This window comes from Leisingera sp. CC-HEC096, assembly GCF_059429235.1.
Genome location: NZ_JCAIJS010000001.1, coordinates 276,150 through 387,678, shown reverse-complemented (window position 1 = coordinate 387,678; position 111,529 = coordinate 276,150). Strand labels below are relative to the sequence as shown.

106 protein-coding genes, 2 tRNA genes, 1 other RNA gene and 1 riboswitch (2 of these 110 only partly in view) are annotated in these 111,529 nt (G+C 64.3%); of the genes, 38 read left to right on the top strand and 71 right to left on the bottom strand.

What is annotated here, in order from left to right; genetic code table 11:
• The 4 genes in view from AC5STI_RS01895 to AC5STI_RS01880 are tightly spaced (at most 10 nt apart) and all read right to left on the bottom strand, a layout consistent with a single transcriptional unit that may run on beyond the window.
• Positions 1-764, bottom strand: partial view of an endonuclease/exonuclease/phosphatase family protein gene (locus AC5STI_RS01895; protein WP_495445389.1) — the 5' portion only. It extends 232 nt beyond the left edge of the window; 764 of the gene's 996 nt are visible here — the first part of the coding sequence; the start codon lies at positions 762-764; its stop codon lies off the left edge, out of view.
• The gene (locus AC5STI_RS01890; RefSeq protein WP_475051042.1) at positions 745-1,443 is read right to left on the bottom strand and encodes a TerB family tellurite resistance protein; all 699 of its coding nucleotides are present in this window, start codon (positions 1,441-1,443) and stop codon (positions 745-747) included. Before AC5STI_RS01890 ends, AC5STI_RS01895 begins: the two co-directional genes overlap by 20 nt.
• A gap of 10 nt (positions 1,444-1,453) precedes the next feature.
• The gene (locus tag AC5STI_RS01885) at positions 1,454-1,975 is read right to left on the bottom strand and encodes a GNAT family N-acetyltransferase (protein ID WP_495445388.1); all 522 of its coding nucleotides are present in this window, start codon (positions 1,973-1,975) and stop codon (positions 1,454-1,456) included.
• A complete protein-coding gene (locus AC5STI_RS01880; RefSeq protein ID WP_495445387.1) occupies positions 1,972-2,580 on the bottom strand; it encodes a VOC family protein in 609 nt (202 codons plus the stop codon). The genes AC5STI_RS01885 and AC5STI_RS01880 overlap by 4 nt, the downstream gene beginning before the upstream one ends.
• A 177-nt stretch (positions 2,581-2,757) precedes the next feature.
• On the opposite strand from AC5STI_RS01880, the gene AC5STI_RS01875 reads away from it, so the two are divergent.
• Positions 2,758-3,405 (top strand): imm11 family protein, encoded by a 648-nt coding sequence (locus AC5STI_RS01875; protein WP_495445386.1) that lies wholly within the window; start codon positions 2,758-2,760, stop codon positions 3,403-3,405.
• A 28-nt stretch (positions 3,406-3,433) separates the two neighbouring features.
• Here the strand turns inward: AC5STI_RS01875 and AC5STI_RS01870 are convergent, their stop codons facing one another.
• The 3 genes from AC5STI_RS01870 to AC5STI_RS01860 all read right to left on the bottom strand — a co-directional run bounded on the left by AC5STI_RS01870 (position 3,434) and on the right by AC5STI_RS01860 (position 7,223).
• Positions 3,434-3,922: an MAPEG family protein gene (locus AC5STI_RS01870; RefSeq protein ID WP_495445385.1), complete on the bottom strand. Its 489-nt coding sequence runs from the start codon at positions 3,920-3,922 to the stop codon at positions 3,434-3,436.
• Between the two features lie 273 nt (positions 3,923-4,195).
• Positions 4,196-6,325, bottom strand: a complete 2,130-nt coding sequence (scpA, locus tag AC5STI_RS01865; RefSeq protein ID WP_495445384.1) for a methylmalonyl-CoA mutase — start codon at positions 6,323-6,325, stop codon at positions 4,196-4,198.
• Positions 6,291-7,223, bottom strand: coding sequence for a hypothetical protein (locus AC5STI_RS01860; RefSeq protein ID WP_490398560.1), 933 nt, complete (start codon positions 7,221-7,223; stop codon positions 6,291-6,293). The genes scpA and AC5STI_RS01860 overlap by 35 nt, the downstream gene beginning before the upstream one ends.
• 177 nt (positions 7,224-7,400) lie before the next feature.
• Between AC5STI_RS01860 and AC5STI_RS01855 the strand changes: the two genes are divergently transcribed.
• Complete coding sequence (locus tag AC5STI_RS01855) at positions 7,401-7,835, top strand: DUF4174 domain-containing protein (protein WP_475051032.1); 435 nt, start codon at positions 7,401-7,403, stop codon at positions 7,833-7,835.
• A 19-nt stretch (positions 7,836-7,854) separates the two neighbouring features.
• Here AC5STI_RS01855 and AC5STI_RS01850 read toward each other — a convergent pair whose 3' ends face one another.
• The 3 genes from AC5STI_RS01850 to AC5STI_RS01840 form a co-directional block, all read right to left on the bottom strand.
• The gene (locus tag AC5STI_RS01850; RefSeq protein ID WP_490398561.1) at positions 7,855-8,358 is read right to left on the bottom strand and encodes a hypothetical protein; all 504 of its coding nucleotides are present in this window, start codon (positions 8,356-8,358) and stop codon (positions 7,855-7,857) included.
• Positions 8,359-8,505: 147 nt separating this feature from the next.
• Positions 8,506-10,551 carry an acetyl-CoA carboxylase biotin carboxylase subunit gene (locus AC5STI_RS01845; protein WP_495445383.1) on the bottom strand — a complete coding sequence of 682 codons (2,046 nt, stop codon included), beginning with the start codon at positions 10,549-10,551 and terminating at the stop codon, positions 8,506-8,508.
• 128 nt (positions 10,552-10,679) lie between these two features.
• A complete protein-coding gene (locus tag AC5STI_RS01840; RefSeq protein WP_495445382.1) occupies positions 10,680-10,883 on the bottom strand; it encodes a hypothetical protein in 204 nt (67 codons plus the stop codon).
• Positions 10,884-11,560: 677 nt separating this feature from the next.
• Between AC5STI_RS01840 and AC5STI_RS01835 the strand changes: the two genes are divergently transcribed.
• Positions 11,561-12,703 carry a DcaP family trimeric outer membrane transporter gene (locus AC5STI_RS01835; protein ID WP_495445381.1) on the top strand — a complete coding sequence of 381 codons (1,143 nt, stop codon included), beginning with the start codon at positions 11,561-11,563 and terminating at the stop codon, positions 12,701-12,703.
• An 86-nt stretch (positions 12,704-12,789) separates the two neighbouring features.
• Here the strand turns inward: AC5STI_RS01835 and AC5STI_RS01830 are convergent, their stop codons facing one another.
• From AC5STI_RS01830 to AC5STI_RS01795, 8 genes are all read right to left on the bottom strand, one after another.
• Positions 12,790-13,134: a hypothetical protein gene (locus AC5STI_RS01830; protein ID WP_495445380.1), complete on the bottom strand. Its 345-nt coding sequence runs from the start codon at positions 13,132-13,134 to the stop codon at positions 12,790-12,792.
• A gap of 69 nt (positions 13,135-13,203) precedes the next feature.
• On the bottom strand, positions 13,204-13,344 hold the full coding sequence (locus tag AC5STI_RS01825) for a hypothetical protein (protein WP_008556504.1): 141 nt from the start codon (positions 13,342-13,344) through the stop codon (positions 13,204-13,206).
• Positions 13,345-13,558: 214 nt separating this feature from the next.
• A complete protein-coding gene (locus AC5STI_RS01820) occupies positions 13,559-14,053 on the bottom strand; it encodes a DUF6497 family protein (protein ID WP_495445379.1) in 495 nt (164 codons plus the stop codon).
• Positions 14,050-14,478, bottom strand: a complete 429-nt coding sequence (locus AC5STI_RS01815) for a hypothetical protein (protein WP_495445378.1) — start codon at positions 14,476-14,478, stop codon at positions 14,050-14,052. The genes AC5STI_RS01820 and AC5STI_RS01815 overlap by 4 nt, the downstream gene beginning before the upstream one ends.
• Before the next feature lie 80 nt (positions 14,479-14,558).
• A complete protein-coding gene (locus AC5STI_RS01810; RefSeq protein WP_475051019.1) occupies positions 14,559-16,091 on the bottom strand; it encodes an acyl-CoA carboxylase subunit beta in 1,533 nt (510 codons plus the stop codon).
• A 168-nt stretch (positions 16,092-16,259) separates the two neighbouring features.
• Entirely contained in the window at positions 16,260-17,468 is a 1,209-nt protein-coding gene (locus AC5STI_RS01805; RefSeq protein WP_495445377.1) for a hypothetical protein, read from the bottom strand.
• Between the two features lie 9 nt (positions 17,469-17,477).
• On the bottom strand, positions 17,478-17,858 hold the full coding sequence (locus AC5STI_RS01800) for a hypothetical protein (protein WP_475051016.1): 381 nt from the start codon (positions 17,856-17,858) through the stop codon (positions 17,478-17,480).
• Complete coding sequence (locus AC5STI_RS01795) at positions 17,855-20,635, bottom strand: hypothetical protein (protein WP_495445376.1); 2,781 nt, start codon at positions 20,633-20,635, stop codon at positions 17,855-17,857. Before AC5STI_RS01795 ends, AC5STI_RS01800 begins: the two co-directional genes overlap by 4 nt.
• A gap of 181 nt (positions 20,636-20,816) precedes the next feature.
• Between AC5STI_RS01795 and AC5STI_RS01790 the strand changes: the two genes are divergently transcribed.
• The 3 genes from AC5STI_RS01790 to AC5STI_RS01780 all read left to right on the top strand — a co-directional run bounded on the left by AC5STI_RS01790 (position 20,817) and on the right by AC5STI_RS01780 (position 24,364).
• On the top strand, positions 20,817-22,028 hold the full coding sequence (locus AC5STI_RS01790; RefSeq protein WP_495445375.1) for a multidrug effflux MFS transporter: 1,212 nt from the start codon (positions 20,817-20,819) through the stop codon (positions 22,026-22,028).
• Positions 22,029-22,103: 75 nt separating this feature from the next.
• Positions 22,104-23,492: a helix-turn-helix domain-containing protein gene (locus tag AC5STI_RS01785; RefSeq protein ID WP_475051011.1), complete on the top strand. Its 1,389-nt coding sequence runs from the start codon at positions 22,104-22,106 to the stop codon at positions 23,490-23,492.
• A 44-nt stretch (positions 23,493-23,536) separates the two neighbouring features.
• Positions 23,537-24,364: a patatin-like phospholipase family protein gene (locus AC5STI_RS01780; protein WP_495445374.1), complete on the top strand. Its 828-nt coding sequence runs from the start codon at positions 23,537-23,539 to the stop codon at positions 24,362-24,364.
• Positions 24,365-24,442: 78 nt separating this feature from the next.
• Here AC5STI_RS01780 and AC5STI_RS01775 read toward each other — a convergent pair whose 3' ends face one another.
• A complete protein-coding gene (locus tag AC5STI_RS01775; protein ID WP_495445373.1) occupies positions 24,443-24,703 on the bottom strand; it encodes a hypothetical protein in 261 nt (86 codons plus the stop codon).
• 549 nt (positions 24,704-25,252) lie between these two features.
• Here AC5STI_RS01775 and AC5STI_RS01770 point away from each other — a divergent pair.
• Positions 25,253-25,732, top strand: coding sequence for a DUF1579 domain-containing protein (locus AC5STI_RS01770; RefSeq protein ID WP_495445372.1), 480 nt, complete (start codon positions 25,253-25,255; stop codon positions 25,730-25,732).
• Between the two features lie 82 nt (positions 25,733-25,814).
• Here the strand turns inward: AC5STI_RS01770 and AC5STI_RS01765 are convergent, their stop codons facing one another.
• The 5 genes from AC5STI_RS01765 to AC5STI_RS01745 all read right to left on the bottom strand — a co-directional run bounded on the left by AC5STI_RS01765 (position 25,815) and on the right by AC5STI_RS01745 (position 32,403).
• Positions 25,815-26,054, bottom strand: a complete 240-nt coding sequence (locus tag AC5STI_RS01765) for an HP1242/YdcH family protein (RefSeq protein ID WP_475051005.1) — start codon at positions 26,052-26,054, stop codon at positions 25,815-25,817.
• Positions 26,055-26,228: 174 nt separating this feature from the next.
• The gene (gene betA / locus AC5STI_RS01760) at positions 26,229-27,884 is read right to left on the bottom strand and encodes a choline dehydrogenase (protein ID WP_495445371.1); all 1,656 of its coding nucleotides are present in this window, start codon (positions 27,882-27,884) and stop codon (positions 26,229-26,231) included.
• Between the two features lie 161 nt (positions 27,885-28,045).
• Positions 28,046-29,503, bottom strand: a complete 1,458-nt coding sequence (gene betB / locus AC5STI_RS01755) for a betaine-aldehyde dehydrogenase (protein WP_495445370.1) — start codon at positions 29,501-29,503, stop codon at positions 28,046-28,048.
• 56 nt (positions 29,504-29,559) lie between these two features.
• Positions 29,560-31,068 (bottom strand): choline-sulfatase, encoded by a 1,509-nt coding sequence (betC, locus tag AC5STI_RS01750; protein ID WP_495445369.1) that lies wholly within the window; start codon positions 31,066-31,068, stop codon positions 29,560-29,562.
• A 126-nt stretch (positions 31,069-31,194) separates the two neighbouring features.
• Entirely contained in the window at positions 31,195-32,403 is a 1,209-nt protein-coding gene (locus AC5STI_RS01745) for a BCCT family transporter (RefSeq protein ID WP_490398575.1), read from the bottom strand.
• Between the two features lie 159 nt (positions 32,404-32,562).
• Here AC5STI_RS01745 and betI point away from each other — a divergent pair, with 159 nt between their 5' ends.
• Entirely contained in the window at positions 32,563-33,138 is a 576-nt protein-coding gene (gene betI / locus AC5STI_RS01740) for a choline-binding transcriptional repressor BetI (protein WP_490398576.1), read from the top strand.
• Between the two features lie 10 nt (positions 33,139-33,148).
• Here betI and AC5STI_RS01735 read toward each other — a convergent pair whose 3' ends face one another.
• The 4 genes from AC5STI_RS01735 to AC5STI_RS01720 all read right to left on the bottom strand — a co-directional run bounded on the left by AC5STI_RS01735 (position 33,149) and on the right by AC5STI_RS01720 (position 36,853).
• Positions 33,149-34,153, bottom strand: a complete 1,005-nt coding sequence (locus tag AC5STI_RS01735; RefSeq protein ID WP_495445368.1) for a DUF1036 domain-containing protein — start codon at positions 34,151-34,153, stop codon at positions 33,149-33,151.
• A 66-nt stretch (positions 34,154-34,219) separates the two neighbouring features.
• Positions 34,220-35,140 carry a DMT family transporter gene (locus tag AC5STI_RS01730; protein WP_495445367.1) on the bottom strand — a complete coding sequence of 307 codons (921 nt, stop codon included), beginning with the start codon at positions 35,138-35,140 and terminating at the stop codon, positions 34,220-34,222.
• 93 nt (positions 35,141-35,233) lie between these two features.
• Positions 35,234-36,166, bottom strand: a complete 933-nt coding sequence (locus AC5STI_RS01725) for a pirin family protein (RefSeq protein WP_495445366.1) — start codon at positions 36,164-36,166, stop codon at positions 35,234-35,236.
• An 84-nt stretch (positions 36,167-36,250) separates the two neighbouring features.
• A complete protein-coding gene (locus AC5STI_RS01720) occupies positions 36,251-36,853 on the bottom strand; it encodes a LysE/ArgO family amino acid transporter (protein WP_490398580.1) in 603 nt (200 codons plus the stop codon).
• Between the two features lie 89 nt (positions 36,854-36,942).
• Between AC5STI_RS01720 and AC5STI_RS01715 the strand changes: the two genes are divergently transcribed.
• The 3 genes from AC5STI_RS01715 to AC5STI_RS01705 all read left to right on the top strand — a co-directional run bounded on the left by AC5STI_RS01715 (position 36,943) and on the right by AC5STI_RS01705 (position 39,470).
• Positions 36,943-37,827, top strand: a complete 885-nt coding sequence (locus AC5STI_RS01715; RefSeq protein ID WP_495445365.1) for a LysR family transcriptional regulator ArgP — start codon at positions 36,943-36,945, stop codon at positions 37,825-37,827.
• 16 nt (positions 37,828-37,843) lie between these two features.
• Positions 37,844-38,536, top strand: coding sequence for a nitroreductase family protein (locus AC5STI_RS01710; RefSeq protein ID WP_495445364.1), 693 nt, complete (start codon positions 37,844-37,846; stop codon positions 38,534-38,536).
• Positions 38,537-38,624: 88 nt separating this feature from the next.
• Positions 38,625-39,470, top strand: a complete 846-nt coding sequence (locus AC5STI_RS01705) for a COG3904 family protein (RefSeq protein ID WP_495445363.1) — start codon at positions 38,625-38,627, stop codon at positions 39,468-39,470.
• 134 nt (positions 39,471-39,604) lie between these two features.
• Here the strand turns inward: AC5STI_RS01705 and AC5STI_RS01700 are convergent, their stop codons facing one another.
• Positions 39,605-40,345, bottom strand: a complete 741-nt coding sequence (locus AC5STI_RS01700; RefSeq protein ID WP_475050981.1) for a YebC/PmpR family DNA-binding transcriptional regulator — start codon at positions 40,343-40,345, stop codon at positions 39,605-39,607.
• 123 nt (positions 40,346-40,468) lie between these two features.
• On the opposite strand from AC5STI_RS01700, the gene AC5STI_RS01695 reads away from it, so the two are divergent.
• Positions 40,469-42,244, top strand: a complete 1,776-nt coding sequence (locus AC5STI_RS01695) for an SLC13 family permease (RefSeq protein WP_490398584.1) — start codon at positions 40,469-40,471, stop codon at positions 42,242-42,244.
• Positions 42,245-42,531: 287 nt separating this feature from the next.
• Here AC5STI_RS01695 and AC5STI_RS01690 read toward each other — a convergent pair whose 3' ends face one another.
• From AC5STI_RS01690 to mgtE, 4 genes are all read right to left on the bottom strand, one after another.
• Complete coding sequence (locus AC5STI_RS01690) at positions 42,532-44,310, bottom strand: SLC13 family permease (RefSeq protein ID WP_475050979.1); 1,779 nt, start codon at positions 44,308-44,310, stop codon at positions 42,532-42,534.
• A 212-nt stretch (positions 44,311-44,522) separates the two neighbouring features.
• Positions 44,523-45,335: a TIGR00282 family metallophosphoesterase gene (locus AC5STI_RS01685; RefSeq protein ID WP_475050978.1), complete on the bottom strand. Its 813-nt coding sequence runs from the start codon at positions 45,333-45,335 to the stop codon at positions 44,523-44,525.
• Positions 45,336-45,449: 114 nt separating this feature from the next.
• A complete protein-coding gene (locus AC5STI_RS01680) occupies positions 45,450-46,013 on the bottom strand; it encodes a 5-formyltetrahydrofolate cyclo-ligase (RefSeq protein WP_495445362.1) in 564 nt (187 codons plus the stop codon).
• A gap of 9 nt (positions 46,014-46,022) precedes the next feature.
• On the bottom strand, positions 46,023-47,411 hold the full coding sequence (mgtE, locus tag AC5STI_RS01675) for a magnesium transporter (protein WP_495445361.1): 1,389 nt from the start codon (positions 47,409-47,411) through the stop codon (positions 46,023-46,025).
• Between the two features lie 145 nt (positions 47,412-47,556).
• On the opposite strand from mgtE, the gene guaD reads away from it, so the two are divergent.
• Positions 47,557-48,843 carry a guanine deaminase gene (guaD, locus tag AC5STI_RS01670; protein ID WP_495445360.1) on the top strand — a complete coding sequence of 429 codons (1,287 nt, stop codon included), beginning with the start codon at positions 47,557-47,559 and terminating at the stop codon, positions 48,841-48,843.
• 64 nt (positions 48,844-48,907) lie between these two features.
• Here guaD and AC5STI_RS01665 read toward each other — a convergent pair whose 3' ends face one another.
• The 3 genes from AC5STI_RS01665 to AC5STI_RS01655 form a co-directional block, all read right to left on the bottom strand.
• Complete coding sequence (locus tag AC5STI_RS01665; protein ID WP_495445359.1) at positions 48,908-50,242, bottom strand: 8-oxoguanine deaminase; 1,335 nt, start codon at positions 50,240-50,242, stop codon at positions 48,908-48,910.
• Positions 50,243-50,360: 118 nt separating this feature from the next.
• Positions 50,361-51,152 (bottom strand): histidinol-phosphatase, encoded by a 792-nt coding sequence (hisN, locus tag AC5STI_RS01660; RefSeq protein ID WP_495445358.1) that lies wholly within the window; start codon positions 51,150-51,152, stop codon positions 50,361-50,363.
• A gap of 98 nt (positions 51,153-51,250) precedes the next feature.
• The gene (locus AC5STI_RS01655; RefSeq protein WP_039168241.1) at positions 51,251-51,622 is read right to left on the bottom strand and encodes a helix-turn-helix domain-containing protein; all 372 of its coding nucleotides are present in this window, start codon (positions 51,620-51,622) and stop codon (positions 51,251-51,253) included.
• A 352-nt stretch (positions 51,623-51,974) separates the two neighbouring features.
• On the opposite strand from AC5STI_RS01655, the gene AC5STI_RS01650 reads away from it, so the two are divergent.
• Entirely contained in the window at positions 51,975-52,943 is a 969-nt protein-coding gene (locus AC5STI_RS01650; protein ID WP_495445357.1) for an NADPH:quinone oxidoreductase family protein, read from the top strand.
• A 250-nt stretch (positions 52,944-53,193) separates the two neighbouring features.
• Here the strand turns inward: AC5STI_RS01650 and AC5STI_RS01645 are convergent, their stop codons facing one another.
• Positions 53,194-54,075 carry a LysR family transcriptional regulator gene (locus AC5STI_RS01645; RefSeq protein ID WP_495445356.1) on the bottom strand — a complete coding sequence of 294 codons (882 nt, stop codon included), beginning with the start codon at positions 54,073-54,075 and terminating at the stop codon, positions 53,194-53,196.
• 125 nt (positions 54,076-54,200) lie between these two features.
• Here AC5STI_RS01645 and AC5STI_RS01640 point away from each other — a divergent pair, with 125 nt between their 5' ends.
• The 3 genes from AC5STI_RS01640 (at position 54,201) to AC5STI_RS01630 (ending at position 55,954) form a co-directional block, all read left to right on the top strand.
• Complete coding sequence (locus AC5STI_RS01640; RefSeq protein WP_495445355.1) at positions 54,201-54,422, top strand: DUF1127 domain-containing protein; 222 nt, start codon at positions 54,201-54,203, stop codon at positions 54,420-54,422.
• Between the two features lie 196 nt (positions 54,423-54,618).
• Positions 54,619-55,395: a Bax inhibitor-1/YccA family protein gene (locus tag AC5STI_RS01635; protein ID WP_495445354.1), complete on the top strand. Its 777-nt coding sequence runs from the start codon at positions 54,619-54,621 to the stop codon at positions 55,393-55,395.
• Positions 55,396-55,480: 85 nt separating this feature from the next.
• Complete coding sequence (locus AC5STI_RS01630; protein WP_495445353.1) at positions 55,481-55,954, top strand: GNAT family N-acetyltransferase; 474 nt, start codon at positions 55,481-55,483, stop codon at positions 55,952-55,954.
• Positions 55,955-55,982: 28 nt separating this feature from the next.
• On the opposite strand, the gene AC5STI_RS01625 is transcribed toward AC5STI_RS01630, so the two are convergent.
• The 7 genes from AC5STI_RS01625 to gatC form a co-directional block, all read right to left on the bottom strand.
• On the bottom strand, positions 55,983-56,345 hold the full coding sequence (locus tag AC5STI_RS01625) for a hypothetical protein (protein ID WP_495445352.1): 363 nt from the start codon (positions 56,343-56,345) through the stop codon (positions 55,983-55,985).
• Positions 56,346-56,625: 280 nt separating this feature from the next.
• Complete coding sequence (rpmG, locus tag AC5STI_RS01620; RefSeq protein ID WP_008554190.1) at positions 56,626-56,793, bottom strand: 50S ribosomal protein L33; 168 nt, start codon at positions 56,791-56,793, stop codon at positions 56,626-56,628.
• 119 nt (positions 56,794-56,912) lie between these two features.
• An RNA gene (rnpB, locus tag AC5STI_RS01615) (RNase P RNA component class A) lies at positions 56,913-57,347 on the bottom strand.
• Positions 57,348-57,533: 186 nt separating this feature from the next.
• Positions 57,534-58,223: an N-acetylmuramoyl-L-alanine amidase gene (locus tag AC5STI_RS01610; protein WP_495445351.1), complete on the bottom strand. Its 690-nt coding sequence runs from the start codon at positions 58,221-58,223 to the stop codon at positions 57,534-57,536.
• On the bottom strand, positions 58,223-58,990 hold the full coding sequence (locus AC5STI_RS01605; RefSeq protein WP_495445350.1) for a hypothetical protein: 768 nt from the start codon (positions 58,988-58,990) through the stop codon (positions 58,223-58,225). The genes AC5STI_RS01610 and AC5STI_RS01605 overlap by 1 nt, the downstream gene beginning before the upstream one ends.
• Positions 58,991-59,031: 41 nt before the next feature.
• Complete coding sequence (gene gatA / locus AC5STI_RS01600; RefSeq protein ID WP_495445349.1) at positions 59,032-60,519, bottom strand: Asp-tRNA(Asn)/Glu-tRNA(Gln) amidotransferase subunit GatA; 1,488 nt, start codon at positions 60,517-60,519, stop codon at positions 59,032-59,034.
• 5 nt (positions 60,520-60,524) lie between these two features.
• Positions 60,525-60,812, bottom strand: a complete 288-nt coding sequence (gatC, locus tag AC5STI_RS01595; protein WP_222478346.1) for an Asp-tRNA(Asn)/Glu-tRNA(Gln) amidotransferase subunit GatC — start codon at positions 60,810-60,812, stop codon at positions 60,525-60,527.
• A 174-nt stretch (positions 60,813-60,986) separates the two neighbouring features.
• On the opposite strand from gatC, the gene AC5STI_RS01590 reads away from it, so the two are divergent.
• Positions 60,987-61,679 carry a metal-dependent hydrolase gene (locus AC5STI_RS01590; protein ID WP_495445348.1) on the top strand — a complete coding sequence of 231 codons (693 nt, stop codon included), beginning with the start codon at positions 60,987-60,989 and terminating at the stop codon, positions 61,677-61,679.
• Positions 61,680-61,784: 105 nt separating this feature from the next.
• Here AC5STI_RS01590 and AC5STI_RS01585 read toward each other — a convergent pair whose 3' ends face one another.
• The 4 genes from AC5STI_RS01585 to AC5STI_RS01570 all read right to left on the bottom strand — a co-directional run bounded on the left by AC5STI_RS01585 (position 61,785) and on the right by AC5STI_RS01570 (position 63,844).
• The gene (locus AC5STI_RS01585; protein ID WP_495445347.1) at positions 61,785-62,408 is read right to left on the bottom strand and encodes a DNA-3-methyladenine glycosylase I; all 624 of its coding nucleotides are present in this window, start codon (positions 62,406-62,408) and stop codon (positions 61,785-61,787) included.
• Entirely contained in the window at positions 62,405-62,698 is a 294-nt protein-coding gene (locus tag AC5STI_RS01580) for a YciI family protein (RefSeq protein WP_495445346.1), read from the bottom strand. Before AC5STI_RS01580 ends, AC5STI_RS01585 begins: the two co-directional genes overlap by 4 nt.
• A gap of 21 nt (positions 62,699-62,719) precedes the next feature.
• Positions 62,720-63,301: a TetR/AcrR family transcriptional regulator gene (locus AC5STI_RS01575; RefSeq protein WP_495445345.1), complete on the bottom strand. Its 582-nt coding sequence runs from the start codon at positions 63,299-63,301 to the stop codon at positions 62,720-62,722.
• A gap of 93 nt (positions 63,302-63,394) precedes the next feature.
• A complete protein-coding gene (locus AC5STI_RS01570) occupies positions 63,395-63,844 on the bottom strand; it encodes a nucleoside deaminase (protein WP_475050948.1) in 450 nt (149 codons plus the stop codon).
• Between the two features lie 61 nt (positions 63,845-63,905).
• Here AC5STI_RS01570 and AC5STI_RS01565 point away from each other — a divergent pair, with 61 nt between their 5' ends.
• From AC5STI_RS01565 to AC5STI_RS01540, 6 genes are all read left to right on the top strand, one after another.
• On the top strand, positions 63,906-64,931 hold the full coding sequence (locus AC5STI_RS01565) for a pseudouridine synthase (RefSeq protein WP_495445344.1): 1,026 nt from the start codon (positions 63,906-63,908) through the stop codon (positions 64,929-64,931).
• A 174-nt stretch (positions 64,932-65,105) separates the two neighbouring features.
• Complete coding sequence (locus AC5STI_RS01560) at positions 65,106-65,999, top strand: 5-bromo-4-chloroindolyl phosphate hydrolysis family protein (protein ID WP_495445343.1); 894 nt, start codon at positions 65,106-65,108, stop codon at positions 65,997-65,999.
• An 18-nt stretch (positions 66,000-66,017) separates the two neighbouring features.
• Positions 66,018-67,208 carry a toxic anion resistance protein gene (locus AC5STI_RS01555; RefSeq protein WP_495445342.1) on the top strand — a complete coding sequence of 397 codons (1,191 nt, stop codon included), beginning with the start codon at positions 66,018-66,020 and terminating at the stop codon, positions 67,206-67,208.
• A 110-nt stretch (positions 67,209-67,318) separates the two neighbouring features.
• A complete protein-coding gene (locus AC5STI_RS01550; RefSeq protein ID WP_495445341.1) occupies positions 67,319-68,155 on the top strand; it encodes a DUF2927 domain-containing protein in 837 nt (278 codons plus the stop codon).
• 25 nt (positions 68,156-68,180) lie between these two features.
• Entirely contained in the window at positions 68,181-69,362 is a 1,182-nt protein-coding gene (locus AC5STI_RS01545) for an SPFH domain-containing protein (protein WP_495445340.1), read from the top strand.
• Positions 69,363-69,450: 88 nt separating this feature from the next.
• On the top strand, positions 69,451-70,572 hold the full coding sequence (locus AC5STI_RS01540) for a TFIIB-type zinc ribbon-containing protein (protein ID WP_495447718.1): 1,122 nt from the start codon (positions 69,451-69,453) through the stop codon (positions 70,570-70,572).
• A gap of 105 nt (positions 70,573-70,677) precedes the next feature.
• Here the strand turns inward: AC5STI_RS01540 and AC5STI_RS01535 are convergent, their stop codons facing one another.
• Entirely contained in the window at positions 70,678-71,097 is a 420-nt protein-coding gene (locus tag AC5STI_RS01535; protein ID WP_495445339.1) for an Hsp20/alpha crystallin family protein, read from the bottom strand.
• 106 nt (positions 71,098-71,203) lie between these two features.
• Here AC5STI_RS01535 and AC5STI_RS01530 point away from each other — a divergent pair, with 106 nt between their 5' ends.
• The 10 genes from AC5STI_RS01530 (at position 71,204) to AC5STI_RS01485 (ending at position 81,074) form a co-directional block, all read left to right on the top strand.
• On the top strand, positions 71,204-71,908 hold the full coding sequence (locus AC5STI_RS01530; protein ID WP_495445338.1) for a nitroreductase: 705 nt from the start codon (positions 71,204-71,206) through the stop codon (positions 71,906-71,908).
• 22 nt (positions 71,909-71,930) lie between these two features.
• A complete protein-coding gene (gene dtd, locus AC5STI_RS01525) occupies positions 71,931-72,377 on the top strand; it encodes a D-aminoacyl-tRNA deacylase (protein ID WP_495445337.1) in 447 nt (148 codons plus the stop codon).
• Positions 72,378-72,804: 427 nt separating this feature from the next.
• The gene (locus tag AC5STI_RS01520; RefSeq protein WP_490398610.1) at positions 72,805-74,388 is read left to right on the top strand and encodes an ABC transporter substrate-binding protein; all 1,584 of its coding nucleotides are present in this window, start codon (positions 72,805-72,807) and stop codon (positions 74,386-74,388) included.
• Positions 74,389-75,345, top strand: a complete 957-nt coding sequence (locus tag AC5STI_RS01515; RefSeq protein WP_475050934.1) for an ABC transporter permease — start codon at positions 74,389-74,391, stop codon at positions 75,343-75,345.
• Entirely contained in the window at positions 75,342-76,157 is an 816-nt protein-coding gene (locus tag AC5STI_RS01510) for an ABC transporter permease (protein WP_495445336.1), read from the top strand. Before AC5STI_RS01515 ends, AC5STI_RS01510 begins: the two co-directional genes overlap by 4 nt.
• Positions 76,154-77,791: an ABC transporter ATP-binding protein gene (locus AC5STI_RS01505; protein ID WP_495445335.1), complete on the top strand. Its 1,638-nt coding sequence runs from the start codon at positions 76,154-76,156 to the stop codon at positions 77,789-77,791. The genes AC5STI_RS01510 and AC5STI_RS01505 overlap by 4 nt, the downstream gene beginning before the upstream one ends.
• Before the next feature lie 215 nt (positions 77,792-78,006).
• Complete coding sequence (locus AC5STI_RS01500) at positions 78,007-78,648, top strand: DUF1326 domain-containing protein (protein WP_495445334.1); 642 nt, start codon at positions 78,007-78,009, stop codon at positions 78,646-78,648.
• Between the two features lie 12 nt (positions 78,649-78,660).
• Positions 78,661-79,479 (top strand): DUF2182 domain-containing protein, encoded by an 819-nt coding sequence (locus AC5STI_RS01495; protein ID WP_475050930.1) that lies wholly within the window; start codon positions 78,661-78,663, stop codon positions 79,477-79,479.
• Between the two features lie 132 nt (positions 79,480-79,611).
• A complete protein-coding gene (locus AC5STI_RS01490; protein WP_475050928.1) occupies positions 79,612-80,448 on the top strand; it encodes an alkaline phosphatase family protein in 837 nt (278 codons plus the stop codon).
• Between the two features lie 68 nt (positions 80,449-80,516).
• Complete coding sequence (locus AC5STI_RS01485; protein ID WP_495445333.1) at positions 80,517-81,074, top strand: DUF4453 domain-containing protein; 558 nt, start codon at positions 80,517-80,519, stop codon at positions 81,072-81,074.
• Positions 81,075-81,080: 6 nt separating this feature from the next.
• Here AC5STI_RS01485 and AC5STI_RS01480 read toward each other — a convergent pair whose 3' ends face one another.
• The 4 genes from AC5STI_RS01480 to AC5STI_RS01465 form a co-directional block, all read right to left on the bottom strand.
• On the bottom strand, positions 81,081-82,007 hold the full coding sequence (locus tag AC5STI_RS01480) for an alpha/beta hydrolase (protein ID WP_475050926.1): 927 nt from the start codon (positions 82,005-82,007) through the stop codon (positions 81,081-81,083).
• A 119-nt stretch (positions 82,008-82,126) separates the two neighbouring features.
• Positions 82,127-84,022 (bottom strand): acyl-CoA synthetase, encoded by a 1,896-nt coding sequence (locus AC5STI_RS01475; RefSeq protein WP_495445332.1) that lies wholly within the window; start codon positions 84,020-84,022, stop codon positions 82,127-82,129.
• Positions 84,023-84,232: 210 nt separating this feature from the next.
• Entirely contained in the window at positions 84,233-86,032 is a 1,800-nt protein-coding gene (locus tag AC5STI_RS01470) for an ABC transporter transmembrane domain-containing protein (RefSeq protein ID WP_495445331.1), read from the bottom strand.
• Positions 86,033-86,245: 213 nt separating this feature from the next.
• Positions 86,246-86,319, bottom strand: a tRNA-Gly gene (locus tag AC5STI_RS01465).
• 175 nt (positions 86,320-86,494) lie between these two features.
• Between AC5STI_RS01465 and AC5STI_RS01460 the strand changes: the two genes are divergently transcribed.
• Positions 86,495-87,187: a CbiX/SirB N-terminal domain-containing protein gene (locus AC5STI_RS01460; RefSeq protein WP_495445330.1), complete on the top strand. Its 693-nt coding sequence runs from the start codon at positions 86,495-86,497 to the stop codon at positions 87,185-87,187.
• Between the two features lie 138 nt (positions 87,188-87,325).
• A tRNA-Cys gene (locus tag AC5STI_RS01455) sits at positions 87,326-87,399 on the top strand.
• A gap of 123 nt (positions 87,400-87,522) precedes the next feature.
• Here AC5STI_RS01455 and AC5STI_RS01450 read toward each other — a convergent pair.
• From AC5STI_RS01450 to metZ, 13 genes are all read right to left on the bottom strand, one after another.
• Positions 87,523-89,136 (bottom strand): AMP-binding protein, encoded by a 1,614-nt coding sequence (locus tag AC5STI_RS01450; protein WP_495445329.1) that lies wholly within the window; start codon positions 89,134-89,136, stop codon positions 87,523-87,525.
• A gap of 1 nt (position 89,137) precedes the next feature.
• Positions 89,138-90,298 carry an acyl-CoA dehydrogenase family protein gene (locus AC5STI_RS01445; RefSeq protein ID WP_495445328.1) on the bottom strand — a complete coding sequence of 387 codons (1,161 nt, stop codon included), beginning with the start codon at positions 90,296-90,298 and terminating at the stop codon, positions 89,138-89,140.
• A gap of 110 nt (positions 90,299-90,408) precedes the next feature.
• Positions 90,409-91,212 (bottom strand): enoyl-CoA hydratase family protein, encoded by an 804-nt coding sequence (locus AC5STI_RS01440; protein ID WP_495447717.1) that lies wholly within the window; start codon positions 91,210-91,212, stop codon positions 90,409-90,411.
• Complete coding sequence (locus AC5STI_RS01435; RefSeq protein WP_495445327.1) at positions 91,212-91,664, bottom strand: MarR family winged helix-turn-helix transcriptional regulator; 453 nt, start codon at positions 91,662-91,664, stop codon at positions 91,212-91,214. Before AC5STI_RS01435 ends, AC5STI_RS01440 begins: the two co-directional genes overlap by 1 nt.
• A complete protein-coding gene (locus AC5STI_RS01430; RefSeq protein WP_495445326.1) occupies positions 91,661-92,416 on the bottom strand; it encodes an SDR family NAD(P)-dependent oxidoreductase in 756 nt (251 codons plus the stop codon). The genes AC5STI_RS01435 and AC5STI_RS01430 overlap by 4 nt, the downstream gene beginning before the upstream one ends.
• Positions 92,413-94,707, bottom strand: coding sequence for a bifunctional salicylyl-CoA 5-hydroxylase/oxidoreductase (locus tag AC5STI_RS01425; RefSeq protein WP_495445325.1), 2,295 nt, complete (start codon positions 94,705-94,707; stop codon positions 92,413-92,415). Before AC5STI_RS01425 ends, AC5STI_RS01430 begins: the two co-directional genes overlap by 4 nt.
• A gap of 193 nt (positions 94,708-94,900) precedes the next feature.
• Positions 94,901-97,141, bottom strand: coding sequence for a phosphoenolpyruvate--protein phosphotransferase (ptsP, locus tag AC5STI_RS01420; RefSeq protein WP_475050912.1), 2,241 nt, complete (start codon positions 97,139-97,141; stop codon positions 94,901-94,903).
• Positions 97,142-97,412: 271 nt separating this feature from the next.
• On the bottom strand, positions 97,413-98,651 hold the full coding sequence (locus AC5STI_RS01415; RefSeq protein ID WP_475050911.1) for an aspartate kinase: 1,239 nt from the start codon (positions 98,649-98,651) through the stop codon (positions 97,413-97,415).
• Between the two features lie 178 nt (positions 98,652-98,829).
• A complete protein-coding gene (locus AC5STI_RS01410) occupies positions 98,830-100,278 on the bottom strand; it encodes a TrkH family potassium uptake protein (RefSeq protein WP_475050909.1) in 1,449 nt (482 codons plus the stop codon).
• Positions 100,279-100,325: 47 nt separating this feature from the next.
• Positions 100,326-101,237 carry a hypothetical protein gene (locus AC5STI_RS01405; protein ID WP_495445324.1) on the bottom strand — a complete coding sequence of 304 codons (912 nt, stop codon included), beginning with the start codon at positions 101,235-101,237 and terminating at the stop codon, positions 100,326-100,328.
• A gap of 293 nt (positions 101,238-101,530) precedes the next feature.
• Positions 101,531-102,634, bottom strand: coding sequence for a GTP cyclohydrolase FolE2 (gene folE2 / locus AC5STI_RS01400; protein WP_475050906.1), 1,104 nt, complete (start codon positions 102,632-102,634; stop codon positions 101,531-101,533).
• A 44-nt stretch (positions 102,635-102,678) separates the two neighbouring features.
• A complete protein-coding gene (locus tag AC5STI_RS01395; protein WP_495445323.1) occupies positions 102,679-104,409 on the bottom strand; it encodes a GMC family oxidoreductase in 1,731 nt (576 codons plus the stop codon).
• A gap of 83 nt (positions 104,410-104,492) precedes the next feature.
• On the bottom strand, positions 104,493-105,683 hold the full coding sequence (metZ, locus tag AC5STI_RS01390; protein ID WP_495445322.1) for an O-succinylhomoserine sulfhydrylase: 1,191 nt from the start codon (positions 105,681-105,683) through the stop codon (positions 104,493-104,495).
• A 59-nt stretch (positions 105,684-105,742) separates the two neighbouring features.
• Positions 105,743-105,821: riboswitch (SAM riboswitch) on the bottom strand.
• Between the two features lie 135 nt (positions 105,822-105,956).
• On the opposite strand from metZ, the gene AC5STI_RS01385 reads away from it, so the two are divergent.
• Complete coding sequence (locus tag AC5STI_RS01385; RefSeq protein ID WP_495445321.1) at positions 105,957-106,646, top strand: glutathione S-transferase N-terminal domain-containing protein; 690 nt, start codon at positions 105,957-105,959, stop codon at positions 106,644-106,646.
• 106 nt (positions 106,647-106,752) lie between these two features.
• On the opposite strand, the gene AC5STI_RS01380 is transcribed toward AC5STI_RS01385, so the two are convergent.
• The 4 genes from AC5STI_RS01380 to AC5STI_RS01365 form a co-directional block, all read right to left on the bottom strand.
• A complete protein-coding gene (locus tag AC5STI_RS01380; RefSeq protein WP_495445320.1) occupies positions 106,753-107,364 on the bottom strand; it encodes an inner membrane-spanning protein YciB in 612 nt (203 codons plus the stop codon).
• Between the two features lie 29 nt (positions 107,365-107,393).
• Positions 107,394-108,296 (bottom strand): DMT family transporter, encoded by a 903-nt coding sequence (locus tag AC5STI_RS01375; RefSeq protein ID WP_495445319.1) that lies wholly within the window; start codon positions 108,294-108,296, stop codon positions 107,394-107,396.
• Between the two features lie 119 nt (positions 108,297-108,415).
• Positions 108,416-109,600, bottom strand: a complete 1,185-nt coding sequence (gene ftsY / locus AC5STI_RS01370; protein ID WP_495445318.1) for a signal recognition particle-docking protein FtsY — start codon at positions 109,598-109,600, stop codon at positions 108,416-108,418.
• A gap of 77 nt (positions 109,601-109,677) precedes the next feature.
• Entirely contained in the window at positions 109,678-110,319 is a 642-nt protein-coding gene (locus AC5STI_RS01365) for a lysoplasmalogenase (protein ID WP_495445317.1), read from the bottom strand.
• A 146-nt stretch (positions 110,320-110,465) separates the two neighbouring features.
• Here AC5STI_RS01365 and AC5STI_RS01360 point away from each other — a divergent pair, with 146 nt between their 5' ends.
• Positions 110,466-110,861 carry a hypothetical protein gene (locus tag AC5STI_RS01360; protein ID WP_475050896.1) on the top strand — a complete coding sequence of 132 codons (396 nt, stop codon included), beginning with the start codon at positions 110,466-110,468 and terminating at the stop codon, positions 110,859-110,861.
• Between the two features lie 41 nt (positions 110,862-110,902).
• Here AC5STI_RS01360 and xseA read toward each other — a convergent pair whose 3' ends face one another.
• Positions 110,903-111,529: the 3' portion of an exodeoxyribonuclease VII large subunit gene (xseA, locus tag AC5STI_RS01355; RefSeq protein ID WP_475050895.1), read on the bottom strand. It continues 888 nt past the right edge of the window; the window shows 627 of its 1,515 coding nt (coding positions 889-1,515); the start codon falls outside the window, past its right edge; the stop codon is at positions 110,903-110,905.

Here is a 111,529-nt window from a genome sequence, read left to right as displayed (position 1 = left end):
CGCGGCTGCAGCAGGGATTGCGCGTTGGGGTCGTTCAGCAGATCACCCAGCACGATCTCGATCGAGGACTGGCCGAAGTGCTTTTCGTAGTCGTCGGCGCCGGGGCCGTCGTTCAGGTCGCCCAGAACGACCACATGCTCGCCCGCGGCCACATGCTCCGCCACCCGCCGGTGCAGCCAGTTCGCCTGCGCCAGCTGTTTGCGCTGGTTGGCGATGGACAGAGTGGTGATCTCCTCCGGCCCGTTGGCCCCATGCGGCGCCTTGGACTTCAGATGCGCCCCGATCATCCGCAGCGCGGTGCCGCCCCGGGTGGTGACAGCCAGCTCCAGCGGCGGCTTGGAGAACGCAACCGTGTCCCGCTGGTCGTCCACGTCGAGGTCGATCTCGAACACGCCGTTGAACAGCGGCGCAGCCTCGCTGGCGCGCGCGTCATGCACCGCGTCCAGCATGTCCGGGTCATAGAGCAGCGCAATTTCCTGGTGGGTGTCGTTGGCAAAACCGCTGACCGCCTCGCGCGCGCGCAGGCCCGCCTCTGCGGCAAAGGCCTCTAGCGCGCGGGTGGTCCGTTGGGTGCGGCCCGTGTTGGGCGCCTCGACCACCATGACGGCATCGGCGTCCAGCCGGCGCAGCACATGGGCAATCGCCCGGCCCTGGGTGTAGCGGTCAACCCCGTGGACACCGGACGGCTTGCCGTCCAGCATCAGCCGGTCGTTCTTGTCGAACAGGTAGGCGAACCACTCGATATTATACGTGGCCAGCCGCATTGCCGCCGCACCCGCTGATCTCATCCCAGGCGCGGTTGATGTCGATCATCCGCTTTTCCGCCAGCCGCACCGCTTCCTCCGGCACCCCGCGGGCGATCATCGCATCCGGGTGGGTGTCGCGCACCAGCTTGCGCCAGTGCTTGCGGATGTCTTCCTTGCTCATCTCCGGGCTGACGCCCAGCACCGTATAGGGGTCCTTGGGCGCATCCGGCACGAACCGCGCCCGCAGCGCCTGGAACTGCTGCGGGCTCTGGCCGAAGATGCGGCTCACCTCTTCCAGGAATTCGTTCTCGCCGGGGTGATAGAAACCGTCCGCCATGGCGATGTGAAACAGCCCCTCCATCAGGTCGCAAAGGGTGGTCGGATCGTCTGCGAACATCTTCTGGATGCGGCGGGCGTATTCCTGATAGCCGGCCACGTCGGTGCGGGCCATGTTAAAGACCCGCGCGGCGCCGGTCTCATCATCCTGGGCGATCTGGAACACCTCGCGGAAGGCGGTGACCTCGTCGCGCGTGACCTGCCCGTCCGCCTTGGCCATCTTGGCGCCAAGCGCAATGACGGCAATGGCAAAGGCCACTGTGCGTTCGGGCGGCGCGCGCAGGCGGTCGAACACCTCCGCCAGGCCTTCGCCTGCAGCAAGCGCGGCCAGCGCGTCGGATATGCGGGTCCAAAGTGACATGGGGCTCAGCCTATCCGGGTTTAGCGGAACTGTCAGGGGCGGGAATGCCCGGCGTCAGAATTTTCTGCATAAAAACAGTATCCAGCCAGAGGCCGTTCTTGCAGCCGAGCTCCGGCATCCGGGCGGTTTCCTGATAGCCCAGGGCGGCATGAAAGGCGATGGCTGCGGGGTTGGCGCTGCTGACGCTGGCGATCAGGACGTGGATCTGCGCCTCTCTCGCCTTGCCTTCCAGCGCCTGCATCAAGGCCCGGCCAGCCCCCTTGCCTTGCGCGGCCGGCAGCAGATGCACGGTATGTTCGGCCGTGAACCGGTAGCCGGGGCCGGAGCGGAACGGGAAGAAATAAGCGTGGCCCAGGACCCGGCCGTCCTGCTCCGCCACCAGATAGCTGCCGTTGCTGGCGGCGATCTGCTGGTGCACCTGGTCCGGTGTCTTCTCGACGGTGTTGAAGGTCGCCAGCGTGTCGCGGATCACCCAGTTGGCGATGGCGCAGACGGCTTCGGCATCCGCGGGAGTTGCGGGGCGGATGATCATCTGAGCTGCCTTTTTCCATGCGGGGTCTCGAACTCCGCCATCATTGCGGGCGCCCCCTGCTCCACCTTGATGCGCGGGTCGTCAAGGATCCGGTCCAGCGCAGTTTGCAGCGCTGCGGCCTCCGGGTGGCTGAGGACCAGCCGCGTCAGGCGGCAGCCCGATTGCGGCAGTTTGCCCGCGGGCGGCTCTGTCTGCCATTGCAGGACCGCAGGAAAGATATTGCCATAGGGCAGCAGGCCGTCCGCGGGCACTGTCATCAGCCAGCGCAGGTGCCCGCGCTGCATCGCCACGTGGCGCTGCGCATGGGGCGGCAGCAGCGATTTCTCTGCTTCGAGGTCTTCGGCGCGCAGGATCCAGTTGCTGAGCCGTGCGGGGCCGTTGAGGCGGTCCAGGTTGAACCAGCGCGGCTGCTCCTGCGGCTGGGTATCCGGGTCGATGGCGATGGCCTCCAGGTAAAGCCCCTCCTCCAGCCCGATCAGCCGGTTATGGGTGCCATAGCGGGCATGAGAGCCGCCGGGGCCGAGGGAAATGCCGAGCGCGTCTTCGGTATGGGCGACAGCCTCTTCCAGCGTTGCGCCGGCCACTGCCAGGTGATCGAGTATCATGTCCGCCCTCCCCTTTTGCGCGTGAGACTAGCCGGGTTGCGGCGGGGTGCAAGGCGGGAATTTCTGTCAGAAGGAATGGAGGAAGCTTCCTGTTGGCCAAGCACAAAGGTTAGAGTAGGCCTTAGAAACTGCCGCCTCCTGAATGTTATCTACCTATTTCCTTTGAAAGTGAAAGTAATGAAAGTCTATCACTTAGACACCAGTTTGAATGCGATTTCAGCCGGAGTGGGTTGGTCGGCAACCAAGGAACTTCGCCAGCCTGGGTCGGGTATGGGCAAAGATTTCTGGTACTGTACCGATGCAGACAGGGCTCCCTTGGGTCAGCTACCTGCGGAGATCAGGAATGAGATTGATGCGCATTGGGCTTTGAGTTTCGCGCGCAATGACAACCTGCCCGATACGTTTATGAGCCTCAAGAACGCTCACTTCACCGGCGCTCCCTTTGCTCACCAAGGCATTTGTGAGGTGTTTCAGAAATTTGCAGAAGGCAATTGCGAGATCATTCCAATTCGAAACTTCTGGTCCTTACACGACAATAAAGAGGTGCCCGAGCCTTACTTCGTTGCAAATGTATTCAATGCCGCAGAGCTCTTGGACACTAGGCTCACAAAAACAAGGCCCGTCAAAAATCCAAGATTTGGCAACATTAGATTTCTGCCACCGTGCCTAGCTGAAGAAATATTTGTTCGGAAAGACCAGTTTTCCGGTCACCACCTTATGCGCGATGCAGAAACTTCTGAATGGTTTTGCGACGACGTTTTCCGCGAAGCCATCGAAGCTGTGACGCCGGGAACATATGAGTTTCAAGAAGTAAACTTGGTCTAGCCGCGGAGAAGGTCACGGCAGGTTCGGCTTAAACCCAAACCGCCAGTGCCCAGATCCCGGCAATCACCGTCGGGTAAAAGGTCCCGGCAAAGCCCAACCCGCGCAAGGGCGGCGACAGGTGGTAGCCGCCCCAGAACAAGAGCCGCATGATCGTAAAGGACAGGCCAAGTGCGATGGCAACCGCGCCGCCCAGGGTGACGGCAACGAAGGGCCAGACAGCGAGCGCCAGCACCAGCTGCTCGGTGGTGTTGGTCAGCACCCGCTGGTCGATCTCGGCCGGGGAGCCGGGGGCGAAGGGCTCTCCGTCGATGATGGCATCGTCGAAGAACCGCCGCTGCGCCAGGCGGGCGATGATCAGCGCAAGGACCAGACCGGGCGGAAGGAAGGCGCCGGGCAAGGCGATGGGCGCCGGGATATAGGGCAGGCCCAGCCATTGCGGCAGGCCGGTGACCAGCACGCCCCAGAGCGCGCCTAGGGCCATGCCGGTGAGGATCTGAGGACGTTTGGAGTGCAGCATTGCGCCACTCAACCACCGGTTTGGCGGTTTGCCAAGGCGCAGCACGGCCGCTGCGGCGGAAAGCTGCGGCCAGCGGGTATCAGATACGGGGAACCAGGCGCTCCCGCCCGCCGCTGGCTGTGCCAAGGGCACATCCGCGCCGGTTGGGCGCGCGATGCCGGCAGCCAGCCTGAAAGGCTGGCTGCCATGCCCAAAGCCGCCAAGGGGTTTGCCCGAAGGGCAGGCACCTGCGGGTGCGGGAGAGCCTCCCCTGCCCCCACAGGTGCCGTTTGCTTAAGCGCGGGCTTCGCGGATCAGGCGCAGGATGTCCTGGGCCGCCTCCGGGATGTTGGTGCCGGGGCCGAAGATCGCCTTGACGCCCTTGCTGTACAGGAACTCGTAATCCTGCTGCGGGATCACACCGCCGCAGATCACGATGATGTCCTCCGCGCCTTCCGCCTTCAGCGCCTCGACCAGCTGCGGCGCGAGGGTCTTGTGGCCCGCGGCCTGGGAGGAGATGCCGATCACGTGGACGTCGTTGTCGATGGCGTCCTGGGCGGCCTCTGCCGGGGTCTGGAACAGCGGGCCCACGTCGACGTCAAAGCCGATGTCTGCAAAGGCGGTCGCAATCACCTTGGCGCCGCGGTCGTGGCCGTCCTGGCCCATCTTGACGACCAGAAGGCGCGGGCGGCGGCCTTCTTCCTCGGCAAAATCCTCGATCGACTTTTGGATCGCGGCAAAGCCCTCGTCGCCCTCATAAGCCGCGCCATAGACGCCGGCCAGGGTTTTGACTTCCGCACGGTGGCGGCCGAATTCCTTTTCCATCGCCATGGAAATTTCTCCGACTGAGGCCCGCGCGCGGGCGGCTTCGACTGCGGCTTCCAGAAGGTTGCCCTCGCCTGATGCGGCGCGGCGGGTGAGTTCGTCGAGGGCGGCCTGGCAGGCAGCCTCGTCGCGGATTTCGCGCATCTTTTGCAGACGTGCAATCTGCGCCTCGCGCACCGCGTGGTTGTCGACATCCAGAATGTCGATCGGGTCTTCCTTGTCCTTGCGGTACTTGTTGACGCCCACCACGACCTCTTCGCCGCGGTCGATCATCGCCTGGCGGCGGGCGGCGCTCTCTTCGATGCGCAGCTTGGGCATGCCGCTCTCGACGGCCTTGGTCATGCCGCCCATCTCCTCGACCTCTTCCATCAGCGCCCAGGCCTTTTCGACCAGTTCGTTGGTGAGGCTTTCGATGTAGTAGGAGCCGGCCAGCGGATCGACCACGTTGGTGACGCCGGTTTCCTCCTGCAGCACCAGCTGGGTGTTGCGGGCGATGCGGGCGGAGAAGTCGGTGGGCAGAGCGATGGCTTCGTCCAGCGCGTTGGTGTGCAAGCTTTGGGTGCCGCCGAGGACCGCACTCATCGCCTCATAGGCGGTGCGGATCACGTTGTTGTAGGGGTCCTGCTCCTGCAGCGAGACGCCGGAGGTCTGGCAGTGGGTGCGCAGCATCTTGGAGCGTTCGGACTTGGCGCCGAATTCGGTCATCACCCGGTGCCACAGGGTGCGGGCGGCGCGCAGCTTGGCGATTTCCATGAAGAAATTCATGCCGATCGCAAAGAAGAAGCTCAGGCGCCCTGCGAATTTGTCCACGTCCATGCCGGCATCCAGTGCCGCGCGCACGTATTCGCGCCCGTCAGCGATGGTATAGGCCAGCTCCTGCACCAGGTTCGCGCCGGCCTCCTGCATGTGGTAGCCGGAAATCGAGATGGAGTTGAACTTGGGCATCTCGTTCGAGGTGTATTCGATGATGTCCGAGATGATCCGCATCGAGGGCTTCGGCGGATAGATATAGGTGTTGCGGACCATGAACTCCTTGAGGATGTCGTTCTGGATAGTGCCCGCAAGCAGGGACTTGTCGTGGCCCTGTTCCTCGCCTGCGACGATGAAGGAGGCCAGCACCGGGATCACCGCGCCGTTCATGGTCATCGAGACCGAGACCTTGTCGAGCGGGATGCCGTCGAACAGGATCTTCATGTCCTCGACGCTGTCGATGGCCACACCGGCCTTGCCGACATCGCCGACCACGCGCGGGTGGTCGCTGTCATAGCCGCGGTGGGTGGCGAGGTCGAAGGCGACCGAGACGCCCTGCTGGCCCGCGGCAAGGTTGCGGCGGTAGAAGGCGTTGGATTCTTCCGCCGTGGAGAAGCCCGCGTACTGGCGGATGGTCCAGGGGCGGCCTGCATACATCGTGGCCTTCACCCCGCGGGTGAAGGGTCCGAAACCGGGGAGCGTGCCCATGTGGGGCAGATCCTTGGTGTCGTCTTCGGTATAAAGCGGCTTGACCTCAATGCCTTCCAGCGTCTGCCAGTTGAGGTCATCGACCGCCCGTCCGCGCAGCTCTTTCTCAGCCAGAGCCCGCCATTCGTCTTTGTTTGTCATCAGGTCTTCCTCTTGTCAGTGCGATACGGGGCGGGTTCGTGCCCGCCGCCTGTTTATCCGGGTCCTGTGCCAGCGCAGCGAGGCCGTCCGCCCCGCCCGCAAGCCACATCATGTCGTCGGCATAAGCCTCGCGCAGATATGCGGTCTGCGCGTCGTCGAAGGGGCGCCAGCGGCCTGTCCCTTCCGGCAGCTGGGCTGCTGCGGAGGACGGCAGGCTGGCGCGCAGGTCCTGCAGGCAGAGCGAGGCGTTCAGGCGCACCCGCGCGTGGGTGCGCGGCGCCTCAATGCCGGTGAGGGTCTCCAGCGCCGCCTCCGGCCGGGCGCCGAAGGTTTCAAACGGCAGCACCCGCAGGCGCACGCCGGGCATCGCGCAGGCAATATCGGTGATCACGTCGCGCCAGCTGCGCGGCGAATAGGCCAGCCGGTCGAGGCTGTTCGCCGTCGGCATCTTGTGGCCGCGCGCCACCGCATAAGCCAGCGCCGAGGTCCAGTAGCTGTCGAGGCTGCGGATCGAGAGCGCCACATCGGTCACCGCGCCGCCGAAAGCCTGGGCGAACCGCGCCATGCGTTCCCCGGCGCCGCTGTAGAGGTCGCCGAGGCGCAGGTTCTGGCGCACCGCGCCGATCATGTTTTCCTCGCTCACCAGCAGGTGGCGGATGCCCCGGTCGCGGCAGCCGGCCATCCGCATCTGCAGCCGCCCCTGAGCGCGTTGCACCGGGTCGCGGCCCGTCACCGGCACCGGGCCCGGCTGAATGCCGTGAAACAGGCCGTTGCGCGTGCGGTACGGGCCCCAGAAGCTGACGCCCTGCTTGTTCAGCCCCTGGGCATTCTGGCGCAGATATTCCTGAAAGGATGTTGTCGCGCAGCGGTGCGCGCCGGTATGAAGGATGACTTTCATCGTGTTACGGGACCTCTGCTGGAGGGCCGCAGGCCGCAGCCCGGTCAAGGGGAATTGCACAATCATGGCCGGCAACCCCTCATTATCCCGTTAACGATGATATTTTTTGCCCGTGTGCGGGTTTTCTCCGTCGCATTTGCCGCCGCCGCACATATATTCAACGGAACAGGAGAGATCATGAAAGCAATCCTATCCGTTGTTTTGGCAGGTTTTCTTCCGCTGGCGGCCGTCGCGGCCGATGGCAGCGCGCCTGAACTGATCCAGCCCGGGTACGATGGGGACCTGGAGGAATTCCAGTGGACGCACCGCCCGGTGGTGGTGTTTGCCGACAGCCCCGAGGACCCCCGGTACCATGAGCAGATCGAACGGCTGATGCAGGGCGCCGAAGCCCTGCGCGAGCGCGATGTGGTGGTTCTGACCGATACCGATCCGGCGGCGCGTTCTGCCTTGCGCAAGAAGCTGCGGCCCCGCGGGTTCATGCTGGTGCTGGTGGGCAAGGACGGCGGCGTCAAGCTGAGGAAGCCGCATCCCTGGACGGTACGCGAGCTGTCGCGCACCATCGACAAGTTCCCGGAACGCTTGCGCGAAGTGGAGGAACGGCGCGGCGGGTGAGCCTGGCTGCGCTGAACGTCTACCCGTTGCCGCGGACGTAGATCAGCGCCATTGCCTGCTTGTCCAGCACCACCATCGCGCCGGTTTCCGGCACGAAGACAAGGCTGGAGGCCGGATTGCGGATCGCCTGGTAATAGACTGACTTGACCAGATCGGTCATGCAGCTGACCCCTGCCAGCCCCGAATTCAGCACCCCCAGCCCCTGCGGCAGGTCGCGGGACATGATGTCCTCTGTTACCGCGTTGGGGGATTTTCCGGAGACCGCAAACATCACCGGTTTGCCCGCCTCCAGCATCTTCATGCCGGTGTTGAGAGAGCGCGCGCGGTCCACCAGCGAGGTGATGCGCGGATGTTCCGCCGTGTGAAACACCGCAGCGGTGCAGCTCATCGAGCTTTGGAAAAAGAACGTCTCCCCCAGCTCCACCCAGCCGGAGAGCCGGGCGCGCAGCGCCTCCTCCTCGTCCAGGGCACAAGCCGACAGGAGCGCCAGAGCGGTCAAAAGGCAGGTCAGAAGACGGATCATGCGGCACCTTGAGGTCGTCAAACGCCCTGAGTGTCGCGGAAATTCCTGAAGATTCGGTGCATGGCACCATGTGGTGCGGGGCAGGCACGGCAGCGGCGGCGGGAAAACCCGCCTGCCCGGCTGCATATGTGCCTGCCCCGCGGTGCATTATTCGAATTCCATGATCACATCGTCGACCGCCAGGCTGTCGCCCGCGGCGGCGTTGATCTTGGACACCACGCCCTTGCGCTCGGCGCGCAGGATGTTTTCCATCTTCATCGCCTCGACGGTGCAGAGCGCCTGGCCCTCCTGGACCTCCTGCCCCACTTCGACATCGACCTTCACGATCAGGCCGGGCATCGGGCAGAGCAGCATCTTGGAAGTGTCCGGTGCCACCTTCTCCGGCATCAGCTGCGCCAGCTCAGCCTGGCGCGGGGTGCGCACATGCACCTTGAGGTCGGCGCCGCGGGAGCGGATGCGGAAGCCCTGCGTCACCTTGCCGGTCTTCAGCACCAGGGTCTCGCCATTCACCTGCAGGGTGGCCAGCTGGTCGCCCGGCGTCCAGTCCGAGGTCACACGGTAGCTGCCGCCGCCCTCGAAATTGACGGTGGCGCCTTCGCGGTCGGCGTCGATCACCACGTTAAAGGACTGGCCCTGAAGGGTGACGACCCAATCAGTGCCGACCTTGCGCTCGTGGTTGTCCATCCGGCCGGACACGCGGGTGCGGCGGATTTCGGCAACCCGGTGCATTGCGGCGCAGGACGCCGCGATCTTGCGCAGGTCGTCGCTGTGCAGTTCGACCCCCTCGAAGCCCTCGGGATACTGCTCCTCGATGAAGGCGGTGGTCATCGAGCCCTCGATGAAGATCGGGTGGTCCATTACCGCCGACAGGAACGGCAGGTTGTGGCCGATGCCCTCTACCTCGAAGCTGTCGAGCGCGGTGCGCATGGCGCCGATGGCGTCCTCGCGGGTCGGCGCCCAGGTGCAGAGCTTGGCGATCATCGGGTCGTAGTACATCGAGATCTCGCCGCCCTCATAGACGCCGGTGTCGTTGCGCACGGCGGCTTCGCCCGCCGGTGCATCGCCCTGCCACTTGCCGTTTTCCAGCATCGGGCCTGCGGCGGTTTCCTGCGGCGGGCGGTAGCGGGTCAGGCGGCCGATGGACGGCAGGAAGCCGCGGTAGGGGTCCTCGGCATAAAGGCGGTTTTCAATCGCCCAGCCGGTGAGTTTGACGTCCTCCTGGCGCAGCGGCAGTTCCGCCCCGTCGGCGACGCGGATCATCTGCTCCACCAGGTCGACGCCGGTGATCAGCTCAGTGACCGGGTGCTCCACCTGAAGGCGGGTGTTCATTTCCAGGAAATAGAAGTTCTTGTCGCCGTCGACGATGAATTCCACGGTGCCTGCGGAGGAATAGCCCACAGCCTTGGCCAGCGCGACGGCCTGCTCGCCCATCGCCTTGCGGGTTTCCTCATCCAGGAAGGGCGACGGGGCCTCTTCCACGACTTTCTGGTTGCGGCGCTGGATCGAGCATTCGCGCTCGCCCAGATAGATGCCGTTGCCGTGCTTGTCGCAGAGCACCTGGATTTCGATGTGGCGCGGCTGGGTGACGAATTTCTCGATGAAGATCCGGTCATCGCCAAAGGAGTTCGCGGCCTCGTTCTTGGAGGACTGGAAGCCTTCGCGGGCCTCGTCGTCGTTCCAGGCGATCCGCATGCCCTTGCCGCCGCCGCCGGCAGAGGCCTTGATCATCACCGGGTAGCCGATCTCATTCGAAATCTTCACCGCCTCGTCGGCATCGGCAATAAGCCCCATGTAACCGGGCACGGTGGAGACGCCGGCCTCCTGGGCGATTTTCTTGGAGGTGATCTTGTCGCCCATCGCCTCGATCGCGCCTTTCGGGGGGCCGACAAAGGCGACGCCTTCGGCCTCCAGCGCCTCGGCGAACTTGGAGTTCTCGGACAGGAAACCATAACCCGGATGCACCGCCTGCGCGCCGGTCTGGCGGATCGCCTCCATCACCTTATCGATCACGATATAGGACTGGTTGGCCGGTGGCGGACCGATGTGGACAGCCTCGTCGGCCATCTGCACATGCAGGGCCTGCTTGTCGGCGTCGGAGTAGATGGCAACGGTCTTGATGCCCATTTTCCGCGCGGTTTTGATCACGCGGCAGGCGATCTCGCCCCGGTTGGCGATCAGGATCTTATCAAACATAGGCAGTCCCTTGTTTCTTGGTATTCCGGAATGCAAAACGCCGCGCCCGGGGCAAGCCCGGGCACGGCGTAAGCGCGATAGGATGTGCAGCCCCGGCGGGGCCGCTTTTCAGAGCTGCTGCGGCAGCCTCAGCATTTGCGGGGGTTTTGTTCGCAGTAAACAAGGTTTGCGGCAACGCCGACAGCGGCGCCGGTGACCAGGTTGGCGTCCAGCAGCGCAGCGCCTGCTGCGCCGGCGCCTGCGCCGTAAACGACCCGCTCGCCAGTGGTGTCGCCGCACGCCGCCGCCACGCCGCAAAGCGAGAGCGCCGCGATAAGAGATTTTGCCCGCATGTCCATGTTCCTTCTTCCGGGGACGTCAGTGTCCCTGCGGAATTTGCAGGCGGAACGGTCAGGTGCAACGGCGGAGAGACACGCCCCTTCACATGGGCGGAGGCTTGCCGCATCGGGGGGGGCGAATGGCAAGCTTCCGCCGCTGCCTGAAGGGGATAAAAGACGGGCAGGCCGCGGATGGGGTCGCGTACCTGCCCGTTCAGGCGAAGGGGCCGGAACAGATGCTCGGCACAGCAGCGTGGCTGCGCTGCTTGACTCACGATGCACGCCGCGGAGGCCGCTGTAAGCACAGGAAATGCGGGGCCGTTGATTTGGGCAGATTCCTGCTGAATCCCGCGGGCCGTGTGCAGATTCACGCCGACATAACGGTTGGCCCGGCGGCTGCTGGCGCGGCTGCGCAGCGGTGCTGTCACATAACCGTTACGGAGGCGGCGCGGATCAGAGCCAGCCCGGCCGCCGCTGCTGCGCCCGCGTGACCGGCGGGGGAATTGCGGCGCCAGGTTTTGCCGTGCAGCCAAAGGTTTGGCGGATGCGGTCACATCTGCGGGACCGCGTCGTGGGAATTCGTCACTTTTCCCGGCGCCCGCGGTCACGGTCACTCCCTTGGATGTCATTTCCCCTTGTTTGCCCCCCGTGAAAGCGTGGCCCGACACCACGCAAGGAGGAGGGATAACCCCATGATCAAGGTGCAAAAGGGGCGTTTCGCCCTGGCTGCCGCAGCGCTTGCCGGCAGCGCCGGGCTGGCCCAGGCAGACACGCAGTCCGAGCTGCAGGAGCTGCGCAACCGCGTCGAGGCCCTGGAGGCCGGTAACCAGCAGGTGACCGGCGCCTCCGGCGATTTCCGGCTGGGCAATACCGCGGTCGACATCTACGGCTATGCCAAGGCCGATTTCTATTACGACTTTGATTTCACTCAGGGCGATACTGCATTTGTGAACAATATCGGTGAGCCGGTAAACGCCACCGGCGGCGAGTTCGGCGCCACCGTGCGCCAGTCGCGCCTGGGCATCCGCACCACCACCGAAAGCGATATCGGCACCCTGCGCGGGCAGCTGGAATTCGACCTGTTCGCCTCGGGCGGCCGGTCCGAACTGCGGCTGCGCCACGCCAATATCCAGATCGGCGATCACTGGACCTTTGGCCAGACCTGGACCAACTTCATGCCGTTGGGCCAGTACCCTGCCAGCGTGGAGTTCAACGGCCCTGTCGGCATCGCCTTTGCCCGCGTGCCGCAGATCCGCTACAGCAACAGCTTTGGCGGCGGCTTCGATTACAGCTTGTCGCTGGAGGAAAACAGCTCCTCGTCCAGCGATCCGGTGTTCACCGCGGCCGCGCAATACAGCAAAGACCTGTTCACCGCGCGGATTGCCGGGCTGACCGGCACCATCGAGAGCGGCGGCGCTGAAGCGGATCAGACCGGCGTCACCCTGTCCGGCGCGGTCACCCCCTGGGAAGGCGGACTGTTTCAGGCCACTTACGTCGACGGCGAAGCCCTTGGGCCGCTGCTGATCGGGGTTGGCGATGCCATTGTTGGCGGTCAGGCCAATGACGTCGAGGGTTACACCCTCGAGTTCCGCCAGGACATCGGCGAGAAATGGAATGTCGGCATCGGCTACGGGCGCGAGGATTACGACCTGCCGACCTCGACCGGCGCGCTGTCCTTTACCGAGCTGGAGACCATTCACGTCAATGCGTTCTTCAGCCCGACCGACAATCTGACGCTGAGCGCCGAGTACATCTTTGGCGGGCGCAACGACACCGTCTCCGGCAGCACCTTTGACGGCGACCGGGTCCAGCTGGCGGTGCAGCTGGACTTCTGAGCGGCGGCCCGCCCCGCAGCAGCGCCCCCTGCCCCGCAAGGAAACTTGCGGGGTTCCCGGGGTGCTATGCGTGCGGGGCGCCCGCATCAGCTGAACGCCTCCGGGAAAGAGGCGCGGGCCACGGATTCGTCAATGACCAGCAGTGCCTCATAGCTTTCGGGATCGAAGGGTTCTTCGGCCGGGATCACCTCGCGGCCGAACAGCCAGCTAAGACGGCCGGCATCAAGGTTGCCGCGTTCAAACGGCTGGTCGCCGAATTGCTCCCACAGCGCCTGCATGAACGTCTGGTCGACGCGTTTGTCGACGTTCTTGCGGTCGCGGAAGCGCTCGCGCCGGATCAGCGGCGTGGCCCCCTTGGGGTTGGGGCGGCGGATGGTGAATTGGAAATCAGTGCCGGGCATACGGCCCGGGAACCCGCGGTGTTTCAGCATTTGGGTGCCTCCGGTCCGGCACCCCACGGGGCGGCGGGGGCCGGCCGCAGGGCCGGACCCCTGTAGGGATTAGTTGTACTTGCCGGTGAATTCCGGCTCTTGCGAGACCGGCTGCGGCTCAACCACGACGAATTCTTCTTCCTGCTGGGCGCAGGCGGTAACAGCGGCCAGCAGGCCAGCCAGGGCGATAAGCTTGATGCTCTTGGACATTTCTGTCTCCTGATAAAATTTGTGAAACCTGCGGGGGCTGTGCCCGCCGCCTGCCTCAACCTCAATGCGAAGGCAGTCAACCAACTGCCCGTGCCGAGGATAGCCGGGTTTACATCCGAGTCACATGCAAATCGCGGCAATTGGCAGCGCTGTGGCTGCAATGCCGCAAGTTTCCGCCGATCTGAGCTTTGCCCCGCAAGATATTGTGGACGCATCAGAAAGCCTCCCACATGCAGGCCGTGCCGTCGGGGCGGTAGGCTTCAAAGAACTGGGTCGCTTCCGGATCCTGCACGCCAAAGGGCACCTCCCGGTCCGAAAGCGAGATCACCACCCGCGCGGCCGTCATTCCGTGTTCGGCCAGATAGGGCAGCGCCAGGGTGCCGCACAGGTGATCCATGTCGGGGGCCGCGGTGTCATAGCTGACGGTGCCGGTGCCGCGGGCGATCTGCGGCGCCAAAAAGCGGAACCTGGCCCAAGTCTGGTCCGGCTGGCCGGGTGCTTCGTCCAGCAGCACTTCGGCCAGGGTCACCGGCTGGCCCGAGGGCACGGCGATGGCGTCCGCGGCCAGCGCGGCCTGGGCAAAGAGCGCAAAGGGGATGGCCGCCAGATATCCGCAGCCCCGGCCCCCGGTTACCCGGGCTCCTCCGGCCGGAGCTGCAGGCGCTGCGCAAGTCGCGCGCGCTGTCTGATATCGTCTGGAGCGGATCATGACGCTGATTCGCTCTTCATGTCAATTTTTGCCGCGAATCTGTGCGATTCCCTCGCATCTGCCCGGGAATCACGCAGTGCATTCCCCTGCCCCCGGCCGGCATGGCGGATCCAGCGGGCGCGGCTGGCGGGGTTTTCCAGAACCTCAGCGATCTGCCCGGCGGCATTTGAAGGCACCCGGCCCGTCACTTGGCCGCCAGCGCGCACCTTGACCCCCTGCCCTTCAGCGGCAATTTCCACCACCGGGGAGAAGCCGCGCAAGGATTGCAGGCGCCGCCACATATCCTGACGGATCTGATGCGCCAGCCGCAGCGGGTCGCCGGCGGGCAGCACCGTTTCCGCCGCCACGTCAAAGCGCGCAGGCAGGCGGCGCGACAGCGTCAGGCTGCTGTCTGTGCGGGTGATATGCCAACGGCTGCGGGTCAAGCTACCGGATCCCTCTTCATCTGGCTTAAAAATATCCTCGGGGGTGCGGGGGCAGACAGCCCCCGCTGACACATCCGCTGTTACAGCGGGATGTTGTCGTGCTTTTTCCACGGGTTCTTCAGCTGCTTGCCCCGCAGGGAGGCAAAGGCGCGGCTGACCCGGCGGCGAGTGGACTGGGGCATGATCACCTCGTCGATGAAGCCGCGCTCGGCCGCCACGAAGGGGTTGGCGAAGCGGTCTTCATACTCCGCAGTTTTCTGAGCGATCTTTTCGGGATCGTTCAGATCGGCGCGGTGGATGATCTCGGTGGCGCCCTTGGCCCCCATCACCGCGATCTCGGCGGTCGGCCAGGCATAGTTGAAGTCGCCGCGCAGGTGCTTGGAAGCCATCACGTCATAGGCGCCGCCATAGGCCTTGCGGGTGATCACGGTGACCTTGGGAACGGTGGCTTCGCCATAGGCAAACAGCAGCTTGGCGCCGTGCTTGATGACGCCGCCGTATTCCTGGGAGGTGCCCGGCAGGAAGCCCGGCACGTCGACGAAGGTCAGGATCGGGATTTCGAAACAGTCGCAGAACCGCACGAAGCGGGCGGCCTTGCGGCTGGAGTCGATGTCGAGGCAGCCCGCCAGCACCATCGGCTGGTTGGCGACGACGCCCACGGTCTGGCCCTCAAGACGGATGAAGCCGGTGATGATGTTCTTGGCGAAATCCTCCTGGATTTCGTAGAAGTCACCCTCGTCCGCGACCTTGGTGATCAGCTCCTTCATGTCATAGGGGCTGTTGGGGTTTTCCGGGATCAGGGTGTCGAGGCTGGTCTCGATGCGGCCGGGCTCGTCAAAGAACGGGCGCACCGGCGGCTTTTCGCGGTTGTTGAGCGGCAGGAAATCGACCAGGCGGCGAACCTCGGCCAGGGCTTCCACGTCGTTTTCAAAGGCGCCATCGGCGACCGAGGATTTACGGGTGTGGGTGGAGGCACCGCCCAGTTCCTCAGCCGTAACCACCTCGTTGGTCACGGTTTTCACCACATCCGGGCCGGTCACGAACATGTAGGAGGTGTCCTTGACCATGAAGATGAAGTCGGTCATCGCCGGGCTGTAGACCGCCCCGCCCGCGCAGGGGCCCATGATGACAGAGATCTGCGGGATCACGCCGGAGGCCATGATGTTGCGCTGGAAGATCTCGGCGTAGCCTGCGAGCGCGTCGACGCCTTCCTGGATGCGGGCGCCGCCGGAGTCGTTGATGCCGATCACAGGCGCGCCGTTCTGCACCGCCATGTCCATGATCTTGCAGATCTTCTGGGCGTGGGTCGCGGAGACCGAGCCGCCCAGAACTGTGAAGTCCTGGGAGAAGACATAGACCTGACGGCCGTTGATGGTGCCCCAGCCGGTCACCACGCCGTCACCCGCCGGCTTGTTGTCTTCCATGCCGAAATCGGCGCAGCGGTGGCTGACGAACATGTCGAATTCTTCGAAGCTGCCCTCGTCCAGCAACAGCTCGATCCGTTCGCGGGCTGTCAGCTTGCCGCGCCCGTGCTGTGCATCGATGCGGCGCTGGCCGCCGCCCAGCCGCGCGTCCTGGCGGCGGTCTTCCAGCTCGGAAAGAATGTCTTTCATGGCACATGTCCCCTGTAGATTTCACCGGGACCATATATTGCGCGCGCAGCAAGCCAAAGGTAATTTTCGCAAATTTGCAAACCGTTTGCATATGATGTTAGCAAACCTGAAAATCAGCAAAGTCCGGCCATCCTTTGCCCGCTGTGCGTCGCTAGCCGGACAGCGGGGTCAGGCGGCTTTTGCGATATCCGCCATTTGCCGCAATGCTGCCGTCAGCGGCGCCTTGACCGGAACGGAAACGCCAAAGGGGTTGTCCTCGACCATTGTGATCACCGGATCATCCTTGAGGAACTTGAGGTACGCGGCGATCTGGGCCAGCAGCGCCTGCGCCGCTGCCTTGCGGGCGTCGCCGGTGGCAGATTTCATCTCGAACAGCGCTTTCATCAGGGCGGTCTGATTGCCGTCGGTGACACCCGCCAGCCCGGCATCGGCAATCTGGGCCAGCACCGGGTGGTTCTGCGCCTTGAGCGCGTCCTGCAGGCTGGAGACGCCGCGGTCGACGTCCTCCTTGGCGGCCTGCCAGATTTCCATCGGGTCGGCCTGCGTCTGCTCCGCCTCTGCCGGGGCGTCCAGGGCAGCGATCAGCGCCTTCAGCCCCTCCGCGGCCTCCGGCAGGGCGCCGGATTTGAGGCTGGCGGCAATGGCCCGGGCCTGCTCGGCCAGCGGTGCGGCCTGCTCCGGCGGCAGGGCCTTGATCCTGGCTGCCTGCGCTGCCAGCAGCTTGCTCAGCTTGGCAGCCTGCTCTGACTGCGCGGGGGCCGGTTTGGGCTGCGCCTGAAGCTTGGCAAGCGCGGCCTCCAGCCGGTCGAGCCGGGCGGCACAGCCGTCATGGTCGCCCTGCCGAAGCAGCTTGGCGCTGGCCTTGATCTCCGGCGCGAGCTTGCCCGCCAGCTCCGGATTGCCCAGCGCCTTGACCGTTTCCGCGGCGGCGGCGATGCGCTGTTTCAACGCTGCCGCCGCGCCATCGTCCGCCTGTTCCGGCGCGCTGGCTTCCAGCGCCTCGGCTTCGTCATCCGGCAGGCTGTCCTCGTCAATGATGCTGCCGTCGGGGCCGACCAGCACCGGCTTGAACTTGACCATGCCTTCGGTTTTGAACTTCTTCTTCAGCTGCTTGACGATGCCCTTGAGCGGCTTTTCCGGCTGCAGGAAAACCTCGTTTTCCTCCACCCGCAGGGTGCCGAAACAGGTTTTCTTGATCCCCCGCATCTTCTTGAGGTCGCCGCGCAGTACCTTGCCGGGCTTGCGCAGGTCGATCATCAGGCCACAGTTTTCCGGTTTGCCCGCCAGCCCGAAGGCAAAGGGCAGCTCCTTGCCGGAAGCCTTGGACTTTTTCAGGAGCTTCAGGACGGCGTCGGAATCAAAAGCCTGGTCTGCCATGGTGTACTCCTAGCTGGCGCCGGTGGCCGCGGCCCAGTCCTCTGCGCTCATATCCACGAACTCCAGATCCGCCTCGTCGCCGGGCTCTGACAGCGGCTGATCCGGCCAGATCGTCTCATAGGCGCGGCGGAACAGCGCCTGCAGTTCGGCGTCGTCGAAGGGGTACTGCTGGCCCGCGAACTGGCCGATGCGGCCGCGCGGATTGGCGATCAGAGAGTCCAGCGCCAGCCGCAGCCAGTCGAGGTTGCCGTCCTTGTGGGCACGCCTGTGCATGGCGCGGATGTCGGCGTCGAACTGGGCCAGATCGGCCATCGGATCGGGCGCGTTGACGGCCCGGCCCATAGTCAGCAGACGCGTGTAGCCCGCGATCAATTCCTTGCGGATTTTCATGGGATCATGTTCCCCGGATTGGCGTTGGTGTAGGTCTTGGTCTCATTGTCCCAGCCGTCGGCGACCGGATATTGCTGCATCATCACCCAGCGGCCCGGGATCTCCGTCGGAGCGGTGTTGTGCCGCTCTTTGTACTTCTCGAAGTAGTCGGCGTTGTCCTGGGCCTTTTCCTCGGGGTGGTCCGTCGGATCGGCAGGAAAGGGGGTGGTTTCGGCGGGCAGCTTGTCCGGCTCCCAGATGAAGTTCACATAGGCGCGGGTCAGGCCCTCGATCTCCTCAAAGGTCTCATAGGTCTTGTCGGGGATCGGTTCGCCATGGTCGTCGAGGCGCACGTGTTTCTTGTGGCCAACAAAGGCCTTGTCGATCGGGCGGCCGTGCTCGACGGTACAGTCGAAGTTTTCCTCGGGCCAGTCCAGCGGATTGCCCGAGACATCCATTTTGGTCACGTTGATGTCAATTTTCTCATCACTGTCCAGCGCAGCCTGGGCCGCCAGTTCGCGGCCGGCCAGCCAGTCCTGCGGGCTGTGGAACTTGGAGGAGGCGCCGGTGTAGGAGCGCTCGTCGTCGGTTTTGGCATTCGGCGGTTTGCCGGTCTTGAGCCGCTGGATCAGGTCGTCGTCGCTGACGTCCGGGCCGTGGCGGTCCAGCGAATGGCCCGCGTTGCTGTCCACGCCATCCTTCGCCTCGCAGTCTTCGGCGGCTTCCTTGCAGAGCGCCTGCAGGTCGGTGCGGATGCCGTCAAAGGCGGTCTTGGCCTTGGGGAAGTCGGGTTTCCTGGCCTCATCCTCGGCGGCCGCGACCCGCTCCTTGAAGGGCGTCAGCTTGCCCGCGTCCGTGCCGGCCCGCTCCAGCGCCTTGAGGATGCCCTGGACCTGGAAGCGGGCGGTGGCCATGGGCTTGACCTGCTGCAGCAGTTTCTGGTGGGTGTCCAGCATCAGGAAGGCGTCGCCGTATTCCTTGTCATTGTCCGCCCGGTCCGTGGCGGTTTTCAGCGACGCATCCAGCGCATCCTCTGCCGGTGCCAGCTTGAGGTATTTTTTGGTCCGGTTGTGCTCTTTCTGAACCTTGGCCAGCTTGGCGCGGTAGTCCGCCATGGCCAGCACCAGCTCCATGTAATCCGTCCCGTCCAGCACCGCCTGCAGGTCGCTGGCGGCCTTGGCCGGATCGCCGCCGCGGGCGGTGGCCTCTGCCGCCTTGATGGCCGCATCGAGCGGGCCGGTCAGTTCATCCGCGTCGCCGGGCAGTACTGCCAGCAGATCCTCTGCGGCCTGCCGGGCGTCCAGATAGGCAGGCATCGCGCGCAGCAGCGCCAGCGCCCCGGGGACTGCGGCCACCGCCTCGGAGTATTTTTTGGCGGCCAGGGCGTCTGCCACCTGTTTCTGGAAATCGTACCCCGCAGCCGCCGGATAGCGCTGCAGGATCAGCGCCATCTCGCGGCGCTCATCCACCACTTTCTCCAGCTTGAACAGCTCATTGAGCTTGGCGTGATACTGCGGGGCGCCTGCGTCCTTGTCGAAGTTGCCGGCGTCCGCCAGTGCCTTATGCGCATCCCAGGTGGCGGTCAGATCGGACAGCTCCGGCTCTGTCAGCACCTGGCGGAGCGCCTGGTATTTCTTCTCCAGCGCCTTGACGATCTGTTTGGACCGGCTCTGGCGCATCAGCACTTTGTTGGCCCCCTCCCAGACCTTCAAATCCGCCATGGCGCCGGCAGGATCATTGGTGCCCTTGAATTTCTGCTTGGTATCAGCCGCCGCCAAGGCATCCCGGAAGCCCTTGTCCGCCTTCAGCGAAGCATCAAAGGTGCGCATGTATCTGGCCAGCGCGCCGCGCTCCGGGGAACTGTAATCTATCAGCTCCTGCAAGAGCGCCTCGCCCTCGGTGTACTTCTGCTGCTTATAGGCCTTTTTCTTGGCGTTCTTCAGGTGGTTGCGGTAATCCTTGGCGTCCGGGACCATGCTGGACAGGATGAAGTCGCAGCGGTCATGGGTGTTTGCCATGTAGTCCGCCAAAAGCGCGTCAAAGCTGAGCGCCTTGGCCATGTCCGCCTCGTCGCCGAGGTTGGCCTTCCAGGACTCCAGCGCCGTCTTGGCTGCGCCGAAATCGCCGGCCTTGGAATGGCCTGCCGCAGCTTTCATCTGCGCGCTGCGGGCGGCTGTGGCGGTGCCCTTGCCCGGATCGCCCATAGGCTCGATCAGCGACAGGGTCGCGCGGGTCCAGTTGTCGAAGTAGAGGCCGTATGTATTGGCGGCCTCCGCCTTGGCGGTGATCTCCTTGGCCTGCGCCTCCACCGCCTCGAAGTCAGTGGCCGTGACGGCAGCGGCCATCGCTGTGTGCGCGGCTTTGATCAGCCCCTCAAGATAGGTGAAAGCGCCCTGATCGAGGGTGTCGCGCACGGCGGCAAACTTGGCCTCAGCCTCCGCCTGGGCGGCCTGCGCCTTGCCCCGGGCCGCGGCGGTGGCAGTCTGCGCGGCGATCTGGCTGGACAGTTCCTGGATATCGCTGTCGATCTGATCGAAAGCATCCGCGCCGCCCGCGCCGAGGATTTCCTTTTTCAGCGCCTTGCGCCCGCCCGCCAGGCTGCGCCGGGCGCCGGAGCTGAGAGTGGCGGGGATGGTGATCTTGGCCAGTTCCGCCAGCGCCGCCTTGCGCCGGGCCTCCAGTTCCTCATCCCCGGGATCCGGCATATCCGGCATGGTCCAGGCCTTGATGGCATAAAACCGTTCGGCCCACTGGCGGATGGCAGGGTTGTTGGCAAGCGGATCCGGGGTATTGGCCATGTATCACCTCAACACAACAAAGGGGCGGCCTTGGGGAAATGCGCGAAAATATGCGCTGCCTAAGCAACCATAGGTGACGCCGCGATTTTCATGCAAGGGTATTCTGACGCTGCGGCAAGCCTGTGCGCAGCCGCGCAGAGGATTGATGGACAAGCGCCCCGGACTGCTCTAACCCGATGGTATGTCCACATATAATACCCGCGTGTCCGGACAGCGGACGCCCCCGCGCATTTTCACCCTGATCCTGCTCGCCGGCCTGTCGGCGCTTGGCATGAACCTGCATCTGCCGTCGCTGGCGGGCATGTCGGAGTATTACGCGGTCGACTACCGAGTGATGCAGCTGTCGGTAGCGCTGTATCTGGCGGGCAATGCGGTGGTGCAGATCTTTGTCGGGCCGATTTCCGACCAGATGGGGCGGCGGCCGGTGATCCTGGGCAGCATCGTGCTGTTCCTGCTGGCCACGCTGGGCTGCATTTATGCCCCCACAGCAGAGATATTCCTGATGTTCCGGGTGGCGCAAACGGCAGTCGCAGCCACCATGGTGCTGAGCCGCGCGGCGGTGCGCGACATGTATGACACCAACGAGGCCGCCAGCATGATCGGCTATGTCACCATGGGCATGGCAATCGTGCCGATGATCGGCCCGGCGATCGGCGGCTTCCTGGATCAGTGGATGGGCTGGAAAGCCAATTTCTGGATGCTGTTCCTGGTCGGCGCGGCGACGCTGATGATCACCTTCACCGATTTCGGCGAGACCGCGCACAAGAGCGGCAAGACGCTGATGGCGCAGTTCAGCGAGTATCCCGAGCTGCTGCGCTCGCCGCGGTTTTGGGGCTATTCGCTGTCTTCCGGTTTGGCCTCGGGCGCGTTCTTCGCCTACCTTGGCGGCGCGCCCTTTGTCGGCACCGAGGTCTACGGCCTCAGCACGGCGGAGCTGGGCGTTTACTTCTCTGCGCCTGCGGTGGGGTATTTTGCCGGCAACTTTATCTCCGGGCGCTATTCCACCAGGCTGGGGGTCAACCGCATGGTGCTGTGGGGCTGCGTGATCAATGGCGGCGGGGTGCTGCTGTCGCTGCTGATTGCGATGGCGGGCGCAGATACTGTGTGGACCTTCTTTGGCCTCATGTGCTTTGTCGGGCTTGGCAATGGCATGGCGATCCCCAATGCCACTGCCGGCGCGATTTCGGTGCGGCCGCATCTGGCAGGCACCGCCTCCGGCCTCAGCGGCGCGATTATGATCGGCGCAGGTGCGGCGCTCAGCGCCTTTGCCGGGATGATGCTGGTGCCGGGTTCCACGGCGGTGCCGCTTCTGGCGATCATGTTTGCCACCGCCGCCTGCGGGCTGATTGCGATTCTGCTGGTTGTCTGGCGGGAGCGGCAGATCCGCGCATAGGAATCGCCGCAGCCTTGCAGGCATCTCTTTGCAATTATACTGTTCGCAGGAGTTCGATTTGCAAAGGCACGCCCCATGGCCACCCAGAAACTTTACGCCGGCGCCAAGCTGCGCGAGATGCGGCAGCGGCTGGAGCTGACACAAAAGGATTTCGCCGCCAAGCTGGGGGTCTCCCTGCCCTATCTGAACCAGATGGAGAACAACAACCGCCCGGTGTCGACCACGGTGGTGCTGGCGCTGGCGCAGGAATTCGGCATGGATGTGACCGAGCTGAGCGCCGGCGACAGCGAACGCCTGGTCAGCGACATGCGCGAGGCGATGGCGGATCCGGTGTTTGCCGATGATGCGCCGCCCTTGGCGGACCTGCGGCTGACGGCGTCGAACGCGCCGGCGCTGGCGCGGGCGTTTCTGACCCTGCACCAGGCCTACCGCCAGACCCACGAACGCCTTGCCTCATTGGATGAGGCGCTGGGGCGGGAGGATGCGCGTATCCAGGCCAGCCCTTGGGAAGAGGTGCGGGATTTCTTCCACTATTGCGACAACTACATCGACGCGGTCGACCGCGCGGCAGAGCATTTTGCCGCCACCAGCGACATCCGCGCGGCCGCAGTGGCAGAGCTGGAGCGCGGCGGGGTTGCCGTGAAGCAGACCGAGATGGAGGGGCTGCGCCACTATGATGCGGAGGCAGGCGTGCTGCATCTGTCCAACCGCTCCGCCCCGCAGACGCAGCTGTTCCAGATGCTGCTGCAGGTGGCCCTGCTGCGGCAGAACCAGCTGCTGGAGGCGACGCTGGATTTTGCAAAGTTCCAGAGCGAAGAGGCCCGCGCCATCGCCAAGATCGGCCTGGCCAACTACTTTGCCGGGGCCGCGCTGATGCCCTACACGCGGTTTCTGGAGGCGGCGCAGGCCTGCCGGCACGACCTGGAGCTGCTGGCGATCCGTTTCGGCGCCTCGATCGAGCAGATCGCGCACAGGCTTTCGACCATGCAGCGGCCCGGCGCCAAGGGGGTGCCGTTCTTTTTCGTGCGCGTCGATCAGGCGGGCACCATTACCAAGCGCCACTCGGCCACGCGGCTGCAGTTTGCCCGGTTTGGCGGCGCCTGCCCGTTGTGGAACGTGCACCGGGCGTTTGAGACCCCGGGCCGGTTTCTGCGTCAGCTGGCGGAGACGCCGGACGGGGTGCGCTATATATCGCTGGCGCGGGATGTGTCGAAACCGGGCGGCTCCTTTGGTGCGCCAGTGCGCCGCTATGCGATTGCGTTGGGGTGCGAGGTGCGCCATGCGGATGCCCTGGTCTATGCCGACGGGCTGGATGTGAGCCAGGACAGCGCCTATGAGCCGATCGGGATTTCCTGCCGCATCTGCGAGCGCAAGGACTGCCACCAGCGCTCTGTCCCGCCGCTGGAGCGGCGGCTGACCATCAACACCGACCAGCGCGGCGTGCTGCCCTATGAGGTGAGCTGACGCTGCGGCTGGCCTGCGTGTGCTGCGCGTCCTAGGTTAGGGTCATGGCGGATTTCGAACAACTGGTCCTGTCCGGCGGCGGCTGCCGCTGTTTCTGGCAGGGCGGCTTTCTGCATGTAGTGCAGGATGAGCTGCCGCTGAGCCCTGCCAGGGTGACGGGGGTGTCCGGCGGCGCGCTGACGCTGGCGGGGTTCCTTGCGGGCCGTGGCGAGCAGGTGCTGGCGGAGATGAAGGACGCCTTCCGGAAAACCGTCAGCAACATCAACTTGCACCAGCCCGGCGAGGGCGGGCTGACGCCGCATCAGCAGGTCTATGAGGACGTGGTCACCCGGTCGCTGGACGGCGATGCCATGGCGCGGGTGGCTGCCGGGCCGCAGGCGCAGATCCTGCTGGGGCACCCGCCATCCGACCGCTGGGCGCGGTTGACCGGCAGCCTGGCGACGATGGCCTATGAGGCGGAGCTGCACCTGGTTGGCTCGCCGCATTTCAACTGGGCGGAGCGGTTTGGCGTGACCTCCTGCCTGGTGGACGCAAATGCGGCGGCGCGGGAGGGCCGGCTGGCCGATCTGGTGCGGTTCGCCGCCACCATCCCGCCGGTGTTCGAGCCGCCGCGCTGGAACGGGCGGGCGGTGATCGATGGCGGCATGGCCGATCAGGCGCCGATGCCGAAGCCGGACAAGGGGCGCACACTGGTGCTGCTGACGCGCCCCTACAAGCGGCTGCCGGACGTCGCCGGGCGGCTGTACGTCTGGCCTGAGGACGAGGTACCTGCGGACAAGATTGATTTTACCGATCCGGAGAAGATCCAGGCGACCTGGGATGCGGGGCTTGCAGCAGGTGAAGCGTTTCTTCGGAAGGCCGCGGCGGAGTGATGCCTGCGGCGGCTGCGCGGCACTGTGCCGCCTTCAGCGGTGAGCTGCGGCAGGCCTACGGAAATCCGTGCGGGATTGTCAGCCGCGCAAGCGGTCCAGCAGGCGGACCAGCAGGGCGCGTTCCGCCTGAACGGCAGCTGCCGGCGGCTGTTTGGGTTGATCCTTTGGGGCTGGCTGCCAATGGCGCAAACGGCGCGGCGCAGGCTTCTCTTCCTCAGTACGCACTGCCGTGTCTTCCCGGATCACACTTCGGACCGCCGCAAGGATTTCCGCGTCGGAAATCTCGGCTGGTGTCCCTTCAATCTCCTGCCAAAGGCCCGGCTGATAGATGTGTCCCATACGGTTGCTCCCTCGCACACTGCTGCGCAGCAGCCGGTCTGAGGCCAAACCTGAGCTGCAGGCTATACGTAGCGCGTCCGGTCACAATTTTGACGAATTTGCCTTAAATTCACCAAAATTGCCTCATCTGGCGGAGGGTTCGGTCTACATTGGCTGGATGGTGCAGCATTGTTTCCCATTCGAGATCAAACCGACCGCAGCGAATCGCATGGCAACTTTGGCTGTAAAAAAGTTCCGTCCGGCGCCCGTTTCTCAGGATGCTTCTATTCAGCCGCACGCTCCGGACCGGAGCCCCGGATCCCGCCCTTCGGCACGGCGCGGTGTTTGCGGCACCCTGTTTCGCTTTGCCCGCTGCCCGGCACAGCCTTGATCTCGGACCCGGACTGAAGAAATCACGAGGGAATTCAGCAGCTGACAATATGAAGAGAAGGGGAAATCACCCCCTCAATTTGCCAAGGCACGACACAGCGAGGCATCATCCTTGACTTCGCGGTCAGCCAGGAACAAAACAGGAACAAGCAAAGTTTACGAGCCGCAAGAGGACAGCCAATGGAAGAGAAACTCAGCATATCCCGGGATTTCGATTTTGAAATCGGCCGATGGAATGTGCGCCACCGCAGGCTGAAAGAGCGCCTGGCTGGCTGCGATGAATGGGAAGAGTTCCCAGGCACCTCGGAAACCCGGCATGTGCTGGGCGGGAATGGTAATGTCGAAGACAATCTTCTCAAATTTCCCGGCGGGGCCTACCGGGCAATCGCGCTGCGGTCTTTTGATACGGCCAGCCAGACCTGGGCCATATGGTGGCTGTCGGCCAACGACCCGCATCAGCTGGACGTGCCAGTGATCGGCAAGTTCAAGGACGGTACCGGCTCTTTCTTTGCAGAAGATACCCTGCGGGGTGACCCCGTGGCGGTCAGGTTTCTTTGGCTGCACACCCGAACTGAGCCCCCCCGCTGGGAACAGGCCTTGTCGCAGGACGGCGGCAAGACCTGGGAAACGAATTGGACCATGGATTTCACGCGCGTGTGATGCGCGCCGCGGACCGCGCCCTAGTAACTGAAAAGGAGCGCCACCGGCGCTCCTTTCCCTATTCTGGATTGTGGTCCGGGCCTTATGCCTTGGACAGGATCCCCCAGATCTCATCCTTCAGCGCGGCGCGCTGCTTGCGCAGATCGGTTTCGGCTTGTTCGCTCACCGGCTCCACGTTGGTTTCCGCCCGGTGCACGGCGCGGTTCACTTCGTGATACTCATCCGACAGCTTGGCAAAATGCGCATCCGACTGCTTCAGCTGGCTCATCAGCGCAGCCTTTTCCGGGAATTCCTCGGACAGCTCATGGGGAGTATGGGACACCTGTTCGCTCCTTCTTCCTAGGGTCGGATGCAGAATATGCCCGCCCCCGCCCCGCCACTTTGACGCGGATCAAAAGATGTGCGCGGCGCGCTGATTTTCAGAAAGAATTTTGCGGAAAGTAAGCCGCCCGCACAAAGGGGAGGTGGCGGGCGGCTTGCTGGCAGCGCAACAGGATCAGCGTTGCGCTTCGCGCCAGTTCGGGTTGAACCACGGCTCTGCGTTGGAGGACGGCAGGCGGCGGCCCAGGATATGGTCGGAGGCCTTCTCGCCGGTCATGATCGAGGGGCCGTTGAGGTTGCCGTTGGTGATCCGCGGGAAGATCGAGCTGTCGGCAACCCGCAGGCCATCGACGCCGATGACGCGGCATTCCGGATCGACCACCGACATCGGATCCTCCGCGGCGCCCATCTTGCAGGTGCCGCAGGGGTGATAGGCGCTTTCCACGTGTTCGCGCAGGAAGCCGTCAATCTCGTCGTCGGTCTGCAGGTCTGCGCCGGGCTGGATCTCGTGCTTGAGGAACGGCTTCATCGCGTCCTGGGCGAAGATCTCGCGGGTCAGGCGCACGCATTTGCGGAAGTCGATCCAGTCCTGCTCGGTCGACATGTAGTTGAACAGGATGTTCGGCGCGTCCTTGGGATCGCTCGACGCCAGCGTGACATCACCGCGCGAGGGCGAGCGCATCGGGCCGACGTGGGCTTGGAAGCCATGGCCCTCTGCCGCCGCCTGGCCGTCGTAGCGGACCGCGATCGGCAGGAAGTGGTACTGGATGTCCGGGTAGTCCACCCCCTTGTCGGAGCGGATGAAGGCGGCGCTTTCGAACTGGTTCGAGGCGCCCAGGCCGGTCTTGGTGAACATCCACTGGGCCCCGACAAGACCCTTGCCGAACAGGTTCCAGTACTTGAACAGGGTGATCGGCTGCTTGCAGGCGAACTGGAAGTAGAACTCCAGGTGGTCCTGCAGGTTCTGGCCGACGCCGGGACGGTCGGCAACCACGTCGATTCCGTGTTCAGCCAGATGTTTTGCCGGGCCGATGCCGGACAGCATCAGCATCTTGGGGGAGTTCAGCGAGGACGCGGCCAGGATCACCTCGGCATTTGCACGGATCACCTCCACCTTGCCGCCGCGTTCGATTTCCACGCCGGTGGCGCGGCCGTCCTCGATCACCACCTTGCGGGCGAAGGCGCGGATCAGGTCGCAGTTTTCACGCTTGAGCGCGGGCTTCAGGTAGGCGTTGGCGGCAGACCAGCGGCGGCCCTTGTAGACCGTCATCTCCATCGGGCCGAAGCCCTCCTGCTGCTCGCCGTTGTAGTCGGAGGTCACCGGGTAGCCGGCCTGCTCACCCGCCTTGACGAAAGCGTCGTGCAGCGGGTTGTCGCGGGGGCCGCGGGTCACATGCAGCGGGCCGTCCTTGCCGCGCCAGTCCGGGTCGCCGCCGTGGCCGCGGTCATTCCAAGTCTCCATGCGCTTGAAATAGGGCAGCACGTCGGCGTAGGACCAGCCTGCGGCGCCGCTTTCGGCCCAGTGGTTATAGTCACCTGCGTGGCCGCGCACATAGACCATGCCGTTGATCGAGGAGGAGCCGCCGATCACCTTGCCGCGCGGGCAGACCAGTTCGCGCCCCCCCAGATGCGGCTCCGGCTGGGATTTGTAGCCCCAGTCATAGAGCGGCATGTTCATCGGGTAGCTGAGCGCGCCCGGCATCTGGATAAACGGCCCGGCATCGGTGCCGCCGTGTTCAATCACCAGGACCTTCTTGCCGGCCTCGCTGAGCCGGTAGGCCATGGCACAGCCGGCTGATCCGGCCCCGACAATCACATAATCCGCGTTCATCGCTTCTCTCCATCGCTGAGACCGGTGGCGCCTTGCCTGCCGGCTCTGCCTTGCTTTGCCTTCGGGCTGCCCGCCTGGGCAGGCAGCTCCGGGTAGTCTGCCGCCCTGCCCTGATTGCCCTTTGGGCTGGCGGGGCGGGCGGGCGTCAGCCCAAAGGGCAATCAGAATGCCGCTTCGACGTCGCCCATGCGGACGTAGACGGACTTCACCTGGCTGAAGTGCTTGATCGCCTCTTTCGAGTTCTCGCGGCCAACGCCGGATGCCTTCACCCCGCCAAACGGCGCCTCTACGGGCGCGTCGTTGTAGGAGTTGATGAAGCAGCTGCCCGCTTCCAGCTGGCCGATCACCCGGTGGGCGCGGCTGAAGTCGTTGGTGAAGACGCCGGCGGACAGGCCGAATTCGGTGTCATTGGCGCGGGCGATCACCTCTTCCTCGGTGTCGAAGTCGAGGACGGACATCACCGGGCCAAAGATTTCCTCGCGCGCGATGGTCATGCCGTCGGTCACGTCGGCGAACACGGTGGGTTCAACGAAGAAGCCGTCCTTGTCCGCGCGCTTGCCGCCGCAGATCAGGCGGGCGCCCTCTTCCTTGCCTTTCTCGATGTAGCCCAGCACGATGTTCATCTGGTTCTCGGACACCATCGGGCCAAAGCTGGTGGCCTCATCCATCGGGTCGCCGATGATGGCGTTGCCGGTGCGCTCAGCGAGGCGGGCGAGGAACTTCTCCTTGATGCCCTTCTGCACGAACACGCGGGTGCCGTTGGAGCAGACTTGGCCGGAAGAGTAGAAGTTGCCGTTGATGGCGCCGCCGACGGCGTTTTCCACATCGGCGTCGTCAAAGATGATCAGCGGCGACTTGCCGCCAAGTTCCATGGTGACGTGCTTCATGCCTTCGGCGGCGGCGGCATAGACCTTCTTGCCGGTCGGCACCGAGCCAGTCAGCGAGACCTTGTCGACGCGCGGATCGGTGACCAGCGCGCCGCCGACCTCGCCCATGCCCTGGATGACGTTGTAGATACCGGCGGGTGCACCGGCCTCATGCAGGATCTCGGCCACCTTCAGGGCGCAGAGCGGCGTGGTCTCGGAGGGTTTGAACACCATTGAGTTGCCGCAGGCCAGCGCGGGTGCGCCTTTCCAGCAGGCGATCTGGGTCGGGTAGTTCCAGGCGCCGATGCCGACGCAGAGGCCCAGCGCCTCGCGCACGGTGTAGACCCAGTCCTCGCCCATCGGGATGTGCTCGCCGGTCAGGGAGCCAGCGAGGCCGCCGAAGTATTCCAGCGCGTCGGCGCCGGAGGTGGCGTCAGCGACCAGGGTTTCCTGCAGCGGTTTGCCGGTGTCGTAAGTTTCCAGAACGCTGAGTTCGTGGTTGCGCTCGCGCATGATGTCGGCGGCGCGGCGCAGGATGCGGCCGCGCTCGGTGCCGGTCATCTTGGCCCATGCCTTTTGCGCTTCCTTTGCGGTGGACAGCGCCTGCTCCACAATGGCCGGGGTGGCGGCGTAGACGGTGGCGATCTGTTCGCCGGTCGCGGCGTAGATCACCGGGATCGGGGTGCCTGCGGTGTCTTCGACGTATTCGCCGTTGATGAAGTGGCTGGCCTTGGGCTGTGCGGGATGTGTCATGTTGTGTGTCTCCAGCGGGGGTCTTCAGCAGGGGAGATGCTGAACGGTTGCTAAGGTTATTCGCCGCGGGGAAAGCGTTTGCTTTCCTCGAGGTTGTCGAGATTCATGTGGTTGCGCATGTAGCGCTCTGAGGCTTTCTGCAGCGGCTGGTAGTCCCAGGGGTAATAGCCGCCCTGGCGCAGGGCCTCGTAGACGACCCAGCGCCGGGCCTGGCTGGCGCGGACCTCTGCGTCGAAGGTTTCCAGGTTCCAGCGGGCCTCAGATTTGGCGCGCAGGGTTTGCAGGGTGCCGGCATGGGCCGGGTCCTCTGCCAGGTTGGCGAGCTCGTGCGGGTCCGCCTCCAGGTCGAACAGCTGATCGGGGTCCAGCGCGCAGCGGTTGTACTTCCACTTGCCATAGCGCAGCGACACCAGCGGCGCATAAGACGCCTCAGCCGCGTATTCCACGGCGACCGGTTCAGTGCGTTCCGTTCCGTTGGCCAGCGGCACCAGGTTCTGGCCGTCGGTCCAAGGTTCGATTTCAGCCATATCGACACCGGCCAGCGCGCCCAGTGTCGGGGTCACGTCCAGGGTGGACACAGGCGTTTCAATGAGGCCGGCGGGCAGATCAGGCGACGAGATCATCAGCGGCACGCGGGAGGAGCCCTCGTAGAAGCTCATCTTGAACCACAGGCCCCGCTCGCCCAGCATGTCGCCGTGGTCGGAGACAAACAGGATGATCGCCTCCTGCCGGGTGGTTTCCAGCACGTTCAGGATCTCGCCGATCTTGTCATCAAGATAGGAGATATTGGCGAAATAGGCCCGGCGGGAGCGTTTGATGTTCTCTTCAGTGATGTCGAAGCTGCGCCAGTCGTTGGCGTCAAAGATCCGCTTGGCATGGGGGTCGTGGTCCTCGTAGTCCATGGCGGGGACTTCGGGCAGCAGATGCTCGCAGTCCTCGTAGAGGTCCCAGTACTTGCGGCGCGCCACATAGGGGTCGTGCGGGTGAGTGAAGGAGACGGTGACGCACCAGGGGCGGTCGTCCAGACCGCGCGACAGCTCATAAAGCTTGGCGGTGGCGTTGTAGGCGACCTCGTCGTCGTATTCCATCTGGTTGGAGGTTTCCGCCACCCCTGCTCCGGTAACGGACCCCATGTTGTGGTACCACCAGTCGATCCGCTCCCCCGGCTTGCGGTAATCCGGGGTCCAGCCGAAATCGGCCGGGTAGATGTCGGTGGTCAGCCGGTCCTCGAACCCGTGCAGCTGGTCGGGGCCGACAAAGTGCATCTTGCCCGAGAGGCAGGTGTAATAGCCGGCGCGGCGCAGGTGGTGGGCGTAGGTCGGGATGTCGCTGCGGAATTCCGCTGCGTTGTCATAGACGCCGGTGCGCGAGGGCAGCTGGCCGGACATGAAAGACGCCCGGCCCGGCGCACAGAGCGGCGACGCGGTGTAGGCGTTCTTAAAGCGGGTCGAGCGTTCGGCTAGTTTCTTCAGGTTCGGAGCGTGCAGCCACTCGGCGGGGCCGTCCGGGAAAAGTGTCCCATTCAACTGGTCAACCATCAGGATCAGGATATTCGGGGCACTCATCGCGGACCTCCCAAGTATTGGCGATGTTTCTTCGAAAGGCGCCCGGCAGACCCGAAGGCGCTGCCAGGCAGTTGGAGGCTGGTCCCCTCATTCGGGGAAACTTGGGGGCCAGCCGGGAGACCGCCCTTAGTGGGCTGTCTTGATCTTCTCGAAGTCGAGCACGTTTTCCTCGGGCGAGGCGTCGATGCTCATCACTTCGCTGCGCTTGGCGATCATGATGTAGGCCAGGCACGCCACATAGATGCCGATCACGATGGTGCCGATCCACTGGATCTGCAGCCACTGGCTCTGGAAGGCCAGGGTCAGGCCGAAGAGCACAACCGCGTTGCCAAGCACATAGGGAATGGTGCCGAAACGTTTGGCCGTCAGGTTCAGGTTGTCGGTGTACAGGCGGATCAGCGAGTCGAAGGAGTTAACCACGAAGATGATGCCCACCGCGACCATGGAGACGTTGATCAGCAGCGTCGTCTCAATGCTGTTCAGGTGGTAGTAGTACAGCACCGAGAACCACACACCCAGCGGGATCGACGGGAAGATCAGCAGCGCTGCCAGAACCTGCCAGGTCTTGAGGCCGCCGACAAAGCGCGAGGTGAACTGGCCGATCATGATCGACCATGCGAACCACCAGAACAGGTAGAACTCATGGTAGTCGGTGAGCGGCAGGATGAACTTGTGGATGTTCGCGAAGTAGCCGCCGATGTTGGAGGCAGTATCAGCGAACGCGCCCAGGCCCATGCCGGCATAGGCCCACATGCCCAGGATCAGCGCCATGAACAGCACGGTGGAGCCGACCGACAGGATACGCACGTATTTGATGTCGGTGGAGGAGAAAGCGGCAAACAGGATCACCAGGAAGGTGATGACATAGAAGGCCGGGATCACCGTCTCGCCGTCACCCATGAAGGTGGCGTAATACGGCAGGTAGATCAGGAACAGCGCGCCGGTGAAGGCGCAGGTGCCGATGATCACGATGTTGTTGATCCACTTCACCAGCGGGATCTCGAAAAACTTCACCCGCGGTTCGATGACGCAGAAATAGAAGGTGGTCAGGAAGTAGAAGCCCCAGATCAGGAAGCCCCAGAAGCCGAATTCCAGCGCCAGCGGGTTGGTGAAGGCATAGGCCGGTTCCGCCGCGGTGTCCGCATAAAGCGGGAAGTCCCAGGCCAGCGGGAACATGATCAGGCCCACGTCCAGGCCGGAGGTGAACAGGATTGCGATGAAGGTGAAAAGGTGAACGGGGGTCACGCCGACGTTGCGGACGTTCCACCACTTGATCACGCAGAACGCCACCAGCGCAAAGGCCAGCAGAATCCCGAATGAGATTATGTAGGTCATATGTCCCTCCCATTTCCGGGCGGTATCCGCCCCTAGACATGGATCGGGTACATAACACAGCCGGCTGACCGGCCAAACGGTTTTTTGAATGGTCGTTCAAGATTTCATTTCGCGCGAACAACAGTTGAAACAGCGCCCCAATTGCCGCACAACTTTGTCATGAGCAGGAAACGCATCCGGGACATCCGCAACGAAGAGCTGATCGAAGCGACCATCGTCGCCGTGCACAAGCGCGGTTACGGCGTTGTAACCATGGCGGAAATCGCGCGGGAGGCCGGGGCCTCGGCAGCCTCGATCAACTACTATTTCGGCTCCAAGGAAGGGCTGATGGAAGCCACAATGCTGCATCTTCTAGGCAAGCTGAGGCGCGCGATGAGCGAAGGTTACGCCACTGCGCGCACGCCAAGAGAGCGGCTGTATGCGGTGATGGATGCGAACTTTGCCGACGATCTGTTCACCGTCCCGCAGTGCAGCATCTGGATGCAGTTCTGGGCAAACGCACCTTATTCGCCGCGCCTCAGCCGCCTGCACCGAATCAACCGGGCCCGGGTGCGCAGCCATTTCCTGGCCGAGCTGCGGGCGCTGCTGCCGGCCGGGCAGGTCGAGACCGCGCGCCAGGCGCTGCAATGCTATATGGACGGTGTCTGGCTGCAGGCTGCGCAGTCCGAAGAGCCGCTGGAACCGGAGGGCGCGCGCGCCGCGGCGCACCGGGTGGTGGATCTGGTGATCCCCTGACCGGCCTCCCCTAGCCTTCCGGCAGGCGGCGGTAGACCAGCCGGTTGCCGCGCGGCAGATAGATCAGGGTCAGTTCGCCGCTGCTCAGCGACTTGATCTGATAGCACAGGCTGGTGCCGCCTTCGCTGTCGCGGGCCATCAGGAAATCGGCGGTAAAGTCCACACCATCGCAGCTGTCCTGAACCGCGATGAATTCCGGCGCCATTGCGCTGCCCATATAGCTGACCTGGCGCACCGCCCCGGAAATGGTGAACCTGTCGCCGGGATCCGCTGCCGAAACCCACTCGCCTTGCAACCGCTGCAGGATCTCGTCGTGGCGGGTCGGCGCGCGCAGCTTGGCACTGTGCAGGTCCAGCTCGCCGTAAGCGCCATAGGAACTGATCATCTTGCCCTCAATTGTCAGGGGGGCGCCCTGCTCCAGCCCCATCAGCAGCGCAAAGACGGGGGCAGTTGCCGCCTTCCCGCTCAAGGCCCGTATCTCAACACCTTCCCGGGCAAAGCGGCAAGCCACCGCAGCGCCGTCCACTTGCCGGCTGCACCCCTGCAAGGTCACATCCGCCTTATAGGTCGTCTCCTCAGCGGCGGCGTGCCGCCCGGGCGGTTCTGCTGGCTGCGAGCGGGAGCTGAGCAGGATTTTCTGAGCGCTGTCACTGGTGCGGGCCCGGGCGAACCCCTGCTCAAGAAAACCGCGGGCGGCGCAATCGCCGCTGCCTTCGATCCGGAACGGGCCGTCCTTGGTGCAGAAGCGGATGCTGTCGTCGCTGAAGGTGTATCCCGCGCTTTCGGCGCGGAAATAGAAAAACCGGCCCTCGTACCCGTCCGGCAGGGGATTGCTGCAGCCGCCCGGCGCCAGAGCGTGCCAGCCCTGGGTCACCCAGCCGCCAGTACCGCGAACTGTCACCGCAAGCTGGTGCACGGCACCGGTATCATTGCAGATACCCGTCCCGGCATTCGCGGCATGCAGATCTGTCAAAGCCGCCAGCAGAAGCGCCGGCAGCCAAAGTAGTACCGCCATTTACAGCCCCCGCTGACACCGTTAAGGGCGCGATTTTACGCCGGACATGTAACATCTATAAGACGATCAAAGCCCAGCCGGGTTACCGGAAGGTGTAGCTGCTTTCTTTTTGATCCTGGCTTCACGCCAGGAGATGAAACTGACCGCAGCGAGGATCAGCCCGCCGCCCGAAACCACCCAGATGTCCACCGGCTCGGCGAAAACCAGGGCGCCCAGCAGGGTGGCCCAGACCAGCTGCAGGAAAGTGACCGGCTGGGTCACCGTCACCGGTGCGGCGGCAAAGGCCAGCGTCATGGTGTAATGTCCCGCGGTGGCAAAGCAGGCGACGCCGAACAGAACCGCTATCTCTGCCAGCGTCGGGGCCACCCAGACCGCCAGCGCAAAGGGGGCAAGGCCAAGGGTGACAAAGACCGAGAGCATCGCCACCACCACAGCCGGGCTGTTGCTGCCGACGGTGAACTTGGCAATCAGGTAGGAGGCGCCGAAGGACACCGCCGTGAACAGCATGGCGATGTGGCCGGGCGAAACCTCGCGGAAGCCCGGGCGCAGGATGATCAGCGCGCCGATCAGGGCAACGGCAATGGCGGTGATCCGGCGGAACGCCAGCTTCTCGCCCAGGAACAGCGCCGCGCCCAGAGTGACATAGACCGGTGAGAGGTAATTCATCGCCGTGACCTCGGCCAGCGGGATCTGGGTCATCGCGTAGAACCACAGGATCACGCCTGCGGAATGCACCGCGCCGCGGCCCGCATATAGCCCCCACAGCCGCGGGGTCAGCCGTGCCTTGCGCAAGGCGCCGATCATCGGCAGCAGAAAGACCAGCCCCAGCAGATAGCGCAGAAAGGCGCTTTCGGCGGGCGGGATGCGGCTGCCCAAGTATTTGACCAGCGCCGTCACCGCGACAAAGCACAGACCGGTCACCACCATCCAGAACACCCCTTTGAGCGGGTTGTGGGCGGCGGGTGCGGTTTCTGCGGTCTGGCTCATGAGGTGAGAGAACACCCGTTCGGGCGGCGGCACAAGACTTCACATGTGAATTAATTCAGGGCGGGCCGCTTTCTGCTCCGGAACGCTGCGGCGTCACGGCAGCGGGATGAACTCCTGATCATCGCCCGGCGGCAGCTGAAAGCGCCCGTGCTGCCAGTCACCGGCGGCCCAGGATTCCTTCGCCGCCTCGATCCGGTCGCGGGAGGAGGCAACGAAGTTCCACCAGATATAGCGCGGCCCGTTCAGCGTCTCGCCGCCCAGCGCCATCAGCCGGGCGCCCTCGGGGCCCGCGGTCACGGTGATTTCGTCGCCTGGGCGGAACACCATCATACGGCCGGCCTCAAAGGTCTCGCCGGCTATTTCGATCGAGCCCTGGGTCACATAGAGGCCCCGGTCCTCGTGGTCGGAGGGCAGTGGCAGTTTGGATCCGGCCTGCAGCACGACATCGGCGTAAAAGGTTTCGGAGTGGAGGGTCGCAGGCGCTTTTTCACCCCAGGCAGTACCGAGGATCAGGCGGACGGCCTTTCCCTCGCCTTCGAGAAGCGGCAACGCCTCTTTGCCGTGGTGCTCGAAGGTCGCGGGCGCATCCTCGTGGCTTTCGGGCAGCGCGATCCAGGTCTGGATGCCAAACAGGCTGCTGGCACCCTGACGGGTCGCGGCGGAGGTGCGCTCGGAATGGGTGACGCCTTCGCCTGCTACCATCCAATTCACCTCGCCCGGATATATCATCTGGTGGGTGCCTAGGGAGTCGCGGTGCTCGAACTCGCCGTCGTAGAGATAGGTGACGGTGCCCAGGCCGATATGCGGGTGCGGGCGCACGTCGATGCCCTGGCCGGTCAGGAACTCCGCAGGCCCGGCCTGGTCGAAAAAGATGAAGGGCCCGACCATCTGGCGGCGCGGCGCGGGCAGCGCGCGGCGGACCTCAAAGCCGCCGATGTCGCGGGCGCGCGGGATGATCACCGTTTCGATCGCGTCGAGATCGCCCGCCTCGGGGCATTGCGGTTCCAGTGCCGGGTTCCAGCTCATCCTTCCCTCCTGTCTGCTGTCATGAGGAAAAGGTAGCGCGTTTCTGCACTGGCGTTAGGGGCACCCGCGCACAGGGGCTGTTCGTCACATCAGCAGGAGCTTGGCGGCAATTGCCCACATGGTGAGGCCGACGATGGCGTCCAGCACCTGCCAGGCGCGCGGGCGGGCAAAGACCGGGGCCAGCAGGCTGGCGCCATAGCCCAGCGTGAAGAAGAAGGTGAAGCTGGCGATGGTGGCCCCGGCAGCAAAGACCAGCGGCTGCGGGTACTGTGCAGAGATCGAGCCGAGGAGCACCACCGTGTCGAGGTACACATGCGGGTTCAGCCAGGTGAGCGCCAGCACGGTGGCCAGCACCGGCAACAGCGCGGCACCTGCGCCCTCCTCCGCTGCCTCCAGCGTCTCCCCGCCCTGCCAGGCGGCGCGCAGGGCGCGGGCACCGTACCAGATCAGGAAGGCCGCACCGCCCCAGCGCATCGCCTGTTCGAACCAGGGCAGCGCCAGCGCCAGGGAACCGAAGCCGAGGACGCCCGCGGTGATCAGCACCGCGTCGGAGCCTGCGCAGGTGAGGCAGATCCAGAACACATGCTGGCGCCGCAGCCCCTGGCGCAGGACAAAGGCATTCTGGGCGCCAATCGCCATGATCAGGCTGAGGCCAAGGGCAAATCCGGCAAGCAGGCTGGGGGGCATCATTGTCTCCATTGGTGTGCTGGCGTTTGACTAATGCCCCGTGCGGGATTAATCCAGTTAAAGTGGTTTAAGCCAGATTAGAGTTACTAATGCAGATGGATCCCAGCCAGCTGGCAGCGCTGAGCGCGGTGCTGCGTCTTGGCTCGTTTGAGGCAGCAGCACATGCGCTGGCGGTGACGCCTTCAGCAGTGTCGCAGCGGATCAAGGCGCTGGAGGACCGCATCGGCACCGCGCTGGTGCTGCGCGGGGCGCCTTGCACCGGCACCGCGGCAGGCCTTCGGATTGCCAAACACGCCGAGGATATCGGCCTGCTGGAGGCGCAGCTGGCGCGGGAGCTGGCGCTGGAGGCGGATCACGGGCCAGTGCGGCTGCGGATTGCGGTCAATGCCGACAGCCTGGCGAGCTGGTTCATCGAAGCGATGGCGGCGGTGGAGGGCGTGCTGTTCGACCTGCTGGTCGATGACCAGGACCACAGCGCAGAATGGCTGAAACGGGGAGAGGTCTCTGCGGCGGTGACTGCGAGTTCCAAGCCGGTGACCGGGTTCGAGGCCTATCCGATCGGCACGCTGGATTACGCGGCGACCGCCAGCCCGGACTTCATGGCGCGCTGGTTTCCGGACGGGGTGACTGCGGAGGCCGCTGCAAAAGCGCCTTGTATGATCTTCAACGCAAAGGACAATCTGCAGCGGCTGTGGCTGGAGCGGAATGTGGCGCCCGGGCTGGCACCGCCTGCGCACTTCCTGCCCTCGACCCAGGCGTTCATTGATGCCGCCGCCGCGGGTCTGGGCTGGGGCATGAACCCGCTGGCGATGGTGGAGGCAGACATCCGCTCCGGCCGGCTGGTGCCGCTTATTCCGGACAGCACGCTGCCGGTGCCGCTCACGTGGCAGGTGGCGCGGGTGATGGCGCCTGCCCTTGCCGAGGTGACGCGCGCGGTGCAGAAATCGGCTAGACTGTATTTAACGCAAAGCTGATCCGGAAAGCCTGCCCATGTTCTCAAAAGACGCCCTGAGCTATGACCCGCTGCCCCTGCCCGACCGGGCAGAGTATTCGGATGCGGAAATGCAGGAAAGGGCGGCAGCTTTCCTGGCCCACATGCGGCGGCGGCACACGGTGCGTGACTATACGGACCGGCCGGTGCCGCGAGCGGTGATCGAGGACTGCATCCGCGCTGCAGGCACTGCGCCCTCGGGGGCCAATCACCAGCCCTGGTTCTTTGCCGCGGTCTCCAGCCCGGAGCTGAAGGCGCGGATCCGGGCAGAGGCCGAGGAAGAGGAAAAGAAGTTCTATGCCGGCGGCGCGGGCGACGAATGGATCAAGGCGCTGGAGCCGATCGGCACCGATGCCGACAAACCGCATCTGACCACCGCCCCCTGGCTGATCGTGGTCTTTGCCCAGCGCTGGGGCGAATTCGAGGACGGCACACGATACAAGAACTACTACGTGCCGGAGAGTGTGAATATCGCCACTGGCGTCCTGCTGACGGCGCTGCATACGGCGGGCCTGTGCACGCTGACCCATACGCCAAACCCGATGAAATTCCTGAACGAAGCGCTGGGGCGCCCGGCCTCGGAAAAGCCCGCCATGATCATTGCCGTGGGCCATCCGGCGGCAGAGGCCACGGTTCCGGCCGTTGCCAAACTGAAGAAACCCCTGGAGGAGATCGCCGTATTTGTAGAGTGACACCAGCTGCGGGGGGCCGGAAAATTCAAATTTTCCGGCCAATTTTCTTGCAAGAAAATTGCACCGCCCGTGGCAGGCGGCGCGGCGGTTGAGACCTCCCGCCTCCCTGCCCCGCAGCCTTGGCTTGCAGGTGGTGCTGCCGCGGGCCTGTCTGGTGCTGGGGTGGCTCGCGCTGAACCAATGGGTCCGGCTGCCGGTGCCGCTGGTATTTGTGCTGATGGCGGCGGACGGGCTGTTTCTGCTGTGGCAGGCCCGGGCGTTCCAGCTGAGCGCCGATGCGCATGTGCGCAGCACCGGGGCGATGATGCCGGTCTGGGGCGGTTACCTGGTGCTGTTGTTTGCAGGCTTTGCTGCGCTGATTCTGTGGTGGGACGCGCTGCTGATTGCCCGGGCGGTGGAGGAGCCCGCCTATGCCGAGCAGCGGCGGCTGGAGCGCGAGGCCAAATACAGCCTGCTTGTGTCCGAAGACGGGCTTGTGCTGGTTTTTGATGGCGAAATCACCCACGGGCTGACGCGGCGGATGGAGGCGGTGCTGGCAAGTGCGCCGGACGTGCGCAGGGTGCGGCTGTCGGGCCCCGGCGGGCTGATCTATGAGGCCCGCGGCGCGGCAAAGCTGATCCGGCGGTATCAGCTGGACACCGAGGCCGCTGCGCTTTGCGCCTCTGCCTGCACTCTGGTCTTTGCTGCCGGGCGCTCCCGCCGCCTGGCAGAGGGCGGGAAGCTGGGATTTCACGGCTATGCGCTGATGTTCGAAGGCGGGCTGCCGCAGGTGGATCTGCTGAAGGAACAGCAGAAAGACCTGGCCTTTTTGCAGCAGCAGGGGATCCGCGCGGAGTTTGCCCGAGACGTTTTCGCCGTCGCCAATGGGGACCTATGGGTCCCGTCAAGCTCCGAGTTGCGGGCGGCCGGGGTGCTCACCGGGGAGGCATTCTGAGGGGGCGCTGCCCCCTCGGCCCCCTGGGCCTCACCCCCGGGATATTTCCAGCCAGATGAAGCTGTTTTGCGCGTCTGCGGCACGAAAAAGGCCCGCCGTTTTGGCGGGCCTTGGTGCATTCGGTCCGAGACAGATCAGAGCTGCGCCATGACCTCGTCGGTGGCCTCGAAGTTGGTGGTGACGCGCTGCACGTCGTCGTCGTCTTCCAGTGCATCGACCAGCTTCATCAGCTTCTGCATGCCTTCCAGGTCCAGCTCGGTGGTGGTGGTCGGCTTCCAGACCAGCTTGGTCGACTCCGATTCACCCAGCTCCGCTTCCAGCGCGTTGGACACATCGTTCAGGTCGCTGTCCGCGCAATAGATGATGTGGCCGTCCTCGGAGCTTTCGACATCCTCGGCACCCGCTTCGATCGCGGCCATCATCACGGTGTCCGCGTCGCCCACGGAGGCCGGATAAGTGACTTCGCCCTTGCGGTCGAACATGAAGCCGACCGAGCCGGTCTCGCCCAGGTTGCCGCCGTTCTTGGAGAAGGTGGAACGCACGTTGGAGGCAGTGCGGTTCTTGTTGTCGGTCATCGCCTCGACGATCACCGCAACGCCATTGGGGCCGTAGCCCTCATAGCGGATTTCGTCATAGTTTTCGGCGTCGCCGCCCACGGCCTTCTTGATCGCGCGCTCGATCACGTCCTTGGGGACGGATTGGCTCTTGGCTTCCTTCACGGCCAGGCGCAGGCGCGGGTTCTTGTCGGGATCGGGGTCGCCCATCTTGGCGGCCACGGTGATCTCCTTGGCCAGCTTGGAAAACAGTTTTGACCGCGCCGCGTCCTGACGGCCCTTGCGGTGCTGAATGTTAGCCCATTTTGAATGGCCTGCCATGGTGCATCCTTGCTGCTGAATATCTGAATTGGCGCTCATATAGCCCGTGCCGGCGCCTGCTTTCAAGCGCCCCTGCCCCGGCTTCGCCCTTGTTCCCTTGTTTTAAGGGGCTAAGGTGGCGGTATGACATTCGATCAAGCTGTTTTGTTTGCCCTTTTTGGTGCCGTCTTTGGCCTGCTTCTGTGGGGGCGCTGGCGCTATGACCTGGTAGCCTTTGCCGCGCTGATGGCGGGCGTGGTGCTGGGGGTGGTGCCCGCGGGCGAGGCCTTTGCCGGCTTTGGGCATCCTGCGACGCTGGTGGTGGCGCTGGTGCTGATCGTCTCGGCCGGGCTGGTGCGTTCGGGCGCGGTGTTCCTGATCACCCGGACGCTGGTGGACAGCGCCCGCGGCCTGGGCGCCCATATCGCGCTGATGGGCGGGGTTGGCGCGGTGCTGTCGGCCTTCATGAACAATGTGGCGGCGTTGGCGCTGCTGATGCCGGTGGACATCCAGACCGCGCGCAAGGCAGGCCGCGCGCCGGGGCTTAGCCTGATGCCCCTGTCCTTTGCCACCATCCTGGGCGGCATGGCGACGCTGATCGGCACACCGCCCAATATCATCATTGCCGCGATCCGCGAGGAGACGCTGGGCGAGCCGTTCCGGATGTTCGATTTCGCCCCCGTAGGCGGCGCGGCGGCGCTGGCGGGGCTGGCGTTTGTGGCGCTGATCGGCTGGCGGCTGATCCCGGCGCGGGAGAATGCGGCCGGCGCCTCGGAGGCGCAGCTGGCGCCTTATATCGCCGAGCTGACGGTGGGCGAGGAGTCCGATCTCATCGGCAAGCGGCTGGGGGAACTGGATGAAGAGGCCGAGAAAGCGGATGTCGCCATTCTCGGGCTTATCCGTGATGGCAAACGGCGTTACGGGCGGTCCGTCGCAGCCATTCTGCGGGAGGGCGACGCGCTGGTGATCGAAGCCGAACCGGAAGCGCTGGATGAATTCCGCAGCGCGCTGAAGCTGGATTTTGCCGATGCCGCCCGGCAGGAGAAACTGACGGCGGCGGGTGAAGGGCTGGAACTGCTGGAGCTGGTGGTGCCCGAAACCGCGCGCATCCGCGGCCGCAGCGCCCAGGCGATCGGCCTGTCCTGGCGGCAAAGCGCGGTGCTGCTGGGAATTTCCCGGCAAGGCCGCCGGATCACCCACCATATCCGCCAGACCAAGATCGAAGCGGGGGATATCCTGCTGCTCTTGTGCCCGCGGGGGCGCAGCGCCGATGTCGCGGATTGGCTGGGCTGCCTGCCGCTGGCCGCCCGCGGCCTGTCGGTGACGGCCAATGACAAGACCTGGGCCGCGATCGGGCTGTTTGCCGCGGCAGTGGTCGCGGCCTCTGTGGGGCTGTTGTACCTGCCTGTGGCGCTGGGTCTGGTTGCGGTTGGATATGTGCTGCTGAAGATCCTGCCGGTGGCGGAAATCTATGACCATGTGGAGTGGCCGGTGGTGGTGCTGCTCGGCTCGATGATCCCGCTGGGCGCGGCCCTTGACGCTTCGGGCGGCACCGCGCTGATTGCCGGAGCGCTGATCACGCTGACAGAGGGGCTGCCGGCCTGGGCGGTGCTGACGGTGCTGATGGTGGTGACCATGACGCTGTCGGATGTGCTGAACAACACTGCCACGGCGATTGTCGCGGCCCCCGTGGGGATCCAGATGGCGGAAACCCTGGGCGTTTCACCCGATCCGTTCCTGATGGCAGTGGCGGTGGCGGCTTCTGCGGCCTTCCTGACCCCTATCGGGCACAAGAACAACACGCTGGTGCTGGGGCCCGGCGGCTACCGCTTTGGCGACTACTGGCGGATGGGCCTGCCGCTGGAAGTGCTGGTCATCGCCGTATCAATCCCGTCCATTCTGATCTTCTGGCCGCTGTGACGGGCGGCGCAAAACTTTTGCTCAAAAGTTTTGTCAAAATCCTTGGCAAGGATTTTGCGGCCGGTTCTGCAGGCTGAGCTGCCTACACGGCACCTGCCAAAGCATGCGATGCCAGCGCGATGGCTGTCGATCCAGCCAAAACAACAAAAAGAAAAACTTTCCTGGTCGCCATGATCACCCCCAATAAAACACTCAACATGTTTCATATGGGGGCAGCGCTGTGAATTTCCCGTAAATATTTGCACGCACAGCGGGACACCGCCGCTTTTGCGTCACTTTGTCCTTGATCAGAGCGGCCAGATGAAGGGGATGATCACCGAGGCCAGCATGCCGACGGTCAGGTTCAGAGGGATGCCGACGCGCAGGAAATCGGTGAATTTATAGCCGCCGGGCCCGTAGACCAGCGTATTGGTCTGATATCCGATCGGAGTCGCAAAGGAGGCCGAAGCCGCGACCATCACCGCCACCACCAGCGGCCGCGGATCGACACCCATGGCCTGCGCCAGGCCGATGGCGATCGGTGTGACGACCACTGCGACCGCGTTGTTGGACACCAGCTCGGTCAGCACCGAGGTCAGCAGGTAAACCGCCCAGACCAGCAGGAACGGCGGCAGCATCGACAGGGCCGGAGCAATGGCGTTGACGATCAGGCTGACGGCGCCGGAGCTTTCCAGTGCCGCACCAATCGCCAGCATCGAGAAGATCAGCGCCAATAGCCGCCCGTCGACAAAGGAAAACGCCTCGTCCGCGTCGATGCAGCGGGTGATGAACACAAGCGACACAGACAGCACCGACAGCATCAGGATCGGCGCAACCCCAAAGGCCGCCAGAACCACGATGCTGAACAGCGCCACAACCGCAATCGGCGCGTGGCTGCGGCGGTAGGCGCGCTGGGTCGGCTGAGAGACATCCGCCAGATCCATATCCGACGCCAGGCGCTGGATGTCGGCGGGAGCGCCCTCCAGCAGCAGGGTGTCGCCGATCCGGACCACAAGGTCGTCGAGCTGCACGCCGATATTCTGGTTCCGCCGGTGCACTGCCAGCGTATAAACGCCATAGCGGCGGCGCAGGCGCAGGGCGCCAAGCGAGCGGCCGACCATGCGGCAGCCCGGGGTGATCAGCACCTCTACGGTCTGGGTCTCCACCGCGGAGACCTGATCGACCCGCTTCAGCTCCTTGTTGCTTTGCAGGCTCAAAAGCTCGGTCATCCGGGTGCGCAGAACGACACGGTCGCCGACCTGCAGCTCCACCCCTTCGAGATTGCGGCGCAGCGAGGCATCTCCGCGGATCACGTCGATCAGCCGCACACCCGGGCGTTTGAACAGCTGCACGCCGGTGACTTCGCGGCCGATCAGGTTGCTTTCAGGCGGGATCACGGCCTCGGTGAAGAACTTCATCTTCGATTTGTCGCTGAGCAGCGAGGCCATGCTGTCGCGGGCCGGCAGCAGCCGCGGCGCGATGAAGCGCAAATAGACCATGCCATAGGCAACCAGGATCAGCCCCAGCGGGGTAACTTCAAAAATGGTGAAGGGTTTCAGGCCTTGCGCCCGGGCGACACCGTCCACCAGCAGGTTGGTCGAAGTGCCGATCAGCGTCAGCGTGCCGCCGAGGATCGCCGCATAGCTGAGCGGGATCAGCATCTTGGAGGCCGAGACATTGAGAGTGCGGGCAATCTGGATGAACACCGGGATCATCACCACCACCACAGGGGTATTGGAGACCACCGCCGACGCGGAAACCACAAAAGCCATCAGCAGGCCCACTGCAAGCTTCGGGTTGACACCCGCCTGCTTCTTGGCTGCCTGGGTGAAAGCATCGAGCGCGCCGGTGCGCACCAGGGCACCCATGATGATGAACATCGCGGCAATGGTCCACGGCGCCGGGTTGGCCAGCACCGGCAGCGCCGCGCTGTAGGGCAGCACGCCGGTGGCCAGCATCGCCGCAACGCCGGTCAGCGCCACCACTTCAGTCGGGTAGGTTTCCCGCAGGAACGCCACAAACATGGCCAGGACAATTGCAAGCGCCAGAAACGCGCTGCCGGTGTCACCAAGTTGGATAAACTGCATGTGCCGTGACTACGCCCATATTGATTAACGCGGGTTTAGCGCGCGGGGCGGCGCGCCGCCATCGCGCAGTCTCCCCGAAACCCTTTGGCGGAGCAAGGATTTCCGCATTTACAGCGGCTCCTCCGGCGCCATTCAGGAGAATATGCAGTAAATCCCTTCTTTTCCGGCCGATCCTTCCGCCTTCGAACATCTTCGCAAGGGTTTCATCCCGCTCAGGGCAGCGCTTCCTGCAGCAGCCCGCCGTTGCGCACCATGCGAATCTGTTTGGCCGCACCGGTCCGGTCGTCGGTTTCAACAAAGACACCGGACAGGGTGGCTTCGCCATTTGCCGGGGAAAAGCGTGTCTTCGGCATTCCGGTCAGGAAACGGCGCATCGGTTCGGCCTTGTCCATGCCGATGACCGAATTGTAATCGCCGCACATGCCAGCGTCGGTCAGGTAGCCGGTGCCTTCGGAGAGGATCTGTGCGTCTGCGGTCGGCACATGGGTGTGCGTGCCCGCGACCAGGGAGGCGCGGCCATTGCAGAAATGGCCCATCGCCATTTTCTCGGATGTGGCCTCGCAATGCATGTCGACGATGACCGCCTGAGCGAGCCCGCCGCGCGGGTGTGATTTCAGCACTGCCTCCACCGCGCCGAAGGGATCATCGAAGGCGCGTTTCATGAAAACCTGTCCCAGCACCTGCACCACCAGCACCTTGCGCCCGCCCGGCGCGTTGAACAGCCGGTAGCCGCGGCCCGGCGCGCCCTTGGCAAAGTTCAGCGGCCGGATGATGCGCGGCTCTTTCTCGATGTACTGCAGCATGTCCTTCTGGTCGAAGGCATGATCGCCGAGCGTCAGGCAGTCGACACCCGCATCCAGCAGCAGCTTGGCGTGCTCGCCGCTCAGCCCCATGCCATTGGAGGCATTTTCGCCGTTCACCACAACAAAATCGAGCCGCCACTCGTCACGCAGCCGCGGCAGGTTTTCGGTGACGGCGCGGCGCCCGGCGCGGCCCATCACATCGCCTAGAAACAGAATTCGCATTGCGGCGTGGTACGCGGATGCGCCCGGCAGGACAAGTCCCGCGGCGGGCGCTCAAAACTTTTCTGAAAAGTTTTGCCAGGGTTTTTTGTGAAAATCCTGGCTGCCTGGCCCGCGTCAGCGGCTGAATTGCAGCACGCGGCTCTCGGTGACGATCATGTCCAGAGGCTGGTCGGTGGGCTCCAGCGGCAGGTCCTCGGCCTCCTGGGCGTCAAAGGCAAAGCCGATCGCCAGCGTCGCCCGCTTGCCGCGCAGCAGTTCCAGCGTGCGGTCGTAGAAACCGCCGCCGTACCCCAGCCGTCCGCCCTTGGCATCAAAGGCAACCAGCGGCACAATCAGGATTTCCGGCTCAAAGAAGTCGTCAGCCTCGGGCACCATGGCGCCGAACGGGCCTTCGCGCAGCGGCCCATCGGGCTGCCAGCGGCTGAACTGAAGGGGCTGGCCCGCGGCCATGATCACCGGCACGCCGACAGGCCCATGCGCGGCGGCCTCGGCCATCGCGGGCAGCGGGTCGATTTCGGTGCGGATCGGCATGTAGCCCGACAGCGGCACGCCGCGGTAGCCGGCCAGCACCTCCGACAGGTGGCCTGCCGCACCTGGGATGTTGCGGGCGTGCGCCTCCTTGCGGCGGGCGAAGGCAGCCTTGCGGGCGGCGGCCTTGATTTCAGTCAGATCCGTCATGGCGGTCTCCTACAGCAGTACGGCGGCGGCGAGGCCGAGGAAGGCAAAGAAGCCGACCACATCGGTCACCGTGGTCACAAAGGCGCCTGAAGCCAGCGCCGGGTCAATTCCGGCTTTCTCCAGTAAAACCGGGATCACCGTGCCTGCGAGCCCGGCGACGACCAGATTGATCACCATCGCGACGGCAATCACGCCGCCCAGCACAGGCGAGCCGAACCACGCGATGCCGACAACTGCCATCACCACCGCAAAGATCACCCCGTTGACCAGCCCCACCAGCACCTCACGCCGGATCACCCGCCAGACGTTGGAGCCGGTGAGGTCGCGGGTGGCAATCGCGCGCACCGCCACAGTCAGCGACTGGGTGCCGGCATTGCCGCCCATGGAGGCGACAATCGGCATCAGCACCGCCAGCGCCACAAACTGGGCGATAGTGTCCTCGAACAGCGCGATCACCAGCGAGGCCAGCACCGCCGTCACCAGGTTCACCGCCAGCCAGGGGAACCGGCGCTTGGTGGTCTCGATCACCTTGTCGGCCAGCGAGCTTTCCTCGCCGACACCGGCCAGGCGCAGGATGTCCTCCTCGTGCTCCTCGTCCAGCACGATCATCGCGTCGTCGATGGTAATCACCCCGACCAGGCGGCCCTCGTCGTCGACCACCGGGGCCGAAATCAAGTGGTACTGGTTGAAGGCATAGGCGACGTCTTCCTCGTCCTGATCCGCCGGAATGACCTGGAAGGTCTCTTCCAGCAGATCGGTCAGCGGCACCTCGCGCTTGGAGGACATGATCCGTCCCAGGGTCACGTTGCCGACCGGATGCGCGCGCGGGTCGACCACCACCACGTGATAGAATTGTTCCGGCAGATCGTCGGATGCGCGCATGTAATCAATGGCCTGGCCGACGTTCCAGTGTTCCGGCGCCATCACCACTTCGCGCTGCATCAGGCGGCCTGCGGAGTTTTCCGGATAGCTCAGCGACTGCTCGACCGCGACCCGGTCGGCGTCTTCCAGCACCTCGAGGATGGCTTCCTGCTGCGGCTCCTCCAGGTCTTCCAGGAGGTCGACCACATCGTCGCTTTCCAGCTCCCGCACCGCCTCGGCCAGAACCGCGGGTTTGAGGATGGAGATCACTTCCTCGCGGATGCTGTCGTCCAGCTCCGAGAGGATTTCGCCGTCGAACTCCCGGTCGTAGAGGTGGATCAGCCGGGTCCGTTCGGCTGAATCGATCTGTTCCAGAAGGTCGGCGATGTCGGCGGCGTGCAGGTCTTCCAGCAGCTCGGTCAGAGTCTGCTGATCGCCCTGCTCCACCGCTTCCAGGATCTGTGCGACCAGCTTGCGGTCCAGATCATAGGCGTCGTCCTGAGACAGGTCGCCGGAGATGTTGTCGCCGCTGCTCATGTGATGCCCCCGGGATATTATGTGAGTATTTGCCTGCAAAATAGAAGAAGCCGCTACCGGAAAACAATGACAATGGCATATTCTGTCCGGAGCTGATGCGCGGGTATCCTGCGTTGCGCTGATTTGCAAGGAAAGGGTTGAACGAATGGGCACCGGAGTCATCCTGAAAGGACAGGTGCTGTCCTATACCCGCTCCCCCTTTACCGGTGGCAGCCCGGAAGATGCGGCCCGGCTGCAGGAGGCGGTGGCGGTGCAGAACGGGGTGATTACGGGCACCGGCACGCTATCCGAGATGCAGGCGCTGCTGCCGGGGGCTGAGGTGCGCGATCACGGGCAGAATCTGATCCTGGCCGGCTTTGTCGATGCCCATGTGCATTACCCGCAGACCGCGATCATCGCCAGCTGGGGCAAGCGGCTGATCGACTGGCTGAACAGCTATACCTTTCCGGAGGAAATGCGGTTTGCGGACCGGGCCTATGCCGATGAAATCGCCGCGCGCTATCTGGAACTGACCGCGGCGCATGGCACCACCACGGTCTGCAGCTATTGCACCATCCACCCCGAAAGCGTCGATGCTTTCTTCACCGCTGCTCAGGCGCGCGGCCAGCGGGTGGCTGCGGGCAAGACCTGCATGGACCGAAACGCGCCGGAGGGCCTGCGGGACACCGCGCAGTCAGCCTATGACGACTCGGAGGCGTTGATCGGACGCTGGCACGGGGTGGACCGTTTGGAATACGCCATCACACCTCGGTTCTCCCCCACTTCGACGCCGGAGCAGCTGGAGGCGATGGGCGCGCTTTGGGGCAAGCACCCGGAGTGCCTGATGCAGACGCATCTGAGCGAGCAGACCGATGAGATTGCCTGGGTCCGGGAGCTGTTTCCGCAAGCGCGGGATTACCTGGACACCTATGAGGAATTCGGCCTGCTGGGCGCCAAGGGGCTCTACGGCCACGCCATCCATCTGGAGGAGCGTGAACGGCACCGGCTGCGCGAATACGGCGCAGCGCTGATCCATTGCCCGACGTCCAACACCTTCATAGGATCGGGCCTGTTCGACATGGCCGGGCTGATGGCCGAGGGCCAGCGGATCGGCCTTGCGACCGACACCGGCGGCGGATCGAGCTTTTCGATGCTGCGCACAATGGCGGCGGCTTATGAAATCGGCCAGCTGCGCGGTACGCCCCTGCACGCGGCTCAGCTGTTGTGGCTGGCGACCCAAGGGTCTGCCGTGGCGCTGCGGATGGACGGGAAGATCGGCAATATCAAGGCAGGCATGGAAGCGGATCTGGTGGTGCTGGACCTAGCCTCGACCCCGGCTATCTCCCAGAGGTCGGAGAGGGCTGAAGATGTCTGGGAAGCAGTGTTCCCGACCATCATGATGGGCGATGACCGGGCCATTTCCGAAGTCTGGATTGGTGGCCGCCGGGTTTAGGAGAGGCGCTGGCGCGCCTCTGCCTCCGGCGGGGATACTTTCAGCCAGATGAAGGACGGATCCTCTACAGCATCAGCCGTTGCGCAAGCTGGCCGTGGCGCTCGATCAGGCGCGGCAGGTCGAGAGTGGTGAGCTCGCCGCCGCGGATGATCTGCTTGCCTTCCACGAAGAGGTGTTTGACCTGGGTTGGACCAGCCAGCAGCAAGGCCGCCGGGTCCCAGCTGCCGCTGGAGGCGATACCGGTGGTATCCCAGATGGCGATGTCCGCGCGCTTGCCGGGTTCCAGCCGGCCGCAGTCGGGGCGGCCCAGCACATCGGCGCCGCCGCGGGTGGCGATCTCCAGCGTTTCATAGGCGCTCATCGCATCGGCGCCGTTGGCGACCCGCTGCAGCAGCATGGCCTGGCGCGCCTCGGCGCTGAGGCTGGCCATGTCGTTGCTGGCGGAGCCGTCCACCCCCAGCCCGACCGGCACGCCTGCGTCGCGCATCGCGCGCACCGGGGCGATACCGCTGCCAAGGCGGCAGTTGGAACAAGGGCAATGCGCCACGCCCGTGCGGGTTCTGGCAAAAAGATCAATCTCTTGCACGTCGAGCTTGACGCAATGCGCGTGCCAGACGTCATCGCCGGTCCACCCGAGCTCCTCGGCATATTGGCCGGGGCGGCAGCCGAATTGCGCCTCGGAATAGGCGATGTCTTCGTCGTTTTCGGCCAGGTGGGTGTGCAGCATCACCCCTTTTTCCCGGGCCAGCAGCGCGGCATCGCGCATCAGCTCGCGGCTGACGGAAAAGGGCGAACAGGGCGCCAGGCCGACACGGCACATGGAGCCTTCGGACGGATCATGAAAGGCGTCCACCACCCGGATCATGTCATCGAGAATGGCGCGCTCATCTTCGACCAGGCTGTCGGGCGGCAGGCCGCCGTCGCTTTCGCCGATGCTCATGGCGCCGCGGGTCGGATGGAAGCGCAAGCCCACATCGCGGGCAGCGTGAATGGTGTCCTCCAGCCGGGAGCCGTTGGGATAGAGATACAGGTGGTCGGAGCTGAGGGTGCAGCCCGACAGCGCCAGTTCCGCGAGGCCCAGCTGGGCAGAGACGAACATCTCGTCCGGAGTGAACCGCGCCCAGACCGGATACAGCCGCTGCAGCCAGCCGAACAGCAGCGCGTCCTGCGCGCCCGGCACCGCCCGGGTGAGATTCTGGTAGAGATGGTGGTGGGTATTGACCAGGCCGGGCGTCACCACGCAGCCACGGCCCGAGACGGTCTCGCCATTGGTCTCCAGCCCCTGCCCTACCGCGGCAATCCCGCCGTCCCGGATCAGGACATCAGCGCCATGCAGCACACGGCGCGCGTCGTCCATCGTCAGGATGGTATCGGCATTTTGAATCAGGATTTCTGCCATCGTCACACACTCCTTTTGGCAGCCCGCTTCAGTGGAATGTGTGATTGGCCGATGGAAAACGGGCAAAGAACCGGCCTGATGCGCAGAGTACAAGCCTGCGGAGCCGGGTTCAACCCTGTCACGCCTGGCGTAGCAGCTCCAGCGCGGCGGCGTGAATCTGTGAATTGGCCGCAGCGAGGGCACGGCCGCCCTCATGCGCCGGATTGCCCTGCCAGTCGGTGACGATGCCGCCCGCCGCCTGGATCAGTGCAATCGGCGCCTGAATGTCATAGGCGTTCAGACCCGCCTCGATCACCAGGTCCACCTGCCCTGCCGCCACCAGGGCATAAGCATAGCAATCGGTACCATAGCGCGTCAGCTTGGCGCGGGCTGAGACCCGCTCGAACCCAGCCCGTTCCTCGGCAGTGCCGACTTCGGGAAAGGTTGTGAAGAGAACAGCGTCTTCAAGTGCCGCGGTGGCGCGGGTCTGCAGAGGCCGTTCGCCCAGCGGACCGGTCATCACCGCAATTTCCGGGCCGCCGCAAAACCGCTCGCCCGTGTAGGGCTGGTCGATCACACCCAGGAACGGGCCGTTTTCATCCGCCAGCGCAATCAGCACGCCCCAAGTCGGCGTCCCGCTGATGAAGCCGCGGGTGCCGTCGATCGGGTCCAGTACCCAGGTGCGGCCAGAGCTGCCGGGCTCAGCACCGAACTCCTCGCCCAGGATGCCGTCCGCGGGCCGCAACTCTGCCAGCACAGCGCGCATCGCCTGCTCCGCCGCGCGATCAGCCACGGTAACGGGATCAAACCCGCCTGCCAGCTTGTTTTCAGCGCTTAAGGAGGTGCTGCGGAAATGCGGAAGGATGGCAGAGCGGGCTGCGTCTGCCATCCTGTGTGCAACGTCGAGATCGGAATATGCGGCCTGTGTCATGCTTGAACGGGTGCCACCCGGCCGGTTTCATTGCAAGCGCAAATCACAGCACCAGGCCGGACTTGCGCAGCAATGGCCGTTCAGGACCCGTCCAGGTTTCAGGCGGCGTCGCTCAGCACGCGGGCCAGTTCAAACAGGCGGCGGCGCTGGTTTTCCGGGATCGCGTAGTAGGACCGCACCAGATCGAGTGCTTCCTTGTCACCCATCAGATCCTCCGGCACAGCGGCCTTTTCGGCCGGGGCTTTGCCCTCTTCCTGGAGGCCCTCGAAGAAGAAGCTCACCGGCACCTCAAGGGCGTCGGAAATATCCCACAGGCGGGACGCGCTGACCCGGTTGGCACCGGTTTCATACTTCTGGATTTGCTGAAATTTGATGCCGACCTGTTCGGCAAGCTGCTGCTGCGTCATGCCGATCAGCCACCGGCGGTGGCGGATGCGCTTTCCCACATGCACGTCAACGGGATGAGCCATGCGTTTCTCCTAGTCTCTAAAATCCGGCCGCAACCCGGACCGCTGCATTCCTATAACCTGTTCTGACGCCTTCAATTCTTGCCCCTGAACAGGTTCCCCATCAGAGCGATCTGAGATCAACCTCTATGCAAAAGTGTACAACCCTTGCGATTGATTGCAAGACTGCCGTCGCCCGCGGCGGGGTTGAGGAGGTCAAGCGCATGATTTCACGTATCATTTTTCTAAACGTTTTATTGCCAAGCGGCTGCCGATCGCGTACCTCCCCAGAAATAGCGAGGTGTGCCCGGGTGCGGAGGCCCGGCAGTGTGGCCCTGCGAATCATTTCTGTTCCCGCAAAAGGTGAGGAGAAACTATGCTGGCTTACCAAGTTTCCGGCTTTGACCGGCAGGCGGCCCTGACCGAAACCGGATGCCCGCCGCCGGGTCCCGGGGAGGCGGCGGTCGCGCTGCGGGCCTGCGGCCTGAACTTTGCCGACCTGCTAATGATGAAAGGCAGTTATCAGGACACTCCGGAGCCGCCCTTCACCTTGGGGCTGGAGGCTGCCGGTGTGGTAACGGCGCTTGGCGACGGGACTGGCGGCTTTACGATTGGCGACCGGGTGGCGGTGTTCGGCGGCTCCGGCGGCCTGGCGGAGGCAGGGGTGTTTGATGCCGCGCGGCTGATCCGCATTCCCGATACGATGAGTTTTGAACATGCCGCGGCGATGCAAATCGCCTACGGCACCAGCCATATGGCGCTGGATCACTGCGCCCGGTTGCAGCCTGGCGAGACACTGCTGGTGACGGGAGCTGCGGGCGGTGTGGGGCTGACCGCAGTTGAGATCGGCAAGCTGATGGGGGCGACAGTGATCGCCCATGCCCGTGGCCAGGAAAAGCTGGAGGTGGCAGCAGCCGCCGGAGCGGATCATCTGATCGACGCGAGCGAAGACCTGCGCAGCGCGGTCAAGGCGCTTGGCGGCGCCGATGTGGTCTATGACGCTGTGGGCGGCGATGTGTGGAAGGCCGCCTTCCGGTCCGCGAACCCCGGCGCACGGCTGCTGCCGGTGGGCTTTGCAGGCGGCGAGGTGCCGCAGATCCCGGCCAACCACCTGCTGGTGAAGAACCTGACGGTCATCGGCTTTTACCTGGGCGGTTACATGAAGTTCCGCCCCGAGGCGGTGCGGCGCTCCTTTGAGACGCTGTTTGCCTGGCATGGCGAGGGCCGCATCAAGCCGCACATCAGCCACATTCTGCCCCTGGAACGGGCAGGCGAAGGGCTGGAGCTGCTGCGCAGCCGCAAATCCACCGGCAAGGTCGTGATCACCACCGGCACCAGCAGCTGACTGTTCGGAACGGCTAACTGCGGAACAGTTTCCTGCCGGGCAGTTCCCGCCCGTCGCCGGTGCATCTGCCAATGCACCGCTCCCGTTGGGCCAGGCTCAGCGCCTGTGGCGCTGAGCCTGGCCCAAGGCCGCCAAGGATGCGCTGGCGAAGCCAGGGCCGCCTGCGGGCGCGGGAGCACCCCCGCCGGCTTCTCCTGCTTGCCTCCGCGCTTGCTGACCCGGCAAACGGCCCGGCCCGTGTTCTGGTATGTCAGCTGGCTGCGCGCAACGGCGCCGACCACAGCCCCTGGAAGCCCTGGCGGATGAATTCGGCCAGTTCCTCAACATAGGGCGCGCGCACCCGCTCGGCTCCGTAGAGGTTGATGTGCTGCATAGGAAGATCCGGCAGGCCGCAGCCCTGGTCGATCAGTTCCTGATAGCCCGGCTGGGTGCCCTCCAGCAGCACGCCAACCGCAAGATCGGCGCTGACCGTTGCTTCGACCGTGCGGTCGGAGTCACTGTCGAGCGCCATTTCCCATTCGATGCCCGCTTCATCCAGCGCCGAGGTTGCCACCGGGCGGAAGCTGCAGTTTCGGCAAAACCCGAGCCGCAGGGGGCGCTGCCGCCAGACCGATCCGTCCGGCGCGCCGACCCAGCGCAGCGGCATGCTATGGATCGTCTCGCCACCCTCACCCGCTCCGGTTTCGGTGGTCAGGATCAGATCAAAGGCGCCGCGCCCGAACTCCGCCTTGAGGTCGCGGGTGTTGGAGGTGCAGAGATTCACATTCACCCGCGGGTAGCTGAGGTTGAACCGCTTCAGCACCTTCGGGATCACCGGGTGCACCACATCATGCGGCACGCCGAACAGCACCTCGCCTTCATAGGCCTGATCGGTCAGCCTGCCGATCACCTCGTCGTTCAGCGCGACCATCTTGCGGGCATAGCCCAGCATCTGCTCGCCCTCCGCCGTCAGCGCGATGGTGCGGCCGGAGCGGTCCAGCAGGTCCACTCCCAGCAATTCCTCCAGCCGCTTCAGCTGCATGGAGACGGCCGACTGGGTGAGATGCAGAAAACCTGCCGCCCGGGTCACGCCGCCATTGTCCGCCACCGCCACAAAAGAGCGGAGCGTGGTAATATCGAGATTTCTCACCATCACAACACCTGATGCATTCCATCAAAAACATTCGTTTTCAAAATATGCCACAGGTGCCCATATTCATCAATACAATTGATCACCCAAAAGGGAAGCATCACAAACTTAACTGAAGGACCTTCGCCATGACCCATGCAACAGCCCCCTGCCCCGCCAGCTGCACAACCCGGGCGCCGCATCGTTCACTGCTCAGCCGCCTGCGTCTGCTCTGGTCCGTCCGGCGCCAGCGGGACCAGCTGGCAGCGCTGGACGACCGGGCGCTCAAGGACATCGGGCTGACCCGGGCAGACGCCGAGGCCGAAGCCCGCCGCGGGTTCTGGAGCGCGCCGGAGCACTGGCTGCGCTAAGCGGCAGTACCACCTGTATGCGCCTTTACCGGCGGGCCGCTGAACAGCGGCCCGTTTACTCGCTTTTTTCATGCATTTCTTGGTCCGAAATACTTGAACCGCAACGCGCTTCGCCCGATATTTACCGGGAAAGCTGCCGGCCGCGGCTCCATTCGCGCGCGGGCAGCAAGGGAGTAGATTACGGAGACCATTGAGAATGGCACAGTTTGACACCATCCGGTCTGCCGCCGGCGCCCGCGCCGCGCAGATTGATGAGGGCCTGCGCGCCCATATGAACAAAGTCTACGCCACCATGGCGGCAGGCACGTTCATCACCTTCCTGGCCGCCTGGGCAATTGCCGGGCTGGCCGTCACCACCGACCCGGCAAACGCCGTGGCGCAGCTGAGTGCTGACAAGTACCTGACCAATGTCGGCTATGCGCTTTATGCCTCGCCGCTGAAGTGGGTCATCATGTTCGCCCCGCTGGCCTTTGTGTTCGGCATCGGCGCCGCAGCAAACCGTATGTCCGCAGCGGGCGTGCAGCTGCTGTTCTACGTCTTTGCCACCGTGATGGGCCTGTCTATCAGCTCGATCTTCCTGGTCTTCACCGGCGAGAGCATCGTGCAGGTGTTCCTGATCACCTCCATCGCCTTTGCGGGTCTTTCGCTGGTGGGCTACACCACCAAGAAGGACCTCAGCGGCATGGGCGCCTTCCTGATCATGGGCCTGATCGGCCTGATCGTGGCCTCGATCGTCAACATCTTCCTGGCGTCGTCGGCCATGGCGTTTGCGATCTCGGTGATCGGCGTGCTGATCTTTGCGGGCCTCACCGCCCATGACACTCAGCGCATCAAGAACGACTACCTGCAGATGGCCCACGCGGGCGACCAGGAATGGCTGGCGAAGTCCGCGATCATGGGCGCGCTGAGCCTGTATCTGGACTTCATCAACATGTTCATGATGCTGCTCCAGCTGCTTGGCAACCGCGAATAAGCGCAATTCCATACCAGGCACAGCAAGGGGCGGATCGCACAGATCCGCCCCTTCTCGTTTCAACAACAATAACAAGGTTTACCCCGTGAATATCATTGAGATTCCCGCCACTGAGGCAGAGCGGCTGGTGCCGATGCTGCAGGATTTGCACGCGCTGCACGTCACCCATCAGCCAGAGCGCCATATTCCGGCACCGGGCAGCGGCGGTCTGGCCGAATGGCTGCAGGACTGGCTAAGTGAGGACAACGTCTTTGCACTGGCCGCAGAGAGCCCGCAGGGAACCCTGCTGGGTTATCTGATCTGCGAGTTGCAGGAACGCCCTGCCCTGCCGCTCCGCGCCGCCGAAACGCGCGCCATGCTGCACCACATCTCGGTCACCGAGGCCTGGCGCAGGATGGGCGTTGGCAAGGCATTGGTCGAGGCAATGAAGGCCCGTGCGCTTGAGGCTGGCGCAACCGTTGTTGCCGCCACCTATGCGCCTTTCAATACCGCCTCAGCGGCGCTGATGCAGGGTATGGGAATGGAGCCGGTGCTGACCCTGGCAGAATGGCGCGCCTAAGGCCCGGTGCTAGCTCAGAGGCCTGATGTCAGGACCCGGTACTGGTGCAGTCGAGCCCAGCCGAGATGGCGATGGTGCCGCGGGTGCTCGACACTTCGCGGATCTCGCCATCCAGCCGGCAGCCGGAAGCATCCGTCACCAGGCCGCGGAAGTCCGCGTCGGCAATATCCGGCAGGCTGGGCACCGCACTATGCTCCGGAACGCTTAGCACAGCCATGCCTGCACTGCCGGAACGGACAAGGCACAAGGCCAGCTCCCGCCCCTCCATCTGCACGATCCTGTCTACCACCGCGCGGCCCGGGGCCGCAGGCTCCGCAGCAGGAACAGCGGCCGCCAGCCCGGGGGGCAAGCTTTGCGCCGCAACCGCCGGCGGCGGCAGCAGAGCCGCCATTGGTTCGAAAGAACTTGAAACTGGCGTCGCGGCCGCTCCCAGCGCCGCGGCAATCACAAAAGTTTTCACAGCTCATCCACCCGTTTGCTCATTACCCACGAAGGCAAGCCTAGTGCGCAATTGCGGCGGAAAAATGCCGCAGGGGCAAGCGGGTGCGGACAATCAAGGCGGCATTTTCCGGCAATTCTAGACAACGCCCTTAAACCGCTGGGGCCCTTCCAAAAGAAAACGGGCCGCGCCTGGCGCGACCCGTTTCCGGAAATCATTCCGTAAGCAAGGCTTACTTGATTTTGCCTTCCTTGTACTCGACGTGCTTGCGCACAACCGGGTCATACTTACGCACAACCATTTTTTCGGTCATGGTGCGTGCGTTCTTCTTGGTGACATAGAAGTGGCCGGTGCCCGCGCTCGAGTTCAGGCGGATCTTGATGGTGGTCGGCTTCGCCATGGTGCTTCTCCTGCGTCCGAAAAGGCAGGGGCCTCTCGGTAAATTCCTATCTGAAGCCCGGCTTTTACCTGCCCCAGCCCCCAAGTCAATAGGATTCGCCCCTATTCCCCGAGGGATTTATGCACAGAAGGCCTGTAAGCCGGATCCTGTCCCCCCGGGACCGAAATCCCGGGCTCGACGGCCATTCATCTAGGCGGCGCATTGCTGCGCCGCTCAAGCTGCCAACCCGGCCCCTCTCGGCTGAAGCGTACCTAGCGGCGGTTTCCCGGTTGCCCGGGACCTGCCCGCGCGGGGGCCCTATTTGGCATTGCTCCCGGTGGGGCTTGCCGTGCCGCCGCTGTTGCCAGCAGCGCGGTGGGCTCTTACCCCACCGTTTCACCCTTACCCGCGCGGATGCTCCTTTGGCGGACCTCCGGTCCGGCGGGCGGTCTGTTTTCTGTGGCGCTTTCCGTCGGGTTTCCCCGCCCGGGCGTTACCCGGCACCGTTGCTTCATGGAGTCCGGACTTTCCTCGAGGGGGGCTTGCGCACCCCGCGCGGCCGTCCAGCCTTCTGCGCGACTGGAGGCGTAGAAACATCGGCGTGCGGCGTCAAGCGGATAGTGCGGATTAAGGGGCCTTGCCCCTCTTGGCCTGCTGCCAATTCACCCCAGGATATTTCCAGCCAGATGAAGAATGGATCCTTTATTCATCTGGCCCCAAATATCCCGGAGCGCGAGGCAGAGCCTCGCATAATTCCAGACTTAAAGCGCGTCAGCCCCCAGAGGGGCGAAATCCGCGGACGTCAGCGGGCCGCGCGCCCAGGGGCGGAACCGTAAGCGGACGGCGGCCAGAAGCGCCTCATCATCCGCTGCGGCGGTAAAGCCGGCTGCCGCGGCGGACTTGCGGAACAGTTCAAATGAAGGATCCTGCGGCACTTTTCCTTTGCTTGCCGCTGCCGCCAGGCCCTGCCGTGCCAGCCGGTTCCAGTCGAAGCGCGGGCCGGGATCGGACTTGCGCCCCGGTGCCATGCAGGAATGCCCGATCACCCCCGGCGCAGAAATGTCCCAGCGCTGCATCACGCCGTGCATGAGTTTTTCCAGCGCCGCCATTTGCGGCGCGCTGAAGGGGTGCGTGCCGAGGTTGTCCAGTTCGATTCCGATGGAACGGGAGTTGATGTCGTCCTGGCCGCTCCATTCGCCGGCCCCGGCGTGCCAGGCGCGGTGCTCTTCAGCCACCATCTGCCACAGGGTACCGTCGGCCCCGATCAGATAGTGCGCCGAAACCTCGGCCGCCGGGTCGCAGAGCCGCTCAAGCGCGGCCTGTGCACTCTTCATGGCGGTGTAGTGCAAAACGATCAGGGACGGCGTCAGACCGTCCCTGCGGGGCCCGAAATTCGGACTGGGGTGCCAGAGGGCGCCCGGCTGGTCAGCCCCGCGCGGGTCCGCCGCCATCAGTTCTGGACGGCCAGCCGGTAAGGTGCCGGGTCCCAGCCGCAGGCATAGCCGTCGCCATCCGGGTCCAGCGCTTTGCGGTCGCGTTCCGGCCCGCCGGAGTCGAGGAAGGCGACCTGGGCCTGATCGGGAGACGCAAACTCTGCGCAGTTGCGCTGGTTGCGGGCCTTCAGGTTGATGCCGGAGCGGCTGTAGACGCGCACGCCCTTTGGGTTGCTGGTGCTGAGAGCATAGCGCACGATGTTGGGCCCTGCCTCCTCCGTGCGCTGCGGCACTGCAACCGGCTGCACCTGCTGGTATTGCGCCCGCTGGCGCTCCAGCCGGGCGGCGTCGCTCTCGATCGACTGCCGGGCGGCGACCGCCTGGAAGTCGTTCTCATCAGAGATCCGCGGGCTTCCGGCCAGCTGCGGCGCCGGGTTCGACGGGCTCGCCTGCACCGGCGCAGCACCGGCACCGGCGCTGGAGGCAGCGAGGGCCGCGGCGGTTTCGCGGGCGATGTCCGCGTCGCTGGCCGCGCTGCTGGCAGTGTTGAACGTGCCCGCCGCAGCCGCCGTGGCCGGGCTGCGCGGGGCTGACGCGGCTTGATAGGGTTCCGTCGAAACCCGTGCCGGCGGCACCAGCGGATCGCCATTGATAGTGGTGCCCGCGGCAGGCGCCGGCGCAAAGGGATCGCCGTCGATGCCAGCGGCGCTGTCGGGGAGCTGCGGAGAACAGGCAGCCATAACCAAGAGGCTGCCTGCGGCGGCGTAAGATGCGAATGCGCGCATGGGGTTACCTGTCTGCTCTGCTCAAGTGCTGAGGCAGAGGCTTACCACCATTGCTGCGGCTTGGCTACAAAGCCGGCCGCATTCTCCAGCGCATAGGCAGTGTTCAGCAGATCGCCTTCTTCCCAGGGCTTGCCGATCAGCTGCAGACCCAGCGGCAGACCCTGCTTGTCGAGCCCTGCCGGCACCGCCACACCTGGCAGGCCTGCCAGGTTCACGGTGACGGTGAAGACGTCGTTCAGGTACATCTGCACCGGATCCGCCTCGGTCATCTCGCCCAGGCCAAAGGCCGCCGACGGGGTGGCCGGGGTCAGGATGGCGTCGACGCCGGCGGCAAAGACGTCCTCGAAGTCCTTTTTGATCAGAGTGCGGACGCGGCGGGCGCGGTTGTAATAGGCATCGTAGAAGCCTGCCGACAGCACATAGGTGCCGACCATGACGCGGCGCTGCACCTCGTGGCCGAAGCCTTCGGCGCGGGTTTTCTCGTACATCTCGGTGATGCCGTCGCCCGCTTCCAGCGTGGCGCGGCGGCCGTAGCGGACACCGTCATAGCGCGCGAGGTTCGACGACGCCTCAGCCGGGGCGATCACATAGTAGGCCGGCAGCGCGTACTTGGTGTGCGGCAGCGAGATGTCGACGATCTCGGCACCGGCTGCTTTCAGCATTTCGGCGCCATCGGACCACAGCTTCTCGATCTCGCCCGGCATGCCGTCCATGCGGTATTCCTTGGGGATACCGATTTTCTTGCCCTTGATGTCGCCGGTCAGCATCGCCTCGAAATCCGGCACCGCCAGTTCAGCAGATGTCGAATCCTTGGGGTCGTGGCCGCACATGGCTTCCAGCATGATGGCGGCGTCGCGCACCGATTTGGTCATCGGGCCGGCCTGGTCCAGCGAGGAGGCAAAGGCAACGATGCCCCAGCGCGAGCAGCGGCCGTAGGTCGGCTTGATGCCGACGGTGCCGGTGAAGGCGGCGGGCTGGCGGATCGAGCCGCCGGTGTCGGTGCCGGTGGCCGCAAGGCAGAGATCCGCTGCAACGGCAGCGGCAGAGCCGCCGGAGGAGCCGCCCGGGGTCAGCTGGGCGTCGTCATTGCCGCGGCGCCAGGGGCTGACGGCATTGCCGTAGACTGAGGTTTCGTTGGAGGAGCCCATGGCGAACTCATCCATGTTCAACTTGCCCAGCATCACGGAGCCGGCATCCGCCAGCTTCTGCGAAACGGTGGATTCATACTCCGGCTTGAAACCTTCCAGGATCTTGGAGGCTGCTTGCGAGGGCACGCCCTTGGTGCAGAACAGGTCCTTGATGCCGACCGGCAGGCCGCACATGGAGGGCGCATCGCCCGCCTTGATGCGTTCATCCGCAGCCTTGGCGCGCTCCATCGCAATCTCGGGCGTCTTGTGGACGAAGGCGTTCAGTGCGTCCGCCGCATCAATGGCCTTGAGGCAGGCTTCGGTCAGCTCGACGGAGGTGGTGTCGCCCTTGCGCAGCGCGTCGCGGGCCTCTGCCAGGCCCAGTTTGTTCAGATCGCTCATGTCTTTCACTCCACGACTTTGGGCACTGCGAAGAAACCTTCGCGGGCATCCGGTGCGTTGGCCAGCACCTTGTCCTGCTGGTTGCCATCGGTGACTTCGTCCGCCCGGCGCTTCAGACGCTGCGGGGTGACCGAGGTCATCGGCTCGACGCCCTCGACATCCACCTCATTCAGCTGCTCGATGAAGCCCAGGATATTGTTGAACTCGTCTGCCAGCGCCGGCAGCGCGTCATCCTCGACCTTGATCCGGGCCAGTTTGGCCACCTTGGCGGCGGTGCTTTGGTCAATCGACATGGAAACCCTCATCTGGTGTTGGATAGGCATTTACCGCCGTGCCGCCTGCGCTGCAAGCCGGCTGGGGCGTGCCGCGCCCGGAAACCGGCGGCCCCCGCATTTCCGGCACGTCCGCATATCATTTTCGCACCAGCCTGTTACGCTGCGCACAACAAAACCGGGAGGAGATAAGAGATGAAGATCATTTGGCTGGGCCACGGCTCGTTCCGCATCGAAGCAAGCGGCCAGGTGCTGCTGGTGGATCCCTGGCTGACCGGCAATCCGGTGCTGCCCGAAAACCAGCATGAGGCGGCGGTTGCGGGCGCCACCCACATCCTCCTCACCCATGTGCATTTCGACCATGTGGTCGATGTGCTGCCGCTGGCGAAGCGGCTGGAGGTGCCGGTGATCGGCCAGTACGACCTGATGGGGTTGTGGGGCGAGACCGAAGCTGTGCAAACGGTCGGCTTCAACAAGGGCGGCACCGTGGATCTGGACGGAGTGAAGGTTGCGATGGTCCCGGCCTCGCACAGCTCCACCTTCAGCACCCAGGACGGGCTGCGCACCGGCGGCTCGGAAGTGGGATACATGGTGATGGCAGAGGGCAAGACGGTCTATTTGTCCGGCGACACCGCCATTATGGCGGACATGGACTGGATGGGGGACTATTACAAGCCGGATGTCGGCATCCTGTCCGCCGGCGGCCATTTCACCATGGACATGAAACAGGCGGCCTATGCGGCCAAGCGGTACTTCAACTTCAAAACGGTGATTCCCTGCCACTACAAAAGCTTCCCGGTGCTGGAGCAGGACGCCACGGACCTGATCGAAGGCTTGCCCGGGGTTGAGGTGATCGAGCCGGAGGTGATGAAGGCGATCAAAATCTGAACCGCCAAGACTACTGGGAGGTCTCCCGCCAGGCGCTGGATCTGCAGCGCAGATCCGCGCCCGTTGGGCCGGGCGCCGGGCCTGGCGGCCCGGCGCGGCAGTGCCTCAATCTTGGGCTTTCAGTTCCGGCACGGAAAAGGCTTTGCGCGCTGCCGCGGCCTTATCGCGGCAGATGCAGCCGTGCGCGTGGTCGTTGATCAGCCCCATCGCCTGCATGAAGGCAAAGGCGGTGGTGGGGCCGACAAATTTCCAGCCGCGTTTCTTCAGCGCCTTCGAGAGCGCCACCGATTCCGGGCTGAAGGAGGCGGTCTGCGGCTCTGGCAGGTTGTCCGGCGCAGGCTCAAAACTCCAGAAAAACGCCGCCAGCGAGCCCGCCTCTTCCACCAGTTCCTGGGCCCGGGCGGCGTTATTGATCACCGCCTCGATCTTGCCGCGATGGCGGATGATGCCCTTGTCCTGCAAGAGCCGCTCCACGTCCGCTGGGCCGAATTTCGCCATCTCGTTGAAGTCGAACCCGGAAAAGGCAGCGCGGAAGTTCTCGCGTTTGTCCAGAATGGTGCGCCAGCTGAGGCCGGACTGGAAGCTTTCCAGGCAGACCTTCTCGAACAGGCGGATGTCGTCGCCCACCGGATAGCCCCATTCCTCGTCGTGGTAGCGCAGGAAGTCCGGGGCCGAGGCGCTCCAGGCGCAACGGGGATTGCAATCGGCCGCGGTGAAGATGCGGCTCATCCGCCGCCCCGCAGGAAATCAAGCCGCGGATCCATCATGGTCGGCGCCACGCCGATGATTTCCGGCTCCACCACACCGCCGGTTACAAAAGGATCCTGCGCGACGCGGGCAGCAAGATCCTCTTCGCTTTCGCCCACGGCAAGGATCGCTCCGCCTTCGCCATCGGTCATTGACCCGGCAGCAAGGAACACCCCGTCCTCAAATCCCTGCTGGAGCCAGGCCTTGTGGCCCTCCAGAAACTCGGCCAGCCGGTCTTTCTGCGCCGCAAATGTCAGCAATATGAAATACATGATCGTCTCCTGAGATGTATTTTAGAAAGTGTGATCCTGCGGCAGCTGATCCCGGAGCCAGTCCTGCATCAGCGCCACTTCGCGTTCGATGAAATCCGCGTCGCCAAAAGCCTGTGCCAATGTAGCCACGCCCTGGCTGCGGGCCAGCAGATGCATCGCCAGGCTGCCGGACAGCGCGCCGCACCCCAGCGCCTGAAACTGCTGGGTGAGCCAGTCCTGAAACAGCGTGAAGAGTGCGGCGGCCTGTCCCTGCGCCGCGTGATTCAGCTTGCCCAGCTCCGCCACCAGCGTGCCAACGGGGCAGCCATAGAGAGCGATCTGGGCCTGATTGGCGATCAGGATACGAATGAAGCAGGTGATCCGCTGTTCCGCAGTACGGCCCTCCGCCTGCCAGCTGTTCAGCAGGGCACGGGTGCTGGCCATCCGGCGCGCGATAACCGCTTCAAGAATCTCATCTTTGGTCTTGAAATGATAATAGAAATTGCCGCGCGAGATACCGACCGCCGCGGCGATATCCGCAAATGATGCCGCCTCGAACCCGCGCTCATAGAATAGCTGGTCCGCGGCCTCAGTGATCCGGTCTTTGGTTGTTTCCCGCGCCACATCACGCCTCTAGGACAATTGACCCAGACGCTTATAGGACAAATGCCCTAATGCGGCAACAGCAAAGGCAGCCGCAGCCCCGCCCCGGTGCGATCAGCGTTTCTTTGCAAAAAACTCCTTGAGCAGCGCGCTGGCCTCCCCTTCCGCTATGCCGTCATAAACCTCCGGCGCATGATGCGCCTGCGGGTGGGAGAACACGCAGGCGCCATGGGCCACACCGCCGGACTTGGGGTCGGAGGCACCGTAATAGACGCGGCGGATGCGGGCGGCGGCGATGGCGGCGGCGCACATGGCGCAGGGTTCCAGCGTGACATAGAGGTCGTACCCCGTCAGCCGCTCGCTGCCCAGGCTCGCGCAGGCCTCGCGGATGGTCAGGATCTCGGCGTGGGCGGTGGGGTCGTTCAGCTCCCGGGTGCGGTTGCCCGCCAGCGCCGCGACCTGCCCGTCCGGCGCGATCAGCGCAGCGCCGACCGGCACCTCGCCGCGCTCCGCTGCCGCCCGCGCCTGTTCCAGCGCCTTATCCATATGAGATTTGAATGCCATGCCCCTTCCTGCCCGCGAATGCCCGCTTTCGCAAGGCAGCGGAATGCTCTATGGCACTTGCATGAGCAAAACACCCGCATCCCGCCAGGGCAAACCCGGCCCGAAATCCCAGCCTCGCAAGGCCGCTGCCAAACCGGAGGCCGGCGCTTCCCCCGAGGGCGACCGCATCGCCAAAGTCCTGTCGCGCGCAGGCGTCGCCTCGCGGCGCGAGGCCGAGCGGATGATCGCCGAGGGCCGCGTATCGGTGAATGGCAAAAAGATCGACAGCCCGGCGCTGAACGTAACCGCGAAAGACCGGATCAGCGTCGACAGCCAGCCGCTGCCGGAGGCCGAAGCTCCGCGGATGTGGCTCTATTACAAACCCATCGGGCTGGTGACCTCGAACAGCGACGAGAAGGGCCGCACGACGATCTTTGACGAGCTGCCCGAGGACATGCCGCGGGTGATGACGGTTGGCCGCCTTGACCTGAACTCCGAAGGGCTGCTGCTCCTGACCAACGACGGCGGCATCAAACGCAAGCTGGAGCTGCCCGCAACCGGCTGGCTGCGCCGCTACCGGGTGCGGATCAACGGCCGCCCCAAGGACGAGGATTTTGCCCCGCTGCGCAAGGGGCTGGTGATCGACGGCGAGAAATTCCAGCCGATGACCGTATCGCTGGACCGCCAGCAAGGCGCCAATGCCTGGCTGACCGTGGGCCTGCGCGAAGGCAAGAACCGCGAGATCCGCCGCGCGATGGAGGATATCGGGTTCAGTGTGAACCGGCTGCTGCGGGTTTCTTACGGGCCGTTCCAGCTGGGGAACCTGAACCCCGGCGAGGTCGAGGAACTGCGCCCCCGCGTGGTGCGCGACCAGCTGGGGCTTGCTGAGGAAGAGGAAAAACCGGCGGCCCGGCCCACCCGCTCCCGCGGCGGCAAGCCTGCGGGACGGCCATTGGGTAAACCGGCGGGCAAACCGACGGGCAAACCTGCAGGCAAGGGTCCCGGCAAACCCGGCAAACCGGCAGGCAAATCTCCGGCACCGCGCGCAGAGCGCCCCGCCCAGCGCGGCGGCGGCAAACGGCCCGCCGGCAAAAATCCCCGCCGCTGAACCATTTCCCGCGGACTTCCCCCTAGCAACAGCGCCAGCTATCCCCTAGATTTCCAATCAGTTAATCTTCGCTGGCCGTTCCTGGGGGAGCTCGCGTGCAGAAAATTGCCTATGTCGCCCTGTTGATCCTGATGTTCGGTCTCAGCACCGGCTGGATCGTGGGGGGCTGAGAAGATGGCACAGCGTTACGGCGGCAAACACAGCCCTGGCGGCAAACCCGGTCCGCAAGGCTCCGCTCCGCAGCAGTCTTACCGCAATGCCCAAGTGGACCCGGTCGGGGTGCGCGCCAATGTGCTGTTTGTGCCGCCTGCCATTCTGGCCCTTCTGTCGCTGAACGACGGCGCAACCGGTCTGGCGCTGGGGCTGGCCGGCGCGGGCCTGTGGACAGGCGGCGCCTTTCTGTTGCGCGAAGGGCTCAAGGCCGAGGCCGCCTTTGCCGCCCGCAAGGTGGCCCGCAGACCCGCCCTGCCCCGCAAGATCCTGGCAGCCTTGCTGGCAGGCGCGGGTGCAGCGCTGGCAGCGTGGAAAGGGGAACCCGGCCTGCTGAGCGCCGTCATCTATGGCACGGCGGCGGCGGGCCTGCATCTTGCGGCCTTTGGTCTCGACCCGCTGCGCGACAAGGGCACGGAAGGTGCCGACACCTTCCAGCAGTCCCGGGTGGCCCGCGCTGTGGACGAGGCCGAGCAAAGCCTCGTCGCGATGAAGGACGCCGCCCTGCGCGCCCGCGACCGCAAGGTCGAGGCACGGGTGGAGCAATTCCAGTCCGTCGCCCGCGAGCTGTTCCGCACGGTGGAGGAAGACCCGCGCGACCTGACAGCCGCGCGCAAGTACCTGACCGTCTACCTGCAGGGCGCCCGTGACGCGACCGTGAAATTTGCCGATATCTATGCCCGCAGCCAGGACGCCGGGGCCCGGGAGAGCTATCTGGCACTGCTGGACGATCTGGAACAGAACTTTGCCGCGCGCACCCGCAAGATGCTGGTGGCGGACCGCGCGGACCTGACCATTGAAATTGATGTGCTGCGCGACAGGCTGCAGCGTGAAGGGGTCCATCTGGACCGGAACTGATTAGCGAGGAAGCCGTTCATGTCTGAAGCTGTTCAACAGAAAGCCGTCCAGGCCGAGGCCCTGGTCAAGGAGGTCACGGCGATCGAGCTGCCGGAACCCGTTGCTGAGGTGCAGCCGCTGGAGCAGGCAGACGCACCAACCAGCGAGGCGATCCGGGTGCGGATGGACAAGATCGACATGGCGGATACCAATTCGATCATCCATTTCGGCTCAACCGCGCAGGCGGAATTGCAGACGATCAGCCAGGCGATGCTCTCTGACGTGCGCAACAAGGATGTGGGGCCCGCGGGCGACTCCCTGCGCAACATCGTGACCACCATCCGCGGCTTTTCCGTCTCAGAGCTGGACATCCGCCGCAAGCCGACCTTCTGGGAGCGGCTGCTGGGCAAGGCGGCACCCTTTGCCAAATTCACCGCACGCTATGAAAGCGTTCAGGGGCAGATCGACCGGATCACCGACGACTTGCTGGGCCACGAGCATCAGCTGCTCAAGGACATCAAGTCGCTCGACATGCTGTATGAGAAGACGCTGCAATTCTATGACGAGCTGGCGCTGTACATTGCCGCGGGTGAGGCCAAGCTGGCGCAGTTGGACGCCAAGGAGATCCCGGCCAAGGAGGCCGAGGTGCAGGCCGCGGCCGAAGACGACCAAGTGATGAAGGCGCAGGAACTGCGCGACCTCCGCGCCGCGCGCGACGACCTGGAGCGCCGGGTGCATGACCTCAAACTCACCCGTCAGGTCACCATGCAGTCGCTGCCCTCGATCCGGCTGGTGCAGGAGAACGACAAGTCGCTGGTGACCAAGATCAACTCGACGCTGGTGAACACCGTGCCGCTGTGGGAAACCCAGCTGGCCCAGGCGCTGACAATCCAGCGCTCGGCTCAGGCTGCCGCGGCAGTGCGCGACGCCAATGACCTGACCAACGAGCTCTTGACCTCCAACGCCGCCAATCTGCGCCAGTCCAACGAGATGATCCGGCAGGAGATGGAGCGCGGGGTGTTCGACATCGAGGCCGTCAAACAAGCCAATGCGGATCTGATCGGCACCATTCAGGACAGCCTGCGGATTGCGGACGAGGGCAAGGCCAAGCGTGCTGCCGCCGAGGCTGAACTGCAGAAGATGGAGGCAGAGCTGCGCGACACACTGGCCGCTGCCAAGGCCCGCGGTGACGGGGTTGGCGACAACGCGGGCACCGCGGTGCCGGGCTGAGAAAGGTATCAGGCGTGCTGGCATGCAGAGCGGTTTGGAATGGAGGCGCCCTCCTGGCCGGGGCTGTAGCCCTGTCGGCCTGCCTGCCGTTTTCCCAGCCGGAATCCCTGGTGCCGCAGCCCCGCCCTGCCGCGCCGGAGCCTGCGGTCTACAAACCCTCCGCCGACAGCGCCCAGCTGGCATACTACTACAATGCCCTGCAGCGGGACCTGCTGACCCGCGGCCTGCTGCGCACCGACGGCGGCGGCCCCGACACCCCCTATGACGCTGAAGACCTGGCGGAAAGTTTCGAAGCGCTGGCGTTTTACGATGAATACGGCGGCTCCGGCATCTCCGGCGGTTTGGGCCGCTGGGCAGGCCCGGTGCGGATCGCGGCAGAGTTCGGCCCCTCGGTTCCGGCCGCCCAGCGCGCAGCGGACCGCGAGACCCTCAGCGCCTATGCCGCCCGGCTGGCCCGGATCACAGGCCACCCGGTCGCCACCGTGGCCGCGCGCGGCAACTTCCACGTGATCTTTGCCAGCCTCGACGACAGCGCCTTTGTCGCCGAGCGGGTGCGCGAGCTGCTGCCTTCGATCAGCGCCAAGGACCTGTCGCTGCTGGCCGCACCGCCGCGCAGTTTTTATTGCCTGGTGGTTGCAGGCGGGCCGCAGAGCGATCCGCTGTCCTATACCCGCGGCGTGGCGCTGATCCGGGCCGAGCATCCGGACCTGGTGCGCAAAAGCTGCGTGCACGAGGAAGTAGCGCAAGGCCTGGGGCTCAGGAACGACAGCCCGCGCGCGCGGCCCTCGATCTTCAACGACGATGACGAATTTGCGCTTCTGACCAGCTTTGACGAAAAACTGCTGCAGATGCTGTATGATCCAAGACTGAAAACGGGGATGAGCCTGGAAGAGGCCCGCCCCATCATCCGTATTCTCGCCCGCGAGACGATGGGCCAGGAACTGTAGGCCGCCAAAGGAAGAGGACCGGCACATGGGTATTTTCGATTTTCTCAAAGGCGAATTCATTGATGTCATTCATTGGGTGGATGACACCCATGACACCATGGTCTGGCGGTTCGAGCGTGAAGGGCATGCCATCAAATACGGCGCCAAACTGACGGTGCGCGAGGGCCAGGCGGCGGTCTTTGTGCACGAGGGCCAGCTGGCGGATGTGTTCACGCCGGGTCTCTATATGCTTGAGACCAACAACATGCCCATCATGACTACGCTGCAGCATTGGGACCACGCCTTCCAGTCGCCGTTCAAGTCGGAAATCTACTTTGTCGACACCACCCGCTTCAGCGACCTCAAATGGGGCACCAAGAACCCGATCATCTGCCGCGATCCGGAATTCGGTCCGGTGCGGCTGCGCGCCTATGGCACCTACACGATCAAGGTGGCCGATCCGGCCCGCTTCCTGAGCGAGATCGTCGGCACCGATGGCGAGTTCACCATGGATGAGATCTCCTATCAGATCCGAAACATTATCGTGCAGGAATTCTCCCGCGTGGTTGCAGGCTCCGGCATCCCGGTGCTGGACATGGCCGCCAATACCGCCGACCTGGGCAAGCTGGTCGCGGCGGAAATATCCGGCACGCTGGCAGACTACGGCCTGATGATGCCAGAGCTCTACATCGAGAACATCTCGCTGCCGCCCGCGGTGGAAGAGGCGCTGGACAAGCGCACCCAGATGGGAGTGCTGGGCGACCTTGGCCGCTATACCCAGTTTTCCGCTGCTGAGGCGATGACCGCGGCGGCGAAAACCTCGAACAGCGGCATGGGCGCCGGTATGGGGATGGGTATGGGAATGGCGATGGCGCAGCAGATGGGCCAGGCCATGCAGGGAGGCGCACCCTCTCAGGCAGCGGGTCAGCCGGCCGGGCCATGGGGCGCACGGCCCGAACCCGCTGCGCTGCAAGCGGCTGCGCCCGTGGCGCCGCCCCCGCCGCCGGTCGAGCATGTCTGGCATATCGCGGTGGACGGTCAGACCTCCGGGCCGTACTCCAAAGCGCGGATGGGACGGATGGCGCAGGACGGCAGCCTGACGCGCGACACCCATGTCTGGACCCCGGGCCAGGACGGCTGGAAACGGGCGGGCGATGTGATGGAACTGGCGCAGCTGTTCACCATCCTGCCGCCGCCTCCGCCCCCGCCGCCCCCGCCAGCCGGCTGAGCCTTGGCTGCGGCGGCGTCCGGACCGCGATTCCGCCGCGCTCGTTCCTTCAATTGATTATCCCCCGCAGGTTCCCCTCCCCGTGACGATGCCCCCGCCGCCGCCAACCGCCAGCGCGCCCTCTGCCCCTGAGGACAGCCACCGCTTCCCCTGCCCAAATTGCGGCGCCGATTACCGGTTTGACCCGAACGCCGGCGCGCTGATCTGCGATCACTGCGGCCACCGCGAAGAGGTCCGCAGCGGTCCCTGGAAGGGCTCCGCCCTTCGGGAGCTGGATTTCCGCACTGCCATTGCCGAACAGCTGCCGGAGGCGGAAATCGAAACCACCCGCGTCTCCGTCTGCCCCAATTGCGCGGCGCAGGTGGAGTTCGATTCTGATACCCACGCCAGGGAATGCCCCTTCTGCGCCACGCCCGTCGTCACCGGCACTGGCGAGAACCGGCACATCAAGCCCAAGGGGGTGCTGCCTTTCGCCGTAGAGGAACGCGCGGCGCACAAGGCCATGACCGACTGGCTGGGCCAGTTGTGGTTCGCACCGAATGGCCTCAAGGAATACGCCCGCAAGGGACGGCGGATGCAGGGCATCTATGTGCCCTACTGGACCTATGACGCCCAGACCCGCAGCTCCTACACCGGCCAGCGCGGAACTGTCTACTATGTGACCGAGACCTTCCAGCGGGACGGCAAGATGCAGACCCGGCAGGTGGCCAAGGTGCGCTGGCGGCCCGCGGCCGGGCGGGTGCAGCGGTTCTTTGACGATGTGCTGGTTCTGGCATCAACCAGCCTGCCGAAACGCTATACCGAGGCGCTGGAACCTTGGGACCTGTCGCAGCTGGAACCCTATCAGCCGCAGTATCTGGCAGGCTTCCGGGCCGAGGCCTATACGGTGGACCTGGAGGCAGGCTTTGTCGTGGCAGGGCAGACGATGGAGCGCGTTATCGAGCGTGACGTGCGGTTTGACATCGGCGGCGACCGGCAGCGCATCAGCAGCATCGACACGCAGATGTCCGATGTGACCTTCAAGCATATCCTGCTGCCTGTCTGGCTGGCGGCCTACAAGTACCGCGGCAAGACCTACCGTTTTGTGGTGAACGGGCAATCGGGCCGGGTGCAGGGCGAGCGGCCCTATTCGGCCTGGAAGATTGCCGCCGCGGTTATTGCGGCCCTGGCGGTCGCAGCGGGCATTGCCCTGCTGGTCAGCCAGCAGTAACCCCTGAAAAAGCAGAAGGGGGAGCAGCCTCCCCCTTCTTTCCCGGCCAATACCTGCTCCCGGATCTGAGCCGGGACCCTGGCCGCCCTCCCTGTCAGGGTTCTGTCAGCCCTTGCTGATCTCGATTTTCCGGGCGGTTTCAGGCTGCTCCAGCGCCTTCTTCGGCACCGAAACATGCAAAACACCGTCTTCCATTCGGGCAGAGGCCGCCTGCCCGTCAGCATCCTCCGGCAGGCGGAAGGAGCGGCGGAATGCCCCGTACTGGCGTTCGCTGAAATACCAGGTGTCGCCCGTCTTCTCGGACTGGGTCTTCTTTTCGCCGCGGATCGTCAGCACGCCGTTGTCCACGGTCAGCTCGACATCCCCCAAGGCGACGCCAGGAAGCTCCATCGCAATATCGTAAGCCTCCTTGCCCGACGACGCCTCCGTTGCGGGATTCAGCCAATCGGCGAGACGGGTTCCGAAGCTGCGGAAAGGATCGTAAAGCGACGGCCAGAAGCCGCCATGTTCGGTTTTTTCCACCATAGTCCAACCTCCTTTCGTGTTTCGGCCCATTGTACCTCTGACGCTGCGGCACTGCTTTGATCCCGCGCAATCGGGGCGCTTGCGCAATGGAATTTCTGACGCCAGTGTGGCCCTCAGCCGCCTGGAGGAACTGGATGTGAAACCCGATCTGCAAAGCCTGGACGCCCTGTTTGCCGACCGCCACAGCTGCCGGGCCTTCCGCCCGGACCCAGTGCCGCGCGCGGTGATCGAGGACATCCTGCGGACGGCGCAGAAGGTGCCCTCCTGGTGCAATGCGCAGCCCTGGAAGGTGACCATTTGCAGCGGTGCCGGGACGGAACGTTTGCGGGCCGCCCTGCTCACGGCGGCGGAAGGTGGCGGGCACAGCCCGGACCTGCCCTTTCCAGATGGCTATTCAGCTGAGTACCAGCAGCGCCGCCGCGACTGCGGCTGGGCGCTCTATGAAGCTGTCGGCGTGCAAAAGGGCGACCGCGCCGGGTCGGCGAGGCAGATGATGGAGAATTACCGGCTGTTCGGCGCTCCGCATTGCGCGATCCTGTCGTCTCCGGCAGAGCTGGGATCTTATGGCGCGATGGATTGCGGCGGCTTTGTTGCCGCCTTCACATTGGCCGCCCAGGCCGCGGGGGTTTCGAGCATCCCGCAGGCGGCCGTTGCCTCCTTTGCGCCGCTGCTGCATGAGCTGCTGGACATACCGGACGACCGGATCATCCTCTGCGCCATTTCCTTCGGCTACGGCGACGGGGACCACCCGGCCAACGGGTTCCGCACCAGCCGGGCGGCGCTGGAGGAATTTGCCGACTGGCGCGGCTGAGACAGAACAAGGACAAACACAAATGCGGGCATTGATTCAACGTGTCAGCGAGGCCTCGGTTACGGTGGATGGCGAAACCGTGGGAGAGATCGGCCCCGGCCTGCTGATCCTGATCTGCGCGATGCAGGGCGACAGCGAGGCGCAGGCGGATCAGCTCGCTGCGAAAATCTCAAAGCTCAGGATCTTCAAGGATGACGGCGGCAAGATGAACCGCTCAGTGCTGGACACCGGCGGCAGCGCTTTGGTGGTCAGCCAGTTCACCCTGGCCGCCGACACCCGCCGCGGCAACCGGCCAGGGTTTTCAACGGCTGCCGCCCCGGCCGATGGGGAGCGGCTGTATGAATACTTCGCGGATCAGCTGACACGGCTTGGCCTCGACACCGCCAAAGGCCGGTTCGGTGCCGACATGAAAGTTCGGCTTCTGAACGACGGCCCGGTGACCATCTGGATGGACACGGAACAGGTCTGATCCACGCCGCCGGAGCGCTGCTGCGGACTGCAGCTGCACCGCCTCCGGCGCGGGCCGCACGCAGGTGGCGCACGTCATGCGGGCGGCGGCGGGGCGACGTTTTCAGGTCAGAAAGCATCGATTCTATCCCTGTTACCGCCAGCATTGCCCCTCAATCCGGCCAATTCATAAAAAATTCGTCATTTCTGCGCACAAAAATTTCCTGTCGCATTCCGGATGTTTTTTTGATTTACACCCGGCATGGCACCCAAAAACGGCACCTTGATTGAGAAAGGCGACCTTACCTTTGCAGGCCTTGCAGGCGCGTCCGAAGCCACGCCATGCGTTTCGCGAATAACGCTTGCGAGGTGGCAGCAAATGCGCAAATCTTGAACCACCAATCAAAAAAACGGGTGCCTGAAGCACCACAACCAATCGGGAGAACTCTATGAACAGACACATGCAGTATCTGGCCAGTCAGGCTGCGGCAGGCAAACTGTCCCGCCGCGACTTCCTGGGCAAGGCCGCCGCACTGGGCTTTACCGCTGTTTCCGCCAACCTGTTGCTGTCCACCGCCGCCAAGGCGGCCGGCCCGCAGAAAGGCGGCACCATCCGTCTCGGCCTGCAGGGCGGTTCCACCACCGACAGCCTGGACCCGGCGCTGGTCACCAACACTGTTGGCCTGATGGTCACCCGCCTGTGGGGTGAAACGCTGGTCGAGCTGGCCGACGACGGCGGCATCGAAGGCAAGCTGGCGGAAAGCTATGAAGCCTCCGCCGACGCCAAGACCTGGACCTTCAAGCTGCGCTCCGGTGTGACCTACTCGAACGGCCAGAACGTCACCGCTGACGACGTGGTCAAGACCATGGAGCGCCACAGCGGCGAGGACACCAAGTCCGGTGCCCTGGGCATCATGCGCGGCATCAAGGACGTGCGCGCGGACGGCGACAGCGTTGTCTTCGAACTGGACAGCCCGAACGCCGACCTGCCCTATCTGCTGGCAGACTACCACCTGATCATTCAGCCGAACGGCGGCAATGACGATCCGGCAGCAGCCATCGGCACCGGCCCCTACATCATGAAGTCCGCCGACATGGGCGTGCGCTTCGTGGCCGAGAAGAACCCGAACTACTGGGGCGATCTGGGCAACGCGGACACCGTCGAGATCATCGTCATCAACGACGACACCGCACGCGTCGCCGCGCTGCAGTCCGGCCAGGTGGACGTGATCGACCGGGTGCCGCCGCGCACCGCGAAACTGGTGGACCGTGCGCCGAACATCACCGTGCACTCGACCTCCGCGGCCGGACACTATGTGTTCATCATGCACTGCAACACCGCGCCGTTCGACAACAACGACGTGCGCCTGGCGCTGAAATACGGCATCAACCGCCAGGAAATGGTCGACAAGATCCTGAACGGCTACGGCACCGTCGGCAACGACACCCCGATCAACGCCTCTTATCCGATGTACACCGAGCTGGAACAGCGCCAGTTCGATCCGGACAAGGCGATGCACCACCTGAAGAAGTCCGGCCACGACGGCTCCATCCTGCTGCGTACCTCGGACAACTCCTTCCCGGGTGCGCCGGACGCATCTGCCCTGTTCCAGCAGTCGCTGGCAGGCGCGGGCATCAAGCTGGACGTCAAGCGCGAGCCGAACGACGGCTACTGGTCGGAAGTCTGGAACAACAAGCCGTTCTGCACCAGCTACTGGGGCGGCCGTCCGACTCAGGACCAGATGTTCACCACCGCCTACCTGTCGACTGCGGACTGGAACGACACCCGCTTCAACAACGAGCAATTCGACCAGATGCTGGTCGCAGCGCGCGGCGAGCTGGACGTTGCCAAGCGGACCCAGATGTATGCCGACATGTCGACGATCCTGCGCGACGAAGGCGGCCTGATCTGCCCGATGTTCAACGACTTTGTTGAGGCAACCACCGACAAGGTGGACGGCTGGGTCGAGGGCATCCCGGGCCAGGTTCTGATGAACGGCTATGCGGCCAGCAAGCTGTGGGTCAAAGCCTAAATGTCGCCGATTGTAAAACTTCTGGCTCAGCGCGTTGCGCTGAGCCTGCTTCTTTTGCTGCTTATCTCAGTGGTGATCTTTGCCGGCACCATCGTGCTGCCCGGAGATGTCGCCCAGTCCATCCTCGGCCAGTCAGCAACCCCTGAAGCGCTCGCCAACCTGCGGGCAGAGCTTGGCGTCAACGATCCTCCTGTCCAACGCTATTTCGCCTGGCTCTTCGGTGCCATGCAGGGCGATCTTGGCACTGCGCTGACCAGTGGCCAAGACATCGCCGAGGCTCTGAGCAGCCGTTTCTGGAACACCCTGTTCCTGGCCTTCTGGGCCGCCGTGGTCGCCGTTCCGCTGGCAATTTTCCTGGGCCTGCTTGCCGTCCGTTTCAAGGACCGCTGGCCCGACAAGATGATCTCGGCTGTAACCCTGGCCTCAATCTCCATCCCCGAATTCCTGATTGGCTATGTGCTGATGTACTTCATTGCAGTGAAGCTGCAGTGGTTCCCGTCCGTTGCAATGGTCAACGACAGCATGAGCCTGTTTGAGAAGCTGAGCGCCATCGCCCTGCCGGTTGCGGTGCTGACCCTGGTGGTGCTGGCGCACATGATGCGTATGACCCGCGCCGCGATCCTCAACGTGATGCAGTCGGCCTATATCGAAACCGCTGAGCTGAAGGGCCTCAACGCTTTTCAGGTGATCTACCGCCATGCCTTCCCGAACGCGATTGCGCCGATTGTCAACGTGGTGATGCTGAACCTCGCCTATCTGGTGGTTGGCGTCGTGGTGATCGAGGTGGTCTTTGTCTACCCCGGCATGGGCCAGTACTTGGTTGACCACGTGTCCAAGCGCGATGTGCCGGTTGTGCAGGCCTGCGGCCTGATTTTTGCCGCCGTCTATATCGGCCTCAACATGATCGCCGATATCGTCGCTATCCTGAGCAACCCGCGCCTGAGGCATCCGAAATGAAGAATATCCCCATTTCTGCACTCATCGGGCTGTTCTTCACGGCCCTCTACTTCCTCGGCGCCATCTTTGCGCCGCTGCTGGCGCCCTATGGCGTTGGCGAAATCGTCGGCGACGTGTGGGAGCCCTCCAGCAGCGATTACCTGCTGGGCACCGACAACATCGGCCGCGACCTTCTCAGCCGGATGATCTACGGCGGCCGCACCACCATCTTCATCGCAACGGCCGCAACTGTCCTGTCCTTCACCCTGGGCTCCGTCCTCGGCTTCTTTGCTGCGGTGATGGGCGGCTGGGTCGACCAGGCACTGTCGCGCTTTGTCGATCTGGTGATGTCGATCCCTACTCTGATCTTCGCCCTGGTTGTGCTGTCGGTTGCGCCGGTCACCATTCCGATGCTGATCCTGGTGATGGGCCTTCTGGACGCCACCCGCGTCTACCGTCTGGCCCGTGCCGTTGCGGTTGACATCGAGGTCATGGACTACGTCGAGGCAGCCCGCCTGCGCGGTGAGAAGACTGCCTGGATCATCTTCCGCGAGATCCTGCCCAACGCGCTGTCGCCGCTGATCGCGGAGATGGGCCTGCGTTTCATCTTTGCGGTCCTGTTTGTCTCCACCCTGTCCTTCCTGGGCCTGGGCGTGCAGCCGCCAGAGGCTGACTGGGGCGGCATCGTGAAGGAGAACAAGGAAGGCATCGTCTACGGCTTTCCTGCGGCCCTGATCCCGGCCTTTGCCATCGCCACCCTGGCGATCTCGGTCAACCTGGTGGCTGACTGGGTGCTGAACCGGACCACATCGCTGAAAGGAGGCCGCGGATGAGCGATACCCTGTTGAAAGTCCGCGACCTGAAGATCGGCGCGACCATCTACCCGCCCGGGGAACGCCCCCGCGACATCGAGATCGTGCACGGGGTCAGTTTTGACCTCGCGCCCGGCAAGGTACTGGGACTGATCGGTGAATCCGGTGCCGGCAAATCGACCATCGGGCTCGCCTCCATGGCCTACGGCCGCGGCGGCGTGAAGATCACCGGCGGCGAGGTCTGGGTCAACGGACGTGACATCCTGAAGGGCAGCCACAAGGATATCCGCAAGCTGCGCGGTGCCGAAGTGACCTATGTGTCGCAATCGGCGGCCGCCTCCTTCAACCCGGCCAAGAAGATCATGGACCAGGTTGTCGAGGCCGCGGTGGAGCAGAAGAAGTTCTCCCGCAAGGAGGCCGAGGCCCGCGCCCGCACCCTGTTTGCCAAGCTGGGCCTGCCGGATCCCGACAACATCGGCGAGCGGTACCCGCACCAGGTGTCCGGCGGCCAGCTGCAGCGCTGCATGACTGCGCTGGCGCTCTGCCCGGAGCCGGATCTGGTGGTGTTCGACGAGCCAACCACCGCGCTCGACGTGACCACCCAGATCGACGTCCTGATGGCGATCAAGGAAGCGATCCGCGACACCGGCGTCGCTGCGCTCTACATCACCCACGACCTGGCGGTTGTGGCGCAGGTGAGCGACGACATCATGGTGCTGAAGATGGGCAACACGGTCGAATACGGCCATGTGGACCAGATCATCAACAACCCGCAGGAGGAATACACCAAGGCGCTGGTCTCGGTCCGCTCCATCGAGCATGAGGAGAAGGCCCCGACGGCGGAGCCGGTGCTGAGCGTGCGCAACATCACCGCGCGCTACAAGGGCACCCAGTTCGACGTGCTGCACAACGTGAACGTCGACCTGTATCCCGGCCAGACGCTTGCAGTGGTGGGTGAATCCGGCTCCGGCAAATCCACCCTCGCCCGCGTGATCACCGGCCTTCTGCCGCCGCGCGAAGGTGAGATCGAATTTGCCGGCCGCAAACTCTCCCCCGACCTCAAGGGGCGCAGCCGCGAGGACCTGCGCGAGCTGCAGATGATCTACCAGATGGCGGACGTGGCAATGAACCCGCGCCAGACCGTCGGCACCATCATCGGCCGCCCGCTGGAGTTCTACTTCGGTATGCGGGGCAAGGAGAAGCGCAAGCGGATCGTCGAACTGCTGGACGAGATCGAGCTGGGCGAAAAGTTCATCGACCGCTATCCGGCGGAACTGTCTGGCGGCCAGAAGCAGCGTGTCTGCATCGCCCGGTCGCTGGCGGCCAAGCCCAAGATGATCATCTGCGACGAGGTCACATCGGCACTCGATCCGCTGGTGGCGGACGGCATCCTCAAGCTGCTCCTGGAGCTGCAGAAGATCGAGAATGTGGCCTATCTGTTCATCACCCACGATCTGGCAACCGTGCGCGCCATCTCGGACAACATTGCGGTGATGTATCAGGGCAAGGTGCAGCGCTACGGCGGTAAGTCCAAAGTGCTGAGCCCGCCGTTCGATGACTACACCGACCTGCTGCTGAGTTCCGTACCAGAGATGAAGCTCGGCTGGCTGGAGGAAGTGATCGCCCACCGCAAGATGGAAAGCGCCGGCCACTGAAACCACCCCAGGGTGCAAAGCCCCTGCCCCGCTGCGGGCGGGGGCTTTTTCCTTTTTCAGCCCTTCCCGTTTTGTGGTACTTTGACGCCACGGGGAGAATGCGGCGAAACCTGCCGCAAACAATAGCATCATAACTGAGCGCAGCAAATTTCCTTCAGGCCGAGCCCGAAACCTCCGGGCAGTTTTGCTTTTCAGGCAGAACAGGAGGGAACCTCATGACGGATTGGGCCATTCACGGACTGGAAATTGCCAACTGCAACTGCTTGCCGGGCTGCCCCTGCCAGTTTTCGCAGCTGCCTAACGACGGCACCTGCGAGGCAATGCTGACCTTCCGCATCGACACCGGGCACTACGGGGAAACCAAGCTGGATGGCCTGCTGGCCGCAGCGATCTACAAATGGCCGGGCCCGATCCACGAGGGCAACGGCGAGATGCAGCTGATCATTGATGAGCGTGCCACCGCGGACCAGAAGGCCGCGCTGGAAGCCATCATGACCGGCCAGGACACCGCCGATTTTGCGACGATGTTCTTTGTCTTCAACGCCATGTGCACGACCAAGCACGACACCCTGAGCGCGCCAGTCTCCCTGAGCTATGACAAAGAAACTGGCAAGGGCCATGCCAAGGCCGGTGATATCGGTGAAACCTCAGTGGAACCGATACCGCATATCGTTTCCGGAGACCCGCATTCCGTGCAGATCAAACTGCCGAACGGGTTTGAGTACGCCGAGGCCTCGGTGGCACGGGGCAGCACCCGCACCCCTGGCTCTGCCATCAGCCTGCAAAAGAACAGCGACACGCACGCCCATATCGCAGAACTGCACCTGACCGGTTCAGGTGTCCAGCGCGCGGCATAAGCAGCGATGGGCGTGCAGCAGGACATGCAGGGGCCTGCCGAAAGGCTGGCCCGCCACGACCAGGCAATAGTCATCAGCGCGGCCGGGTTTGTTGTGCTGCTGAGCGGGCTCTACACCGTCTTTGGCATCGGAATGGACATGAGCGCGGTCGATATGACCCGCATGGCCGGCCCGGTCGGTGCGCCTATGCAAATGGGGGCGGACCCGGTCTGGACACCAGCCTACACAGTCCTGATCTTCCTGATGTGGTGGATCATGATGATTGCCATGATGACACCCAGCGCAGCCCCTGTCCTGCTGCTGTTCACCGCCATCAAGAAAGCCGGCTCCCGCCCCGCCCAGGCGCCGCTGCTGAGCCTCTTGTTCCTGAGCGGCTACCTGCTGGCCTGGGGCGCCTTTTCGGCCGCAGCCACCGCCTTGCAGTGGGGGCTGGAAACAGTTGGGCTGTCGGATGGCCCGATGATGTCGCTCAGCAGCCGTGCCTTTGCGGGTGCTTTGCTGCTGGCGGCGGGCGCCTATCAGTTTACCCCCTACAAGCACGCCTGCCTTCTTCATTGCCGTATGCCGGTACATTTCCTGACCGCGCATCACCGCACAGGTTTGGCTGGTGCTGTGCTGATGGGCGCCCACCACGGGGCGTATTGCCTGGGCTGCTGCTGGGCATTGATGCTGCTGCTGTTCGCCGGCGGGATCATGAACCTTTACTGGATCGCAGGTATTGCATTGTACGTGCTTGCGGAAAAGCGACTGGCGCATGTCCGGCTGTTCGTCCCGGCTGCCGGCATCCTGCTGATGCTGGCCGGCGTCTACCTGATTGCCACCGCATTCTGAGTCGCAGTCGACGTGCCGGATCTCCCGAAAATGCCGGTTTCAGACCATCCATTCGCTTTTTGAATGGCGCTTCAAGAATCTGACACCAGAATGGGGCACCGAAGCCACCGCAAGGCAAAAAGGATTCGGGCCATGGACACCAAACTTCTTCTCATCATTCTGGACGGCGTGCCCTGGCGCAACTTCCGCCGCCTGTTCGGCAACCTGGAAGGATGGGTGGACAGCGGCGATGCGCGCGTCTGGAAGCTGCGCAGCGTTCTGCCGTCGATTTCGGCCAGCTGCTATGCCTCGATCCATACCGGCGTGGCGCCAGCCATTCACGGCTGCACCGGCAACGCCAATGTGTTCCGGCTCAAGGAAAAGGACGTGTTCAGCCAGGTTCGCGAAGCTGGCGGCGTGACCGGTGCGGTGGCACACAGCTACTGGTCCTCATTCTTTAACCGCCACCCGTTCGATTACGTTCGCGACATCGAATACGACGAGCCTGAAGGCAAGACAATCAACCACGGCCGCTTCCACACCATGACCGGTTATGGCAAGGACAACCAGATGACCCCGTCCGATGTCGATCTGTTCGGCACGCTGACCAATCTCTGCCTGCGCTTCGGCCTGGATTACGGAATGCTGCACACCTGCACGCTGGACAGCATGGGCCACCGCTATTTCCACGACTGCCAGGAGATGGACCACGCCTGTTTCGTGATGGACGAGATGCTGGCCCCCTTCATCACCCGCTGGCGCGATCTGGGCTACGAGGTGATCGTCACCGCAGACCACGGCCAGGACGAGCGCGGCCACCACGGCGGCCGCAGCCCGCTGCAGCAGGAAACCGCGCTCTATTACTTTGGCGATGCCGACGGCCCCGACCACAGCGATGTCATCGACCAGCGCCAGCTGGCGCCGACCATCCTTAAACGGCTGGGGGCACCCATTGCCGAAACCATGAAGGCGGAACCTTTCCTGAAGTAACGCGACTGCGGCGGCTGTGTGCTAGGATAGCTTTCAGCCGCCGTTTCCAGTTGCCAGGAATGATTGCCATGAAATGCCTTGTTGCCGCCCTATCCCTGTTTGCCGCGCCGGTTCTGGCCAGCGATACCTGCCACGACCTGTGGTTCACCAGAAACGCAATCATCGACCGGGCAGGCTACTGCTTTGGCTCGCCTCTGGGGCAGGCCATCTTTGACAACACCGGTTGCATCGGAAAATCCGTCAACCTGCCGCCGCAAGACGCGCGGACGGTGGCACTGATCAGAGAACTGGAAGGGCGCATAGGCTGCCGGGTCAACAACAAGCAGTCCTATCTGAACCTGGACGACTTGCATCTGCGCTATCAGCTGTGGGACCTGCCGGTGCACGATGAATTCGAGGGCGCCTGCCTGGGCTGGCTGGGGCCTGTGATGGGCCTTCGGGCCGGGCACCGGCCGGACGCCCCTCTGGTCGGGCAGATCAATCCAGGCGACTACATCAAGTTTTCGCATATCCCGGTTAGCAACTGGACCTACGTCACCACCTCGGGCCCGGATTGGCAGTTCATCAGCGGAGGCTGGCTGGACACCTCGCAGTACGAGGAGCGGTGCCGCGACTTTGCCGGCTAGACGGATCTAATCGTCATAAGCCCAGATCCCCTGCCCCAGCGCTTCGATCGCAATCGAGATCCGCTCGAAACTGTCGCGGGCGCGGCTGACGCTGTGGCGGGCACGCAGATAGCCGTGGATCAGCCCAGGCTCGTTGATCCAATGCGCTTTGCCGCCGTCGGCGAGAATGCGGTCCCGGTAATCGCGCGAGTCGTCCCGGACCGGATCACAATCTGCGGTCACCAGAACCGTCGGCGGCAAACCGGAAAAATCGCTGTCCCGCAGAGGCGCAAACAGAGGGTCGCCCTTGGCCGCGGCTTTGTCCGTCCGGATGTCCATGTAGTACAGAACATCCTCGCGGGTCAGCATCGGCGCCTGCGCGTGTTCGATGTAGGATCCCTGGTCCATATCGCCGCCAAAGACACCGTAGATCAGCACCTGCCCTAGCAGCGCATCGGTCCGCCCCCGCGCGTGGTGCGCCACAGCAGCACAGATGTTCGCCCCGGCGCTGTCGCCCGCCAGCACGACCCCCTTGCCATAGGTCTCCTCGACCCAGTTCAGCACCGTCCAAGCGTCTTCGAACGCGGCGGGGTGCTTGTGCTCCGGCGCCAGGCGGTAATCCACCGCCACCACCCGGTAGCCGGTCTGGACGCAGATCTCGGCGCATATGTCGTCGTGGCTGTCGAGCCCCCCGACCACAAATCCGCCGCCATGGCAGTAAAGCACAGTGCGGGTGGGATCGCCCGCAGTATAGATACGCACTGGCACACCATCGGCCCGGGAGTTCTTGAGGGACACCACGTCCGGCCGCGGCGCCCGGAATTCCCGCGCCATGGAGTCGTAGATGCGGCGCTGCTCGTCTATGGACATCTCCACGGCATCATCAGGGTAGAGTTCCCCGGTCTTCTGGATGAAATCCCAGGTCTCCTCGTCGATCAGCCGTTCGTAATCCATCTGCGAGCCTCCCTGCACGCCCCGGTTTTCCCGAGCCTAGGCAGAGATTCCCGCAAATGGAATGCCTGATTGAAAAAGCGCCCCGCAGGGCGCTTCTGAAGTTGCGTATTCCCGCAGCATCATGCCGCTTGTGCGGGCTCCCACGGGCGGGTGAAGCTGTTCAAAACGCCGGAAATCTCCGCCTCGGCACAGCCATTGGCTTCCACCTGGGCCACAAGCCCGCGCTTCTTGTCGTCTGTGACACTGACAACACGCGCGGCCAGCCCGGCCTTCTCCAGTGCGCCGTTGTAGACGCGGGTGATGGCGTGTTTGCGCAGGTCGGGCTTGAACACCTTGCCAACGGCAGTTTTCGGCAAAGCATCCAGCACGGTCAGGTGCTTGGGGATCGCCGCGCGCTCATGCACGTGGATCTTGCAGTATTCCAGCAGTTCCTGCTCGCTGGCCGTGGCACCCTCCACCAGCTCAACAAAAGCACAGGGCAACTCCCCGGAATGGGCGTCCGGCTGGCCGATCGCTCCGGCAAAAGCCACCGCGGCATGGCCCAGGAGCGCTTCTTCGATCTCCGCCGGGTCGATGTTGTGGCCGCCGCGGATGATCAGGTCCTTGGCGCGGCCGGTGATCCACAGGTAGCCATCCTCGTCGATGCGGCCCAAGTCCCCTGTGCGCAGGAATTTCTCCTGATAGTAGAGGTCCACGTTTTTTTCGGCCTCGGTATAGGTGTTGCCGGCAAATACCCCCGGGTTGGAAACGCAGATCTCGCCAACCTCATCCACCCCGCATTCCATCGGTCCGCCATTGGTGTGCTTGACGATCCGCACCTCCGTGTAGGGCAGCGGGATGCCGACAGACCCGACCTTCTTCTCACCGCCCGGCGGGTTGCAAGACACCAGACAAGTGGCCTCCGTCAGGCCATAGCCTTCGACAATGGTGACGCCTGAAGCGCTTTCGAACCGCTTGAACAGCTCCATCGGCATTGGCGCCGACCCCGAGAAGGCGGTTTTCACCGAGGAGATATCCGCGTTCACCTCCCGCTGCATCAGCGCCGATACCGCCGTGGGCACGGTGATGATGAAGGTGATGTTCCAGCGTTCTATCAGCTTCCAGAAGTTGTCGAACACGCCCTCGCCGCGATAGCCCTGCGGTGTCGGGAACACCACATGCGCGCCAGAAGACACCGCTGCCATCATGATCACATGCACCGCAAAGACGTGGAACAGCGGCAGCGGGCAGATGATGTTGTCTTCCTCGCTGAACAGCAGGGTGCTGCCCAGCCAGCCATTGTAGACCAGACCCGAGTATTTGTGCTGCGCCACCTTGGGCATGCCCGTGGTGCCGCCAGTGTGGAAGTAACAGGCGACCCGGTCGCCGTCACTGTCGGCGAAGCTCAGCGTCTTGGGATGCTTCGCCATTTCCTTGGCAAAGTTCATGTAATCGGCATGGGCAGCCTTGGCCTGGTTTTCCAGCTTGGGCCGCACCAGCGGCACGATCCAGGATTTGGGCGGTGTGAGATAGCGGTTCAGGTCCACTTCCAGCACTGTGTTCACGCCCGGCGCATGGCGCACTGCCTCGGCCACTTTCTGCGCCACGTCGGTCTTGGGGAAAGGCCGCAGGGTCACCACCACCTTGGCCTTGGTCTCGCGCAGGATCGAGGCGATCTGCTCCGGCTCCAAGAGCGGGTTGATCGGGTTCACAATCCCCGCCACCGCGCCGCCCAGCATGGTCACCAGCGTCTCATTACAGTTGGGCAGCACATAGGCGACCACGTCCTTCTCGCCGATGCCCAGCGACCGGAACATGTTGGCCGCCTGGCACACCTGCTCTTTCAGCGTGCGCCAGGTCAGGGTTTCCGCCTTGTCCTTGGGGCCAGAGAAGATCTGATAGCTGACCGCGTTGCTGTCCGGATATCTGTCCGCCGTGCGCGACAGCAGCCCATACAGCGTGGCTGGAAGATCCCGCGCCTCATACGGCATTTCATTCTGCAGCGCGTTACGGTCCGTAATCCCGCAAAAACCCATTCGTCTCCTCCCCGTGCCCCGGTGTTTCGGGGTGTGTTCTCGTTCGCCACAGACTATTGCAAACACGCATTTGCGCAAGCTTTGGCACCGGGTCACGTCAAGGCAGGTTGCGGCATGACGTGACGCCAATTCCGCCGAGATACGGGCGATTGCCGAAAAAAACGCCCCGAACAGGGTCCGGGGCGTCAGGAATCATGCAAAAGCTTTCGGTTATTCTGCCGCCAGCCCCTCGGTGAACTGCAGCTTGGCCAGCCGCGCGTACAGACCGCCCTGCGCCACCAGTTCATCATGGCTGCCCATGGCCACGATCCGCCCCTGGTCCATCACCACGATCCGGTCAGCCTTTTTCACAGTGGCAAGACGGTGCGCCACAATCAGAGTGGTGCGGCCCTGGCTCAATTCATCCACCGCGGCCTGCACCAGCCGTTCGCTTTCCGCATCAAGTGCCGAGGTTGCCTCATCCAGCAGCAGCACCGGCGCATCGCGCAGGATCGCGCGGGCAATGGCGATCCGCTGCTTCTGGCCGCCCGACAGCATCACCCCGCGCTCGCCGACAAAGCTGTCGTAGCCGTCCGGCAGCTTCGAGATGAACTCATGCGCCGCGGCAGCCTTGGCAGCGGCTTCAACTTCCGTGTCAGAGGCTTCCGGGCGGCCAAAGCGGATGTTCTCGCGCGCCGACGCGGCAAAGATCACCGGATCCTGCGGCACCAGCGCGATATGGCGCCGGAACTCGTCCCGCTGCAAATGCTTCAGCGCCACGCCGTCCAGCTTAACCGCGCCCTGATTGGGATCATAGAACCGCTGCAGCAGCTGGATAATGGTGGTCTTGCCCGCACCGGACGGGCCGACAAAGGCAACTGTTTCGCCCGGCTGCACCGTCAGCGACACCTCCTCCAGCGCTGAGACGTCCGGGCGCGACGGATAGCGGAAGGAAACATTCTCGAACGCGATCTCGCCCTTCACTGGCGCGGGCAGAACCTGCGCCGCTGCCGGATCCACCACGGTGTCCTCAGCGTTCAGCAGTTCCACCAGCCGTTCGGTCGCCCCCGCAGCCCGCTGCAACTCGCTCCAGATCTCAGACAGCGCAGCGACAGAGCCCGCAACCAGGACCGCGTAGATCACGAACTGGATCAGCGTGCCCTCGGACATCACACCGGCGCGCACATCGTTGGCGCCCATCCACAGAACGCCGACAATGCCGGAAAACACCAGGAAGATCACAATCACAGTCAGCAGGGCCCGGGTCCGGATCCGGCGGCGAGAGACGTCGTAGGCGGTTTCCGTCATCTCGCCGAACTTCAGGCGGCTGGCGTCCTCATGGGTGAAGGCCTGCACTGTCTGCACCGCCCCCAGCGCCTCCCCCGCATTGCCGGAAGAGGCCGCGATCCAGTCCTGGTTCTCCTTGCTGATGGCGCGCAGGCGGCGGCCCAGAAACAGAATCGGGACGATCACCGCAGGCACGATCAGCAGCACCATCATCGTGAGTTTCGCCGAGGTCAGCAGCATCAGAACCATACCGCCGAGGAAAATCAGCAGGTTGCGCAGCGCAATCGACACCGACGACCCCAGCACCGACTGGATCAACGTGGTGTCGGTGGTGATCCGGCTCAGGACCTCACCAGTCATGATGCGTTCGTAGAACTCCGGGCTCATGCCGATCACCCGGTCGAACACAGCCTTGCGGATATCGGCGACGACCCGTTCGCCCAGGCGCGTCACCAGCGCGTAGCGCACGCCGGTACCCACGGCCAGCAGCGCCGCAATCACGAGGGCCGCACTGAAATAGAGGTTCAGCAGCTCGGAATCGGAAACCCGGAAGTTGTCCACCACCCGGCGCACCGCCAAGGGCAGCGTCAGCGACAGCGCTGCCGTCAGCACCAGCGCGCAGGTGGCTGCGAACATCAGTCCCCGGTAGGGCCGCATAAACGGCCACAGGGCCGAGAGCACGCCAATCTTCCGGGACTTCTCCCGCTCCTGTTCCGCGTTCGGGGCCGCTTGTCTCCGCGCCATTCCGGATCCTTCTGCACTTTCAGTCTTGCGGGCTGAGATCCCGCGCATTTGCCAATGGTTCATGGCCCCGCAGGCCCCGCACGTCAAGCGCAGAGCAGTTTCAAACAGCGCATGAAAACAGCGGCAGCCCGCGTCACACTGTATCAGCGCGGCGGTCAGGCAGGCAGCGGCGGGCTCGCGGCCGGGTCAAGGTGTCAAGACTGGGAGAAGGTCTGGAGCGGGTAGCGGGAATCGAACCCGCACCTTAAGCTTGGAAGGCTCTTATGATACCATTTCACCATACCCGCTCAGGACATTTGCTGATTTATGGGAAGCGCCGGGGAAGGTCAACCGTCTTGATTTGCTTTCTCCGGGCACCGCTGGAAATTTTCGGACGGCCCTTGCGGAACACCCCCCAAGCCCCCCAAATGATGGGATAATTCTGCTGCCTTGCAGCCCCCTAAAAGGATCCGGACGCCCGCTGTGACCCAAAGCCCCCGAACCGCCGTCATCACCGCCCACGGCCAGCCCTCCGCGCCTGTTCCGGCCGAGGCGGATCTGGAAAAACTCGCCGCCGAAGTTGCTGCGTTTCTGCCGGGGTGGGACATCCGCTCCGCCACCCTCGCCACGCCGGGACGGCTGGAGGAGGTGACTGAGGACGGCGCCGTGGTCTACCCGTTCTTCATGTCGCAGGGCTATTTCACTTCCAAGGTGCTGCCGGCGCGCCTGGAAGGGGTCAATTGCCGCATCGCAGCGCCTTTCGGCCTGGACGCCGCCCTGCCCCCGCTGGCGGCCCAGGCAGTTCATCACGCGGCGCGGGCGCAAGGGTGGGGACCGGACGGGTTCCACCTGCTGCTGGCCGCCCATGGCTCTGCCCGCGGCCCCAAGGCAGCCGAGGCCGCCGAGGCCTTTGCCGCCAGATTGCGCCCGCTGCTGCCTGGCTGCACCGTGTCACCAGGCTATGTCGAACAGGATCCCCGGATCGAAACGGTTGCAGGGCCGCTGCCCGCCCGCGCGCTCTGCCTGCCGTTCTTTGCCCAGGCCGGAGACCACGTGAAAGATGACATTCCCGACGCGCTGCAGGCTGCCCGGTTCGACGGCCCCGTGCTGCCGGTCACAGGCGCACTGCCGGGGGTTCCCAGCCTGATCGCCGAGGCGATCCGCACCGCAGCGTGAACCCGCGGGCCTTGACCCGCCCGCTGCCAGGCGGGAAACTACCCTTCCGGAAAGAAAAACAATTTTGGCCGAGGCAAAGGCAAAACGCCTCTTGCACCAGCGCCGGGCATGTGATTAATCACGGCTTACACCACGGATGGCGAGTTGGCGGAGTGGTGACGCAGCGGATTGCAAATCCGTGTACACCGGTTCGATTCCGGTACTCGCCTCCACACTTTCCTGTTGAAATTCCGTGAAAATACAAAGCACTGCCGCCGCACGGGATGTGCCTTGAAACGTTTCACCCAGCGGCGCCAAGGCCGCCAAGTGCATTTCGCTGGCGGCGCCCGCCGCAGCTACCCTTTCAGCCGGAACCGCTGGATCTTGCCGGTTTCCGTCTTTGGCAAGGCCTCCGCGAACACGACCGAACGAGGATACTTGTAAGGTGCGATCACCGCCTTCACGTGGTCCTGCAACCGTTTGACAAGATCCTCTGACGGTGCCTGCCCCTCGGCAAGAACCACATGCGCCTGCACGATCTCGCCACGGGCCTCGTCCGGGGCACCGACAACTGCGCATTCCGCCACCGCCTCATGTGCCAGCAGCGCCGCCTCCACCTCCGGTCCGGCAATGTTGTAGCCGGCCGAGACGATCATGTCGTCGTTGCGCGCGGCGAAATGCAGATATCCATCCGCGTCCTGGATAAAACTGTCTCCAGTGATGTTCCAGCCGTCCTTGACATAACCCGCCTGCCGCTCATCAGCCAGATAACGGCAGCCGGTCGGTCCCTTTACCGCCAGACGCCCGACCTCCCCGCGCGGGGTCTCGGTGCCGTCCGCGCCCAGCACCTTCACCTGGTAGCCGCCCACCGGCTTGCCGGTGCAGGCGGGCCGGTGGTCGCTGAACCGGTTCGTGATGAAGATATGCAGCATCTCCGTCGCGCCGATCCCGTCCAGCATCGGCTTTCCGGTCTTGTCCATCCACTCCTGATAAACCGGCGCGGGCAGGGTTTCACCCGCCGAAACCGCCGCCCTGAGCGAGGACAGATCCGCGCCCTCGTCCATCGCCCGCAGCATCACCCGGTAGGCGGTCGGGGCGGTGAAGCAGACCGTCGCTTTGTACTTCTCGATAATCTCGATGAGGTTCGGCGGAGAGGCATTCTCCAAAAGCGTCGCCGCCGCACCGAACCGCAGCGGGAAAATCGCCAGCCCGCCCAGGCCGAAAGTGAAGGCCAGCGGCGGCGAGCCGACAAACACGTCCTCCGGTTGCACATCCAGCACTTCGCGGGCATAGCCATCGGCGATGATCAGCAGGTCGCGGTGGAAATGCATCGTCGCCTTGGGCGACCCGGTGGTGCCGGAAGTAAAGCCCAGCAGCGCCACATCATCCCGCCCCGTCTTAACCGCCTCATAAGTGACCGGTTTCTCCAGAGCCAGCCGGTCCAGCTCCGCATCGTGGTTGGAGGTGCCGTCGAAACCCACAACCGTGTTCAGGAACTTCGACTCCTTGGCGCAGGCGACCAGCTCATCCTTCAGCCGGGTGTCGCACAGCGCGTGGGATATCTCAGCCTTGTCGACGATCTTGGCCAGCTCCCCCTTGCGCAGCATCGGCATGGTGTTGACGACCACCGCACCCGCCTTGGTCGCGGCCAGCCAGCAGGCCACCATCGCCGGATTGTTGGCGGAGCGGATCAGCACCCTGTTACCGGGCTTCACACCCAGATCCTCGGTCAGCACATGCGCCAGCCGGTTGGTCCAGTCGGCAAGTTCCTTGTAGGTGCGGTAGCGGCCGTTGCCGATCAGCGCGGTATGGTCGCCAAAGCCCTTCGCCACCATCGCATCGGTCAGCTCGACCGCGGCGTTCAGGTATTCGGGGTAGTCGAACCCCTCCAGCAGGAACTCCGGCCACTGGTCCGCTGGCGGCAGGTTGTCCCGGGTGAAAGTATCCGCATGGGCTGATGGTCCCAGCATCTCAATTCCCTCCCTGAAAGGCACCCAGCGCCTGGCGCGCGATCACCACCCGCTGCACGTCAGAGGCGCCCTCGTAAATCCGCAAGGCGCGGATATCGCGGTAAAGCTCTTCCACCTTCTGGCCCCGGCGCACACCGTCGCCACCGTGCAGCTGCACCGCCTTGTCGATCACCTGCTGCGCCTGATCGGTGGAGAACAGCTTGGCCATCGCGGCCTCCCGCGTGACCCGCGCGGCACCGGAATCCTTGGCCCAGGCGGCGCGGTAGACCAGCAGCGCGCTGGCATCCACATCCAGCGCCATGTCGGCGATATGGCCCTGCACCATCTGCAGTTCGAACAGCGGCGCGCCCTGCACTTGGCGTTCCGTCACCCGCTGCAGCGCCTCGTCCAGCGCCCGGCGGGCAAAGCCCAGCGCCGCCGCCGCCACGGTGGAGCGGAACACATCCAGCACCGACATGGCGATCTTGAAGCCCGCACCGGGCTGCCCCAGCAGCGCCGATTTCGGAATTCGGCAATCGGTGAACCGCAGCGTCGCCAGCGGATGCGGCGCGATCACCTCCTGGCGCTCCGCAACTTCGAACCCAGGCAAGCCTGCGGGCACGACAAAGGCCGAAAGCCCCTTCGCCCCCGGCGCCTCGCCGGTGCGGGCAAACAGCGTGTAGACATCTGCAATGCCGCCGTTGGAAATCCAGGTCTTCTCGCCGTTCAGCACATAGTGATCGCCATCCAGCGTGGCGGTCATGGTGGAATTCGCCACATCAGACCCCGACTGCGGCTCGGTCAGCGCAAAGGCCGATATCGCCTTGCCTGCCCGGGTCAGCGGCAGCCACTCGGCCTGCTGCTCCGGGGTACCGAACAGCGAAATCGCCCCGGTGCCCAGCCCCTGCATGGCAAAGGCGAAATCGGCCAGCCCGTCATGGCGCGCCAGCGTCTCGCGGATCAGGCACAGGCTGCGCACATCCAAGGTCTCGCCGGCTTCGGCACCGCTGTGCCGGGTCCAGCCCGCCGCGCCCAGCGCCGCCACCAGCGAGCGGCAGGCCGCATCCGTGTCGGAATGATCAATCCCGCCCAGATGCGCCCCGGCCCACTCGTCCAGCTCCGCCGCCAAGGCACGATGCCGGTCTTCAAAGAACGGCCAGGTTAGAAAGCTCTTGTCCGCCATCCGCGTCTCCTCCCGGTGAACAGGCTGCGCGCCCGTTTCATCTTTCCCCAAATACTCCCGCCGGAGGCACCCGCGCCCTCCTCCGGCGCAGGTTCCAGCGGTGCCGCGGCTCAGTCGCCTTCAAACAGCGGCTTTTCCTTCTTCACAAAGGCATGATAGGCGCGCTCGAAATCTGCTGTCTGCATACAGATCGCCTGCGCCTGCGCCTCCGCTTCGATCGCCTGCTCGATCGACATCGACCATTCCTGCGCCAGCATGGTCTTGGTCATCATGTGGCCAAAGTTCGGCCCCGCCGCGATCCGCGCGGCCCAGCTCTGCGCCTCCGCTTCCAGCTCGTCTGCTGCGACCAGCTTGTTGTGGAAGCCCCAGGCATACCCCTCGTCGGCGCTCATCGACCGCCCGGTATAAAGCAGCTCCGCCGCCCGCCCCTGGCCGATGATCCGGGGCAGGATTGCACAGGCGCCCATATCGCAGCCCGCGAGACCCACACGGGTGAACAGGAACGCAGTCTTCGCCTCCGGCGTCGCGATCCGGATGTCCGAGGCCATGGCGATGATCGCTCCGGCTCCCACGCAGATCCCGTCAATCGCCGCAATCACCGGCTTGCCGCAGTTCACAATCGCCTTGACCAGATCGCCGGTCATCCGGGTGAACGCCAGCAGCTCCTTCATGCTCATCTTCGTCAGCGGCCCGATGATATCATGCACATCACCGCCAGAGCAGAAGTTGCCGCCGTTGGAGGCAAAGACCACGGCCTTGACCGTATCGTCATAGTGCAGATCCCGGAACCAGTCGCGCAGCTCGGCGTAGCTGTCGAAGGTCAGCGGGTTCTTCCGCTCCGGCCGGTCCAGCGAGACGGTGGCGATGCCGTCCTCGATCCGGCACAGGAAGTGTTTCGGGTCCGTGTTCAGCATCACGCCTTGCCTCCGTTTTCCAGACGCCGGGCCACCGCGTCCAGGCTTTCTGTTATTCTCTGCGCCTCATCCGTGGTCAGCCCGTCAAAGGCCGCGTTGATCCAGCCCTCGTGGGCGTCCGCCTGCCGGGCAAACTCCGCCTTGCCCGCTGGGGTCAGCCGCACCAGGTTGGCGCGCCGGTCGCCCTCGACCTTCTCGCGCAGCACATGGCCATCCTCGACCAGCCGCTCAACGATGCCGGTCACGTTGCCGTTGGAGACTTTCAGAACCCCCGACAGTTCGCTCATCTTCAGGCCTTTGCCGTGCTGCATCAGCGCCGCCATCACATCGAACCGCGGCAGCGTGGTTGCGAAATCACGGCGCAGGTTCTCGCGCACTTCGCTCTCCACCGCCTTGGTGGCCTTCAGCACCTTCAGCCACAGCCGCAGCCGGTCTTTCGAAGTTGTGCTCAAATCTCCCCTCCCGAAATGGGCAGCGCGCTGCCGTTGACTGACCCCGCGCCTGCACTGGCCAGCCACAGCGCCGCATCCGCCACTTCTCCCGGCTGGATAAAGCGGTCCTGAGGATTGCCGCGGCGCAGGGACTTGGCCGCCTGTTCCTCTGTCATCCCGGTCTTGGCCACGATGTTGTCCAGCGATCTTTGCAACAGCGGCGTCTCAATGAAACCCGGGCAGATCGCGTTCACCGTCACCCCGGTCTTCGCCAGCTCCACCGCCAGCGCCCGGGTCAGGCCGACAACCCCGTGTTTCGCGGCGCAATAACCGGAGACATAGGGGTAGCCCTTCAGCCCAGCGGTGGAGGCAATGGCAATCAGCCGCCCCCAGCCTTGCTCTTTCATCCCCGGCAGGCAAGCTTGCCACAGGTTGAAGACACCGGTCAGATTGACCGACAGCGCCGCCTCGAAGTCCCCGGAGGTCATCCGCTCAAATGGCTTGGACGGCGCCGCACCGGCATTGGCCAGCGCAATGCTCACCGGCCCGTTGGCCTCAGCCGCCTTGGCCAGCGCTGCATCCAGTTCAGCCGTGTCCGTGACGTCACAGCGAGCGGCGAAGGCGCCCGTGCGGTCCGCTACCTCCTGCAACGGCTCCATGCGGCGGCCCAGGATGGTGACCTTGGCGCCGCCCGCAGCAAACCGCGCGGCAAGCTCGGCGCCGACGCCGGAGCCGCCGCCGGAAATCACCGCATGTTTGCCCGCCACACTCATGCCCGGATCACCTCCGCCTCACGGTCGGCCAGCCGCCACAGCTGATCGCGGCCCGCCAGATACGGCAGCGGCCAGTCGCCATGCCGGTCGCCGATCCGCGCCGCCTCATGCAGGCTCCAGTAGGGATCAGCCAAGTGCGGGCGGCCCACGCAGACCAGATCCGCCCGGCCCGCCATCAGGATCGAGTTTGCATGGTCTGCCTCATAGATATTGCCGACCGCCATGGTGGCAATCCCGGCCTCGTTGCGGATACGGTCGGAGAACGGCGTCTGGAACATCCGCCCGTAAACCGGCTGCGCATCAGTGGAGGTCTGCCCGGCGGAGACATCAATGATATCCGCACCGGCCGCGGTGAACGCCTTGGCGATCTCGAGCGCGTCCTCCGGCGTCACGCCTTCGTCGCCGACCCAGTCGTTGGCCGAGATACGGACAGACATCGGCTTCCCTTCCGGCCAGACCGCGCGCATCGCCTGAAACACCTCGAGCGGGTAGCGCAGGCGGTTTTCCAGGCTGCCTCCATACTCATCCGTGCGAATGTTCGATTTTGGCGAGATAAAGGACGAAATAAGATAGCCATGCGCCGCATGAAGTTCGATCATGTCAAACCCGGCGCGCTCTGCCATCTTGGCGGCAGCCACGAATTCCGCCTTGATCGTGTCCATTTCTTCGCGCGTGACCTCCCGCGGGGCCGGGTTGTTGTCCGACCACGGGATGGGTGAGGCCGAGACCGTCTCCCAGTTTCCGTCAGGCAAGGGCGCGTCCATCTCCTCCCAGCCCAGCTGGGTCGATCCCTTGCGGCCCGAATGGCCGATCTGGCAGCAGATCTTTGCGCTGGTTTCTGCATGGACGAAATCGGTCAGCCGCTTCCAAGCCGCTTCATGCTCCGGCGTATAAAGCCCCGGACAACCGGGCGTGATCCGCCCCTCCGCCGAGACACAGGTCATCTCGGTATAGACCAGCCCCGCCCCGCCCTTGGCACGCTCGCCATAATGGATCAAGTGCCAGTCCGTCGGGCAGCCCTCCACCGCCTTGTACTGCGCCATGGGCGAGACCACGATCCGGTTCTTCAACTCCATCCCGCGCAAGCGGTAAGGCGCAAACATCGGGGGCCGCACCGGCGCATCCGCGGGCGCGCCTGCCTTGTCCTGGAACCACTTCTCGGCGCTTTGCAGCCACTCCGCATCCCGCAAGCGCAGGTTTTCGTGGGAAATCCGCTGCGAGCGGGTCAGCAGCGAGTAATTGAACTGCACCGGGTCCATGTCCAGGTAGCGCTCGACTTCCTCGAACCACTCCAAGGAGTTGCGCGCCGCCGACTGAAGCCGCAGCACGTCCAGCCGCCGCTCCTCCTGATAGCGCTCAAAAGCACGTTCCATCGACGGTTCCGTGGTCAGCAGCTCCGCCAGAGAAATGGCGCTGTCAAACGCCAGCCGCGAGCCCGAGCCGATCGAGAAATGCGCCGTGGCAGAGGCATCGCCCAGCAGCACCACGTTCTCATGGTGCCACTTCTCGCACAGAACCCGCGGGAAGTTGATCCACACAGCCGCTCCGCGCAGATGCGCCGCGTTGGACATCAGCGCGTGACCGTCCAGGTGATCGGCAAAGATCTCCTCGCAGGTGCGAATGATCTCCTCCTTGCTCATCCCCTCGAAGCCCCAGTTCTCCCAGGTCTCGGCTGAGCATTCGACAATCACCGTCGCGGTGTCATCGTCGAACTGATAGGCGTGGATCCACATCCAGCCGTGCTTGGTCTTCTCAAAAATGAAGGTGAAGGCGTCGTCGAATTTCTGATGGGTGCCCAGCCAGATGAACTTGCAGGGCCGCACGTCGATTTCCGGTTTAAAGTGTTCCGCGAACTCATTGCGCACACTGGAATTCAGCCCGTCGCAGCCGACTACCAGATCGTATTCCTTCCGGTACTCGGCAGCGGTCTTGGCAACGGTCTCGAACTGCAGGTCCACCCCTAGCTCGCGCGCCCGGTCCTGCAGCAGCAAGAGCATTTGCTTACGCCCGATCCCGGCAAAGCCGTGGCCGCCCGACACCGTGCGAACCCCGTTATGAACAACAGCAATGTCGTCCCAATAGGCAAAACTCTCCCGGATCGCCGCTGCGCTTTTGGGGTCATTTTCGCTCAGGTTCTCCAGCGCGTCATCCGACAGCACCACGCCCCAGCCAAAGGTGTCATCAGCCTTGTTGCGCTCGATCACCGTGACCTCGGCGTCCGGCTGGCGCAGCTTCATCGAGATCGCAAAGTAAAGGCCGGCAGGCCCTCCCCCAAGACAGACGACTTTCATGACCATCCTCTCCCGCTCAGCGCTGATTACGGAGATCAGGATAAGCGGGTCGGAAAAAACTTCAAGCCTAAAGTTTTAAGCTTGAAGCAAATGACCGCAGGAAACCGCCGCATCCCGTTACCGGGCCGCTGTAAGGAAGAAAAACGCACAGGCACATATTCCGGGCGGGGCCAGCCGCGCAGCCCGGCGCAGATCACAGCCCCCGCAGGTACTCCATCACGGCCGGGCGCACCGCCTGATCGCCGCGGTGGCGCGCGTCCGAAATGATCTTGCGCAGCTCGCCTAGGTCCACCCGCAGCAGCAGCGACTTCACCGGCCCGATCGAGGCCGGACGCATCGACAGCGTGCGGATGCCCATCGCGGCCAGGCACACGGCCTCAACCGGACGGCCCGCATCCTCGCCGCAGAAGCTGAGCGGCGTGCCTGAGATGGCGCAGCGCTCGACGATCCGCTCGATGAAGCTCAGAAAGCTCACATTCAGCGTGTCATAACGCTTGCGGACCCGTTCGTTTTCACGGTCGGCGGCAAAGAAGAACTGCTTGAGGTCATTTCCGCCAATGGAGATAAAGGCGACCTCGTCAAAGAACTTTTGCGGCGCATAGGCCAGCGAGGGCGTTTCCAGCATCGCGCCCACCTTCAGATCCGCAGGCAGCACGTGGCCCAGAATACGCTCGCGCTCGATAGTCTTTTCGACCTCGGCCTTGGCGGCGCGGTATTCCTCGAACTGGGCGACAAAGGGGAACATAATCGACAACGGGCGGCCTTCAGCAGAACGCAGCAGCGCCTGCAGCTGCATCCGCATCACGCCCGGTTTATCCAGCCCCACCCGTATCGCCCGCCAGCCCAGCGCCGGGTTCGGCTCATCCGTTGGCTTCATGTAGGGCAGCACTTTGTCGGAACCGATATCCAGGGTGCGGAACACCACCGGCTTGCCATGAGCCGCGTCCAGAACCCGCTTGTAGAGCGCCACCAGTTCCGAGCGTTTCGGCATCTGGTTGCGGACCAGGAACTGCAATTCCGTGCGGAACAGCCCCACGCCTTCGGCACCGGAGCCATCCAGCGACGGGAGGTCGGCCATCAGGCCCGCGTTCATCACCATGTTGATGCGCTGCCCGTCGGTGGTTATCGCGGGCTTGTCGCGGATCGAGGCATATCGCTCCTGCGCCTGCGCATGCATCGCGATCTTGTCGCGAAAGGCGCCGACGACGGTTTCGTCCGGGCGCAGATGCACCACGCCCTGATCGCCATCGACCATGATGTGGTCGCCGTTCAGCGCCTCGGTGGTGACGCGCTTGGCATTCACCACCAGCGGAATCGCCAGTGCCCGCGCAACAATGGCCGCGTGGGAGCCGACGGAGCCCTCCTCCAGCACGATCCCGCGCAAGGACCGGCCGTATTCCAGCAGGTCGCCGGGCCCGATATTGCGCGCAATCAGGATCGGGTTCTCCGGCAGGTCCGCCCCCGTGTCGGCCCCCTGGCCGGTCAGAATCCGCAGCAGCCGGTTCGACAGATCGTCCAGATCACTCAGCCGCTCACGCAGATAGGCGTCCTGAACTTGCGACATCCGGGCCCGGGCCTGCGACTGTTCCTTTTCCACCGCAGCCTCGGCGCTCAGACCGCGGGCGATGTCTTCTTCCATGCGCCGCATCCAGCCCTTGGAATTGGCAAACATCCGGTAGGCTTCCAGGACCTGCAACTGCTCCTTGTCGCCGTTGCGGGAGACTTCCAGCATCTTGTCGACACCGACCCTCAGCTCCTCGACAGCATCATTCAGCCGCTCCAGCTCACGCTGGGGATCATCGGCAATCGGGTTGGTGACAATCACCCGCGGCTCATGCAGCCACACGTTGCCTTCTGCCGCGCCTTCCTGGGCCGAGGTTCCGTGAATCAGCACTGCCTGCTGGTGCAGGGGCGACAGCGCCGCGCCCTCGCCGACAAAGGCGCCCAGCTCGGTCATCTCGGCGATCACCATCGCCACCACTTCCAGCGCATAGACTGCGTCCGCCGAAAACTCGCGCGCCTCCTTGGACTGCACCACCAGGACGCCCAGCATCTCGCCCAGCCGCTGGATCGGCACGCCGAGGAAGGAGGAATACCGCTCCTCCCCGGTTTCCGGCATATAGCGGAAGCCCTTGGCGTTCGGCGCATCCGGCGTGTTCACAACTTTGCCATAGCGCGCCACCCGGCCGACCAGGCCCTCGCCGATCCGCATCCGGGTCTGGTGCACCGATTCGCGGTTCAAACCTTGAGTCGCGCACAGTTCCAGAGTCTCGTCATCGCGGAACAGATAGACCGAGCACACCTCGGTTCCCATGCTGTCAGCGATCAAATGGGTGATCTTGTCCAGCCGCGCCTGGCCGGCATCATCACTCGCCATCGCCTCCCGCAAGCGGCCCAGAAGCTTCCTGCTTTCGGATTCCGTCGTATCGGACATTCTCACCCTCTCCCGAGGTCTTCCCCCTGCACGCTGCCGTCCAGATTGCTGCTCTGGAACGGACACCGCCCAGAGTAGTACGCCAGCGCGCGCTCCTCCACCCACTTGTCCCACCCTAAGATGAAAAGTCCAAGTGTTTTTGCAGTATTGCCCGCAATCAGCGCAGTCCGCCAAGGCGCTGCGCAAATTACCGCGCAGGGCAGCCCTGACACAACAAAGGCGCCAGAGCGGCGCCTTTGCAAAATTCCGAATCTTTATGCCAGATCAGCGCTTAGCCGGCTTTCTGCAATTCAAACGCGTCATGCAGCGCCTGCACGGCCAGTTCCATGTACTTGCGGTCGATCAGCACCGAGATCTTGATTTCCGAGGTGGTGATCACCTTGATGTTGATGCCCTCATCCGACAGCACCTTGAACATCTTCGCCGCAACACCGGACTGCGAGCGCATACCGATGCCGACCACCGAAACCTTGGCCACATCACGGTCGGCCAGCAGTTCGGCATAGTTCAGCTCGCCCTTCTCCTTGATCGCCAGCAGTGCCTGCTCGGCGCGGGCCACCTGATCGGTCGGACAGGAGAAGGTCATGTCGGTGCGGCCCTCTTCGGAGATGTCCTGCACGATCATGTCCACGTTCACGCCCGCGTCGCTGAGCGTGGTAAAGATGGTCGCCGCGATGCCAGGGCGGTCCGCCACCGACTGCACGGTCAGCTTGGCTTCGTCACGGGAATAGGCCACACCGGCCACAACATTGGATTCCATGATTTCCTCCTCGTCGCAGACCAGGGTTCCGGCCTCGTCGGACTGTTCCTCAAAGCTCGACAGAACGCGCAGCTTCACCTTATAGCGCATTGCCAGTTCGACCGAGCGGGTTTGCAGCACCTTGGCCCCCAGCGAGGCCAGCTCCAGCATCTCTTCAAAGGCGATTTTATCCAGCTTGCGCGCCTTGTCGCAAATCCGCGGATCGGTCGTATAGACGCCGTCCACATCGGTGTAGATATCGCAGCGCTCCGCCCCGAACGAGGCGGCAAAGGCCACTGCCGTGGTGTCAGAGCCGCCGCGGCCCAGGGTGGTGATCCGGCCTTCCGGGCTGATGCCCTGAAAACCGGCGACGACGGCCACCTTCATGCCCTCGGCGAACTTGGCGCGGATGTTTTCCGGCGGGATCTCCTCGATCCGCGCCTGGCTGTGCGCCGAGTTGGTCTTGAGCGGCACCTGCCATCCCTGCCAGCTGCGCGCCGGAACATCCATTTCCTGCAGCGTCAGCGCCATCAGGCCGGCTGTCACATTCTCGCCCGAGGACACCACGGCGTCATATTCCCGCGCGTCATAAAGCGGCGAGGTCTCATCGACCCAGCCCACCAGCTCATTGGTCTTGCCGGACATGGCGGAGACGATGACGATCACGTCATAGCCCTTGGCGACCTCTACGCCGACGCGTTTGGCGGCACGGCGGATGCGGTCCAGGTTGGCGACAGATGTGCCGCCGAATTTCATCACAAGTACGGGCATATGGAACGGGTCTCCCTGCGCTTGCGGGTTTCGGTCCCGTGCCTCATATGCGAGCGGCCCCTTGAGGGCAAGAGCGCGCAGGCCCTGCGGGCAAGGAAGCTGCGGTTCACCCCGCCCCTCCGGCGCGGCAAAGCGCCACAACACCCGGCTTGCGCAATTTTCGCCAATCCGCGGGCGCTCAACCGCGCCAGAACCGCACCGTCAGAATGGCGTAGACCGCCATCAGCTCCAGCCGCCCGATCAGCATCGCCGCGCTCAGGATCCATTTCGCCGGATCGTTGAGGGTCGAGAAATTGCCGGCCGGTCCAATTGTATCGCCCAGCCCGGGGCCGATATTGGCCACAGCCGTGGCCGCTCCCGACACCGCGGTGACGAAATCCAGCCCGGTCAGCGCCAGCGCCCAGGCCACCACACCCAAAGTGACGACAAAGAACATGAAGAAGGAAATCACCGAACTCAGCACTTCAGCGTTCACCGGCCGCCCCTCATAGCGGGTGATGAACACCCCGTGCGGCGAGCGGATGCGCTGGATCTGGCCGCGGATTGAGGCAAACAGCAGCTGGTAGCGGAAGATCTTGACGGAGCAGGCGGTCGAGCCCGCGCAGCCGCCGATCAGCCCGGTGAAGAAGAAGATCATCACCAGGAAGCTGCCCCACTGCATATAATCGGCGCTGGCATAGCCTGTGCCGGACATGATCGAGGTGATGTTGAACAGGGCCGAGCGCAGCGCTTCCTCGCCCCCGTGCGGGCGCGTGTAATACAGCACCCCCGTGGCAATCGCGACCAGCAAGCCCAGCGTCATCAAGAACCCGCGGATCTGGCTGTCGCGCAGCATCGGCGTGCCGTGGCCGTTGATCAGCTGCACATAGCGCACGAACGGCAGTGCAGCCAGGATCATGAAGACGGAGGCGGCATACTCCACCGGCCCGGCAAAGGCCCCGAAGGACGCATCGTAATTGGCGAACCCGCCGGTGGCGATGGTGGTCATCGAATGCACCAGCGCATCGAACGGCCCCATGCCCATCACCATGTAGACCAGCATGCAGGCCATTGTCAGCGACACGTAGATCAGCGATATCTGCTTGGCGATCGCCTGCGCGCGCGGCAGGATTTTACCAAAGGTGTCAAAGCTTTCGGATTTAAAGATCTGCATCCCCCCGACCCGCAGCTCGGGCAGGAACACCATTGCCACAACAATGATGCCGATCCCGCCGACCCACTGCAGGATGCCGCGCCACAATAGCAATCCGCGCGGCAGGTCATCCAGACCGGAAATCACCGTCGATCCGGTGGTGGTCAGCCCCGACATCGCTTCAAAGAAGGCGTCGACAAACCTCAGCTCGGTCGCCCCCAGCATCAGCGGGATCGCCCCGAACAGCGGCAGCGCCAGCCAGACAGTGGTGGTCAAAAGGAAGGTCTGGCGGATGCTCAGCCCCTCCTTGACCCCGTTGGCACAGCTCAGCGCCAGCAGGCCGCCAACCAGGATCGAGAACACCGAGCTTTCCAGAAACACATGCCATTCACCGCGGCCGTCCAGCAGGTCGACCAGCAGCGGGAACACCATCATGGCTCCCAAAATGACGACCAGCAGGCCGATGACATATCCAACCGGGCGGAGATCCAACATGCGGCGCAGCGTTGGCCCCCCGCGCGGTAAGTGTCAAGTGCGCGGCACTATTCGCCGCTGCCGCTCTTGGCAGGAGCGTTGCGCTGCGGCATCTGCGGCGGTGTCGAAGGTTTGCGCGGCCGCTTGGCTGACGCGGACTGGGGCGCCTCTGCCTTGGCCGGTGCCTTTGCTTCCGCTGCCGGCGGTTTTGCCTGCGGCGATTTCGCTTCGGGTGCCCGAGCTTTTGCCTCAGACGCTTTGGATTCCACAGCTTTTGCCTCCGGCGCTTTGGCTTCCGGAGTTGCGGCTTTTGGCGCTTCGGTTTTGGCTGCAGGTTGCGCTACAGACTTGGCAGACTGCTCTTGCTCGCCCTTGCGGGCTGAGGACGTGCGGAACACCGCAGGCGCCTCTTTCATCCCGGACCCGGCAGCCGGTCCGCCCTGCTTGGCGGCCTGATTATCCACAGCCTCTTTTGCGGGCTGCGCCGCAGCCGTTTTGGCCTGCTCCGGCTTGGCTGCCGTGTTTGCCGCCTTTGCACGTGCCGGCGCTTTCCGCGCGGCAGGCTTGCGGGTCGCGGTCTTGCGGGCCGCGGGCTTTTTCGCGGCGGGTTTCCTGGCCGCCTTGGCAGCCGGCTTTGTCCGCGCCTGCGTCTGCTCTGCGGCTGCCGGCTTGGGCTCCGCTGCAGGTTCCGCCTTTGCTTCGGCTTTCGCGTCTGCCTTGGGTTCTGTTTTAGCTGCCGCTTTGGCTTCCGCTGCCGGTTCGGCTTTAGCTTCCGGCGCGGTCTCTGCCGCTGCCGGGTTTGCTCCCATCAGCCGCCGTTGCGCTTCCATCATCGAATGCGCCATCCGCATCTGCTCATAGGGCGCCTGCAGCGCGGCCTCTGCCGCCTGGCGCCACAGCTTCAGCTGCATTCCGGCTGCAAACCCTGCCCATTCATGCGCCCTGGCCGTCAAACCGGCAATATGGTGAAAGCTCGTCATCTGATACTCCTCAAGTCCTGCACTGGCCTCGCGCCGGGGCTGTTCTGTGTGGTCCGGGCAAGGGTAAAGGGGAGCGGACACCGGATGAGCCCCGGGCCGGGTACAGCAGAATTCGGGCCGTCAATTGCAGACACCTGCGCACAAGCTCCCCTGCCCCCCGGCAGGATAACCGGGGGATTCGCGGATCAGGCTAGCATGGGTTTCTGCGCAGCGGCGTAAAAATTGCGGCAACGCAGAAAATGCCGCATATCCGGCGGAAACCTGCCCGAAAGCCAGGCAGTCCCGCAGTTGGATCAGCCGTGATGGATCAGAGTAGAGAACAGCTTGGGGTCCAGGCTCATCGCCTTGAACAGCGGGCCTTGGGTCAGCACGCTGACCGCATCATGGCTGTGCAGGCTTTCCTGATGGCTGGCCACGACCCGGAAATCACCGATCCGGGCATCGCCCTGCAGCGCTTCGCAAAACAGCCGCGCCGCGTCCTCGACAAAGATCGGGTTGGCGGCGTTCAGCTCGGCAAAGGCCTGCTCATCCTCGCGCTTCACCATCACTTGGGTCTCGGTCGGCACCGCCTTGCGGCACAGCTCGATCAGGTCCTCGAACCACAGGCACTCGCTGCCGGGCACCGATTGCACCGAAATCCGCGCCACCGAGCGCTGCGAATGCGGCGTTGCCAGCTGGCCGCGCGCCTGGCGGGCGTGCTCCGACAATTCCAGCGAGCATGGGCAGGTCGAAGAATAAACGTAGTCCAGATGCATGATCTTCTCACGCACCCCGTCATGGTCGACCAGTTCCAGCGCAAAGTCGTAATACTGATAGCCGCTGAGGCCGGAGCGCAGGCTTTCAACGCGCGCCGGGAAGGAGAACCGCATCTGGATGCGCGCATCCGGGCTGTCCAGATCGCTCAGGTAATCATCCAGCGCGTTCGCCATCACCTCAAAACTGAAGGTGCGCTCCGCGTGCTTGTAAAAGGTGCGCATGATCCGGGACATGTTGATGCCCTTCTTGCCCGCATCCAGGCTGACGGTGCCGGTCACGCTGGTTTCCAGCGTCAGGTCGCCGTCGTCGCGGGTATGAAACCGGATCGGCAGGCGGAAATTCGAAATCCCCACATGCTGGATCTGCTCCTTGGCGCCGCGGATCAGGCTGGTCGGCCCGTTCTGCAAGTCGGGCAGCGTCGCGCGATAGGCCTCGTCCGACTTGAAATCCTCAGGGTAAGTCCGCGACAGATCCGGATAATTCCCGACTTCACGGCCCGGCAGCAGCCGCGCCACGGCCGGGTCTAGCTCGGCAATCTCTGTCTCAGACGCAATGCCGGCCCAGGCCCGCAGCACATCCAGCGCGGCAGCGGCTGCCTCGCGGTCCGGAGCCTCTGCGGCGTCGCGGTTGTGAATGTTCATCGGCATTTCCCCCAAATCATAGGGCCCATATAAGGACTGGCAGGCTACTCCCATATACCGTTACGCGGCAAATTACAAAACGGAACCGCCAAATGCGGCAGAACTTGCGCCTGCACGGACAGCCATCCAGCCGCCCCGCAAGGCGGCCTGGCCAGCCGGTTCCATCCCCCGCCAGCTGGCCTCATGCCCGCGGCGATTTTCTCGGCCATCATTATGGTTGGCGCATTGGTGTTCCCGCCCACCAGTGCCGGCATGAGCGACGCATCAACCACGCGCAGCCCGGACAGCCCCCGGACGCGCCCTTCCAGGTCGCACACGGCATCGGCGCCGCTGCCCATCCGGCAGGTTCCCACCGGGTGATAGATGCTGTCGGCACGCCTGCGGATATCGGCCTCAAGCGCGGCATCGCTGCCATCCATTTCATACAGGGTGCGGCCCCGCCACGGCGCCAGCGCCTCCGTCTGCAGAATACGCTCCATAAGCCGCGCGCCGCGTTTCATCGTTTCAAGATCTGACGCCGCGCCCAAGTAGTTCGGGTCAATGCGCGGCGGCGCAGCCGGATCGGCTGAATGAAGCCCGACCTGGCCGCGGCTTGCAGGCCGCAGCACGCAGACATGGCAGGAATAGCCATGAGAGAAATGCAGCTTCCGCATGTGGTCATCCACGATACCAACGACGAAATGCAACTGGATATCAGGACGCTCCAGATCCGGCGATGTCCGGAAAAAGCCGCCCCCCTCTGCCATCGGCGAGGCAAACAGCCCCGATCCGTTCCGCCGCCACTGCAGCCCGGCGCGCGCCATCTGCCAGGCCCCGCGCGGGTTCAGGCCGACCGTGTCCGGCCGCTTGGACCGGTAGGAGATGATATAATCCAGATGATCCTGCAGGTTTTGCCCGACGCCCTCGGATACATGGACCGGCGTAATACCGTGCTGCCGCAGTTCCGCTTCCGGGCCGACCCCCGACAGCATCAGCAGCTGGGGAGAGCCGAAAGCGCCGGCGCTCAGGATGACCTCCCGCCGCGCCTTGATGCTGAGCGCGCGCCCCCGCCGCCTGCAGGCAACGCCCGCGGCCTGCTTGCCGTCCATGAGGATACGCGTCACATGGGTGCGGGTCAGAACCGTCAGATTGCTGCGCTGCCGCACCTGCGGCGGCAGATAGGCTGCGGCGGCGGAACAGCGCTCCCCGGCCTGCGGCCCGTCGTGGAACTGCGTGACCTGATACAGCCCGCCCCCTTCCTGCACCGGACCGTTGAAATCATCGCTCAGCGGCAATTGCGACTGGGCGCAGGCCTCGACATAGGCATGCGTGATGGCGCGCGGCTCGGATTGGTCGCCCACTTGCAACGGCCCGTCCCCGCCATGCAGCCCGTCGGCGCCGCGCGCGTTGCGCTCAGCCTTGCGGAAATAGGGCAGTACGGAATCCCAGTCCCAGCCCTCGCAGCCCATCTGCGCCCACTCATCATAGTCGGATGGATGACCGCGCACGTACAGCATGGCGTTGATTGCCGAGGATCCCCCCAAGCCCTTGCCCCGTGGCTGGAACCCCCGCCGCCCGTTCAGCGCCGCCTGGGGTTCAGTGTGGAAAGCCCAGTTGTTGATCCGGGGCCGCCCTGAGATCATCCCGGCAACCAGCGCAGGCGCGCGGACAAAGAGCCCGCGCCCGTTGCCCCCGGCTTCAATCAGACAGACCGAAACACCGGGGTCTTCCGACAGGCGAGACGCCATGACCGAGCCGGCCGAGCCGCCGCCTGCAATAACATAATCAAACTCCATGCGCTCACCGCACCACAAAGGGCAGCGGTTGCTCAACCGTTACCAAGCGGAATGCGGTCGGGCACGCAGGAGAAAGCCCGCGTTCAGGCCTGCGCCGCGTCCAGTGCCGCCTTCAGGTCGGCGATCAGATCACCGGCATCCTCCAGCCCGACCGAGAACCGCACCAGGCCAGGCGTAATGCCCAGCTCCGCCTTCAGCTCATCGCTGAGGCGCTGGTGGGTGGTGGTCGCCGGATGGGTGGCGATGGATTTGGCGTCACCCAGGTTGTTGGAGATCACCGGGATGGTCATCGCGTTCAGGAACTTGAACGCTGCCTCCTTGCCGCCCTTCAAATCAAGCGACAGCACGGTGCCGCCCTTGCCGCCCAGCTGGGTCTGCACCAGCGCGTTCTGCGCGTGGTCCTTCAGCCCCGGATAGATGGTCCGCTCCAGCGCCGGATGGCCGTCCAGCGCCTCGGCAATTTCCAGCGCGGTCTCCGCCTGTGCATTGACCCGCAGCGCAAGTGTCTCCAGCCCCTTCAGCATCACCCAGGCATTGAACGGGCTGAGCGAACCGCCGGTATGTTTCATATAGGGTTCCAGAGTGCCGCGGATATACTCCTTGGTGCCCAGCACCACCCCGCCCAGCGCCCGGCCCTGGCCGTCGATATGCTTGGTCGCGGAATAGATCACCACATCGGCGCCCTGCGCGATGGCGTCGGAGAACACCGGGGTCGAGAACACGTTGTCCACGACCACCGTGGCACCAACGGAATGCGCGATCTCCGCAACCGCGGCTATGTCGATCACCTCCAGCGTCGGGTTCGACATGCTCTCGAAAAACACCGCCTTGGTGTCCGGGCGCACCGCCGCCCGCCAGGCCTCCAGGTCCGTGCCGTCGATGAATGTGACCTCCACCCCGAAGCGGCCCAGCACATCCGCCAGTATATAGTTGCAGGAGCCGAACAGCGCCTTGGCGGACACGATGTGATCGCCCGCCTTCACCAGCGAAGTCAGCGCGCCATTCACAGCCGCCATGCCGGAGGCGGTGGCAAAGGCATCCTCGGCCCCTTCCAGCGCCGCGATGCGCTTTTCGAACATATCGACGGTCGGGTTGCCGTAGCGGGCATAGATGAACTCATCCGGGCCGGTCTCGATGAACCGCGCCTCGGCCTGCTCGGCGCTGTCGTAGACAAAGCCCTGGGTCAGAAAGATCGCCTCGCTCACCTCGTTGTACTGGCTGCGGCGGGTGCCTCCGTGAACCAGCGTGGTGCGGCTGTTCCAGTTGTCGCTCATCTTCTGTCTCCTCGCGCCCATAGCGCACAAAAAACCCCCGATCGGCCAAGCGAAAGGGGGTCCTTCACGTCCTGACCTCTTTAGCGGGATTGTTTAACGTGGCCCGCAATCCGGTAACAAATCGCCACGATGTGATGCAGGGGCTTTACGCATCTTGCGGGATTCGGTCAAGCCGCCGCCGTCCCCCAGGTCACACCGATGTGAGTGCCGCTGCCCCTTGCCTGCCCGCACCCCTCATGCTCCTGTGGCCGGGCAAACAGACGGAGGCGCAAGATGCAGGACCCGATCCGGCTTTTCTACTGGCCTACCCCGAACGGCTGGAAAATCTCCATCGCGCTGGCGGAGATGGGGCTTCCTTACGAGGTCACCCTTATCGACATCGGCAAGGGCGACCAGTTCGCGCCGGAATTCCTGAAGATCTCCCCCAACAACCGGATGCCCGCCATTGTGGATCCGGACGGCCCCGGCGGCGCGCCGGTCTCCCTGTTCGAAAGCGGTGCCATCCTCCAGTACCTCGCCCGCAAGACCGGGCAGTTTTACGGCGCGGACGAACGCGCGCGGCTCATCGTGGATCAATGGCTGATGTGGCAAATGGGCGGCCTCGGCCCAATGGCGGGCCAGGCGCATCACTTCCTGAAGTACGCAGCCCAGGATCTGCCCTATGCCAAGGACCGCTACCGCAATGAGGTCGCACGTCTGTACGGCGTGCTAAACCGGCAGCTGGCGGAAAATGAGTATGTGGCAGGCGCAGACTATACGATTGCCGATATGGCGATCTGGCCCTGGGCCTCGCTGTGGGAGGGCCAGCAGCAGACACTGGACGACAAACCGCATCTGGCCCGCTGGCTGGATCTCATGTGGTCCCGCCCCGGCGTCATCGCGGGCCGCGCGCTGCACGCGGATTTGCGCGGGGACCGGTCCGACACAAGGGCACAGGAAGTGATTTTCGGGCAAGGCCAGTAACGCGCGCAACCGCAGCGCACCGCAGGTGCGCTGCCGGGCCCAAGACTTTGCGCTTCATCTTTGATGATGCGCCAAGGCGCGGGAGCCCCGCCCCTGCTGCCCCCGGTTACTCCGCCGGGCCGGCCTCTTCCTCGTCGCCGTACTTCTGGAACAGCTGCCCCTGGAACATGAAGAAGGCAAACATCGCCACCGGCAGACCGAAGGTCTTGAAATAGACCCAGGCCTCGGTGCTCTGGGTGCGCCAGATCAGCTCATTCGCCACCGCCAGGCCAAAGAAGAACGCGCACAGCCGCCGCGTCAGGATCATCCAGCCCTCCTGCTTCAGCGGCATCAGCTCTTCCATCACCACCTTGAGCCAGCTTTGACCGCGGATCAGGCCTAGCCCCAGCAAGCCGCCGAACAGCAGATACAGCATCGTCGGCTTCATCTTGATGAACCGGTCATCGTTGAACCACACCGACATGCCGCCGAACAGCACCACCAGGATCAGCGTGGCAAACTGCATCCGCGACAAATGCCCGGTCAGCTTCCACAAGGCCAATGTGGACGCCACCATCAGCGGGATAAACGCGGCAGTAATGACGATGAAGCCCTTGTATTCGCTGCCGCCGATCAGAAACACCTCATCCTTCAGCTTCAGATAGCCGATGAAGAACAGGACAATCGGGCCCAGTTCCAGCACCATCTTAAGGGTCGGGTTGATCTTCTTCGCGGCCATGGGGCCTCCTCAATGCTCTCGCGGCGGTCTCAGCCACCCATTTCCACTATCACGGCGCCCAAGGCGATCAAAGCCATCAGCGCGATCCGCCGCGGCCCCACGGTTTCCTTCAGCACCAGCCAGCCAATGAGGGCGGCAAACACGGTGGAGGTCTCCCGCAGCACCGCCGCCTCCCCCACCTTGTCGAGCCGCGTGGCCAGCATGATTGCGCCAAAGGACGCAAAGGCGACCAGCCCGCCAAAGAACCCCTTGACCATCAGCGGTCCGGGTGCGGGCGGTTCCGGCATGTTCCGCCAGCGGGTGAAGGCAATCACCGGAAATACCAGCCCGTCGATCATGAAGAACCACGCCAGGAAGGTGAATGGATCCGCCGTCGCCCGGATGCCGTAGGCGTCATATGTGGTGTAGGCGGCCACAAACAACCCGGTGATAAAGGCAAACAGCAGTGCAACCCCAAAGGTGTCGCGGTTGGCTTCCAGGAAGACAAAGTTATAGGCCGCCAGACCAAAGATCCCGGCCAGCAGCACCGCCACCCCCAGCCATTGCACCGGGGTGAACACCTCACCGAACAGGAAGAAGGAGCCGATCACCGTAAACAGCGGCCCGGTCCCGCGCACCACCGGGTAGACCACCGTATAGCTGCCCTTGGTATAGGCCAGCGCCTGAAACAGCTTGTAGAAGACGTGGATCCCCCAGGCGACGGCAAAGATCAGCCACATATGCGGCTCCGGCCAGGGCACCACGAACAGCGCAAACGGCGCCGCCATCACACAGTAGGAAAAGTCGATCGCCCCGCGCGACAGCCAGGGATCATGCCGCCCCTTTTGCAGCGCCCCGAAAACCGCGTGCAGAAAGGCAGCCCAGATGGCCAGGAACAGCGCGGCTTGATGCCCGGCCTCGGTACCTTCCAGGGAGATCAGCCAATCGCTCAAATCAAATGCCTTTGCGCGGGAGGAGAGCGCCGGGGGCTCTGCCCCCCGCCCATTGGGCTTGAACCAATGGCACCACAATGGACGCCCCCCGGGATATTTTCAGCCAGATGAATAAAGGATCAGGATTTCTCCAAACCCGTCAGCGCAGCGGCGAACTCCTCCGGATCAAACGGTGCCAGATCGTCGATTTGCTCACCCACGCCGATGGCGTGGATCGGCAGGCCGAATTTGTCCGCGAGCGCGACCAGCACACCGCCCTTGGCGGTGCCGTCCAGCTTGGTCATCACCAGGCCGGAGACATCGGCCAGCTGCTGGAAGGTGCCGACCTGGCTCAGCGCGTTCTGGCCGGTGGTGGCGTCCAGCACCAGGAGCGTGTTGTGCGGCGCGGTCTCGTCCTTCTTGCGGATCACCCGGACGATCTTGGCCAGTTCCTCCATCAGGTCGGCGCGGTTCTGCAAGCGGCCCGCGGTGTCGATCATCAGGAGGTCAGCACCGTCTTCCTGGGCCTTGGTCATCGCGTCAAACGCCAATGAGGCCGGATCGGAGCCTTCCGGCGCCGTCAGCACCGGCACCCCTGCCCGGTCGCCCCAGACCTGCAGCTGTTCGACCGCAGCCGCGCGGAAGGTGTCGCCTGCGGCAATCACCACCTTTTTGCCGGCGCCCTTGAACTGGCTGGCCAGCTTGCCGATGGTGGTGGTCTTGCCGGAGCCGTTCACGCCAACAACCAGCACCACCTGCGGGCGCTTGGCATAGATCGGCAGCGGTTTCGCCACCGGCTCCATGATGCGCGCGACCTCCTGCGCCAGCAGTTCCTTGATCTCGCGGCTGGAGACCTTCTTGCCCATCCGCCCCTCGGCCAGGTTGGCGGTCACGCGCAGCGCGGTGTCCACGCCCATGTCGGCGGCGATCAGCAGCTCCTCCAGCTGCTCCAGCATATCGTCATCCAGCGCCCGGCGCGGTTCCGCCGCGGCGCTGCGCCCCATCAGGCGGCCCAGCAGGCCAGGCGATTTCTTCTCCGGCACCGGTGCGGGCTGCGGCGCGGGCGCAGGCTCCGGCGCCGCCACCGGCTGCGGATCAGGCACGGGTTCGGGTTCGGTCGCAGGCTCCGGCTCCGCCACAGGTTCCGGCTGCGGAACCGGCGCAGGCGCAGGCTGCTCCGGTGTCACCGCAGGGGAGTCAGCCAGAGCCTCCACAGCCTCAGCCGCGCCGCTCTCCGCGCCCTCCTCGACAATCGCATCGAGCCCTTGCTCGAGCTTGGAGGAGGATTTGAACAGCCGCTCCTTGAGCTTTGAGAAAAACGCCATCTTGGTCTCCGCAAAAGGGTCTGCACTTCACCTAATGCGGAATTCACCGGAGTGCAAAGCGCAAGGCGCCGCGCACCTCAGGAAAATGCCGCCAGAAAGCCCGCTTGCGCCCCCCAATAAAGCGGCCAGACCGCATAGGGCGTGATCCGGCGCAGCGGGTGGTCCTGCGCCAGGACAAAGGTTTCCGCCGCCAGCACCATATCCGACAGCATGAAAGCACAGGCCGCCGCAAAGACCCAATTGCCAAACGGCAGCGTCAGCGCCGCCGCCCCCATGCCGAGGATGATCGGGATATAGGCCAGAACCGCCCCTCTGAGCGCGCCTGCCCGCGGCGCCAGAACGCGTGCCATCACCAGCCCCAGCACCAGCAGCCCCGCCGCAATCATAGATCCCGGCATTTCTGCCAGCCGCGCCGGATCGCTGTCCGCCCGGGTCAGGAACAGCACCGCATAGGCCAGATGCCCGGCGGCAAAGGCGCCGACACCTGCCATGAACACCCCCTCGCCGTCACGCGACAGGAACAGATCGCCCAGCGCGCATAAGCCAAGCGCCACCGCCAGCAACGCTGGCGCCCCGGCCGGCAGCGCCGCCAGTGCCAGCAAAGCAACCGAAGCGGTCTTCAGCACGCTGCGCAGCAGCCCGGGCGGCTGCGCGGCCAAAAACAGATAGACCAGCGCGCAGGCCGCCGCCGCAGCACCCAATGCCAGTTCCGCCGTCATGTTCTGCCTCCCCTCATCTTTTCCGGGCACTCTGTCCTTTGACCCGGCGTGCGGTCAAAGGTGACCCCGCGGGAGCCTGTCCGGATACCTTGCCAGCCCGCAGCCAATGCTTGGCGCAGGCCCCGGTCCTGAGGCACAGTGGTTCCATGCGCTCTTTGATGATTCTCCTGCTCGCAGCCCTGCCCGCCCCGCTGGCGGCGGGCGAGCCGCTCGGGGCTGCGGAATTCGACCGCTACACCCAGGGCCGGACGCTGTTTTACGGCTTTGGCGGCTCCATGTACGGGGTCGAGCGCTACCTGCCAAACCGCAGGGTGATCTGGTCCTTCCTTGACGGCAAATGCCAGGAAGGCAGCTGGTACGAGGAAGCCGGCCAGATCTGTTTCGTCTATGAAAACCGCGACGATCCGCAATGCTGGACCTTCGAGCTCACCCCCGGCGGGCTGACGGCCCGGTTCGAGAACGACCCGGCCTCAACGGAACTGTACGAGGCCGAGGACGTCGGGGAGGAGATGCTGTGTTACGGCCCTGAGGTGGGCACCTGAAACCGGATGCAGCGTTTCAGGTCTTCTGACCGGGCAAGCCGCTAGAACAGCGAGCCCTGGCTGCCGCCGCCCTCCGCCGGCGGTTTCGGCTCCGCTTTCTTTGCAGCCGGCGCAGGCGCACCGCCCTCCAGATCCAGCGTGCCGTCGGCAAACTCGATCTGCAGCGCGCCGGCCTTGGCGGCGGCGGCCTTGGTGGTCAGGATCTCCTCGCCCGAACGCACCACCGCATAGCCGCGTTCCAAAGTCGCCTTGTAGCTGAGGATCTCCAGCTGGCGTCCGGTGGCCGTCAGGGCCTGCCGCTGGCGGTCGATGCGTGCGGCCTGCGCCGCATCCAGCCGCTGCGCCAGCCGTCCCAGCGCGTCTTTCTGCGCCGCCATTTCCCGCTGGATCGGCCGCAGGCTCAGCCGCGACGACAGGTTCTGCAGCCGGTTCCGCCGCCCCTCAACCAGCTGCCTCAGTGTGGCCGGACGCAAGCTGGCCGCGGTTTCGCTCAGATGCACCCGGCGCCGCTGCACGCCTGAAATCAGCGCACCGGGCAGCCGGTCGGAAATCCGGTCCAGCCGCTGGCGCGGAGTTTCCAGCAGCGTGTCCGGCTTTGGCAGCGCCCGGGCCAGATCGTTCAGCCGCTGACGCCTGAGCTGCACCGCCTGCCCCGCGGCACGGGTCAG

What these genes read in the sequence shown, in the direction of transcription:
- AC5STI_RS01585 (WP_495445347.1), bottom strand. Translation starts at nt 62,408, where the DNA reads ATGAGCCGCATCTTCACCGCGGCCGATTGCAATCCCCGTTGCGCCTGG.
- AC5STI_RS01665 (WP_495445359.1), bottom strand. Translation starts at nt 50,242, where the DNA reads ATGGCAGAAATCCTGATTCAAAATGCCGATACCATCCTGACGATGGAC.
- mgtE (WP_495445361.1), bottom strand. Translation starts at nt 47,411, where the DNA reads ATGAGCAGCGGCGACAACATCTCCGGCGACCTGTCTCAGGACGACGCC.
- AC5STI_RS01875 (WP_495445386.1), top strand. Translation starts at nt 2,758, where the DNA reads ATGAAAGTCTATCACTTAGACACCAGTTTGAATGCGATTTCAGCCGGA.
- AC5STI_RS01485 (WP_495445333.1), top strand. Translation starts at nt 80,517, where the DNA reads ATGAAATGCCTTGTTGCCGCCCTATCCCTGTTTGCCGCGCCGGTTCTG.
- AC5STI_RS01695 (WP_490398584.1), top strand. Translation starts at nt 40,469, where the DNA reads ATGACATTCGATCAAGCTGTTTTGTTTGCCCTTTTTGGTGCCGTCTTT.
- AC5STI_RS01605 (WP_495445350.1), bottom strand. Translation starts at nt 58,990, where the DNA reads ATGCGCGCATTCGCATCTTACGCCGCCGCAGGCAGCCTCTTGGTTATG.
- AC5STI_RS01745 (WP_490398575.1), bottom strand. Translation starts at nt 32,403, where the DNA reads ATGACCTACATAATCTCATTCGGGATTCTGCTGGCCTTTGCGCTGGTG.
- AC5STI_RS01625 (WP_495445352.1), bottom strand. Translation starts at nt 56,345, where the DNA reads ATGGCGGCTCTGCTGCCGCCGCCGGCGGTTGCGGCGCAAAGCTTGCCC.
- AC5STI_RS01590 (WP_495445348.1), top strand. Translation starts at nt 60,987, where the DNA reads ATGAAGATCATTTGGCTGGGCCACGGCTCGTTCCGCATCGAAGCAAGC.
- hisN (WP_495445358.1), bottom strand. Translation starts at nt 51,152, where the DNA reads ATGACACAGGCCGCATATTCCGATCTCGACGTTGCACACAGGATGGCA.
- AC5STI_RS01450 (WP_495445329.1), bottom strand. Translation starts at nt 89,136, where the DNA reads ATGCTGGGACCATCAGCCCATGCGGATACTTTCACCCGGGACAACCTG.
- ptsP (WP_475050912.1), bottom strand. Translation starts at nt 97,141, where the DNA reads ATGTCCGATACGACGGAATCCGAAAGCAGGAAGCTTCTGGGCCGCTTG.
- AC5STI_RS01415 (WP_475050911.1), bottom strand. Translation starts at nt 98,651, where the DNA reads ATGCCCGTACTTGTGATGAAATTCGGCGGCACATCTGTCGCCAACCTG.
- AC5STI_RS01360 (WP_475050896.1), top strand. Translation starts at nt 110,466, where the DNA reads ATGCGCTCTTTGATGATTCTCCTGCTCGCAGCCCTGCCCGCCCCGCTG.
- AC5STI_RS01715 (WP_495445365.1), top strand. Translation starts at nt 36,943, where the DNA reads ATGCAGATGGATCCCAGCCAGCTGGCAGCGCTGAGCGCGGTGCTGCGT.
- AC5STI_RS01830 (WP_495445380.1), bottom strand. Translation starts at nt 13,134, where the DNA reads ATGCTGAAACACCGCGGGTTCCCGGGCCGTATGCCCGGCACTGATTTC.
- gatC (WP_222478346.1), bottom strand. Translation starts at nt 60,812, where the DNA reads ATGTCGATTGACCAAAGCACCGCCGCCAAGGTGGCCAAACTGGCCCGG.
- AC5STI_RS01395 (WP_495445323.1), bottom strand. Translation starts at nt 104,409, where the DNA reads ATGGAGTTTGATTATGTTATTGCAGGCGGCGGCTCGGCCGGCTCGGTC.
- AC5STI_RS01655 (WP_039168241.1), bottom strand. Translation starts at nt 51,622, where the DNA reads ATGGCTCATCCCGTTGACGTGCATGTGGGAAAGCGCATCCGCCACCGC.
- AC5STI_RS01805 (WP_495445377.1), bottom strand. Translation starts at nt 17,468, where the DNA reads ATGGCAGACCAGGCTTTTGATTCCGACGCCGTCCTGAAGCTCCTGAAA.
- AC5STI_RS01790 (WP_495445375.1), top strand. Translation starts at nt 20,817, where the DNA reads ATGTCCACATATAATACCCGCGTGTCCGGACAGCGGACGCCCCCGCGC.
- AC5STI_RS01690 (WP_475050979.1), bottom strand. Translation starts at nt 44,310, where the DNA reads ATGCAGTTTATCCAACTTGGTGACACCGGCAGCGCGTTTCTGGCGCTT.
- AC5STI_RS01850 (WP_490398561.1), bottom strand. Translation starts at nt 8,358, where the DNA reads ATGATCCGTCTTCTGACCTGCCTTTTGACCGCTCTGGCGCTCCTGTCG.
- AC5STI_RS01635 (WP_495445354.1), top strand. Translation starts at nt 54,619, where the DNA reads ATGGCACAGTTTGACACCATCCGGTCTGCCGCCGGCGCCCGCGCCGCG.
- AC5STI_RS01820 (WP_495445379.1), bottom strand. Translation starts at nt 14,053, where the DNA reads ATGATCCGCTCCAGACGATATCAGACAGCGCGCGCGACTTGCGCAGCG.
- AC5STI_RS01870 (WP_495445385.1), bottom strand. Translation starts at nt 3,922, where the DNA reads ATGCTGCACTCCAAACGTCCTCAGATCCTCACCGGCATGGCCCTAGGC.
- betB (WP_495445370.1), bottom strand. Translation starts at nt 29,503, where the DNA reads ATGACACATCCCGCACAGCCCAAGGCCAGCCACTTCATCAACGGCGAA.
- AC5STI_RS01520 (WP_490398610.1), top strand. Translation starts at nt 72,805, where the DNA reads ATGAACAGACACATGCAGTATCTGGCCAGTCAGGCTGCGGCAGGCAAA.
- AC5STI_RS01795 (WP_495445376.1), bottom strand. Translation starts at nt 20,635, where the DNA reads ATGGCCAATACCCCGGATCCGCTTGCCAACAACCCTGCCATCCGCCAG.
- betA (WP_495445371.1), bottom strand. Translation starts at nt 27,884, where the DNA reads ATGAACGCGGATTATGTGATTGTCGGGGCCGGATCAGCCGGCTGTGCC.
- AC5STI_RS01365 (WP_495445317.1), bottom strand. Translation starts at nt 110,319, where the DNA reads ATGACGGCGGAACTGGCATTGGGTGCTGCGGCGGCGGCCTGCGCGCTG.
- AC5STI_RS01880 (WP_495445387.1), bottom strand. Translation starts at nt 2,580, where the DNA reads ATGATACTCGATCACCTGGCAGTGGCCGGCGCAACGCTGGAAGAGGCT.
- AC5STI_RS01580 (WP_495445346.1), bottom strand. Translation starts at nt 62,698, where the DNA reads ATGTATTTCATATTGCTGACATTTGCGGCGCAGAAAGACCGGCTGGCC.
- AC5STI_RS01785 (WP_475051011.1), top strand. Translation starts at nt 22,104, where the DNA reads ATGGCCACCCAGAAACTTTACGCCGGCGCCAAGCTGCGCGAGATGCGG.
- AC5STI_RS01650 (WP_495445357.1), top strand. Translation starts at nt 51,975, where the DNA reads ATGCTGGCTTACCAAGTTTCCGGCTTTGACCGGCAGGCGGCCCTGACC.
- AC5STI_RS01475 (WP_495445332.1), bottom strand. Translation starts at nt 84,022, where the DNA reads ATGGGTTTTTGCGGGATTACGGACCGTAACGCGCTGCAGAATGAAATG.
- AC5STI_RS01410 (WP_475050909.1), bottom strand. Translation starts at nt 100,278, where the DNA reads ATGTTGGATCTCCGCCCGGTTGGATATGTCATCGGCCTGCTGGTCGTC.
- AC5STI_RS01700 (WP_475050981.1), bottom strand. Translation starts at nt 40,345, where the DNA reads ATGGCAGGCCATTCAAAATGGGCTAACATTCAGCACCGCAAGGGCCGT.
- AC5STI_RS01885 (WP_495445388.1), bottom strand. Translation starts at nt 1,975, where the DNA reads ATGATCATCCGCCCCGCAACTCCCGCGGATGCCGAAGCCGTCTGCGCC.
- AC5STI_RS01810 (WP_475051019.1), bottom strand. Translation starts at nt 16,091, where the DNA reads ATGAAAGACATTCTTTCCGAGCTGGAAGACCGCCGCCAGGACGCGCGG.
- metZ (WP_495445322.1), bottom strand. Translation starts at nt 105,683, where the DNA reads ATGAGCGACAACTGGAACAGCCGCACCACGCTGGTTCACGGAGGCACC.
- AC5STI_RS01565 (WP_495445344.1), top strand. Translation starts at nt 63,906, where the DNA reads ATGAGCAAAACACCCGCATCCCGCCAGGGCAAACCCGGCCCGAAATCC.
- betC (WP_495445369.1), bottom strand. Translation starts at nt 31,068, where the DNA reads ATGAGTGCCCCGAATATCCTGATCCTGATGGTTGACCAGTTGAATGGG.
- AC5STI_RS01890 (WP_475051042.1), bottom strand. Translation starts at nt 1,443, where the DNA reads ATGTCACTTTGGACCCGCATATCCGACGCGCTGGCCGCGCTTGCTGCA.
- AC5STI_RS01385 (WP_495445321.1), top strand. Translation starts at nt 105,957, where the DNA reads ATGCAGGACCCGATCCGGCTTTTCTACTGGCCTACCCCGAACGGCTGG.
- AC5STI_RS01490 (WP_475050928.1), top strand. Translation starts at nt 79,612, where the DNA reads ATGGACACCAAACTTCTTCTCATCATTCTGGACGGCGTGCCCTGGCGC.
- AC5STI_RS01780 (WP_495445374.1), top strand. Translation starts at nt 23,537, where the DNA reads ATGGCGGATTTCGAACAACTGGTCCTGTCCGGCGGCGGCTGCCGCTGT.
- AC5STI_RS01840 (WP_495445382.1), bottom strand. Translation starts at nt 10,883, where the DNA reads ATGCGGGCAAAATCTCTTATCGCGGCGCTCTCGCTTTGCGGCGTGGCG.
- gatA (WP_495445349.1), bottom strand. Translation starts at nt 60,519, where the DNA reads ATGAGCGATCTGAACAAACTGGGCCTGGCAGAGGCCCGCGACGCGCTG.
- AC5STI_RS01510 (WP_495445336.1), top strand. Translation starts at nt 75,342, where the DNA reads ATGAAGAATATCCCCATTTCTGCACTCATCGGGCTGTTCTTCACGGCC.
- AC5STI_RS01535 (WP_495445339.1), bottom strand. Translation starts at nt 71,097, where the DNA reads ATGGTGGAAAAAACCGAACATGGCGGCTTCTGGCCGTCGCTTTACGAT.
- ftsY (WP_495445318.1), bottom strand. Translation starts at nt 109,600, where the DNA reads ATGGCGTTTTTCTCAAAGCTCAAGGAGCGGCTGTTCAAATCCTCCTCC.
- AC5STI_RS01730 (WP_495445367.1), bottom strand. Translation starts at nt 35,140, where the DNA reads ATGAGCCAGACCGCAGAAACCGCACCCGCCGCCCACAACCCGCTCAAA.
- AC5STI_RS01430 (WP_495445326.1), bottom strand. Translation starts at nt 92,416, where the DNA reads ATGAGTGTGGCGGGCAAACATGCGGTGATTTCCGGCGGCGGCTCCGGC.
- AC5STI_RS01860 (WP_490398560.1), bottom strand. Translation starts at nt 7,223, where the DNA reads ATGAAAGTCATCCTTCATACCGGCGCGCACCGCTGCGCGACAACATCC.
- AC5STI_RS01570 (WP_475050948.1), bottom strand. Translation starts at nt 63,844, where the DNA reads ATGGCATTCAAATCTCATATGGATAAGGCGCTGGAACAGGCGCGGGCG.
- AC5STI_RS01540 (WP_495447718.1), top strand. Translation starts at nt 69,451, where the DNA reads ATGCCCCCGCCGCCGCCAACCGCCAGCGCGCCCTCTGCCCCTGAGGAC.
- guaD (WP_495445360.1), top strand. Translation starts at nt 47,557, where the DNA reads ATGGGCACCGGAGTCATCCTGAAAGGACAGGTGCTGTCCTATACCCGC.
- AC5STI_RS01380 (WP_495445320.1), bottom strand. Translation starts at nt 107,364, where the DNA reads ATGGCCGCGAAGAAGATCAACCCGACCCTTAAGATGGTGCTGGAACTG.
- AC5STI_RS01480 (WP_475050926.1), bottom strand. Translation starts at nt 82,007, where the DNA reads ATGGATTACGAACGGCTGATCGACGAGGAGACCTGGGATTTCATCCAG.
- AC5STI_RS01440 (WP_495447717.1), bottom strand. Translation starts at nt 91,212, where the DNA reads ATGCTGAACACGGACCCGAAACACTTCCTGTGCCGGATCGAGGACGGC.
- AC5STI_RS01720 (WP_490398580.1), bottom strand. Translation starts at nt 36,853, where the DNA reads ATGCCCCCCAGCCTGCTTGCCGGATTTGCCCTTGGCCTCAGCCTGATC.
- folE2 (WP_475050906.1), bottom strand. Translation starts at nt 102,634, where the DNA reads ATGAACATTCACAACCGCGACGCCGCAGAGGCTCCGGACCGCGAGGCA.
- AC5STI_RS01710 (WP_495445364.1), top strand. Translation starts at nt 37,844, where the DNA reads ATGTTCTCAAAAGACGCCCTGAGCTATGACCCGCTGCCCCTGCCCGAC.
- AC5STI_RS01680 (WP_495445362.1), bottom strand. Translation starts at nt 46,013, where the DNA reads ATGACGGATCTGACTGAAATCAAGGCCGCCGCCCGCAAGGCTGCCTTC.
- AC5STI_RS01735 (WP_495445368.1), bottom strand. Translation starts at nt 34,153, where the DNA reads ATGGCGGTACTACTTTGGCTGCCGGCGCTTCTGCTGGCGGCTTTGACA.
- AC5STI_RS01855 (WP_475051032.1), top strand. Translation starts at nt 7,401, where the DNA reads ATGAAAGCAATCCTATCCGTTGTTTTGGCAGGTTTTCTTCCGCTGGCG.
- AC5STI_RS01560 (WP_495445343.1), top strand. Translation starts at nt 65,106, where the DNA reads ATGGCACAGCGTTACGGCGGCAAACACAGCCCTGGCGGCAAACCCGGT.
- AC5STI_RS01775 (WP_495445373.1), bottom strand. Translation starts at nt 24,703, where the DNA reads ATGGGACACATCTATCAGCCGGGCCTTTGGCAGGAGATTGAAGGGACA.
- AC5STI_RS01405 (WP_495445324.1), bottom strand. Translation starts at nt 101,237, where the DNA reads ATGACGAGCTTTCACCATATTGCCGGTTTGACGGCCAGGGCGCATGAA.
- AC5STI_RS01505 (WP_495445335.1), top strand. Translation starts at nt 76,154, where the DNA reads ATGAGCGATACCCTGTTGAAAGTCCGCGACCTGAAGATCGGCGCGACC.
- dtd (WP_495445337.1), top strand. Translation starts at nt 71,931, where the DNA reads ATGCGGGCATTGATTCAACGTGTCAGCGAGGCCTCGGTTACGGTGGAT.
- AC5STI_RS01640 (WP_495445355.1), top strand. Translation starts at nt 54,201, where the DNA reads ATGACCCATGCAACAGCCCCCTGCCCCGCCAGCTGCACAACCCGGGCG.
- AC5STI_RS01845 (WP_495445383.1), bottom strand. Translation starts at nt 10,551, where the DNA reads ATGTTTGATAAGATCCTGATCGCCAACCGGGGCGAGATCGCCTGCCGC.
- AC5STI_RS01555 (WP_495445342.1), top strand. Translation starts at nt 66,018, where the DNA reads ATGTCTGAAGCTGTTCAACAGAAAGCCGTCCAGGCCGAGGCCCTGGTC.
- AC5STI_RS01425 (WP_495445325.1), bottom strand. Translation starts at nt 94,707, where the DNA reads ATGAAAGTCGTCTGTCTTGGGGGAGGGCCTGCCGGCCTTTACTTTGCG.
- AC5STI_RS01470 (WP_495445331.1), bottom strand. Translation starts at nt 86,032, where the DNA reads ATGGCGCGGAGACAAGCGGCCCCGAACGCGGAACAGGAGCGGGAGAAG.
- AC5STI_RS01445 (WP_495445328.1), bottom strand. Translation starts at nt 90,298, where the DNA reads ATGGCGGACAAGAGCTTTCTAACCTGGCCGTTCTTTGAAGACCGGCAT.
- AC5STI_RS01515 (WP_475050934.1), top strand. Translation starts at nt 74,389, where the DNA reads ATGTCGCCGATTGTAAAACTTCTGGCTCAGCGCGTTGCGCTGAGCCTG.
- AC5STI_RS01825 (WP_008556504.1), bottom strand. Translation starts at nt 13,344, where the DNA reads ATGTCCAAGAGCATCAAGCTTATCGCCCTGGCTGGCCTGCTGGCCGCT.
- rpmG (WP_008554190.1), bottom strand. Translation starts at nt 56,793, where the DNA reads ATGGCGAAGCCGACCACCATCAAGATCCGCCTGAACTCGAGCGCGGGC.
- AC5STI_RS01725 (WP_495445366.1), bottom strand. Translation starts at nt 36,166, where the DNA reads ATGAGCTGGAACCCGGCACTGGAACCGCAATGCCCCGAGGCGGGCGAT.
- AC5STI_RS01610 (WP_495445351.1), bottom strand. Translation starts at nt 58,223, where the DNA reads ATGGCGGCGGACCCGCGCGGGGCTGACCAGCCGGGCGCCCTCTGGCAC.
- betI (WP_490398576.1), top strand. Translation starts at nt 32,563, where the DNA reads ATGAGCAGGAAACGCATCCGGGACATCCGCAACGAAGAGCTGATCGAA.
- AC5STI_RS01685 (WP_475050978.1), bottom strand. Translation starts at nt 45,335, where the DNA reads ATGCGAATTCTGTTTCTAGGCGATGTGATGGGCCGCGCCGGGCGCCGC.
- AC5STI_RS01835 (WP_495445381.1), top strand. Translation starts at nt 11,561, where the DNA reads ATGATCAAGGTGCAAAAGGGGCGTTTCGCCCTGGCTGCCGCAGCGCTT.
- AC5STI_RS01770 (WP_495445372.1), top strand. Translation starts at nt 25,253, where the DNA reads ATGGAAGAGAAACTCAGCATATCCCGGGATTTCGATTTTGAAATCGGC.
- AC5STI_RS01500 (WP_495445334.1), top strand. Translation starts at nt 78,007, where the DNA reads ATGACGGATTGGGCCATTCACGGACTGGAAATTGCCAACTGCAACTGC.
- scpA (WP_495445384.1), bottom strand. Translation starts at nt 6,325, where the DNA reads ATGACAAACAAAGACGAATGGCGGGCTCTGGCTGAGAAAGAGCTGCGC.
- AC5STI_RS01645 (WP_495445356.1), bottom strand. Translation starts at nt 54,075, where the DNA reads ATGGTGAGAAATCTCGATATTACCACGCTCCGCTCTTTTGTGGCGGTG.
- AC5STI_RS01545 (WP_495445340.1), top strand. Translation starts at nt 68,181, where the DNA reads ATGGGTATTTTCGATTTTCTCAAAGGCGAATTCATTGATGTCATTCAT.
- AC5STI_RS01800 (WP_475051016.1), bottom strand. Translation starts at nt 17,858, where the DNA reads ATGAAAATCCGCAAGGAATTGATCGCGGGCTACACGCGTCTGCTGACT.